107 protein-coding genes, 1 tRNA gene and 1 pseudogene (2 of these 109 cut by a window edge) are annotated in these 115,343 nt (G+C 73.2%); 39 read left to right on the top strand and 70 right to left on the bottom strand.

Annotated features, from left to right (window positions below; translation table 11 throughout):
* From ACFQ46_RS06340 to ACFQ46_RS06310, 7 genes are all read right to left on the bottom strand, one after another.
* Positions 1-1,331: the start of a hypothetical protein gene (locus tag ACFQ46_RS06340; RefSeq protein WP_380258236.1), read on the bottom strand. The gene continues 1,972 nt to the left of window position 1, outside the view; the window shows 1,331 of its 3,303 coding nt (coding positions 1-1,331); it begins with the start codon at positions 1,329-1,331; its stop codon lies off the left edge, out of view.
* A 240-nt stretch (positions 1,332-1,571) separates the two neighbouring features.
* Positions 1,572-1,670 carry a 30S ribosomal protein bS22 gene (locus tag ACFQ46_RS06335; protein WP_012085056.1) on the bottom strand — a complete coding sequence of 33 codons (99 nt, stop codon included), beginning with the start codon at positions 1,668-1,670 and terminating at the stop codon, positions 1,572-1,574.
* A 175-nt stretch (positions 1,671-1,845) separates the two neighbouring features.
* Positions 1,846-2,046, bottom strand: a complete 201-nt coding sequence (locus tag ACFQ46_RS06330) for a helix-turn-helix domain-containing protein (protein WP_328294542.1) — start codon at positions 2,044-2,046, stop codon at positions 1,846-1,848.
* Positions 2,047-2,236: 190 nt separating this feature from the next.
* Positions 2,237-3,352: an acetoin utilization protein AcuC gene (locus ACFQ46_RS06325; RefSeq protein ID WP_380258455.1), complete on the bottom strand. Its 1,116-nt coding sequence runs from the start codon at positions 3,350-3,352 to the stop codon at positions 2,237-2,239.
* Positions 3,353-3,435: 83 nt separating this feature from the next.
* Positions 3,436-4,203 carry a pyrroline-5-carboxylate reductase gene (proC, locus tag ACFQ46_RS06320; RefSeq protein ID WP_380258453.1) on the bottom strand — a complete coding sequence of 256 codons (768 nt, stop codon included), beginning with the start codon at positions 4,201-4,203 and terminating at the stop codon, positions 3,436-3,438.
* Between the two features lie 26 nt (positions 4,204-4,229).
* Positions 4,230-5,057 carry a sugar phosphate isomerase/epimerase family protein gene (locus tag ACFQ46_RS06315; RefSeq protein WP_380258234.1) on the bottom strand — a complete coding sequence of 276 codons (828 nt, stop codon included), beginning with the start codon at positions 5,055-5,057 and terminating at the stop codon, positions 4,230-4,232.
* A 1-nt stretch (position 5,058) separates the two neighbouring features.
* Positions 5,059-6,027, bottom strand: a complete 969-nt coding sequence (locus ACFQ46_RS06310; protein WP_380258232.1) for a Ppx/GppA family phosphatase — start codon at positions 6,025-6,027, stop codon at positions 5,059-5,061.
* 54 nt (positions 6,028-6,081) lie between these two features.
* Between ACFQ46_RS06310 and ACFQ46_RS06305 the strand changes: the two genes are divergently transcribed.
* Positions 6,082-6,900 carry a hypothetical protein gene (locus ACFQ46_RS06305; RefSeq protein WP_380258230.1) on the top strand — a complete coding sequence of 273 codons (819 nt, stop codon included), beginning with the start codon at positions 6,082-6,084 and terminating at the stop codon, positions 6,898-6,900.
* Entirely contained in the window at positions 6,897-7,586 is a 690-nt protein-coding gene (locus ACFQ46_RS06300; RefSeq protein WP_380258228.1) for a class I SAM-dependent methyltransferase, read from the top strand. The genes ACFQ46_RS06305 and ACFQ46_RS06300 overlap by 4 nt, the downstream gene beginning before the upstream one ends.
* Here the strand turns inward: ACFQ46_RS06300 and ACFQ46_RS06295 are convergent.
* The gene (locus ACFQ46_RS06295) at positions 7,553-9,340 is read right to left on the bottom strand and encodes a putative bifunctional diguanylate cyclase/phosphodiesterase (protein ID WP_380258226.1); all 1,788 of its coding nucleotides are present in this window, start codon (positions 9,338-9,340) and stop codon (positions 7,553-7,555) included. The genes ACFQ46_RS06300 and ACFQ46_RS06295 overlap by 34 nt on opposite strands.
* A complete protein-coding gene (locus ACFQ46_RS06290) occupies positions 9,337-10,503 on the bottom strand; it encodes a diguanylate cyclase domain-containing protein (protein WP_380258224.1) in 1,167 nt (388 codons plus the stop codon). Before ACFQ46_RS06290 ends, ACFQ46_RS06295 begins: the two co-directional genes overlap by 4 nt.
* A 118-nt stretch (positions 10,504-10,621) precedes the next feature.
* Here ACFQ46_RS06290 and ACFQ46_RS06285 point away from each other — a divergent pair, with 118 nt between their 5' ends.
* The 3 genes from ACFQ46_RS06285 to disA all read left to right on the top strand — a co-directional run bounded on the left by ACFQ46_RS06285 (position 10,622) and on the right by disA (position 13,681).
* Positions 10,622-10,987 (top strand): hypothetical protein, encoded by a 366-nt coding sequence (locus ACFQ46_RS06285; protein ID WP_328294533.1) that lies wholly within the window; start codon positions 10,622-10,624, stop codon positions 10,985-10,987.
* Positions 10,988-11,082: 95 nt separating this feature from the next.
* Entirely contained in the window at positions 11,083-12,501 is a 1,419-nt protein-coding gene (gene radA, locus ACFQ46_RS06280; protein ID WP_380258221.1) for a DNA repair protein RadA, read from the top strand.
* 100 nt (positions 12,502-12,601) lie between these two features.
* Positions 12,602-13,681, top strand: a complete 1,080-nt coding sequence (gene disA / locus ACFQ46_RS06275) for a DNA integrity scanning diadenylate cyclase DisA (RefSeq protein ID WP_380258219.1) — start codon at positions 12,602-12,604, stop codon at positions 13,679-13,681.
* A 33-nt stretch (positions 13,682-13,714) separates the two neighbouring features.
* On the opposite strand, the gene ACFQ46_RS06270 is transcribed toward disA, so the two are convergent.
* The gene (locus tag ACFQ46_RS06270) at positions 13,715-14,398 is read right to left on the bottom strand and encodes a hypothetical protein (protein WP_380258217.1); all 684 of its coding nucleotides are present in this window, start codon (positions 14,396-14,398) and stop codon (positions 13,715-13,717) included.
* Positions 14,399-14,462: 64 nt separating this feature from the next.
* On the opposite strand from ACFQ46_RS06270, the gene ACFQ46_RS06265 reads away from it, so the two are divergent.
* Complete coding sequence (locus ACFQ46_RS06265) at positions 14,463-15,359, top strand: A/G-specific adenine glycosylase (protein ID WP_380258215.1); 897 nt, start codon at positions 14,463-14,465, stop codon at positions 15,357-15,359.
* Between the two features lie 7 nt (positions 15,360-15,366).
* Here the strand turns inward: ACFQ46_RS06265 and arfB are convergent, their stop codons facing one another.
* From arfB to ACFQ46_RS06240, 5 genes are all read right to left on the bottom strand, one after another.
* Positions 15,367-15,792, bottom strand: coding sequence for an alternative ribosome rescue aminoacyl-tRNA hydrolase ArfB (gene arfB / locus ACFQ46_RS06260; RefSeq protein WP_328294528.1), 426 nt, complete (start codon positions 15,790-15,792; stop codon positions 15,367-15,369).
* Positions 15,793-15,826: 34 nt separating this feature from the next.
* The gene (locus ACFQ46_RS06255) at positions 15,827-17,260 is read right to left on the bottom strand and encodes a gluconate:H+ symporter (protein ID WP_380258213.1); all 1,434 of its coding nucleotides are present in this window, start codon (positions 17,258-17,260) and stop codon (positions 15,827-15,829) included.
* 14 nt (positions 17,261-17,274) lie between these two features.
* Complete coding sequence (locus ACFQ46_RS06250; RefSeq protein WP_380258211.1) at positions 17,275-17,772, bottom strand: gluconokinase; 498 nt, start codon at positions 17,770-17,772, stop codon at positions 17,275-17,277.
* Complete coding sequence (locus ACFQ46_RS06245; RefSeq protein WP_328294525.1) at positions 17,769-18,314, bottom strand: amino-acid N-acetyltransferase; 546 nt, start codon at positions 18,312-18,314, stop codon at positions 17,769-17,771. The genes ACFQ46_RS06250 and ACFQ46_RS06245 overlap by 4 nt, the downstream gene beginning before the upstream one ends.
* A 192-nt stretch (positions 18,315-18,506) precedes the next feature.
* Positions 18,507-21,008, bottom strand: coding sequence for an ATP-dependent Clp protease ATP-binding subunit (locus ACFQ46_RS06240; RefSeq protein WP_380258209.1), 2,502 nt, complete (start codon positions 21,006-21,008; stop codon positions 18,507-18,509).
* 256 nt (positions 21,009-21,264) lie between these two features.
* On the opposite strand from ACFQ46_RS06240, the gene ACFQ46_RS06235 reads away from it, so the two are divergent.
* Positions 21,265-21,804, top strand: coding sequence for a 2'-5' RNA ligase family protein (locus ACFQ46_RS06235; protein ID WP_380258207.1), 540 nt, complete (start codon positions 21,265-21,267; stop codon positions 21,802-21,804).
* On the opposite strand, the gene ACFQ46_RS06230 is transcribed toward ACFQ46_RS06235, so the two are convergent.
* A complete protein-coding gene (locus ACFQ46_RS06230) occupies positions 21,778-22,923 on the bottom strand; it encodes a citrate/2-methylcitrate synthase (RefSeq protein ID WP_380258205.1) in 1,146 nt (381 codons plus the stop codon). The genes ACFQ46_RS06235 and ACFQ46_RS06230 overlap by 27 nt on opposite strands.
* Positions 22,924-22,977: 54 nt before the next feature.
* On the opposite strand from ACFQ46_RS06230, the gene ACFQ46_RS06225 reads away from it, so the two are divergent.
* Together ACFQ46_RS06225 and ACFQ46_RS06220 are read left to right on the top strand one after the other, a co-directional pair.
* Positions 22,978-24,108 carry a citrate synthase gene (locus ACFQ46_RS06225; RefSeq protein WP_380258203.1) on the top strand — a complete coding sequence of 377 codons (1,131 nt, stop codon included), beginning with the start codon at positions 22,978-22,980 and terminating at the stop codon, positions 24,106-24,108.
* A gap of 33 nt (positions 24,109-24,141) precedes the next feature.
* Entirely contained in the window at positions 24,142-25,200 is a 1,059-nt protein-coding gene (locus ACFQ46_RS06220) for a LacI family DNA-binding transcriptional regulator (protein ID WP_380258201.1), read from the top strand.
* Here the strand turns inward: ACFQ46_RS06220 and ACFQ46_RS06215 are convergent, their stop codons facing one another.
* The 13 genes from ACFQ46_RS06215 to ACFQ46_RS06155 all read right to left on the bottom strand — a co-directional run bounded on the left by ACFQ46_RS06215 (position 25,201) and on the right by ACFQ46_RS06155 (position 37,560).
* A complete protein-coding gene (locus tag ACFQ46_RS06215; protein WP_380258199.1) occupies positions 25,201-26,028 on the bottom strand; it encodes an ABC transporter permease in 828 nt (275 codons plus the stop codon).
* Positions 26,025-26,996 carry an ABC transporter ATP-binding protein gene (locus tag ACFQ46_RS06210; protein WP_380258197.1) on the bottom strand — a complete coding sequence of 324 codons (972 nt, stop codon included), beginning with the start codon at positions 26,994-26,996 and terminating at the stop codon, positions 26,025-26,027. The genes ACFQ46_RS06215 and ACFQ46_RS06210 overlap by 4 nt, the downstream gene beginning before the upstream one ends.
* Before the next feature lie 245 nt (positions 26,997-27,241).
* Positions 27,242-27,601 carry an Lsr2 family protein gene (locus ACFQ46_RS06205; RefSeq protein WP_380258195.1) on the bottom strand — a complete coding sequence of 120 codons (360 nt, stop codon included), beginning with the start codon at positions 27,599-27,601 and terminating at the stop codon, positions 27,242-27,244.
* A 119-nt stretch (positions 27,602-27,720) separates the two neighbouring features.
* Positions 27,721-27,891, bottom strand: a complete 171-nt coding sequence (locus ACFQ46_RS06200; protein WP_328294517.1) for a hypothetical protein — start codon at positions 27,889-27,891, stop codon at positions 27,721-27,723.
* Between the two features lie 43 nt (positions 27,892-27,934).
* Entirely contained in the window at positions 27,935-29,470 is a 1,536-nt protein-coding gene (gene lysS, locus ACFQ46_RS06195) for a lysine--tRNA ligase (protein ID WP_380258193.1), read from the bottom strand.
* Between the two features lie 19 nt (positions 29,471-29,489).
* Complete coding sequence (gene panC / locus ACFQ46_RS06190) at positions 29,490-30,344, bottom strand: pantoate--beta-alanine ligase (RefSeq protein WP_380258191.1); 855 nt, start codon at positions 30,342-30,344, stop codon at positions 29,490-29,492.
* Positions 30,341-31,216 carry a Rossmann-like and DUF2520 domain-containing protein gene (locus tag ACFQ46_RS06185; protein ID WP_380258189.1) on the bottom strand — a complete coding sequence of 292 codons (876 nt, stop codon included), beginning with the start codon at positions 31,214-31,216 and terminating at the stop codon, positions 30,341-30,343. Before ACFQ46_RS06185 ends, panC begins: the two co-directional genes overlap by 4 nt.
* A gap of 115 nt (positions 31,217-31,331) precedes the next feature.
* Positions 31,332-32,621, bottom strand: a complete 1,290-nt coding sequence (locus tag ACFQ46_RS06180) for an NAD(P)H-dependent oxidoreductase (protein ID WP_380258187.1) — start codon at positions 32,619-32,621, stop codon at positions 31,332-31,334.
* Positions 32,618-33,163, bottom strand: a complete 546-nt coding sequence (locus tag ACFQ46_RS06175; RefSeq protein WP_328294512.1) for a dTDP-4-dehydrorhamnose 3,5-epimerase — start codon at positions 33,161-33,163, stop codon at positions 32,618-32,620. The genes ACFQ46_RS06180 and ACFQ46_RS06175 overlap by 4 nt, the downstream gene beginning before the upstream one ends.
* A complete protein-coding gene (locus ACFQ46_RS06170) occupies positions 33,160-34,209 on the bottom strand; it encodes an NAD-dependent epimerase/dehydratase family protein (protein WP_380258185.1) in 1,050 nt (349 codons plus the stop codon). The genes ACFQ46_RS06175 and ACFQ46_RS06170 overlap by 4 nt, the downstream gene beginning before the upstream one ends.
* Before the next feature lie 31 nt (positions 34,210-34,240).
* A complete protein-coding gene (locus tag ACFQ46_RS06165) occupies positions 34,241-35,068 on the bottom strand; it encodes a glucose-1-phosphate cytidylyltransferase (protein ID WP_328294510.1) in 828 nt (275 codons plus the stop codon).
* A gap of 249 nt (positions 35,069-35,317) precedes the next feature.
* Complete coding sequence (locus tag ACFQ46_RS06160) at positions 35,318-36,466, bottom strand: glycosyltransferase (protein ID WP_380258183.1); 1,149 nt, start codon at positions 36,464-36,466, stop codon at positions 35,318-35,320.
* Positions 36,463-37,560 (bottom strand): glycosyltransferase, encoded by a 1,098-nt coding sequence (locus tag ACFQ46_RS06155; protein WP_380258181.1) that lies wholly within the window; start codon positions 37,558-37,560, stop codon positions 36,463-36,465. The genes ACFQ46_RS06160 and ACFQ46_RS06155 overlap by 4 nt, the downstream gene beginning before the upstream one ends.
* A gap of 506 nt (positions 37,561-38,066) precedes the next feature.
* Between ACFQ46_RS06155 and ACFQ46_RS06150 the strand changes: the two genes are divergently transcribed.
* Complete coding sequence (locus tag ACFQ46_RS06150) at positions 38,067-39,056, top strand: glycosyltransferase family 2 protein (protein WP_380258179.1); 990 nt, start codon at positions 38,067-38,069, stop codon at positions 39,054-39,056.
* Between the two features lie 100 nt (positions 39,057-39,156).
* Here the strand turns inward: ACFQ46_RS06150 and ACFQ46_RS06145 are convergent, their stop codons facing one another.
* Entirely contained in the window at positions 39,157-40,743 is a 1,587-nt protein-coding gene (locus ACFQ46_RS06145; protein ID WP_380258177.1) for a malectin domain-containing carbohydrate-binding protein, read from the bottom strand.
* A 236-nt stretch (positions 40,744-40,979) separates the two neighbouring features.
* Here ACFQ46_RS06145 and ACFQ46_RS06140 point away from each other — a divergent pair, with 236 nt between their 5' ends.
* Positions 40,980-41,810: a hypothetical protein gene (locus tag ACFQ46_RS06140; RefSeq protein WP_380258175.1), complete on the top strand. Its 831-nt coding sequence runs from the start codon at positions 40,980-40,982 to the stop codon at positions 41,808-41,810.
* Between the two features lie 172 nt (positions 41,811-41,982).
* Here the strand turns inward: ACFQ46_RS06140 and ACFQ46_RS06135 are convergent, their stop codons facing one another.
* On the bottom strand, positions 41,983-43,353 hold the full coding sequence (locus ACFQ46_RS06135) for a hypothetical protein (RefSeq protein WP_328294504.1): 1,371 nt from the start codon (positions 43,351-43,353) through the stop codon (positions 41,983-41,985).
* Positions 43,354-43,840: 487 nt separating this feature from the next.
* Here ACFQ46_RS06135 and ACFQ46_RS06130 point away from each other — a divergent pair, with 487 nt between their 5' ends.
* Both ACFQ46_RS06130 and ACFQ46_RS06125 read left to right on the top strand, forming a co-directional pair.
* Complete coding sequence (locus ACFQ46_RS06130; RefSeq protein WP_380258173.1) at positions 43,841-45,322, top strand: hypothetical protein; 1,482 nt, start codon at positions 43,841-43,843, stop codon at positions 45,320-45,322.
* The gene (locus tag ACFQ46_RS06125; protein WP_380258171.1) at positions 45,319-45,903 is read left to right on the top strand and encodes a serine O-acetyltransferase; all 585 of its coding nucleotides are present in this window, start codon (positions 45,319-45,321) and stop codon (positions 45,901-45,903) included. The genes ACFQ46_RS06130 and ACFQ46_RS06125 overlap by 4 nt, the downstream gene beginning before the upstream one ends.
* A gap of 144 nt (positions 45,904-46,047) precedes the next feature.
* Here the strand turns inward: ACFQ46_RS06125 and ACFQ46_RS06120 are convergent, their stop codons facing one another.
* Both ACFQ46_RS06120 and ACFQ46_RS06115 read right to left on the bottom strand, forming a co-directional pair.
* Complete coding sequence (locus ACFQ46_RS06120) at positions 46,048-47,298, bottom strand: hypothetical protein (RefSeq protein WP_380258169.1); 1,251 nt, start codon at positions 47,296-47,298, stop codon at positions 46,048-46,050.
* Between the two features lie 101 nt (positions 47,299-47,399).
* Positions 47,400-48,536, bottom strand: a complete 1,137-nt coding sequence (locus tag ACFQ46_RS06115; protein ID WP_380258167.1) for a glycosyl hydrolase — start codon at positions 48,534-48,536, stop codon at positions 47,400-47,402.
* A 304-nt stretch (positions 48,537-48,840) separates the two neighbouring features.
* On the opposite strand from ACFQ46_RS06115, the gene ACFQ46_RS06110 reads away from it, so the two are divergent.
* From ACFQ46_RS06110 to ACFQ46_RS06100, 3 genes are all read left to right on the top strand, one after another.
* Entirely contained in the window at positions 48,841-49,554 is a 714-nt protein-coding gene (locus ACFQ46_RS06110; RefSeq protein WP_380158636.1) for a methyltransferase domain-containing protein, read from the top strand.
* A 64-nt stretch (positions 49,555-49,618) separates the two neighbouring features.
* The gene (locus ACFQ46_RS06105; protein ID WP_328294498.1) at positions 49,619-49,789 is read left to right on the top strand and encodes a hypothetical protein; all 171 of its coding nucleotides are present in this window, start codon (positions 49,619-49,621) and stop codon (positions 49,787-49,789) included.
* A 70-nt stretch (positions 49,790-49,859) separates the two neighbouring features.
* Positions 49,860-51,341 (top strand): SulP family inorganic anion transporter, encoded by a 1,482-nt coding sequence (locus tag ACFQ46_RS06100; RefSeq protein ID WP_380258165.1) that lies wholly within the window; start codon positions 49,860-49,862, stop codon positions 51,339-51,341.
* 15 nt (positions 51,342-51,356) lie between these two features.
* Here the strand turns inward: ACFQ46_RS06100 and ACFQ46_RS06095 are convergent, their stop codons facing one another.
* Positions 51,357-52,736: an APC family permease gene (locus ACFQ46_RS06095; protein WP_380258163.1), complete on the bottom strand. Its 1,380-nt coding sequence runs from the start codon at positions 52,734-52,736 to the stop codon at positions 51,357-51,359.
* Positions 52,733-53,671: a proline iminopeptidase-family hydrolase gene (locus tag ACFQ46_RS06090; protein WP_380258161.1), complete on the bottom strand. Its 939-nt coding sequence runs from the start codon at positions 53,669-53,671 to the stop codon at positions 52,733-52,735. The genes ACFQ46_RS06095 and ACFQ46_RS06090 overlap by 4 nt, the downstream gene beginning before the upstream one ends.
* Positions 53,672-53,752: 81 nt before the next feature.
* On the opposite strand from ACFQ46_RS06090, the gene ACFQ46_RS06085 reads away from it, so the two are divergent.
* Positions 53,753-54,493: a FadR/GntR family transcriptional regulator gene (locus ACFQ46_RS06085; protein WP_380258159.1), complete on the top strand. Its 741-nt coding sequence runs from the start codon at positions 53,753-53,755 to the stop codon at positions 54,491-54,493.
* A 6-nt stretch (positions 54,494-54,499) separates the two neighbouring features.
* Here the strand turns inward: ACFQ46_RS06085 and ACFQ46_RS06080 are convergent, their stop codons facing one another.
* The gene (locus ACFQ46_RS06080; protein WP_380258157.1) at positions 54,500-56,005 is read right to left on the bottom strand and encodes a PH domain-containing protein; all 1,506 of its coding nucleotides are present in this window, start codon (positions 56,003-56,005) and stop codon (positions 54,500-54,502) included.
* Positions 56,002-56,508 carry a PH domain-containing protein gene (locus ACFQ46_RS06075; protein WP_380258155.1) on the bottom strand — a complete coding sequence of 169 codons (507 nt, stop codon included), beginning with the start codon at positions 56,506-56,508 and terminating at the stop codon, positions 56,002-56,004. The genes ACFQ46_RS06080 and ACFQ46_RS06075 overlap by 4 nt, the downstream gene beginning before the upstream one ends.
* Before the next feature lie 68 nt (positions 56,509-56,576).
* On the opposite strand from ACFQ46_RS06075, the gene ACFQ46_RS06070 reads away from it, so the two are divergent.
* The 5 genes from ACFQ46_RS06070 (at position 56,577) to ACFQ46_RS06050 (ending at position 61,704) form a co-directional block, all read left to right on the top strand.
* Complete coding sequence (locus tag ACFQ46_RS06070) at positions 56,577-57,731, top strand: ABC transporter ATP-binding protein (RefSeq protein ID WP_380258153.1); 1,155 nt, start codon at positions 56,577-56,579, stop codon at positions 57,729-57,731.
* A gap of 121 nt (positions 57,732-57,852) precedes the next feature.
* On the top strand, positions 57,853-59,076 hold the full coding sequence (locus ACFQ46_RS06065; protein ID WP_380258151.1) for a glycosyltransferase: 1,224 nt from the start codon (positions 57,853-57,855) through the stop codon (positions 59,074-59,076).
* A gap of 12 nt (positions 59,077-59,088) precedes the next feature.
* Positions 59,089-60,123, top strand: a complete 1,035-nt coding sequence (locus ACFQ46_RS06060) for an endonuclease/exonuclease/phosphatase family protein (protein WP_380258149.1) — start codon at positions 59,089-59,091, stop codon at positions 60,121-60,123.
* Positions 60,124-60,166: 43 nt separating this feature from the next.
* Positions 60,167-60,964, top strand: coding sequence for an aminoglycoside adenylyltransferase domain-containing protein (locus ACFQ46_RS06055; RefSeq protein WP_380258147.1), 798 nt, complete (start codon positions 60,167-60,169; stop codon positions 60,962-60,964).
* Positions 60,965-61,020: 56 nt separating this feature from the next.
* On the top strand, positions 61,021-61,704 hold the full coding sequence (locus tag ACFQ46_RS06050; RefSeq protein WP_380258451.1) for a class I SAM-dependent methyltransferase: 684 nt from the start codon (positions 61,021-61,023) through the stop codon (positions 61,702-61,704).
* A gap of 96 nt (positions 61,705-61,800) precedes the next feature.
* Here the strand turns inward: ACFQ46_RS06050 and ACFQ46_RS06045 are convergent, their stop codons facing one another.
* The 8 genes from ACFQ46_RS06045 to ACFQ46_RS06010 form a co-directional block, all read right to left on the bottom strand.
* On the bottom strand, positions 61,801-63,726 hold the full coding sequence (locus tag ACFQ46_RS06045; RefSeq protein WP_380258145.1) for a hypothetical protein: 1,926 nt from the start codon (positions 63,724-63,726) through the stop codon (positions 61,801-61,803).
* A gap of 102 nt (positions 63,727-63,828) precedes the next feature.
* Entirely contained in the window at positions 63,829-64,293 is a 465-nt protein-coding gene (locus ACFQ46_RS06040) for a DUF3180 domain-containing protein (RefSeq protein WP_328294484.1), read from the bottom strand.
* Positions 64,290-64,757: a 2-amino-4-hydroxy-6-hydroxymethyldihydropteridine diphosphokinase gene (gene folK / locus ACFQ46_RS06035; protein ID WP_380258143.1), complete on the bottom strand. Its 468-nt coding sequence runs from the start codon at positions 64,755-64,757 to the stop codon at positions 64,290-64,292. Before folK ends, ACFQ46_RS06040 begins: the two co-directional genes overlap by 4 nt.
* A complete protein-coding gene (gene folB, locus ACFQ46_RS06030; RefSeq protein WP_380258141.1) occupies positions 64,754-65,167 on the bottom strand; it encodes a dihydroneopterin aldolase in 414 nt (137 codons plus the stop codon). The genes folK and folB overlap by 4 nt, the downstream gene beginning before the upstream one ends.
* Complete coding sequence (gene folP, locus ACFQ46_RS06025; protein ID WP_380258139.1) at positions 65,164-66,015, bottom strand: dihydropteroate synthase; 852 nt, start codon at positions 66,013-66,015, stop codon at positions 65,164-65,166. Before folP ends, folB begins: the two co-directional genes overlap by 4 nt.
* Positions 66,012-66,623 (bottom strand): GTP cyclohydrolase I FolE, encoded by a 612-nt coding sequence (folE, locus tag ACFQ46_RS06020; RefSeq protein WP_380258137.1) that lies wholly within the window; start codon positions 66,621-66,623, stop codon positions 66,012-66,014. Before folE ends, folP begins: the two co-directional genes overlap by 4 nt.
* Positions 66,620-68,599, bottom strand: a complete 1,980-nt coding sequence (gene ftsH / locus ACFQ46_RS06015) for an ATP-dependent zinc metalloprotease FtsH (RefSeq protein WP_380258135.1) — start codon at positions 68,597-68,599, stop codon at positions 66,620-66,622. The genes folE and ftsH overlap by 4 nt, the downstream gene beginning before the upstream one ends.
* A 193-nt stretch (positions 68,600-68,792) precedes the next feature.
* Complete coding sequence (locus tag ACFQ46_RS06010; RefSeq protein WP_380258133.1) at positions 68,793-68,918, bottom strand: hypothetical protein; 126 nt, start codon at positions 68,916-68,918, stop codon at positions 68,793-68,795.
* Positions 68,919-69,072: 154 nt separating this feature from the next.
* Between ACFQ46_RS06010 and ACFQ46_RS06005 the strand changes: the two genes are divergently transcribed.
* From ACFQ46_RS06005 to ACFQ46_RS05990, 4 genes are all read left to right on the top strand, one after another.
* Positions 69,073-69,540, top strand: a complete 468-nt coding sequence (locus ACFQ46_RS06005; RefSeq protein ID WP_380258131.1) for an ester cyclase — start codon at positions 69,073-69,075, stop codon at positions 69,538-69,540.
* Positions 69,537-70,058 carry a nitroreductase/quinone reductase family protein gene (locus ACFQ46_RS06000; protein ID WP_380158672.1) on the top strand — a complete coding sequence of 174 codons (522 nt, stop codon included), beginning with the start codon at positions 69,537-69,539 and terminating at the stop codon, positions 70,056-70,058. The genes ACFQ46_RS06005 and ACFQ46_RS06000 overlap by 4 nt, the downstream gene beginning before the upstream one ends.
* 49 nt (positions 70,059-70,107) lie before the next feature.
* On the top strand, positions 70,108-71,181 hold the full coding sequence (locus ACFQ46_RS05995) for a medium chain dehydrogenase/reductase family protein (protein WP_380258129.1): 1,074 nt from the start codon (positions 70,108-70,110) through the stop codon (positions 71,179-71,181).
* A gap of 68 nt (positions 71,182-71,249) precedes the next feature.
* Positions 71,250-71,948, top strand: coding sequence for a TetR/AcrR family transcriptional regulator (locus tag ACFQ46_RS05990; protein ID WP_380258127.1), 699 nt, complete (start codon positions 71,250-71,252; stop codon positions 71,946-71,948).
* A 43-nt stretch (positions 71,949-71,991) separates the two neighbouring features.
* On the opposite strand, the gene ACFQ46_RS05985 is transcribed toward ACFQ46_RS05990, so the two are convergent.
* A complete protein-coding gene (locus tag ACFQ46_RS05985) occupies positions 71,992-72,282 on the bottom strand; it encodes a glutaredoxin family protein (RefSeq protein WP_380258125.1) in 291 nt (96 codons plus the stop codon).
* Positions 72,283-72,386: 104 nt separating this feature from the next.
* Between ACFQ46_RS05985 and ACFQ46_RS05980 the strand changes: the two genes are divergently transcribed.
* Both ACFQ46_RS05980 and ACFQ46_RS05975 read left to right on the top strand, forming a co-directional pair.
* Positions 72,387-72,917 carry an RNA polymerase sigma factor gene (locus tag ACFQ46_RS05980; RefSeq protein ID WP_380258123.1) on the top strand — a complete coding sequence of 177 codons (531 nt, stop codon included), beginning with the start codon at positions 72,387-72,389 and terminating at the stop codon, positions 72,915-72,917.
* Entirely contained in the window at positions 72,914-73,759 is an 846-nt protein-coding gene (locus ACFQ46_RS05975) for a hypothetical protein (protein ID WP_380258121.1), read from the top strand. Before ACFQ46_RS05980 ends, ACFQ46_RS05975 begins: the two co-directional genes overlap by 4 nt.
* A 42-nt stretch (positions 73,760-73,801) precedes the next feature.
* Here ACFQ46_RS05975 and hpt read toward each other — a convergent pair whose 3' ends face one another.
* From hpt to dacB, 4 genes are all read right to left on the bottom strand, one after another.
* A complete protein-coding gene (hpt, locus tag ACFQ46_RS05970) occupies positions 73,802-74,353 on the bottom strand; it encodes a hypoxanthine phosphoribosyltransferase (RefSeq protein WP_380258119.1) in 552 nt (183 codons plus the stop codon).
* Positions 74,354-74,372: 19 nt separating this feature from the next.
* Complete coding sequence (gene tilS / locus ACFQ46_RS05965) at positions 74,373-75,326, bottom strand: tRNA lysidine(34) synthetase TilS (RefSeq protein ID WP_380258449.1); 954 nt, start codon at positions 75,324-75,326, stop codon at positions 74,373-74,375.
* Positions 75,323-76,489, bottom strand: a complete 1,167-nt coding sequence (locus ACFQ46_RS05960) for a zinc-dependent metalloprotease (RefSeq protein WP_380258117.1) — start codon at positions 76,487-76,489, stop codon at positions 75,323-75,325. The genes tilS and ACFQ46_RS05960 overlap by 4 nt, the downstream gene beginning before the upstream one ends.
* A 63-nt stretch (positions 76,490-76,552) precedes the next feature.
* Positions 76,553-77,983 carry a D-alanyl-D-alanine carboxypeptidase/D-alanyl-D-alanine-endopeptidase gene (gene dacB, locus ACFQ46_RS05955; RefSeq protein WP_380258115.1) on the bottom strand — a complete coding sequence of 477 codons (1,431 nt, stop codon included), beginning with the start codon at positions 77,981-77,983 and terminating at the stop codon, positions 76,553-76,555.
* 177 nt (positions 77,984-78,160) lie between these two features.
* Here dacB and ACFQ46_RS05950 point away from each other — a divergent pair, with 177 nt between their 5' ends.
* Positions 78,161-78,682 (top strand): inorganic diphosphatase, encoded by a 522-nt coding sequence (locus ACFQ46_RS05950; protein WP_328294471.1) that lies wholly within the window; start codon positions 78,161-78,163, stop codon positions 78,680-78,682.
* A gap of 108 nt (positions 78,683-78,790) precedes the next feature.
* Here the strand turns inward: ACFQ46_RS05950 and ACFQ46_RS05945 are convergent, their stop codons facing one another.
* The gene (locus ACFQ46_RS05945) at positions 78,791-80,101 is read right to left on the bottom strand and encodes a C40 family peptidase (protein WP_380258113.1); all 1,311 of its coding nucleotides are present in this window, start codon (positions 80,099-80,101) and stop codon (positions 78,791-78,793) included.
* Between the two features lie 198 nt (positions 80,102-80,299).
* Between ACFQ46_RS05945 and ACFQ46_RS05940 the strand changes: the two genes are divergently transcribed.
* Together ACFQ46_RS05940 and ACFQ46_RS05935 are read left to right on the top strand one after the other, a co-directional pair.
* Positions 80,300-80,740 carry a MerR family transcriptional regulator gene (locus ACFQ46_RS05940; protein WP_380258111.1) on the top strand — a complete coding sequence of 147 codons (441 nt, stop codon included), beginning with the start codon at positions 80,300-80,302 and terminating at the stop codon, positions 80,738-80,740.
* 91 nt (positions 80,741-80,831) lie between these two features.
* Positions 80,832-81,134 carry a hypothetical protein gene (locus ACFQ46_RS05935; protein ID WP_380258109.1) on the top strand — a complete coding sequence of 101 codons (303 nt, stop codon included), beginning with the start codon at positions 80,832-80,834 and terminating at the stop codon, positions 81,132-81,134.
* On the opposite strand, the gene ACFQ46_RS05930 is transcribed toward ACFQ46_RS05935, so the two are convergent.
* Entirely contained in the window at positions 81,122-81,994 is an 873-nt protein-coding gene (locus tag ACFQ46_RS05930; RefSeq protein WP_380258107.1) for an SMP-30/gluconolactonase/LRE family protein, read from the bottom strand. The genes ACFQ46_RS05935 and ACFQ46_RS05930 overlap by 13 nt on opposite strands.
* 92 nt (positions 81,995-82,086) lie before the next feature.
* On the opposite strand from ACFQ46_RS05930, the gene ACFQ46_RS05925 reads away from it, so the two are divergent.
* Both ACFQ46_RS05925 and ACFQ46_RS05920 read left to right on the top strand, forming a co-directional pair.
* Entirely contained in the window at positions 82,087-83,856 is a 1,770-nt protein-coding gene (locus ACFQ46_RS05925; protein ID WP_380258105.1) for a putative bifunctional diguanylate cyclase/phosphodiesterase, read from the top strand.
* A 40-nt stretch (positions 83,857-83,896) separates the two neighbouring features.
* Entirely contained in the window at positions 83,897-86,086 is a 2,190-nt protein-coding gene (locus ACFQ46_RS05920) for an EAL domain-containing protein (RefSeq protein WP_380258103.1), read from the top strand.
* A gap of 24 nt (positions 86,087-86,110) precedes the next feature.
* On the opposite strand, the gene ACFQ46_RS05915 is transcribed toward ACFQ46_RS05920, so the two are convergent.
* From ACFQ46_RS05915 to ACFQ46_RS05900, 4 genes are all read right to left on the bottom strand, one after another.
* Positions 86,111-88,093, bottom strand: a complete 1,983-nt coding sequence (locus ACFQ46_RS05915) for an amino acid transporter (protein WP_380258101.1) — start codon at positions 88,091-88,093, stop codon at positions 86,111-86,113.
* Positions 88,090-89,283 carry an AI-2E family transporter gene (locus ACFQ46_RS05910; RefSeq protein WP_380258099.1) on the bottom strand — a complete coding sequence of 398 codons (1,194 nt, stop codon included), beginning with the start codon at positions 89,281-89,283 and terminating at the stop codon, positions 88,090-88,092. The genes ACFQ46_RS05915 and ACFQ46_RS05910 overlap by 4 nt, the downstream gene beginning before the upstream one ends.
* A 65-nt stretch (positions 89,284-89,348) precedes the next feature.
* Positions 89,349-90,047, bottom strand: coding sequence for a response regulator (locus tag ACFQ46_RS05905; RefSeq protein ID WP_380258096.1), 699 nt, complete (start codon positions 90,045-90,047; stop codon positions 89,349-89,351).
* Positions 90,044-91,741, bottom strand: coding sequence for an ATP-binding protein (locus tag ACFQ46_RS05900; RefSeq protein WP_380258094.1), 1,698 nt, complete (start codon positions 91,739-91,741; stop codon positions 90,044-90,046). Before ACFQ46_RS05900 ends, ACFQ46_RS05905 begins: the two co-directional genes overlap by 4 nt.
* 38 nt (positions 91,742-91,779) lie before the next feature.
* On the opposite strand from ACFQ46_RS05900, the gene ACFQ46_RS05895 reads away from it, so the two are divergent.
* The gene (locus ACFQ46_RS05895; RefSeq protein WP_380258090.1) at positions 91,780-93,135 is read left to right on the top strand and encodes a cation:dicarboxylate symporter family transporter; all 1,356 of its coding nucleotides are present in this window, start codon (positions 91,780-91,782) and stop codon (positions 93,133-93,135) included.
* 64 nt (positions 93,136-93,199) lie between these two features.
* Here ACFQ46_RS05895 and ACFQ46_RS05890 read toward each other — a convergent pair whose 3' ends face one another.
* Positions 93,200-94,378 carry a homoserine O-acetyltransferase gene (locus tag ACFQ46_RS05890; protein WP_380258447.1) on the bottom strand — a complete coding sequence of 393 codons (1,179 nt, stop codon included), beginning with the start codon at positions 94,376-94,378 and terminating at the stop codon, positions 93,200-93,202.
* Between the two features lie 92 nt (positions 94,379-94,470).
* Positions 94,471-95,805 carry a bifunctional o-acetylhomoserine/o-acetylserine sulfhydrylase gene (locus ACFQ46_RS05885; protein ID WP_380258088.1) on the bottom strand — a complete coding sequence of 445 codons (1,335 nt, stop codon included), beginning with the start codon at positions 95,803-95,805 and terminating at the stop codon, positions 94,471-94,473.
* A 352-nt stretch (positions 95,806-96,157) separates the two neighbouring features.
* Between ACFQ46_RS05885 and ACFQ46_RS05880 the strand changes: the two genes are divergently transcribed.
* The 3 genes from ACFQ46_RS05880 (at position 96,158) to ACFQ46_RS05870 (ending at position 100,387) form a co-directional block, all read left to right on the top strand.
* On the top strand, positions 96,158-96,523 hold the full coding sequence (locus tag ACFQ46_RS05880) for a hypothetical protein (RefSeq protein ID WP_380258086.1): 366 nt from the start codon (positions 96,158-96,160) through the stop codon (positions 96,521-96,523).
* Between the two features lie 45 nt (positions 96,524-96,568).
* The gene (locus ACFQ46_RS05875) at positions 96,569-97,582 is read left to right on the top strand and encodes a zinc-binding dehydrogenase (RefSeq protein ID WP_380258084.1); all 1,014 of its coding nucleotides are present in this window, start codon (positions 96,569-96,571) and stop codon (positions 97,580-97,582) included.
* A 105-nt stretch (positions 97,583-97,687) separates the two neighbouring features.
* On the top strand, positions 97,688-100,387 hold the full coding sequence (locus tag ACFQ46_RS05870; protein WP_380258082.1) for a putative bifunctional diguanylate cyclase/phosphodiesterase: 2,700 nt from the start codon (positions 97,688-97,690) through the stop codon (positions 100,385-100,387).
* Positions 100,388-100,390: 3 nt separating this feature from the next.
* Here the strand turns inward: ACFQ46_RS05870 and ACFQ46_RS05865 are convergent, their stop codons facing one another.
* Both ACFQ46_RS05865 and ACFQ46_RS05860 read right to left on the bottom strand, forming a co-directional pair.
* Complete coding sequence (locus ACFQ46_RS05865; RefSeq protein WP_380258080.1) at positions 100,391-100,987, bottom strand: DedA family protein; 597 nt, start codon at positions 100,985-100,987, stop codon at positions 100,391-100,393.
* A 69-nt stretch (positions 100,988-101,056) separates the two neighbouring features.
* A tRNA-Thr gene (locus ACFQ46_RS05860) sits at positions 101,057-101,133 on the bottom strand.
* 229 nt (positions 101,134-101,362) lie between these two features.
* Here ACFQ46_RS05860 and ACFQ46_RS05855 point away from each other — a divergent pair.
* On the top strand, positions 101,363-101,734 hold the full coding sequence (locus tag ACFQ46_RS05855) for a VOC family protein (RefSeq protein WP_380258078.1): 372 nt from the start codon (positions 101,363-101,365) through the stop codon (positions 101,732-101,734).
* Here ACFQ46_RS05855 and ACFQ46_RS05850 read toward each other — a convergent pair.
* The 4 genes and pseudogenes from ACFQ46_RS05850 to ACFQ46_RS05835 form a co-directional block, all read right to left on the bottom strand.
* Positions 101,725-102,375 (bottom strand): annotated as a pseudogene (locus ACFQ46_RS05850) (alpha/beta fold hydrolase); the annotation flags it as partial. The gene ACFQ46_RS05855 and the pseudogene ACFQ46_RS05850 sit on opposite strands and share 10 nt — an antisense overlap.
* 12 nt (positions 102,376-102,387) lie before the next feature.
* A complete protein-coding gene (locus tag ACFQ46_RS05845) occupies positions 102,388-102,549 on the bottom strand; it encodes an alpha/beta fold hydrolase (protein ID WP_380258076.1) in 162 nt (53 codons plus the stop codon).
* Positions 102,550-102,571: 22 nt separating this feature from the next.
* Complete coding sequence (locus ACFQ46_RS05840) at positions 102,572-103,495, bottom strand: NAD(P)/FAD-dependent oxidoreductase (RefSeq protein WP_380258075.1); 924 nt, start codon at positions 103,493-103,495, stop codon at positions 102,572-102,574.
* Complete coding sequence (locus ACFQ46_RS05835) at positions 103,492-104,223, bottom strand: class I SAM-dependent methyltransferase (protein WP_380258073.1); 732 nt, start codon at positions 104,221-104,223, stop codon at positions 103,492-103,494. The genes ACFQ46_RS05840 and ACFQ46_RS05835 overlap by 4 nt, the downstream gene beginning before the upstream one ends.
* A 47-nt stretch (positions 104,224-104,270) precedes the next feature.
* Here ACFQ46_RS05835 and ACFQ46_RS05830 point away from each other — a divergent pair, with 47 nt between their 5' ends.
* Entirely contained in the window at positions 104,271-104,843 is a 573-nt protein-coding gene (locus tag ACFQ46_RS05830; protein ID WP_380258070.1) for a helix-turn-helix domain-containing protein, read from the top strand.
* 31 nt (positions 104,844-104,874) lie between these two features.
* Here the strand turns inward: ACFQ46_RS05830 and ACFQ46_RS05825 are convergent, their stop codons facing one another.
* The 6 genes from ACFQ46_RS05825 to ACFQ46_RS05800 all read right to left on the bottom strand — a co-directional run.
* Positions 104,875-106,080, bottom strand: coding sequence for a sensor histidine kinase (locus ACFQ46_RS05825; protein WP_380258068.1), 1,206 nt, complete (start codon positions 106,078-106,080; stop codon positions 104,875-104,877).
* Between the two features lie 114 nt (positions 106,081-106,194).
* Entirely contained in the window at positions 106,195-107,742 is a 1,548-nt protein-coding gene (locus ACFQ46_RS05820) for an alpha/beta hydrolase (protein WP_380258066.1), read from the bottom strand.
* A 29-nt stretch (positions 107,743-107,771) separates the two neighbouring features.
* Positions 107,772-108,932 carry a DNA polymerase III subunit delta' gene (locus ACFQ46_RS05815; RefSeq protein WP_380258064.1) on the bottom strand — a complete coding sequence of 387 codons (1,161 nt, stop codon included), beginning with the start codon at positions 108,930-108,932 and terminating at the stop codon, positions 107,772-107,774.
* A complete protein-coding gene (gene tmk, locus ACFQ46_RS05810) occupies positions 108,929-110,983 on the bottom strand; it encodes a dTMP kinase (protein WP_380258062.1) in 2,055 nt (684 codons plus the stop codon). The genes ACFQ46_RS05815 and tmk overlap by 4 nt, the downstream gene beginning before the upstream one ends.
* Before the next feature lie 86 nt (positions 110,984-111,069).
* Positions 111,070-113,907, bottom strand: a complete 2,838-nt coding sequence (gene topA, locus ACFQ46_RS05805) for a type I DNA topoisomerase (protein WP_380258060.1) — start codon at positions 113,905-113,907, stop codon at positions 111,070-111,072.
* A 255-nt stretch (positions 113,908-114,162) separates the two neighbouring features.
* Positions 114,163-115,343: the 3' portion of a methyltransferase gene (locus tag ACFQ46_RS05800; RefSeq protein ID WP_380258058.1), read on the bottom strand. Its footprint extends 349 nt past the window's final position; 1,181 of the gene's 1,530 nt are visible here — the last part of the coding sequence; its start codon lies off the right edge, out of view; it ends in the stop codon at positions 114,163-114,165.

Below are 115,343 nucleotides of genomic sequence, written 5' to 3'. Positions count from 1 at the left end.
TCCGCACGTTCCTGGGCCACGAACCGGCGCCGGGCCGCCAGCAGCGGGACGGCGAGCAGCAGCGCCTCGACGACCAGCACCCCGACCCACGCCGCGCTGAGGCCGACGACCCCGCCGACGTGCGCCCCGACGAGGGCCGCGGCCAGCTCGGCGACGGTGAAGACCACCAGGACCAGGGTCGCGTCCCCGGTCCGGCCCTGCACGCGGCGCAGGGCGACGAAGTGGTCCTTGATCACGAACGGCAGACCGGCGAGGACGAGGATGCGGAGCACGTTCGAGCCGTCCGCGGCGTAGGTGTCCCCGAAGATCCGCAGCACGTAGGGCGCCAGCGGGAAGAGCGCGAGGTTGGCGGCCACGCTGACCCCGAGGCCCAGTGGCAGGGTGACCCGCATCCGCCGCAGGACCTCCCCGTCGTCGCCCTCCGCGGCGGCGAAGAGCCCCACGGACAGGGCGTAGGGCAGGGCGAAGACGAAGCCGGTGAGCTGGAGCGCGGCCCCGAAGGGGGCGTTGGCGTCGGCCGAGACGGCGGCGGTGACGATGACGGGCAGCAGCATCAACGGGCTCTGCAGCGTCGTGTTGAGCGCGTGGTGGCTCAGCGCGCGCCGGCCGAGCCCGCGCATCGAGGACAGGTCGACCAGGCGCGGGTGCTGCTGCAGCGCGCGGCCACCGCGGGTGCGGTGCGCCACGAACGGCAGCGAGACCACCGTTCCCACGGCCCAGGCCGCGAAGACGGCCATCCCGTCGGTGGCGCCGGCCGCGGCGAGGCCGAGCAGGACGACGACCTTGGTCGCGCTGGCGATCACGTTGCGTTCGAGCTGGAGGTTGCCCGAGCCGATGACGAGGACGGCCTGGTCCAGCACGAGGACGACGGCGGCGAGGCCGGTCCCGACGGCGAAGAGGGTGGCGTGCCCGGGGGAACCGGCGAGGGGGCTGAGGTTGTCCAGCTGCAGGACGTGGATGGCCACGACGGGGACCACGACGGCCAGGAGGGTCCCCGCAGCCGCGGAGACGGCCAGCGCGGTGCGCACGGTGACGCGGCGGACGCCCTGCTCGGTCCGCGGGAGCAACGAGATGAGCAGGGTGCCCAGACCCAGGGTCCCGAGGGCGCCGAGCAGGCCCATGGCCGAGATGGCCGCGTTCGCGACGCCGAACTGGTCCCGGGTGAACCCGCGGGAGGCGATGGCCCAGAAGAGGAGCCCGAGGACGCTGGTGACCGCCTGGGTCCCGACCAGGGAGGCCGAGATGCGGAGGATGCGCTGGAGACCGCTGGGAACGTCGTCGCGCCCGGAAGAACTCGTGGTGCTGGGCGTGCTCGTCACTCCCGGGGTCATCCGACTCCTCGACTCGGCGGCGGGTGCCGCTGCCCGGCGGGCCCTCGAAGTCTAAGGAGGGCGGTCGCCCGGGCGTCCCTGGACGAGGGTCCCGGTCGGCATCTGGGCGATGCCTTCACCGGATCGGCCCGAACGAACAGCACGCAGAGCGACCGGTAGTGACCCGGAGCGACGGAGGGGCCCCGGAACGCACGAAGGGCGGGTTCCCGGGGAATCCGGTGAACCCGCCCTCCGCGTGGATCACTTCTTGTTGCGACGCTGGTGACGCGTGCGGCGAAGCAACTTGCGGTGCTTCTTCTTCGCCATGCGCTTGCGACGCTTCTTGATGACAGAGCCCAAGGGGTCCTCGCTCACTTCGATGTCGGCTGGTGCTGATTGTCCCCGGGGCAGGCGCGTGCCGACCCCGACGACGGTCCATCACAAAGCTGTGCCGCTCGCGCAGCAGACCGTCGTCGAGTCTAGCGGTCGAACCGGCCGCGATCGCCCGGCGCGTCACCCCCGAGGTCCCCGAGGGTCAGGCGGTGTCGATGTAGGACTGTCGCAGGTACTCGTGGACGGCGGCCTCGGGCACCCGGAAGGAGCGGCCGACCCGCACCGCGGGCAGCTCTCCGTTGTGCACCAACCGGTACACCGTCATCTTCGACACGCGCATCATCGACGCGACCTCGGCGACGGTCAGGAACCGGACCTCGGACAGCGGGCGATCCTCAGGCATCCCCACAGCACCCTTCAGTTCGCGCGCCATCGGCGCGCTGTCCCCCGCGGACGGCCCGGTGGGGGCGCGTTCTGTGACCACTGTAGGGGCAGGTGTGACGTGGGTGGAAGATCTGCGTGCTCAAAGAGTCACTCAGCGTGACCTGAACAGCCCGTGATCAGGCATTACGCTCCGTAAAAATTTCTGGACCTCAGTCGAACTCGGGGTCCAGACCGTGCAACGGGAAGGCCGCACGGCGGGTCGCGAGGATCGCCCGGTCCACCGGGTCGGCCGGGTCGTACCCCGACTCCCACCCCGTGAACGTCCCCGGCTCACCGTCCGTCATCACCGTGGGGGCGTCGCGGCCGAACACCTCGCGCACGTGCGCGAGCCACCCCGCCGGCACCCGCGCCGCCGGGTCCAGCGGCTCCCCGGAGGCCTCCGCCACCAGGTGCGCCCACGTGCGCGGCACGACGTCGACGACCTCGTAGCCGCCCCCGCCCAGGGCCAGCCAGCGACCGCCCGCGGCGTCGTGGGCGAGGCGGTGCATCGACGCGGCGGCGACCCGCTGCGCGTCGAGGGAGACGTCGAGGTGCCCCAGCGGGTCCAGGCTGTGGGTGTCGCAGCCGTGCTGGGTCACCAGCACGTCGGGCGCGAAGGCCGAGACCAGCTGCGGGACCACCGCGTGCACGGCCCGCAACCACCCCGCGTCGGCCGTGCGGGCCGGCAGGGCCAGGTTCACCGCCCCGCCCAGGGCCTGCGGGCCCCCGAGCTCGTCGGCGAAGCCCGTCCCCGGGAACAGCGTCGTGCCGGACTCGTGGACGCTGATCGTGAGGACCCGCGGGTCGTCCCAGAACACCTGCTCGGTGCCGTCGCCGTGGTGGCAGTCGAGGTCGACGTAGACCACCCGCTCCGCCCCGTCCCGCAGCATCGCCACGATGGCGGCGGCCGCGTCGTTGTAGACGCAGAACCCGCTGGCGCAGCCCGGTTTCGCGTGGTGCATGCCCCCGCAGAAGTTCACGCCGTGCAGCGTGCGACCGGCGACGAGCGCCCGGCCGAGGTCGACGGACCCCCCGACGATCCGGGCCGCGGCCTCGTGCATGCCGGGGAAGGCCGGGTCGTCCTCGGTGCCGAGCCCGAAGACCTCCTGCGCCTGCCGCGGGTCCGCCGAGGCGGCCTTCACCGCGGCGACGTAGGCCGGGTCGTGGACGCTGGTGAGGAGGTCGTCGTCGGCCGGTTCGGCGGTCACGACCTGCACCCCCGGCCGGTCGAAGAGGCCGAACTCGCGGCACAACCTCGCCGTCAGGTCCAGGCGCACGGGCGCCATCGGGTGCCAGCGGCCGAAGTCGTAGCGGTTGAAGGCCGGGTCCCAGACGACCTGCACGTTCTCGGGGGCCGAGCGGTCGGGAGTCACTGGCCCGACAACTGCCTCGAACGGGCCGCGGCCGCCTCCACGGCCGAGACCAGCGCGGCCCGGACCCCGGAGTCGTCCAGCTGCCGCAGGGCCGCGGCCGTCGTGCCCGCGGGCGAGGTGACCTGCTCGCGCAGGACGGTGGGGTGCTGACCCGTCTCCCGCAGCATGGCGCCCGCACCCACGACCGTCTGCACGACGAGCTCCGTCGCCGTCGCGCGCGGCAGCCCCAGCAGCACCCCGGCCTCGACCATCGCCTCCACGACGTAGAACACGTAGGCGGGGCCCGAACCGCTCAACGCGGTCACGGCGTCCAGGTGCTTCTCGGCCAGCACGACGGTCCTCCCGCAGGAGCGCAGCAGGTCCTCGGCCTCGGCGAGCTGCTCGTCACCGCAGGCGGACCCGCCCGCGATCCCGGCCATCCCCTCGTCCACCAGCGACGGCGTGTTCGGCATGACCCGCACCACCGCCGTGCCCGCCGCCAACCGCGCCTCGATGGCCGCCGTCGTCACCCCGGCCGCGAGCGAGACGACCAGCGCGTCCGGCGCGAGGTGGTCGGCGATCGAGTCCAGCAGGCTCAGCAGGTCCTGCGGCTTCACCGCGAGCAGGACCGTCGAGGCGCCCGCGACCGCGCTCACGTCGTCCACGACGCGGACCCCGAACCGTTCGTGCAGCTCCTTCGACCGGCCCGCGCGGCGGTCCACGACCAGGACGCTCCCCGGGTCGCGGCCCGCGCGCAGCAGCCCCCCGAGCAGGGTCTGCCCCATCACCCCGGCCCCGACCAGTGCGAGCGTCACGCCGTCACCTCGGGGGTGCGGGCCAGGTTCGTCCGGGCGAACTCGAGCGTGCGGGCCAGGGCACGTTCGCGCGCGGCCCGTCCCCGCGCCCTGCGGGTGTTCACCTCGGCCACCACCTGTCCCCGGAACCCGGTGCGCGCCAGCTCGGCCAGCGCCGCCGCGACGGGCTGCATCCCGTCGCCGGGCACCAGGTGCTCGTCCTTGGCCGACCCCGTCCCGTCGCAGAGGTGGACGTGGGCGAGGCGTGGCCCGAAGTCCTTCGTCAGCTCCAGGCAGTCCTGGCCCGACGTCGCCGCGTGGCTGTAGTCGAGGGTGAGGTTGCGGTAGCCCATCGCGGTGGGGTCCCAGCTCGGGGCGTAGGCGGTGATCTCCCGTCCCCGGGCCCGCCAGGGGAACATGTTCTCCACGGCGAGGATGATCCCGGTCCGGTCCTCCAGCGCCTCGATCCCGGCGACGAAACCCGTCGCGTACTGGCGCTGCCAGCGGAACGGCGGGTGCACGACGACGGTGCCGGCCCCCAGCTCGGCCGCGAGTTCGCAGCTCCTCTCGAGCTTGCCCCACGGACCGCCACCACCCCAGATCCCCTGGGTCAGCAGCAGCGTCGGCGCGTGGATCGAGAGCACCGGCACCTCGTAGTGCTCCACGAGGCGGCGCAGCGCGGCCGCGTCCTGGCTCACCGGGTCGGTCCAGACCATCACCTCGACGCCGTCGTAGCCCAGCCGGGAGGCGATCTCGAAGGCCGCCGTCGTGGACTCCGGGTAGGAGCAGGACGTCGACAGGCCGACGGGGACGTGTCCGGGATCGGGATCGCTCACGCGCGCCACGCTAGAACGCCGCCACGGCGGAACGGTCGCCCACCCCGCCGGCGGCCGCGATCGCGTCGAGGCGGCGCAGGATGATCCCCTCGCGCAGCGCCCACGGGCAGACCAGCGCCTGCTCGACCCCGAGGAGCTCGAAGGCCGCCTCGGCGACCAGCGCCCCGGCAAGGACCTGCGGGGCCCGCTCGGCGCTGACGCCGGCCAGCTCGACCCGCTGCTTCACCCGCATCTCCGCCAGCCGCGGGATCCACGGCGACAGGTCGGCCAGGCGCAGCTCCCGGCGCACCGTGGGCCCCTCGCCGCTGGGCGCGGCCCCGCACAGGCGGGCCAGGCTGCGGAAGGTCTTGCTCGTCACGACGACGCGGTCGGGGACGCCGGCGCGGGTGACGTCGCGCACGCGGGAGGCGATCTGACGACGGACGTAGCGGCGGGCGTCGCGGACCTCCGTCGGGCCCGGCGGGTCACCGGCGAGGAGGTCGCGGGTGAGACGCCCGGCTCCCAGCGGCAGCGAGAAGGAGACGTCGGGCGCCTCGTCGAGACCCGCGGCGATCTCCAGGGAGCCGCCGCCGATGTCCAGCACCAGCAGCCGCCCGGCCGACCAACCGAACCAGCGGCGGACGGCGAGGAACGTCAGGTCGGCCTCGGCCGTGCCCGGCAGGACCTGCAACCGGATCCCGGTGGCCGCCTCGACGTGGTCCAGGACGGCCTCGCCGTTGACGGCTTCGCGCACCGCGCTCGTCGCGAAGGCCAGGAACTCCTCCACCCCGGCGTCCTCGGCCGCGGCGGAGGCGGCCGCCACGGCGTCGGTGAGCGCGCTGATCCCCGGGTCGTCGATCGCCCCCTCGGGGGTCAGGTGCTCGGCCAGCCGCAGCAGCCGACGCATCGAGTTCGCCGCCAGGGGCTGTGCCCCCGGGTGGGCGTCGACCACGAGGAGGTGGACCGTGTTGGAGCCCACGTCGAGAACGCCCAAACGCATTCCGCGACCCTATGGGACGCCACGCCACCCCCAGAACACGCTTACCCTGCAGCGGTGAGCGAGGAGACACCGCTGGACACCGCCCGCCTGTGGGTGGAGTTCCCCGACCCCGACGACGTCGAGCGCGGTCTCTCCGCCGAGGAGGGCGCCGACACCGTCTACCGGATCGACCTCACCTGGCTGACGAGCGACTACACCTGCATCTTCGGCAACGGCTGCCCCGGCATCTACGCCGACCGCCCCGACGTCGGCTGCTGCGCGCTCGGCGCCCACTTCACCGAGAAGGCCGACGAGAAGCGCGTCGCGAAGATCGTGAAGAAGCTCACCCCGGAGACCTGGCAGTTCTTCGAGGAGGGTCAGAAGGAGAACGGCGGCTGGACCGAGGTCGAGGACGGCGCCCGCAAGACCCGCGTCCACCAGGGTGGCTGCATCCTCGCCAACCGGCCCGGTTTCGCCGCCGGGGCCGGCTGCGCCCTGCACCAGCAGGCCCTGCGCGACGGCGTCGACCCGCTGGAGCACAAGCCCGACGTCTGCTGGCAGCTGCCGCTGAAGCGCTCCTACCGCACGGTCACCCGCGGCGACGGGACCACCTACCTCGAGGTCAGCATCGCCGAGTACGACCGGCGCGGCTGGGGCGAGGGCGGCCACGACCTCGACTGGTACTGCACCGGCAACCCCGCCGCCCACATCGGCACCCGGCCGGTGTTCCGCAGTTGCGAGAACGAACTGCGCGAGATGATCGGCGACCGCCCCTACGAGGAACTCGCGCGGCACTGCGAGGCCCTCGTGTCGCGATCGCGCGACGGTTCCGCGCACCGGCGCCTCCTGCCCCTCACCGTCCACCCCGCCGACCCGGGCCGTGCCGGCCGGTGAGCGGTTCGGTCATCCCCAGCCCGAACGTCTGGAACTCCCCCGACGTCTACGAGCTGGAGAACCTGGCGTTCGACCGCGGCGGGCTCCTCGAGGCGGCCGTGCGCCGCACGCACGACTGGTCGGGGGCCGACGTCCTCGACGTCGGCTGCGGCACGGGGTTCCACCTCCCGCGGTTCGCGGAGCGGGCCCGCTCGGTCACCGGCGTCGAACCCCACCCCCCGTTGCTGCGCCGTGCGCTGCACCGGGTCCGCGGGATCGACGGGGTCCGCGTCCTGCACGGCGAGGCCGGCGCGCTGCCGCTGCCGGACGCGAGCGTCGACGTCGTGCACGCGCGCTGGGCCTACTTCTTCGGCCCGGGCTGCGAACCCGGCCTCGCCGAGCTCGACCGGGTCGTGCGCCGCGGCGGGACGGCGTTCGTCGTCGACAACGACGCGACCCGCTCCACCTTCGGGCGCTGGTTCCAGCGGTCGCTGCCGCGCTACGACGCCGTCGCGGTCGACCGGTTCTTCGCGCGGCGCGGGTGGTCCGTGCAACGCCTCGACGTCGCCTGGGAGTTCGAGCGCCGCGAGGACCTCGAGGCCGTCGTCGGCATCGAGTTCCCCCCGCGCCAGGCGCAGGAGATCCTCGCCGAGCACGCCGGGACCCGCGTGGACTACGCCGTCGTGCTGCGGTCCCGGGAGTTCTGAGCCTCCACCGCGAGGTGCTGCCGCGCGTCCGCGAGCGCCAGCGGCCGGGCGAAGAGGTAGCCCTGTCCCCACGTGCACCCCGCCCCCCGGACGACGGCGTGGGACTGGTCGGTCTCGATGCCCTCGGCCACGGTCACCAGACCCAGCGCCGAGCTCAGCGTGACGATGCCGGAGAGGACCGCGGCCCCGACGGCGTCGGCGTGGTCGTCCACGAACGACTTGTCGATCTTGAGGATGTCGACGGGCAGCCGGCGCAGGTAGGACAGCGAGGAGTACCCCGTCCCGAAGTCGTCGAGGGCGATCAGCACGCCGAGGGACCGCAGCTGCTGCAACGTGTTCCCCGCCGCGGAGAGGTCGGCGACGGCGACGCTCTCGGTGACCTCGAGGCAGAGCCGCGAGGGTTCCACCCCGTGCCGCCGCAACGCCTGCGCGACGTCGTCGACGATCCCCGGCCGGCGCAGCTGGTGCCCGGAGAGGTTGACGCTGATCTCGAGGTCGTCGCGTCCGGAGGAACGCTGCAGGTCCACCGCGGCGGCGAGCGCGGTGTCCAGGACGAACGCCCCGAGCGCGATGATCGTGTCCGACTCCTCGGCGATCGCGACGAACACCGAGGGCGGGACGGACCCGCGGGTGGGGTGGTCCCAGCGCACGAGGGCCTCGAAGCCGACCGTCGCGGACCGCTCGAGGTCGACCAGCGGCTGGTAGAGCACCCGCAGTCCCTCCCCGTCGGCGTCGAGCGCCCGCCGCAGGTCCGCCGCCAGCTCGGCCCGGTCGTGGGCGCTGTCGAGCAGGCTGCGCGAGAACGGGATCCAGCGGTCGCGGCCGCCGGACTTCGCGGCCGTCACCGCGACCCCGGCCTGCTGGAACAACTGCCGTCCGGCCTCGTCCGCGTCGGCGGGCGCGTCGGCCACCGACAGCACGGCCGTCCCGACGCTGGCGGTGATCGCCACCGTCCGGCCGAGGACGGACAGGGGCTCGCGGACCGCGTCGACGGCGCGGTCGGCCAGGACGGGCAGGGCCCGGTGGACCTCGGGTTCGGCACCGCGCAGCAGCACGGCGAACTCGTCGCCGTCGAGGCGGTGGAGCCGCCCACCCCCGCCGCCAACGTTCCCGACGACGTCGGTCAGGCGCTCCGCGATCCGGCAGACGACCTCGTCGCCGACCGCGTGACCGTGCCGGTCGTTGACGGCCTTCAGCCCGTCCAGGCTCAGCACCAGCAACGCGGTGTCGTCCCCGGCGTGCAGGGCGGCGCGGAACCCGTCGAAGAGCTCACGCCGGTTGGGCAGTCCGGTCAGCGGGTCGTGGGCGGCGAGGTGGCGCAGCGCCTCGACGTTGCGCTTGTCCTCGGTGATGTCCCGGGCGTTCCAGACGACCCCGCCGACCCCGCGGACGTGGCGGGCGTCGCTGAAGCGGACGCGGCACCAGCGGACCTCGCCCGTGGCGCGCACGACGAAGCGGTGCTCGCTGTCGACGGGCCCGGCCCCCATGACGCACGCGGCCAGGAGGCGTGCGCGGGCCGCGTCGCGGTCCTCGGGCACGACCCAGTCGAAGGCGTCACTGCCGACCAGTGCCCACCGGTCGAGGTCCCAGCGCCGGCTGAAGGTGGGCGAGGTGAAGGACACCCGTCCGCTCGGGTCGGTGACCAGGACCTCGTCGCTGGCCTCGCGGGCGAGCGCCTCGTAGCTGGGTGAGACGGCGGGCAGGCCGAGCGCGCGCAGCGTCTCCCCCAGCCGCAGGAACGGGGCGCGCCTCACCGGGTCGCCGCCAGCACGCGGTCGCGGCCGGCGGACTTCGCCGCGTAGACGGCGTCGTCCGCGGCGGCCAGCGCGCTCTTCCACGTCCCCACGGCCACCCCGACGCTGATGGTCACGACGTCGCCGCCGTCGGGGCGGGAGGGGTGCGGGCGGGCGAGGTCGCGCACGGCAGCGCGCAGCCGCTCACCCGCGGCGAGGACGTCCTCACGGTCGGCGCCTTCGAGCAGCACGGCGAACTCCTCCCCACCGAAGCGGGCCACGACGTCCCCCGGCCGCGCGTGGGCGGCGAGGGTCTCCGCCACCAGCGTGAGGCACCGGTCGCCCTCGAGGTGTCCGAACGCGTCGTTGTAGGCCTTGAAGTGGTCGACGTCGACCACGAGGACCCCGACGGAGGTGCCCTCGGCGGGCAGCCGCTGCTGCAGCCCGCGCCGGTTCAGCAGGCCCGTCATCTCGTCGCGGTGGGCGGCCTCGTCGAGCGCCGCGATGAGCTCCTCGCGTTCCGCGTCCAGCGCGCGCTCACGGCGCTCGGCGAGGAAGCGGGCCCGGTCGCTGCTCTCCACGCTGCCGGCCATCACGAGGCCGAACATCCCGCTGACGGCGACCGCGAGCAGCGCCGCGACCTGGGTCGCCGCGGCGTCGGCCCCGATGAGGGCCTGCCCCCAGGCGACGGCGGCGAGCATGGCGACGAGGGAGGCGGCGGCACGCCGGACGTCGGAGCGCAGCAGGGTCACGAAGAACACGACGACGATGAAGGCGCCTCCGAAGTAGGCGCCCCCCAGGGCCGCCGGGGCTCGGTACTGGACGGCGGCGATCGCGAGCACCACGAGCACGGCGGCCGCGGCGACGAGCGGGCCGTCGATGCCCGAGGCCGGTTCGGCGCGCAGCCGCCGGTTCCGGACGACGAGACCGGTCAGCACGAGCGGCGTCACGATCCCCAGGCGCAGCAGCAGCGAGAAGGCCAGGACCTGCGGGGCGAGGGCGAGGTCGACGAGGGCGTAGACGTCGAACATGACCAGCCCCAGCAGGGCCGTCGGGACGAAGTACCGCGAGCGGGCCCGGTTGCGGGCACGCTGGAAGTCCCGCTCGAGGTCTCCCTCGAACAGTTGCCACCCCACGACGCGTTCCCCCGGCACCCAGTGGGTGTCGACCGGTCCGGCACGCAACCCCAGAGGTCCTCACCCACGCGGCGTAGGAGTCGGCGTGGACGTCGGCGTGGACGTCGGAGGGAAGCAGTTGCGACCTGGGTCGTCACGGAGGGTCCTGACGGTGGATGATGGAGGCATGAGCGCGCACGCCACCCCGCCGGTCCAGCACGAGGAACAGCGGGCGCTGGCCCCCATGAAGTGGACGAGGCCCACACCCGGGACGGTCCTGGCCCTGGGCATCTGGGTCGTGGGCCTGGTCCTGGCGGGGGTCGTCCCGCTGCTCCTGCTGGGGGCGAACCCCTACGAGGCGGCGCCGGGCGCCCGGATCGTCGTCGGGTTGGCCTTCACCCTCGCCGGCGCGCTCGTCATGGTCTTCTCGGCCTACCTGCTCTACCGCAAGAGCGGCAGCATCGGCGCCGCGATCCTCGCCTTCGTTCCGAGCTTCGTCTTCGCCACGCTGGGCATCCTGATGACCACGATGAAGGTCCTCTACGGGGTCTGACCCGCCACTCCGCTCCGACACGGCCCGCTCTCCCCTCCGGGAGGGCGGGCCGTGTCGTGTCCCCTCTGTCGGAGCCGCCGTCTACGGTTCCTGACGTGCCTGTGAAGACCACCAGCAAGACCGCCCGACCCTCCTACCGCTGCACCGAGTGCGGCTGGAGCACGGCGAAGTGGGTCGGGCGCTGCGGGGAGTGCCAGGCCTGGAGCACCGTCGAGGAGGTCGGGTCGACGCGGGTCGTGGGTCTGCGGGCCTCCGCCACGGGCAGCGCACCGGTCCGGCCCGCGCGGCGCATCTCCGAGATCAGCAGCGCCGAGGTGAAGAACCGGCTCAGCACGGGACTGACGGAGTTCGACCGGGTCCTCGGGGGCGGCCTCGTCCCCGGACAGGTGCTGCTGCTCTCGGGTGAGCCGGGGGCCGGGAAGAGCACCCTGCTGCTGACCACGGCGGACAGCGTGGCGAAGTCGACGGGACGCCCCGTGCTCTACGTCTCGGGCGAGGAGTCGGTCGAGCAGATCGCGGTGCGGGCCCGCCGGATCGGCGCGACGTCGGAGCACCTCTACCTCGCCGACACCAACGACCTCGCCGAGGCGATCGGCCACCTCGACGCCCTCGGCCCCGACGTCGCGCTGGTCATCGTGGACTCCGTGCAGACGATGGCCTCGGGCGACGTCGAGGGGCGTGCCGGCGGGGTGACGCAGGTGATGGAGGTCGCGAGCACCCTCACGCGACTCGCCAAGTCCCGCGGCATCGCGCACTGCCTCGTCGGCCAGGTGACCAAGGAGTCCACGGTCGCCGGGCCCCGGGCCCTCGAGCACGTCGTCGACACGACGCTGGCGCTGGAGGGCGACCGCCAGACCACGCTGCGGCTGCTGCGGGCCGTCAAGAACCGCTACGGCGCGGCCGACGAGATCGCCTGCTTCGAGCAGACCGACGCCGGGATGGTCGAGGTGCCCGACCCCAGCGGCCTGTTCCGCGCCTCCCGCGAGCAGCCCGTCCCGGGGACCTGCATCACGGTGACGGTCGAGGGCCGGCGCCCGCTGATCGCCGAGATCCAGGCGCTGGTCTCGCCGACGAACGCCCCCAACCCCCGCCGCGGGGTCAGCGGCCTCGACGTCTCCCGGGTGGGGATGCTCATCGCCGTCACCGACCGGATCGCGAAGGTCCGCCTCTACGACAAGGACGTCTACGCCGCGACCGTCGGCGGGATGCGCTCCAGCGACCCGGGCAGCGACCTGGCGATCTGCCTGGCGATCACCTCCGCGGCCCAGGAGTTCGCGCTGCCGCTGGACGTCGCGGCCATCGGGGAGGTCTCGCTCTCCGGCGACATCCGCCGGGTCACGATGCTCGGGCCGCGCATCGCCGAGGCCGCGCGGCTAGGGCACCGCAGGATCCTCGCGCCGCCGGGGGCCAAGGAGGCCGTCAGCGCGACCAAGGCGAAGGCGGCGATCATCGAGGTCGCGACCATCCGCGAGGCCCTCGAAGCGCTCCGCGCACTGCGCCCCGACGACGTCTGAGCCGGTTCCGCGAGGGCGACCCACCCGTCCCACCCGCACCGCGGTTAGACTCCGACCAGGTTCGGATGTGCGCGAGACGATCGTTTTCGGAGGGTGACCCGTGGTCGACCGGACGCCGGACGAGGTCCTGCGGCAGACCCTGGCGATCATCGCGCCCGGGACGGAACTGCGCGACGGTCTCGAGCGCATCCTGCGCGGTCGGACGGGCGCCCTCATCGTGCTCGGTCTGGACCGCGTCGTGGACTCGTTGTGCACCGGGGGTTTCACCCTGGACGTCGAGTTCTCGGCCACCCGGTTGCGGGAACTGGCCAAGATGGACGGTGCGATCGTCCTGGACCGCGACGTGTCCCGGATCGTGCGCGCGGCAGTGCAACTGGTCCCCGACTCCTCGATCGAGACCAGCGAGTCCGGCACCCGGCACCGCACCGCCGAACGCGTCGCGAAGCAGACGGGTTTCCCCGTCATCTCCGTGTCGCAGTCGATGCGGATCGTCGCCGTCTACACCGGGAACCGCCGCTACGTCCTCGAGGGTTCCGACGCGATCCTCGGCCGCGCGAACCAGGCGCTGCAGACCCTCGAGCGCTACCGCGCCCGCCTCGACGAGGTTACGGGCACGCTGTCGGCCCTCGAGATCGAGGACCTCGTGACCGTCCGCGACGTCTGCTCGGTCGTGCAGCGCATCGAGATGGTCTCCCGGATCGCCGACGAGATCTCCGGTTACGTCGTCGAACTCGGGGTCGACGGCCGTCTGCTCTCGCTGCAGCTCGACGAACTCGTCGGCGGGGTCGGTCCCGACCGTGAACTCGTCGTCCGCGACTACCTCGAGGCGAGCCGCTACGAGGGTCCGCTGGAGCAGGTCCTCGAGAACCTCGCCGGGTTGCACCAGTCCGACCTCGTGGACCTCGCGCAGGTCGCGCGCGTCCTCGGGTTCTCCGTCGGGGGCGACTCCCTCGACTCCGCGGTGAGCCCCAAGGGTTTCCGCCTGCTCAACCGGGTCCCGCGGTTGCCCGGCGCCATCGTGGAACGTCTCGTCGACCAGTTCGGCGACCTGCAGAAGCTGCTCGCGGCGAGCATCGACGACCTCATGACCGTCGACGGTGTCGGTGAGCAGCGTGCCCGCGCGGTGCGCGAGGGGCTCTCGCGCCTGGCGGAGAGCTCGATCCTCGAACGCTACGTCTGAGGCTGCGCCCCACGAGGTGGGTCGCGGGGACGGTCAGCTCGTGAGGGCGATCGTGAGGGGTGCGGTCACGATCTGGTCCCACGTCGCCGTCACCGTGTAGTTGCCGTCGGCGACGGCCTGCTGGTCGGGGGGGCAGCCGGCGGCGGAGTGCAGCCGCGACCAGACCGTCGTCATCGCGCGGTTCTTGGACGGCTGGATCGTGTAGACCTGCGACGCCGTGGAGGCCTCGCAGTCGGCCGTGGACCACACCTGGGCACCCGACGCGTCGGTCGCCACGAGGCCCCGCACGCCGCTGCCGATCTCGGCGGTGCAGGCGGTCTGGGAGGTGTTGGTCACGGTGAGCACGAACCGCGGGGCCTTGCCGGGGCCGTAGGTGGTGGCGTCGGAGGTGAGGGCGACGTTCAGCGCGGCGGGTTCGCACGGGGCGACCGCCCCGGTGCCGGTCGCCGTCGGCGACCCGGTCGCGCTGCCGGTGGGGCTGTCCGTGGGGGTGGCGCCGGGCGAGGTGCTGGGACCGGGGGCGGCGGTGAGGGTGGAGGCGACCTGGCTGGGGTCGAGCTTCTGGCCCTGGGCCGCGGCGTCGTCGGTGGCGGTGAGAGCGCGGATCCCGACGACGGCGAGCACGATGACCACGAGCAGTACGACGATGGTCACCAGGCGTCGTCGCCAGTAGATGCCCTTGTCCTCAGGTCCGACGGGGTGCAGGACGCTGCTCACCGGGGAAAGGTAGGTGCCCGGCGTGTCGGGCGACGGGAGGCGCGCCGTGCGACGATCCCCCGCGATGACTACCACCACCCCGGACCACGTCCTGGACCTGCACGACACGGTCCTGGACTGGTACACCGACCACGCCCGCGACCTGCCGTGGCGCGCGCCCGACCGCTCGCCCTGGGGGGTCCTGGTGAGCGAGGTGATGCTGCAGCAGACCCCCGTCGTCCGGGTGCTGCCGCAGTGGGAGGCGTGGATGCAGCGCTGGCCGACGCCCACCGACCTGGCCGCCGACCCGCCCGGCGAGGCCGTGCGGATGTGGAACCGGCTCGGCTACCCGCGCCGGGCGCTGCGCCTGCACGCGGCGGCCGTCGCGATCCGCGACGAGCACGGTGGTCTCGTCCCCTCCGAGCACGCGCAGCTGCTGTCGCTGCCGGGCGTCGGCGCCTACACCGCGGCGGCCGTGGCCTCGTTCGCGTTCGGGCAGCAGCACGCCGTCGTCGACACGAACGTCCGCCGGGTGCACGCCCGTGCGGTGACCGGGACGGCAGAACCGGCCGCCTCGCTCACCGCGGCCGAGAACCGGCTGGCCGTCGACCTGCTGCCCGACGACGAGGCCACCGCCGCCCGCTGGGCCGTCGCCGTCATGGAGCTCGGGGCGCTGGTCTGCACGGCGCGCTCTCCCTCGTGCGGGCGGTGCCCGTGGGTGTCGCGGTGCGCGTGGGTGCTGGCGGGTCGTCCCGCCCCCACCAGCCCGCCCCGCCGCGGGCAGGCCTGGGCCGGGACCGACCGTCAGGTGCGGGGGAAGCTGCTCGCGGTCCTCCGCGCGTCCTCGGAACCGGTCACCGCGGAGGAGCTCGCCGCCTGTTGGTCGGACGCTGCCCAACGCGGGCGCTGTCTCGACGGGCTGGTGTCCGACGGTCTCGTCGAACCCCTCCCCGACGGCCGCTTCACCCTCCCCCGCTCCTGAGCACGGGTCAGTCGTCGGTGGAGCGGCGCAGGCGTTTGGTGTCGCTGCGCTGACGCTTCGTCTCCAGCCGGCGACGTTGCGAACCCCGGGTGGGTTTCGTGGGTCGCCGCTTGGCCGGCTCGGGGGCGAACGCGGCCGCGAGCTGGCTGCGCAACCGTTCCGCGGCAGCCGCCCGGTTGCGCAGCTGAGCGCGGTGCTCCTGGGCCGCGACGGTGAGGGTGCCGTCGACGAGCCTGCCCTCCAGGCGCCCCAGCGCGCGTTCGCGCAGGTCCTCGGGGACCGACGGCGACCGTTCGAGGTCGAAGGTCAGCTCGACGCGGGAGTCGGTGGTGTTGACACCCTGCCCGCCGGGCCCGCTGGAGCGGGAGAACCGTTCGCGGAGTTCCGCCTCCGGGATCGTCACCCGGCGGTTCACCACGAGGTCGCCGTCCACACCCCCAACCCTCCCACCCCGCCCCGTCCGCGGGTCAGAAGGCCAGGCTGAGGAGCAGGACACCGCCGAGACCGCACACCGAGATGACGGTCTCCATGACCGACCAGCTCTTCAGCGTCTGCCCCACGGTGAGGCCGAAGTACTGCTTGACCAGCCAGAACCCGACGTCGTTGACGTGGGAGAAGAACAGCGAGCCGGCCCCGACGGCCAGGGCCAGCAGGGCGAGGTGGTTGGCGGAGAGGTCCCCCGCGAGCGGGGCCACGATGCCCGCGGCGGTGATCGTGGCGACGGTCGCTGACCCGGTCGCGAGGCGGATGAGGACGGCGACGAGCCAGCCCAGGACCAGCGGCGACAGGCTCAGCGCGGCGGCCTGCTGACCGACGAGGTCGCCGACCTTCGCGTCGATGAGGACCTGCTTGAACCCACCGCCGGCGGCGATGACGAGCAGCGTGGACGCGATCGGCGGCAGCGAGGCGTCGATGGTGGAACCGATCTTGCGGCGGTCCATCCCCACGGCGAGGCCGAGCAGCGGGATGGCGGCGAGGGCGCCGATGAGCAGCGCGACCAGCGGGGTGCCGAGCGCGTAGAGCACGTCGTGGACCGCGTTGCCCTTCTCGGAGACGATCTCGGCGATCGCGCGGGCCAGCATCAGGGCCACCGGCAGCAGCACGACCGTCAGGGTGCCCGCGAAGCTGGGCCGGCGTCCGCCCTCCTCCGCGCCGCCGAGGTCGCCCCCGGAGGTCGGGAGGTGCTCGGCGTCCTGGGGTCCGAAGCGGGACACGAGCGGGGCCAGCAGCGGCCCGGCGATGATGACGGTGGGGATGGCGAGCAGCAGCCCGAACCCGAGGGTCAACCCCAGGTCGGCGTTGAGGTTGGCGATGGCCACCAGCGGCCCGGGGTGCGGCGGGACGAACCCGTGCAGCACGGACAACCCGGCCAGGGCCGGGATGCCGAGGGCCAGGACGGGACGGCCGGTGCGCCGGACGACGAGCAGCACGATCGGGACCAGCAGCACGAGGCCGATCTCGAAGAACAGCGGCAGGCCCACGAGGGCGGCGGCACCGGCCAGCGCCCACGGCAGGCCCTTGGCGGGCACCCGGTCGACGATGCGGTCCACGATGAGGTTCGCCCCGCCGGAGTCGGCGAGGAACCGGCCCAGCACCGCCCCGAGGGCGACGAGGATCCCGACGTCGGCGAACGTCTTGCCCGCCCCGCCGGCGGTCCCGTCGGCGTCGCCGAGACCGATCGAGAAGGACGTCACGATGTCCTGGACCGACAGCCCGGCGACGAGGCCGAGGGCCGCGGAGCCGAGCAGCAGCCCGATGAAGGGGTTCAGCTTGGCCCAGGACACGGACAGGACGACGACGGCGATGCCGAGCAGCGCCGCCACCACCAGCCGGGTGTCGTGCCCCGTCCAGGCGGCGGCCGCCGCGGCCGTGGGGAGTGCGGTCGTCAGGGCGGTCGGCATCGACACCTCCGGGGTCAGAGGTGTCGGAGCACCTCGTTCAGCACGTGATCGGGACCACCCTGCACCCGGACCCGGAACCCGCGCTCGTCGGGGTGGAGGTCTTCGAGGGTGTCCAGCTGGCTGCGCAGCAGCGACGCCGGCATGTAGTGGTTCTTCCGCTCGGCCATCCGCTGCTCCAGGACCTCGGCCGGGACCTGGAGCTCGCAGAAGACGACGGAGGGGTTGTCCTTGGCCAGCAGGTCCCGGTAGACCCGCTTCAGCGCCGAGCAGGTGACGACGACGGACTCCCCCGCGGCCTCCCGCTCCCCGATCCAGTCGGCGATGGACTGCAGCCACGGCCAGCGGTCCTCGTCGGTCAGGGGGTGCCCGGACGCCATCTTGGCGACGTTGGCCTCGGAGTGGAACTCGTCGCCCTCGGCGAAGGTCCAGCCCTTCGACTCCGCGAGGCCTTGCGCCAGCGTCGTCTTCCCGCTGCCGGAGACGCCCATGACGATCACCGTCGTGCTGCTCATCGGTTCCCTCCACCCGCCGCGGGGACGACCCGCAGCATCCTGCTGTTGCCCAACGTGTTCGGTTTGACGCGAGCGAGGTCGAGGAACTCCGCGACCCCCTCGTCGTGGCTGCGGAGCATCTCGGCGTAGACCTCCGGCTCGACCGGGGTCCCCTCGATCTCGACGAAGCCGTGTCGTGCGAAGAACGCGGTCTCGAAGGTGAGGCAGAACAACCGGGTGACCCCGAGGTCGTCCGCGCGCTGCAGCAGCGCCTCGAGGATCCTGCCGCCCGCACCGGACCCTCGGACGGCCGGGTCGACGGCCAGGGTGCGGACCTCGGCGAGGTCCTCCCAGAGCACGTGCATCGCCCCGCACCCCACGACCCGGGCGCCGTTCTCGTCGCGGAGCTCGGCGACGACGAACTCCTGGACGGCTTCGTAGAGGGTGATGAGCTCCTTGCCCAGCAGGATGCGCTGGCGCGCGTAGACCTCGACGAGCCGTCGGACCTCGGGAATGTCTCCCGTCCGGGCGGGACGGACGAGGACGTCGGATCCGGTCGGCACCCCGTGATCCTCCCAGACGCAGTGCGGCGCACGAGCCGGTGGGATCGTTGCCTCCCCGGTCCCACTCGCCGGGAGCGTTGGCCCAACGGTGACGTCGAATGTCCTCGTGGAGTCAACGATCCCCCTCGGGCCGGCGTGGACGCAGAACGGCCCGGCACCCCAGAAGGGTGCCGGGCCGTCGTGCTGGTGAGGTCAGTCCTCGATCGTGTCACCGACGGGGACGGTCACGGGCAGGTCTTCCTTCGAGGTGCCCTCGAAGGTGAACTTCTGCTCGGTCCCTTCGCCCTCGGTGGCCACCGAGATGATCTGGCCGGCGCGGAGTTCGCCGAAGAGGATCTTCTCGGACAGGACGTCCTCGATGTCGCGCTGGATGGTGCGGCGCAACGGACGAGCCCCCAGGACCGGGTCGTAGCCCTTCGTCGCCAGCAGGACCTTCGCCGACGGCGTGAGCTCGATGCCCATGTCCTTGTCCTTCAACCGGTCGTCCACCCGCTTGATGAACAGGTCGACGATCTGGACGATCTCCTCCTGCGTCAGCTGCGGGAACACGACGATGTCATCGACGCGGTTGAGGAACTCGGGCCGGAAGTGCTGCTTGAGCTCGTCGTTGACCTTCGACTTCATCCGGTCGTAGTTCGTCTGCGAGGTCTGCGACCCCGCGGCGAACCCGGTGCCGACGCCCTTGGAGATGTCCCGCGTCCCCAGGTTCGTCGTCATGATGATCACGGTGTTCTTGAAGTCGACCATGCGGCCCTGGGAGTCGGTCAGGCGACCGTCCTCCAGGATCTGCAGCAACGAGTTGAAGATGTCCGGGTGGGCCTTCTCGACCTCGTCGAAGAGCACGACGCTGAAGGGCTTGCGTCGCACCTTCTCCGTCAGCTGACCGCCCTCTTCGTAGCCGACGTAGCCGGGAGGCGAGCCGAAGAGGCGCGAGACGGTGTGCTTCTCGGAGAACTCCGACATGTCCAGCTGGATGAGGGCGTCCTCCTCACCGAAGAGGAACTCCGCCAACGCCTTCGCCAGCTCCGTCTTACCCACACCGGTGGGGCCGGCGAAGATGAAGGAACCACCGGGACGCTTGGGGTCCTTCAACCCCGCGCGGGTGCGTCGGATCGCCTGGGACAGCGCCCTGATGGCGTCGTTCTGGCCGATGACGCGCTTGTGCAGCTCGTCTTCCATGTGGAGCAATCGCGTGGACTCCTCCTCGGTCAACCGGACGACCGGGATGCCCGTGGCGGTGGCCAGGACCTCGGCGATCAGTTCCTCGTCGACCTCGGCGATGACGTCCATGTCGCCGGACTTCCACTGCTTCTCGCGCTCGCCCTTCTGCGCCAGCAGCTTCTTCTCGCCGTCACGCAGGGACGCGGCCTTCTCGAAGTCCTGCGCGTCGATCGCGCTCTCCTTCTCACGGCGGACGTCGGCGATGCGCTCGTCGAACTCGCGCAGGTCCGGCGGTGCGGTCATGCGGCGGATGCGCAACCGGGCGCCGGCCTCGTCGATCAGGTCGATCGCCTTGTCGGGCAGGTAGCGGTCGTTGACGTAGCGGTCGGCCAGCGTCGCGGCCGCGACCAGGGCCGCGTCCGTGATCGAGACGCGGTGGTGGGCCTCGTAGCGGTCGCGCAGACCCTTGAGGATCTCGATGGCGTGGGCCAGCGTCGGCTCCGGGACCTGGATCGGCTGGAAGCGACGCTCCAGGGCCGGGTCCTTCTCGATGTGCTTGCGGAACTCGTCGAGGGTCGTCGCCCCGATGGTCTGCAGCTCACCGCGCGCGAGCATCGGCTTGAGGATCGAGGCGGCGTCGATCGCGCCCTCGGCGGCACCGGCCCCGACGAGGGTGTGGATCTCGTCGATGAACAGGATGATGTCGCCGCGGGTGCGGATCTCCTTGAGGACCTTGCGCAGGCGCTCCTCGAAGTCACCGCGGTAGCGCGAGCCGGCGACGAGGGCGCCGAGGTCGAGCGTGTAGATCTGCTTGTCCTTCAGCGTCTCCGGCACCTCGCCGCGCACGACGGACTGCGCGAGCCCCTCGACGACGGCGGTCTTGCCGACCCCCGGTTCACCGATGAGGATCGGGTTGTTCTTCGTGCGACGGGACAGGACCTGCATGACGCGCTCGATCTGCGGGTCGCGACCGATGACCGGGTCGAGCTTGCCCTCGCGGGCAGCCTGGGTCAGGTTGCGCCCGAACTGGTCGAGGACGAGCGACCCGGACGGGGTGCCCTCCTGGGGACCGCCGGCGGTCGCGGGCTCCTTGCCCTGGTAGCCCGAGAGCAGCTGGATGACCTGCTGCCGCACGCGGTTCAGGTCGGCGCCGAGCTTGACGAGCACCTGGGCGGCGACGCCCTCACCCTCGCGGATGAGGCCGAGCAGGATGTGCTCGGTCCCGATGTAGTTGTGGCCCAGCTGCAGCGCTTCGCGCAGCGACAGCTCGAGGACCTTCTTGGCGCGGGGGGTGAAGGGGATGTGACCGGACGGGGCCTGCTGGCCCTGGCCGATGATCTCCTGGACCTGCTCGCGGACCGCGTCCAGGGAGATGCCCAGCGACTCGAGGGCCTTGGCGGCGACGCCTTCGCCCTCGTGGATCAGGCCGAGCAGGATGTGCTCGGTCCCGATGTAGTTGTGGTTGAGCATCCGGGCCTCTTCTTGGGCCAGGACGACGACCCGTCGGGCGCGGTCGGTGAACCTCTCGAACATGCGGCGCTCCTCGCGGGTGGTCGAGTCCGCGGGAGCAAGTCCCCCACGAACCATTCCGATGCTAGACCCGAGCTCCGACACGTTCACTCCCGTCCGCGTCCTGCGGAGGTTCGTGAGGCGTTCGTGACCCGGTTGTCCTGTCCAACTTGCGCCCCGCACAGGGTGTTCCGCCACCTCGTTCGCCGTTGGCGCAATGCCCGCGAACCCCTCAGGAACGCCGTTGCGCGGCCGGGAGGCGCTGCTTCAGGGTGGCGGCGTGGACACCGCCCTGCTCGTCCTGGTCCCCGAGGCCGAGCCCGTCGTCGGGCGGTGGCGGGACCGCCTCGACCCGGCCGCCGCCTGGGGCGTGCCCGCGCACGTCACCGTGCTGTACCCGTTCGTGCCGCTCGAGGCGCTGGACGACGCCGCGTTCGCGGTCCTGACCGCGATCGCGGCGGGCACCCCCGCGGTCGACGTCGAGCTGGCTCGCACCGCGACCTTCGGCACGGACGTCCTGTGGCTCGCCCCCGAGCCGGCCGAGCCGTTCCGCACCCTGACCCGGGCCGTCGGCGACCGCTTCCCGCAGGCCCTGCCCTACGGCGGCGCGCACGGCGGCTTCGACGACGTCGTCCCGCACCTCACCGTCGCCGACCACCCCTCGGCGGCGGACCTCGAGGCTGCCCGCACCGACGTCGGGGCCCGACTGCCGGTGCGGACCCGGGTGCGCGAGCTCACCCTGCTCGCCGGCGAGCACCGCCCCGGCGGCTGGCGGGTGGAGCGGCGGTTCCCGCTAGGCGTCCTGTCCGGGCAACGGTGAGGGCGCCGGCGGCCCGTCGTAGCGCGCGGCGGGCCGGATGATGCGGGGGTCCTGCGCCTGCTCGAGGACGTTGGCGCACCAGCCGATCACCCGGCTGGTCGCGAAGGTCGGGGTGAAGAGCGAGGGGTCGAGCCCCGCCTGGGCCATCACGACCCCGGCGTAGTACTCGACGTTGGCGTGCAGCGACCGGCCGGGCTTGAGCTCGGCGAGCACCGCCACGACCCGGTCCTCCACCGCCGCGGCGAGCTCGGCGAGGTCCCCGCCGAGCTCGAGGGCGGTCTCGCGGAGCAGGACGGCGCGGGGGTCGCGGGTCCGGTAGACGGCGTGGCCGAACCCCATGACCCGGCCGCCGGCGGCGAGCTGGTCGCGCACCCACTGCTCGGCGCGCCCCGGCGTACCGATCTCCTCCAGCGCCGCGAGGGCCCGGTCCGGGGCACCCCCGTGCAACGGCCCGGAGAACGCTCCGAGCGCGGCCACGACGGCGGCGGCGACGTCCGCCCCGGTGGAGGCGACCACGCGGGCGGTGAAGGTCGAGGCGTTGAAGCCGTGGTCGACGGTGCTCACCAGGTAGCGACGGATCGCCCGGACGTGCTCGGGCGCGGGCTCGCGACCGGTCAGCATCCACAGCCAGTTCGCCGCCGCGTCGAAGTCCTCGCGGGGGGCCACGGGCTCCGCCCCGGAACGGAGGCGGTGCAGGGCGGCCAGGACGGTCGGGGTCAGCGCGCAGACCCGCAGCGCGTCGGCGGCCCGGGCGGCGGGGTCCAGGTCGTAGACGGGCCGGAACCCCTCGGCGGCGCCGAGCAGGGACAGCGCCGTGCGCAGCCCGCTCAGCAGCGGACCCCCGGCGGCCGCGACGACCGGCAGCGCGTCCGCCAGCACCGCGGGCAGGTGCCGCTGGGCGGCGACCTCGGCCAGGAAGCCCTGCGCCTCCAGCGGCGTGGGCAGCGCGCCGCGGTGCAGCAGGAACCACACGTCCTCGACGCTGCGGTGGCGGGCCAGGTCGATGGCCGAGTACTGCCGGTAGTGGAAGAACCCCTCGTCACCGCGCACGTCACCGAGCGCGGTCGTCGTGACCACCACACCGCGCAACCCCGCGGGGACCTCGCTCGTCAGCGTCATGCCCGTCACCGTCCGCGCCTTGACGTGGCGGCGTCAACGTTGATCCGATCAACCGTGGGTGAACTGCTGACGACCGCCGAGGCGGCGCACCGCCTCGGGGTGAAGGTCGCCACGCTCTACGCCTACGTGAGCCGCGGGCAGCTGCTCTCCCACCCCGCCACCGACGGCCGGGGCAGCCGGTTCGACGCGGCCGAGGTCGACGCGCTGGCCGGGCGCGGGCGCAGCGGCCGCCGCCCCGTGGGGGCCGTGGAGACGGTCCGCAGCGCGCTGACCTCGATCGACGGCGACCGGTTGCGCTACCGCGGCCACGACGCGGTCGAGCTCTCCCGCGGGCACTCCTTCGAGGCCGTCGCGCGGCTGCTGTGGTCCGGCACCGCGACGCCGGGTCCCTTCGCGGGGGACGCGGAGCTCAGCCGGCAGGCGCGTGTGGTGCTCGACGCCCTGCCGGCGGGGTGCCGGCTGCCGGACCGGCTCCGCGTGGCGGTGAGCGTCGTGGGCGCGCTCGGGGGTGCGCTCGGTGGTGCGCTCGGTGGTGCGCTGAGCTCCCCGGAGGTCGTCCTCGGCTCCGTCCTGGGGGCCCTGGCTCCGGGGCCGTCCGTGGGCGAGGGGCTCGCGGCGGCGGCGGGCGCCCCCGGGGTGCGCCTGGACGCGCCGCTGGTCCTGCTGGCCGACCACGGCCTCGCGGTCTCGACGGTCGCGGCCCGGGTGGCGGCGAGCGCCCGGGCACCGCTGACGTCGGTGCTGTCGGCGGCGCTCGGTGCGGCGGACGGGCCGCTGCACGCGGGGGCCGTCTCGGGGGCCCACCGCTTCCTCGCCGACGCCCTGGGCGGGTCCCTCGTCGTGGAGCCCGGGGTGCGCCCTCCCGGGTTCGGGCACGTGGTGCACGCGACGTCGGACCCGAGGGCCGAGGAGTTGCTGGCGACGGTGCTGACGGCGTGGCCGACCGCCCCCGTCGCGGAGGTCCTGCCCGCGGTGCTCGAGCGGGTGGTCCGCGTCCACGGTGCGGGCGCCTTCCCCAACGTGGACCTGGGTCTCGCGGCCTTCACCCACGCCCACGGGTTGCCGGGCGAGGTGGGCGAGCTCCTCTTCGAGGTGGCGCGCTGTGCGGGGTGGATGGCACACGCCCTCGAGGAGTACGCCGCCCCAGCCCTCCGTTTCCGTGTACGAGGCTTACACAGAGAGTGATCTTTCTAGAAGCTTTGAGCTAGGGTTCGTGCCATGTCGGGCGTGAGCATCAAGGACGTCGCCGCCCGGGCCGGGGTGTCCATCGGCACCGTCAGCAACGTGCTCAACCGGCCCTCGTCCGTGTCGGAGCCGAACCGGATCAAGGTCCTCGAGGCGATCCGCACCCTCGGCTACGTCCGCAACGAGTCCGCCCGCCAGCTCCGCGTCGGCCGCAGCCGGTTCATCGCGCTGGTCGTCCTCGACCTCGCCAACCCCTTCTTCTCCGAACTCGCCCGCGGAGCCGAGGAGACGGCCGAGGCGGGCGGGCACACCCTGCTGCTCTGCAGCAGCGCCCAGGACGTCGAGCGCGAACGTCGCCACCTCGAGATGCTCCGCCAGCAGCGGGTGGCCGGGATCGCGCTCTCCCCCGTCGACACCTCCGAGCAGCGCCTCGCCGAACTCCGCACGCTCGACGTCCCGCTCGTCCTCGTCGACCGCGACGATCCCGACGGGGCGACCCGCTCGGTGTCGGTCGACGACGTCGAGGGCGGCCGGCTCGCGACCGCGCACCTGCTCGAGTCCGGTCACCGCAGGATCGCGGTCGTCGGCGGACCGCGCGGTTTCACCCAGGTCGACCAGCGCTTCGAGGGCGCCCGACGGGCGGTGGCCGCGGCCGGCCTGCCCCTGGAGACCCTCGTCGAGATCGTCGTGGACCGCCTGGACATCGACAACGGTCGACGGCAGGGGATCCGGTTGGCCGGCTGGTCACCCCCGGACCGCCCCACCGCGGTGTTCTGCCTGAACGACCTCATCGCCATCGGCGTCCTGCAGGAGGTCGTGCAGCGGGGTCTCAAGGTGCCCGACGACCTCGCGATCGTGGGCTACGACGACATCGACTTCGCTGCCGCCGCAACGGTTCCCCTGAGCTCCGTCCGCACACCGAAGGAGGTCCTGGGCCGCTCGGCGATCCGGATGCTGTTGAACGGGACCCCGGACGCGGAGAACGGCGCGGAGAACCGCGGGGAGGACGACGGGGACCTGCCGGTCGTGCACCACGACCGGCAGGTCCTCTACCTGCCCGAACTCGTCGTCCGGGCCTCCTCCGGGAACTGATCAGACGTCGCGGGTCTTCACCGAGAGCGCGCCGACCCCGAGCAGGACGGCGACCCAGACGGCGAACACCGCGAGACCGGCGCCCGGCGGGAGGAAACCCGGGGCGTCGGAGACGGAGACGAGGTTGTTCGTCGTGTTGGTGAAGAAGTACTCGTTGACGGTGTCGCCACCCCAGCTGTCCGGGACGAGCTGGAGCAACGGCGGGACGACGAAGATCGCAGCCACCACCGTGCAGATCGCGCCGGCGGAGTTCCGCATCAGCGCGCCCAGCCCGAGGCCGGCCAGGGCGACACCGACCAGGAGGGCGACGGTTCCGAGCAGCGCCCGCAGCACCCCTGCGTCGCCGATGGAGATCCCGAAGTCCCGGGTGTTCAGGATCGCCTGACCCAGGAGGAACGCCACGAACACCGCGACGCCCAGGACCACCGCGACGGTGACCGCGAGCACCAGGGCCTTGGCGAAGAAGACCCCGAGGCGGCCGGGAGCCGTGACGAAGGACGTGCGGATCATCCCGGTGGAGAACTCCCCCGCGATCACGATGACCCCGACCGACGCGACGACGAGGGTGGCGATCTGCGCACCCGTCGTGCTGGCGGCCAGAGCGTCGAGGCCCGGAGGGCCCTGCGTCGGGTCGGCCGAGCTCATGATCGAGCGGGCCGCGAACGAGAACGCGACGCCGATGCCGATCGTGGCGAGGAACGACGCCGCCATCGTCATGACGACGGAACGGACGCTCCAGAACTTGATCCACTCCGAACGGACCAGCCCGGGGAAGGTCACCCGGTGCTCGACGGGGCGGAACTGCTGGACCTCGACGGTCGCGCTCACCGCGACACCTCCTGTCGGCTCTGGGCGGGTTCGGGAACGTCGGCGGTGTCCCCGGGAACGGCGGGTCCGTGCGCCTGGTACTCCACGGCGCCCGCGGTGAGTTCCATGAACGCCTCCTCGAGGGAGGCCTTGACGGTGGTGAGTTCGTGCAGGGCGACCCCGCGGACGGCCGCGGCGTCGCCGACGGCCTGCGCGGACATCCCCCGCACGTCCCAGCTGCCGTCCTCCAGGACCGTGAGCGTCCCCCCGCCGGAGGTGACCAGGTCGCGCAACTGCTCGGCCTGCGGGGACCGGACGGTCACACCGCGCGGCTGGACCCGGGCGATGAAGTCGCGCACCGTCTCGTTCGCGATGAGCCGGCCCTTGCCGATGACGACGAGGTGCTCGGCGGTCAGCGCCATCTCGCTCATGAGGTGCGAGGACACGAAGACGGCCCGGCCCTGACGGGCGAGCTCCTTCATGAGGTTGCGGATCCAGAGGATGCCGTCGGGGTCGAGGCCGTTGACCGGCTCGTCGAACATGACGGTGCTCGGATCACCCAGCAGCGCGGAGGCGATCCCGAGGCGCTGCCCCATCCCGAGGGAGAACCCGCCGGCGCGCTTGCGGGCGACCTCGCGCAGGCCGACGAGGTCGATGACCTCGTCGACGCGGGAGGCACCGATGCCCGCGGTCGCGGCCATGGCCTGCAGGTGCCGGTAGGCGGAGCGGCCGGTGTGCACGGCCTTGGCGTCCAGCAGGGCCCCGACCGAGGACAGCGGCGCGCTGTGCGCGCTGAAGGGCTTGCCGTCGACGAGCACCTGACCGGCGGTCGGGCGGTCCAGGCCGACGATCATGCGCATCGTCGTGGACTTGCCGGAGCCGTTCGGCCCGAGGAAACCGGTGACGATGCCTGGGCGCACGGTGAAGCTGAGGTCGTGCACCGCGACCTTCTTGCCGTAGACCTTGCGCAGGCCGACCGCCTCGATCATGGGATGACCCTTCTGGGGGTGGACGTGCTGACGTCCCTCATCCTCACGGGCCGTGACCGGCCTCGGCATCCACCGATGGGTGCGGGACCCGTCCTGCCGAAGGTGCGAGCGCAGACCCTGGCCCCGACCGCAGGGTGGCCCGGCGGCGCGCCGGACGACGGGAGGCCCCCGATCCCGTGCGCGGCACGAGGGCGGGGGCCTTCCGTTCGAACGGGTGGGGCGCCGCGCGTCAGCGGCGCTCCCTCCTAGTGGGCGTCGTCGTAGGCCTGGAGGATCTCGGCGGAGATGCGGCCGCGGTCGGAGACCGTGTAGCCGTTCTCGCGGGCCCAGGTGCGGACCTCGCCGGTGTCGCGGTCGGGACCGCTGCCGGCGGGCTTCGCGGCGGCGGCGGGACGCGGCGTGCTCGAACGGCGACCGCCGGCGGCGCGACCGCTCACGCGGCGGGCGTGCCCGACCCAGGGGGCGAAGGCCTCGCGCAGCGCCGAGGCGTGCTCGTCGGAGAGGTCGATCTCGTAGTTGACCCCGTCGAGGGAGAAGGTCAACGTCTCCGAGGCGTCACCGTCGTCGATGTCGTCGACGAGGAGGACCTGCACCTTCTGCGCCATGAGTGGGCAACCTTTCACGAAGAATCAGCGCCCGAACGCGAAAGTGCGCCGGACCTGCGTCACTCTGACGCATTCCGACGCACCGGGTCAAATCAACCCGCGAGAAAGGGAAAAGACGTTCAGGAAGGCCGGTCGGTGCCGTTCGCGCTTTCCGCCTTCGCGCGGCCCTCGGCCCGGACCTTCGCCTCGGCCGCCCGTTCACGCCGGTCGGCGTGCAGGATCGACCGCATCAGCAGCGCGAACAGGGCGCAGAGCCCGACGGACGGCAGCAGGGCGGCGAGGTAGTCCACGACCGCAAGCTTACGTCCGCCGGGCCGCTCCGGCGTCCTGCGTTCAGCGGGGCTTGACCAGCGGGAACGTGATGGTTTCGCGGATCCCGAGGCCGGTGAAGGCCATCAGGAGGCGGTCGATGCCCATGCCCATGCCGCCCGTCGGCGGCATCCCGTGCTCCTGGGCCTGCAGGAAGTCCTCGTCGATGCGCATGGCCTCGTCGTCGCCGAGGTCGGCGAGGCGGGCCTGTTCCACGAACCGTTCCCGCTGCACGACGGGGTCGACGAGCTCGGAATACCCGGTGGCGAGCTCGAATCCGCGGACGTAGAGGTCCCACTTCTCCACGACACCCGGGAGTTCCCGGTGCGCACGCACCAACGGCGACGTTTCGACGGGGAAGTCGCGGACGAACGTCGGGGAATGCAGGGAATCAGCGATCCGGTGTTCCCAGAGTTCCTCGACGAGCTTTCCGTGGGTCCAGCGCACCGCGTCGACGCTGATTCCCAGGCGTTCCGCCACGGCGAGGAGGTGTTCCCGGGAGGTTTCCGGGGTGATCTCCTCCCCCAGGGACTCCGAGAGCGAGGGGTACATGGAGATGGCGGCCCACTCCCCGCCGAGGTCGTAGGCCGAGCCGTCGGCGAGGGTGACCTGCTGGGTCCCGAACGCCTCGGTGGCGGCGTTCTGGATCAGGTCCTGGGTGAGCCGGCCGATCGAGTCGTAGTCGCCCCAGGCCTGGTAGGTCTCGAGCATCGCGAACTCGGGCGAGTGGGTGGAGTCGGCGCCCTCGTTGCGGAAGTTCCGGTTGATCTCGAAGACGCGTTCGATGCCGCCGACGACGCAGCGCTTGAGGAACAGCTCCGGCGCGATGCGCAGGTAGAGGTCGGTGTCGAACGCGTTCGAGTGCGTCACGAACGGGCGCGCACTGGCCCCGCCGTGCAGGGTCTGCAGCATCGGCGTCTCGACCTCGAGGAACCCGCGGTCCTCCAGCGTCCGGCGCACCGCACGGACGACGTTCGAGCGGGCCCGGACGTTCGTGCGGGCCGCCTCGCGGACGATGAGGTCGACGTAGCGCTGCCGGACGCGGGTCTCCTCGGACAGTTCCTTGTGCAGGACGGGCAAGGGACGCAACGACTTCGAGGCCATCAGCCAGGAGTCGGCGAGCACCGAGAGTTCCCCCCGCTTGGAGGAGATGACGTTGCCGTGCACGAAGACGATGTCGCCGAGGTCGACGTCGGACTTCCACGCCGCGAGCGCGTCCTCGCCGACGCCGTCGCGCGACACCATGGCCTGCAGCCGGGTGCCGTCCCCCTCCTGCAGGGTCGCGAACACCAGTTTCCCGGTGCCGCGCAGGAACACCACGCGTCCGGTGATCCCGACCTGGTCGGTCGTCTCCTCGCCCGCCTCGAGGTGGGCGTACTGCTCGCGCAGCTGGGCGAGGGAACCGGTGCGGGGCACCGAGACGGGGTACGCCTCACCTCCCGCGGCGAGGATGCGGTCGCGCTTCTCCCGCCGGACCCGCACCTGTTCGGGGGCGTCGTCGAAGTCCTCGTCGGGACCCTGCGCCGCGTCGGTCTGGTCCGGGGCCTGCGTGTCGCTCACGCCTCCAGGTTAGTCGGGATCAGTTGTCGGGTCGGCCCACGACGAGGGGGACGTTGTCGATCAGGCGCGTCGAACCCACCCGGGCCGCGACGGCGAGCAGCGCGTCGCCGCGGTAGTGCTCGCGCACGTCGGCGAGGTCGAGCGGGTCGACGAGGGCGAGGTAGTCGACGCGGGCGGCGGGTTCGGCGACGAGGACGTCGCGCGCGGCCCGGCGGACGGCGCTGGGCCCCTCGCTCGCGGCGGCCGCCCCGGCCGTGAGCGCCTTCTGCAGCACCAGGGCGACCTCGCGGTCGAAGGGGGTCAGGTAGCGGTTGCGGCTCGACATGGCCAGACCGTCCCCCTCGCGCACGGTGGGGACGGCGACGACGTCCACCCCGAGGTCGAGGTCGCGCACCATCCGGCGCACCAGCAGCAACTGCTGGGCGTCCTTCTGACCGAAGAACGCGAGGTCGGCGCGGGTGAGGTGGAACATCTTCGCGACGACGGTCAGGACGCCGTCGAAGTGGCCGGGACGACTCGCTCCCTCGAGGACCGTGCCGAGCGGTCCCGCGGCGACCCGGACGCCGGGATCGCCGTCGGGGTAGACGACGTCGGGGCCGGGGGCGAACACGACGTCCGCACCGGCCGCCTCGGCCAGGCGCAGGTCGTCGTCGAGGGTGCGCGGGTAGCGGGCCAGGTCCTCCCCCGCCCCGAACTGCAGGGGGTTCAGGAAGATCGTGACGAGGACGGACGGGGCGCGGCGGCGAGCTTCGGCGATGAGCTCCGCGTGCCCGGCGTGCAGCGCGCCCATCGTCATGACGACGGCGACGGGCCCTTGGAGGGCCGAGCGGGCCGCGGCGAGTTCGGCGCGGGTCCGGGTGACGGTGAGGCTCACGGTTCTCCAGTTCGGTGCAGTTGCGTGCGCACGGCGTCGGCGAGCGCGGCGGTCAGCCTGCCCGACGCCTGCGCCCGGTCGGTCGCGACCCCCGCCAGCTGGACGTAGGTGGCCGCGGTCCGCGGGTCGTGGTCGGTGAGGACCCGCAGGTGGGTCGCGACGGTCCCCGCGTCGCCCCGGGCGACCGGTCCGGTGAGGGCCTCGTCGCCGTGGGCGAGCACGTTCTCGAGGGCGGCCTGCAGCAGGGGGCGCAGGACCCGTTCGGCGTTGTCCCCCACCGCGGCGCGGGCCGCGTCGAGGGCCTGCGCGACGAGGGTGACCAGGTGGTTCGACCCGTGGGCCAGGGCGGCGTGGTAGAGCGCGCGTTCCGCGTCGGCGACCGCGACGGGGGACGCGCCCCACTCGCGGACGATGGCGTCGGCGACGGGCGCGAGGACGGCGGAGCTGGTGACCGCCACGGCCGCCCCGAGGAGGCGTTGCAGGTCCAGCGAGGTCCCGGTGAAGGTCATGGCGGGGTGCAGCGCGAGCGGGAGCGCCCCGTTCGCGGCGGCGGGGTCGAGGACCCCGGTGCCGTGCAGACCGCTGGTGTGCACGACGAGCTGGCCGGCCCGGACGTTGCGGGCGAGCCGGGTGACGAGCGGTCCGAGGACGTCGTCGGGCACGGCGAAGAGGACGAGGTCGGCCGCGAACGCGTCGGCCGGTTCGATCCAGGGGACGTCGGGCAGCAGGGCCTCGACGCGTTCGGCGTTCGCCCGGGTCCGCGCGGAGATGCCGGTGATCCGGTGTCCCGCGGCCCGCAACGCGGCCCCCAGGACGGGCCCGACCCGGCCTGCGCCGACCACGGCGACGTCGAGCCTGCCTGCGGAGTTCACGTCCGGAACCCTAACCCTGCACGAACGCGGCCCCCGGGTCGGGACCGTTGACGCAACGGGACGAACCTAGTGGCCCGAAGCGTCAACGGTCCCGACCCGGGGGCCGAGCAGAGGGTCAGTTCCCGAGCAGGGCGGCCTGTTCCGCTCGGAGGGCGTCGATGAGACGGCCTTCCGGCAGGATCACGTCGTCGTAGGTCAGGACCTGGTCCTTCTTCACGTCGTTCTTGAGGACGCAGCCCTCGGCGACACCCATCGGCAGCAGGTTCTGCGCCCGGGTGGCCGCGTAGGTCTCGGCCACGCCGTAGGTGTCGTACCCGCCGAGGCGGTCGATCTCCCGGCCCGCGGCGAGGTCGGTCTTGGCCGTGGTGACGACCTCGACCTTCACCTCGTCACCGGGGACGATCGTGGCGTCGGCGAACAGCACCGCACGGGCCACCGTGAGGGGGACCTCGAAGTGGCACAGGTGGTACGGCGTGTAGAACGAGTACAGCGGCCCGGTGCCGAGCTTGTACAGGTTCAGGTAGTGCTGCTGCTTCGGGTCGTCGTGGGTGCCGAGGACGTAGACGCCGGGGCCCGGCTTGGAACCCACGACGTAGTCGACGACGCCGCCGAGTTCCTTCAGCTGGTCCACGTCGTACATGGTCGTCAGCTCGTCGACGTGACCGCGGTGGTCGGCGCCGCGCATGCCGCGCTTCTCGATCGAGAACCCCGCCGCGTTGGCGACCAGCGCCTGCTCGAACGACACCTTCGTGCCGTCGGCGAAGCTCGTCACCATGTAGGGGTCCTGACCCCACTGCTTGGCGAACCCCTCCTGGGTGGTGGGGTTGCGGTACTCGTCCTGCAGGCCCTTGATGTTCCCCGACACCAGCGGCGTGACGCCGATGGAGCGCACGAAGCGGATGAGGTTCATCTGGACGCCGGGCTGGTCGCCGTCGCAGCCGGTGTAGATGACCCCGGCCTTCTCGGCGCGGGTGCGCAGCGCGAGGCCGGCGGTCCCGTCGACCTCGGCGTTGAGCAGGACGATGTGCTTGCCCGCCTCGATCGCGCGGACGACGACGTGCGCGCCGTACTCGGTGTTCCCGGTCGCCTCGACGACGGCCTCGACCTGGCCCGCGTCGACGACGGCCTCGTAGGAACCCGACACGACGGGCTTCCCGGCGGAGATGGCCCGGTCCACGGCGGCGGCGTCGTCGGCCTCGACCACGCCGGTGACCCCGGCCTGCTCGTAGGCGTCACGGGCCTTCGACACGGTCCGGTTGGCGATCGCGACGAGTTCCATGCCGGGCACGGAGTTCACGACCTGGTTGACGAAGCCCCGGCCCATGAACCCGGCACCGACGAGCGCGACCCGGATGGGACGCCCCTCGGCCTGGCGCTGCTGGAGCGCCTTGTCGACGATGATCAAGAGAGCACCGCCCCGTCCGCGAGCAGCGTCCAGGACGCGTCCTTGTCGCTGATGACGGCCACGTCGCGCACCCAGGGCAGGGCGAGCTCGGGGTCGTCGAAGCGCAGGCCGCGTTCGGTGCCCGGGGTGTAGCTCTGGCTCACCTGGTAGGTGACCTCGGCGCCGTCGGTCAGCGTGAGGTAGCCGTGGGCGAAGTACTCCGGGACGTAGAGCGCACGACGGTTCGCGGCGGAGAGCTCCACCGCGACGTGCTGGAACCGCGTCGGGGAGTCCGGGCGCAGGTCGACGATGATGTCCTGGATGGCGCCGGCGGTGCAGCGCACCAGCTTCGCCTCCGGGGCCGGGTCGACCTGGGTGTGCATCCCGCGCAGCGTCCCGGCCTTGTGGTTGAAGGACAGGTTGCACTGCTCGACGGCCGGGTTCAGGCCGGCTTCGAGGAACTCGTCGCGGCAGAAGGACCGGGCGAAGAACCCGCGGTCGTCCGCGCGCTCCTCGAGGTCGATGATCGCGACGCCCTCGATGTGCGTGGTCTGGATCTTCACTTGGTGATCCCCGAGACCGGCTGCGTGCGCCAGAAGAGTTCCTTGTCCAGCTGCTCGGTGCGGATGAGGTGCTCGAGCTGCTTGAGGCGGGTGTGCCCCTTGCCGGTGAAGGTCGCCTCGTCGAGGTCGATCGCCCGGAAGACGTCGATGAGCTGCTGGGCGCCCTTGTCGGCGTTCCAGTCGCAGGAGAAGCCCTCGAGGGTCGAGTGGATCTTGTCGAAGTTCACCTTGTAGCTGCGGTTGTCGCCGTTGTTGCTGGCGCCGAAGGTGATCTCGGCCTCGGGCAGCGCGCGGCCGACGGCCTCGGCGATCTCGCGGACGCGGTAGACCTGCTCGGAGTCGCCCACGTTGAAGATCTGGTTGTGGATCGCCTCGCGCGGGGCGTCGAGCACCGCGCGGATCGACTTGGCGATGTCGAGGCCGTGGACCAGCGGGCGCCAGGGCGAACCGTCGGAGGTCATGGCGATCTTGCCGGTGGTGTAGGCGAGGCCGGCGAGGTTGTTCAGCACGATGTCGAAGCGCTGACGGGGCGAGGCGCCGTAGGCGGTCGCGTTGCGCATGAACACCGGCGAGAAGTCGTCGTCGGCCAGCGGCGCGACGTCGCGTTCGACGAGGGCCTTGCACTCGGCGTAGGCCGTCTGCGGGTTCACCGCGGAGGTCTCGTCGACGGTGTCCTCGGCCACGCCGTAGACGGAGCAGCTCGACATGTAGACGAAGCGCTGCACCCCCGCCTGCTTGGCGATCTCGGCGAGGCGGACCGAGCCCTTGTGGTTCACCACGTAGGTGACGTCGGGGATCAGCTCACCGAGGGGGTCGTTGGACAGCTCCGCCATGTGCACGACGGCGTCGGCGCCCGCGAGGTCCTCGACGGTGACGTGGCGGATGTCCTTGGCCAGGGTCTCGACCGAGGCGGTGACGCCGTTGTAGAGCCAGCCCTGCTTGTAGTAGCCGGTGTCGATGCCGAGCACCGAGTGGCCGGACTCGAGCAGGGTGGGGGCGAGCAGGGCGCCGAGGTAACCCTCGGTCCCGGTGACGACGATCTTCACAGCAGTTCTCCGGTTCCTAGAAGGGGGTTTCTCAGTCTTCCCAGGTCTTCCACGGCGCCTTGCCGGAGTCCCAGAGCTTGTTGAACTCGGTCCACTCCCGGAAGGTGTCCATGCCCAGCCAGTAGCCCTCGTGCTGGGAGACCGTCAGCTGGCCGTCGCGGGCGACGGTCTGCAGCGGCTTCTGCTCGAGCATCATGTCCGGGTCGTCCTCGAGGTACTTGTCCGCGAACGCGCGGTCGAAGACGAAGAACCCGCCGTTGACCCAGCCGTCGGCCAGCGTCGGCTTCTCGTTGAACTCGCTGACGGTGTCGCCGGTGACGTGCATCTCGCCGTAGCGGGAGCTCGGGTGCACCGCGGTGACGGTGGCCAGGCGGCCTCCGGCCTCGTGGTCGCGCAGGGTCTTGGCGATGTCGACGTCGCCGAGCCCGTCGCCGTAGGTGAGGACGAACTTGTCGGCCGTCAGGTGCTGCTCGACGCGCTTGATGCGGGCGGCCGTCGCGGTGGTCAGACCGGTCTCGACGAAGGTGATCTCCCAGTCCTCCTGCACACCGTTGGTGTGGAAGGTCGGGTCGTCCTGGGTGGACAGGTTCAGCGTGAAATCGCCGGCGTTGAGCCGGTAGTCGAGGAAGTAACGTTTGATCATGTCGCTCTTGTAGCCCAGGCACAGGACGAACTTGCGGAAGCCGTAGGAGCTGTACAGCTTCATGATGTGCCAGAGGATCGGGCGACCGCCGATGTCCACCAGCGGCTTCGGCAGCTTCTCGCTGGCCTCGCGCAGTCGGGTGCCCATGCCACCGCAGAGGATGACGACGGGGATCTCGGACACGGGCGTCTGCGACGTGCTGGCGGTTTCGGTCATGTCTTTCCCTCACTCGGAACCGGATCGGTTGCGTCTCGTCGACGCCTGCCCCACCTCGTCGGGGAGGCGGCGTCACACGTGGGGGAAGTCACCCGTGGTGCGAGGGGAACGTTCACCGGTGGCGGTCCGAACCCCCCACGAATCCGTGCCACCGGTTTCCCCGTCGAGGTGCTGTCGCGAGGCTACTACAGCACCACGAACACGGAGCGTGAACTTCGCCGGAGTGGGCTAACGCCCCTCTCTTGCGCCTCAAACACCACGAAGAGCAGACAACACGTCACGCAGCGGAGTCATCGCGGTCTCCCACGAGAACGACTGCGCCACGTCGGCGGCGGCCGCGCCGAGCTCGGCCGCCTGCTCCGGGTCGGTGAACAACTCGACCAGGGCCGCGGCGAACGCGTCCGCACCGTCGGCCACGCGGAGCACCGCACGGTGCTCCTCCAGCCCCTCCAGCCCCAGGCTGGTGGTGACGACGGCCCGGCCGCGGGACAGCGCCTCCACGAGTTTGATCTTCGTCCCGCCCCCCGAGAGCAACGGCACGACGCACACGTCGGCCCGCTCGTAGAACGGGTCGACGGAGGCGACGTCGGAGTGGAACTCCACCCCGTCCGGCTCACCGGCCGGACGCGGGTGCGCGGCGCTCAGCCCGCGACCCACCGCGAGGAACCGCGCCTGCGGGACCCCGGCCAGGACCTTCGGCCAGACCTCGTCGAGGAACCAGCGCAGCGCGGCCTTGTTGGGGCCGTAGTCGAGGGCACCGACGAACAACGCCGTGCACGCACCCGGCGGGAGCGTCGGCACGTGCCGCGCGCTCGTGACGCCGTTGGGCACGAAGGTGCTGTCGATCCCGCGGGCGGCGAGGACCTCCTGGTCCCGTCGGCTGCAGGCCGTGACGTGCTCGGCGCGGCGCGCCGTCGCGAACTCGAACCGGGCGAAGCGCGCCACCTCGGGGGCGAGCACCCTGGCCGCGAGCGGCTTCTCGGTGCGCAACCTGCGGGCGATGAGGTCGGACTCGACGTTGTGCAGGTCGAGGACGTCGATGCGCACGTCGGCCGGCACGTTGACCGCCATCTGCGGGAAGTCGACGTGCACGACGTCGCCGGAGCGGACACCGATCGCGAGCAGGTCGTGGATCCGGCGCGAGAACCACTTCCCCGCGAACAGCGAGCCCTTCAGGACCGCGGCGGGCGTGGGCCGCGGGGCCGCGACCTCGTGCACCGTCACGTGCCCCGGCAGCACCTCACGCCACCCGGGCCAGGTGTCGAAACCCACCACGTGGACCTCGTCGAACACCTGCGCGTACACGTCGATCACGGCCCGGATGCGCTGGCGCCCACCGGAGTCCGTGCTCGCGGGGAGCTGCTTGGCGACCACCCAGGCCGTGCGGGGAGAACTCACCTGCTGCGCTTCTTCCAGGCTCCGCTGCGCGAACGGCCGAGCGCCCGCGGGATGGACAGGGCGAAGATGACCGGCGGCATGCCGACGGCCTGACCGAGGACCCGCAACGGAGCCGCCGCCCTGCCCTGGAGCTTGTCGCCCTTGAGGTAGGCCGCGACCGAGACGGCCTCGGCGAGCAGGAACGCCTGGCTGAACCGGCTCCGGGGCCGGGCCAGGCAGGCCGCGGTCAGCGTGAGCTGCGCGGCGGGGCCCAGCGTGGAACGCCACCCCTTGTGCATCGCGAAGTGCAGGAACTTGTCGTCCCCCGACACGAACGAGCGGCGGAAACCCCAGAACAGCCGCAGCTGCCCGCTCATGATGCGCACGCGGCGCTCGAGCTGGTCGTTGCGCGGGGCGGAGTCCTCGACGGCCACGCACTCCGGCACCACGCCGACGTTCAGCCCACGACGGGCGAAGTCGAAGGCGAGGAAGAGGTCGTCGTTGAGGACGGACCTCGGGATGGGCCGGAAGGACTCCCGGCGCAGCGCCACGGCCTCACCGACGAGCGCGAGGGACCCACCGCGACCGGCCTCGGTCTGCTTGATCCAGTTCTCGTAGCGCCAGTACAGACCTTCGTCCTGGGCCCCGGACTCCTTGCGGACCCCGGAGGCGAGGTGCAGGTCGGTGGCGACGCGGTCGATGAGCGCGCGCAGCCCCTCCCCCGGCACGAAGGCGTTCGCGTCGAGCAGGACGACGATGTCGGCCTTGGAGTTCTCGATGCCGCGGTTGACCGCGGCGGCCTTGCCGGCGCGCTGCGCGGACCAGTCGACCCGGCAGCCGAGTTCCTCGGCCACGGCGCGGGTCTTCTCGTCCTCGTCCACGACGATGGTGATGCGGTCCAGGGGTACGCCCTCGCCCAGCAGCTGCGGGACGGTCTCGGCGAGGATGCTCGACTCACCGAACGCCGGGATGAGGACGTCGACGTCGTCCCACGTCCAGTCGGCCTCACCGGGCTTCGGGCGGTACGGACTGCGCGGCGCGAGACGCTCGCTGGCCAGCAGGTACAGCGGGTACATCACGTGCCCCGCGAAGGACATGACGGTGAGTGCTCCCACCGCAGGACTCGTACGACGCAGCTTCACGCGTGGTTCCCCCCAAAGACAGCCGTCGAGGCCGGTGAGACCCGTCGACCGTGCCGGTCGTCGGACCCCCCTCACCACCCCCGTGGTCCCCACGCTGTTCGCGGGGTGATCGGCGCATTCTTGCAAGGGCGTCCCGGCCAGGCAACAACGGTTTACGTGTTCTACTCATCACGCACAGTAGTTTCACGACGTTTCCGAGAGCGTTCCGTCGCAGGCTATGACAAAGCGTGAGACGTGTTTTACAGCGAGTTAGTTCTTCTAGAAGAACTTCGACCGGAGAATTCGCAGAACCACCCGTTCGCCACCCTGCGTCACCCTCACGGGTCCCCGAAGGGGGGGTCCACACTGGATCGCGGCGCCCCGCTCGGCGACGATGCATCCGGTCCCGGGTGCCGGACACCGACGCGGGGCACGGGGGATCGACGATGGGGGGACTCGGTGGGGATTCGATGGGGACGGGGACGAACGTGAGCTCGCACGTGACGCACACCAGGGGCGCGACGATGGACAGGACGACGGAGAGCGCGGGCCGCCAGGACGGCGGAGGGGTGCTCACCCACGACGTGGAACTGGTGCTCGTCAGCTACCGCAGCGCCCACCAGATCCGCGCCCTCCTCGAGAACCTGCCCGAGGAGCTCCCCGTCGTCGTGGTCGACAACGCCTCCGACGTGGACGGGTTGTCGCAGTTGCCGGCGCAGCGTCGCAACACCCGCTACGTCGACTCCGGCGGCGGGAAGGGTTTCGCCCGTGCCGCCAACATGGGGGCGCGGACCTCGACCCACGAGTTCGTGGTGTTCGGCAACCCCGACTCCCGCCCCACCCTGGAGCACCTGCAGACCCTGGTCGCCGACGTCGCCGGTGACGCGACCCTGGCCGCCTCGGCCGCGACGATGGCCGGCGTCAACGGGAAGGTGGAACTCGGCGTCGGCGGCTGGGAACCCACCGCGGCCCGCGCCCTGGTCCACGCCGCGGGCCTGCACAAGGTGTTCCCCCGGGCCGGGCTCTACGCGAAACCCGCCCCCGGCGAACTCCTCGAGGTCGACTGGACGACGGGTGCGTGCATGGCCGTCCGACGCAGCACGTTCCTCGCGCTCGGGTGCTTCGACGAGGACTTCTACGTCTACAACGAGGACATGATGTTCGGCCGCAGCGCCCGCGCCGCCGGCCTGCGCGAGAAGCTGCGCACCGACGTCATCGTCCCGCACGCCGCCGGGGGGTCCGGGGCCCCGTCCCTGGAGATGCTGCGCCTGCGCGGCGCCGCCATGCGTCGCTACCTCGGCCGCCACCACGGCGCCGCGACCGTGAACGGGATCAGTTCCGTCCTCGCCCTCGGTTACGCGGTGCGGACCGTGCAGTGCCGGGCGCTGCGCCGCACCGACCGCGCGGACCAGCACTGGGCCTACGTCAAGGGAGTGACCACCGGTCGCGCCAGCGTCGCCGGTCGCGTCGTGATGGAACGGCTGAAGTAACCGCTGCGTCCGCCGGGAACGCCGGAGCGCCCCCGCCGACCAGGTCTCCCTGGTCGACGGGGGCGCTCTCACGTCGGACGACGGTCCGGTGCGACAGGACTCAGAAGAGTTCCTTGTACTTCGCCGCCGAGTTCGGCATGCGGGACCCACCGGTGAACAGCCAACGTTTGTTGTCGATGTCGCAGTTGAACTGGACCTCGTAGGCGAGCTGACCGGCGCCGGTCCCGGCGTTGGCCTTGAAGAAGTCGTACATGCCCTGGACGAAACCGGGCGAGTCACCGTCGTCGGCGTTCCCCGACCACTCCGACACCGACAGCGGCAGACCCTGGCTCTTCGCGAAGGCGAGGTGGGCGTTGATGCCCTTGGGGGCGCCGTAGCCGTCCTTGTCCCAGGACTGGGCGTTGAACTGGGCCACGGTGGCCGCGTAGGGCCAGTTGTTGTAGTAGTCGACCGAGAGGACGTCGACGTACTGCTTGCCGGGGAAGAAGTTCGTCCAGTTCATGCCCGGGCCGTTGGACTCCTTGTTCACCGAGAAGACGAGCTTCGCCTCGGGGAAGATCTGCTGCTGCAGAGCGCGGTAGCGCTTCCAGGAGGTCATGAAGTCCTGGTAGTTGTTCTTGTTCACGCTCCAGGAGAACCAGTAGCCGTTCATCTCGTGGGCGAAGCGGATGTACATGGTTCCCTGGCGACCGGCCCAGAGCGACTTCAGCTTGGTCAGCGAGGCCGCCCAGCGGGCGTCGTAGCGACCACTGGCGGCCTGCGACCAGGTCTCGCCGGAGTCGATCCCGCCGACGGCCATGTCCATGGAACCGTTCCAGTTGCCGTACTCGGCGCCCTTCCACAGCGTGTAGAAGTTCGCGGAGTTGTCGGCGTTGCCGGCCCAGCTGGAGACGATGTCGAGGTTGCTGCCGCGCCAGTTCCCGAACTGCCCGTCGGCCGCACCGACGCCCGAGGAACCGGACATCCACTCGTGGCCGGAGACGTTCCGGGTCGGAGCGGAGGTGACGGGAGGAGTGGTGGGGGGCGTCGTCACGGGCGGTGTCGTCACCGGGGGCGTCGTCACCGGGGGCGTCGTCACGGGGGGCGTCGTCACGGGCGGCAGCGTCGGGATCGGGTTCGACGGGCGCGGCGTCGCGCTCACCGCACCGGAGTTCTCGACGAGGATCGCGCTCACGGCGGCGTAGTTGCGGGTCTGGGAGAACCCGAGGTTCAGGGTCCCGTCGTCGACCTTGACGGTGAAGGACTTGTTCAGGGCGACGTTCTTGCCGACCTCGGCGAAGATGTCGAGGTTCGAGATGACGTTCTGGCCCTCCGCGGTGACCGAGAACACGCGGGCGCCACGCTGCGACCAGTAGGTCTCGGCGGTCTTCAGCGTCACCTTGTAGGTGCCGTTGGCGACGGGGGCGCTCCACCCGGTCATGCCGTAGTGCTCGGACTGGAACAGCTTGTCGTTCGTGGTGCCCGCGATGTCGAGGCCGGTGGTGCTGGGGTTCTGCCAGCCGCCGGCGAAACCGCTGTCCGCGTTCCAGACCTTGCCGGCGGAGTCGGTGAAGGCGCTCTTCAGGGTGCTGACGCGCACCACACCGCTGTCGGCCGCGTGCGCGGCGGAGACGCCGGCGGCGGTGAGACCGCTCGCGACGGTGGCGATGGCGGCCGTGGACAACAGGAACTTCGAAACCTTGCTCATGGGGTGGATCAACCTCGCTGTGGTCATGGCGCCGTCCGCAGGAGGGGAGCGGAGGCACCGTGTTGGCCCGTTCGGGGTGACACCTGACCCATCGGTGCGAGTGCCGGGATCCTTGAGCAGAAATTTTCGCCGAACCTGTAACGCGGGGGCCTGGAGCAGCGATGAGCATGCCCGCCCGGTGATCACGGGGTGAGCGGGCACCCCGTCGCGACGTCCCCGATCGGTACCATCGGACGGTGAGACTTCACGTCGTCTACCGCTCGCACGGCGGGGAGAACAGCAAGGGTCGCCCGTCCTGGTACAGCAAGCGGGTGGGGCTCGCGTCCTTCTGCGCCGCGGTGGCCGCGGTCCGTGCGCAGCGTCCGGACGCCGACGTCGAGGTGGTGTTCCTCAACGACGGCCCCGTCCCGGGCGACCGCCTCGAGCTGATGCGGCTCTGGGGCGACCCGGTGGGCTTCGAGGGCGGTTCCAACCGGCGCAGCTACCTGGCGGCGCTGGCGCTGCCGCGCCGCCGCTCCTGGGCGGCGCAGGACGTCCTGCTGCTCGCCGAGGACGACTACCTGTGGCGGCCGGAGGCGCTGGTGGCCCTGGTCGACGCCGTGACCGACCCCGCGAACGCCCACGCCGACTACTTCGCGCCCTACGGCGAGGAGGTCGAGGACACGGGCCTGCCGGCGCGCTGGACCCCGCTGGTGAGCACCACGAGCACCTTCGCGGCCCGCGTCGGCGCCGTCCGCGAGGACGAGCGGCTGCTGCAGCTGTGCGCGCTCTCGGGCGGGAACTTCGACTACGCGAGCTGCCTGACGCTGCAGGGCCGACGGCGCTTCACGCTGCGCGAGCTGCTGGAGCACCACGACCCGGCCGAGGGGACGGCGGCGTGGAGGTCGGCGCTGCGACGCGGGTACCTGTTCGGGATGCGCGCGGCGGTGGACCTGCGCTCGCTGCGCCGCCCCTCGCGGCGGCGGGTGCTGCTGGGCGCCGAGCCCGCCCTGGCCACCCACATGGAGCTCGGCTGGATCGCACCCGGCCCGTGGGAGGAGATCGCCGCTGCCGGCGCCCCCTCCTGAGCCGCGTGGGTCGGGATCGTTGGCGCCAACCATCCCGCCGAGCGACACCGTTGGCGCCAACCATCCCGCCCAGTGACACGGTTGGCGCCAACGATCCCGACCCCACCGGGCGCACGACGAAGGCCCGGCCCCACCTGGATCAGGTGGGGCCGGGCCCTTCGGGGGTCACGGCTCAGCCGCGGCGGGAGACCTCGGGGGTCTGGGGCTGCGGCGGGGCGACAGGGCGCTGACGCAGCGGTTCGCTGCGCTCGCCGGAGGCCGGCGTCCCGTTGCCGGTGTCCCCGACGACGACCTGGGCGACGACGGCCGGGGCCGCGATCGAGAGCTGCGCGAGGGTCCTGCTGATGACCTCGGCGCGCGGTTCGGCCTCGATCTGGACGAGCACCGCGTCGACCTCGCCGGCGACGGCGAACGCCACCGGGGAGTTCACGACGGACCCGCCGACGAAGATCACCAGGTAACCGGCCTCGACGAGGTGGCGGACACCGGCGCCGACGACGTGCGGCTGCAGCGAGCGGGCGTCCAGCGGCAGGACGCCGACGACGGCACCGCCGCCGATGACCCACGGGTGGATCTCGTCGCTCCAGCGGCGCTCGGGCAGGATGCGCTGCTCGGTACCGGCCACGGGGGCGCCGAAGGCGGCCAGACGGGAGCCGCCCTCGTCGGCGTCGACCAGCACGACCCGGCGCCCGGCCCGGGCCGCGGAGGCGGCCAGACCGGTCGCGAGCGCCCCGGCGTTCCCGGTGGCGGCGGTCACCAGCACGCTGGAGACCTCCAGGCGGGGGGTGCGCAGGTGGCCCAGGTGCTGCAGGCCGACGAGGACGATCCCGGCGTTGCGGGACTCCACGGAGTTCTGGTCGCCGATGCCGCGACCGCGCGGGACGGCGTTCCAGCGACCGAGCTCGGCGATGCCCTCCAGCGGAGGGGTGTCGACGCGCTGGTTGAGGTGCGCGCGCCAGGCGACGGCCCCGGAGGCGGCGAAGAGGCCGACGAGGAAGGCGAGGGCCGCGATCTGCCAGGCGTACGGCGGTGCCGCGGCGGTCGGCACCGTGGCGGCGTCGAGCACCGAGATGCCGTTGCCGTAGGCGCTGGCGTTGAGGTTGATCGTCTGCTGCTGCGCCCGGTCGGTGCCCACGGCGGTCAGCGCGGCGGTCGTGGCCTGCTGCACCTTCTGCGTGTTCACCGTCTGGTACGCGGTCGCCACGGCGTCGGCGATGGTCGCCGCGTCCTGGGGGTCCGTGGCCGTCGCGGTCACGGTGATCTGGTTCGACTCGTCGACGGCGACGATCTCGAGGCCGTCCTTGAAGGTCGAGCGCAGGTCGGTCGCCAACGTGCCCTGGGCGACGGAGAGGACCGTCTCGGAGCTGGCGACGGCGGCCTGCAGGGTCGCCCACTTCGTGGGGTCGCCCAGCGAGGACGCGTTCGACGTCGTCGGGTCGTAGGGCCGGTCCTTCGACAGCGTGATGGTCGACGTCGCCGCGTACGACGGGGTCAACAACTGCGACGGCAGGACGTAGCCGAGGACGGCCATGAGGACGGCCACCACCAGGATCTTCCACCGTTGACGGCTGATGGCACCCCACGCACCAGAACCGCTCCGGACGTGCGAGCTCGTTGTCACCGACTACCAGTCCCTTCCCAGACGTGACGCAAGGACTGCGCCCCCCTCAACGCAACGACCCGGCTTCACCCGCGGCCCCCACCGCCCGTTACCCGGTGCTGAGTGCCCCCTACGTCGTGTGATCAGGCACACGACGACCGCTGCGCGCGCCACTATTGCACCTCCCACCGGGGCTTGTCGGGCGTTGTCACGCGGGCGGCCGAACGGGGGTGAGGGCACTGCTGCGAACGTGTGAAGTTGTCACGGAGGGCCCACCGACGGGCGCGTGGACCGGCCCGAGGGGGCCCTCGCCGGACGTCGCGCCGCCTAGCATGAGGCACCGCGGGGGGACCGCGAACGGCTGCGTCGGGGGGCGCACCGGAGGAACGGGGGGACGACGCGTGAGCGAGCAGACAGCCGGTGTGACCGCGTGAGCGACGCGCTGCAGCGGAGCACCGGCGTCACGCCGGCCTTCCCGACGGTGCGCCCGGCCCAGCCGGGCCTGCCGCGTCGGGTCACCCCGGGTGTGCCCGCCGCGACGGCGGACGCCCTCGACCCCGACACCCGTCTCGTGCGCCGGCGCCGCTCCGAGGGCCCCCGCACGACGAGCACGGCCGACGCCCGCGTGATGGTCGGCATGACGATCGTGATCGTGGCGCTCACCGTGCTGCAGCGGGTGGCGCTGCCCCTGGGCTCGCCGGTCCCGGTGACCATCCCGATCGTCGCCGCCGTCCTCGGCTACCTGGCGTACCACGGTCTGGTCCGTGACAACGGTGCCGCGGTGCGCACCTACGTCCTGGCCATGACCGCACTGGCGGTCTTCGCCCTCGTCGACGTCGTCTGGCGCGGGACGGGGGCCCTGACCTCGCTGATGCTGCTGGTGGTGACGTGGGCCGCCCTCTGCTTCCGGGTCGACGAACGTCGCCTGCACCTCTTCCCGCGGGTGCAGCAGCGGTTCGAGACGTTCATGCTCGTCTTCGCCGTCATCGGCGTCCTGCAGATGCTGACGCAGTTCGCCGGGGTCTGGGGCTACGTCGACTACGTGCGCCAGGTCGTCCCGGAGAACCTGCTCTTCCAGGGCTACAACACGTCGTACCCGATCGAGTACGGCTCCCCCGTCATCAAGGCCAACGCGTTCGTGTTCGTCGAGCCGTCGGTGTTCTCGCAGTTCCTGGCCCTGGCCCTGCTCTCGGTGCTGAGCCGGGGCCGCCAGTACTGGCGGGTCCTCGTCTTCGGCGTCGCGCTGGTCTGCACCGTCACCGGGACCGGGTTCATGGTCCTGGGCTTCGGGCTCGTCGTCCTCGCGCTGCGTCGGGGTGGGCTGTGGGCGCTGCGCGCCGGCATCGTCCTCGGCGTCGCCGCGGTCGTGGCGCTGCTCACCCCGATCGGGCCGATCCTGCTGAGCCGCACCGGCGAGGCCGGTCAGACGAACTCCTCCGGGAGCCTGCGCTTCGTGCAGCCCTACGAGTACCTGCTGCAGCGCTGGTCCAGCGACCCGTGGTCGATCGTGACGGGCCTCGGGCCGGGGATGGCCGACCGCATCTCCGACCAGATCTTCGCCGCGACGGGGCTGCCGATCAGCTTCGCCGGCGGGGTCAAGCTGATCCTCGAGTACGGGGTGCCCGCGTCCGTGCTCGCCGGGGTGTTCCTCTACGTCGCCGTCGTGCGCCGTTCGCCCGCGCCGACCGTCGCGCTGGCCGCGATCTTCCTCAACGCCGTGACGAGCTCGAGCTTCCTGGCGGCGAACATCTTCTACGTCCTGCTGCCGATGGCCGTGCTCTTCGTCGGCCGCCGCACCGAGCTCTCGACGCGCGAGGAGCGACAGCTCGAACGCGAGCACGAGACGGAGCTGCGCACCGCGCGGCCCACCCCCTGGATCCCGAGCAGCCCCCCAACCGGAGGAACCCGTTGAGCCGTCGTCCCCTCGCCCGGTTGCGCGGCGACCTGGAGCACATGGTCGAACCGCAGGGTCGCTCGACCAGGGCCTGGTTGCCCGACGTGGTGGCCCGCGTCGCGCTGGTGCCGCGGGTCCGCGCGGTCGTGCAGCTGCGCCTCGCCCAGGCCGTCGCGCCGCGGTTCATGCCGGCGGCGCACCTGCTGCAGGCGCGGACCCTGCGCTCGGCCGGGGCGGAGATCTCCCCGTTCGCCGAGATCGGCCCGGGGCTCTGCCTCATGCACTCCACCGGGATCGTCATCGGACCGGACGTGCGCATCGGGCGCGGCCTGCGGATCTACCAGAACGTCACCCTCGGCGACGGTTCGACGCCGGGTCAGCCCGTCGTCGGTGACGACGTCACCATCGGCGCGGGGGCCTGCGTCCTCGGCGGCGTCCGCGTCGGCGACCGCGCCGTCATCGGCGCCAACGCCGTCGTCACCCGCGACGTCCCCGCCGACAGCGTCGCGACGGGCGCCCCCGCGGTCTCGCGTCCGCGTCGTCCCGGGATGGACCCGCGCCTCGACGAGCTCGCCGGACCCCGGCCCGCCGCCGTCTGACCGGTCTCCTCCGACGTCCCCCGAAGCCCCCTCCGGTCCCGACCGGAGGGGGCTTCGTGCTGCCCGCGCCGCGCCGACGCACGGGGGGACGCAGGAGGCCCCGCCCCCGGGGACCGGGGACGGGGCCTGCGTGCGTCGGGGTGGTCAGGCGACGGGCGGGCTGACCGGCAGTCCGAACCCGGGACTGCGCACGTGCTTGCGGACGGACACGAACCACCACGGGGCCACGATCCAGAACGCGGCGGCGATGCCCCAGGCGGTGCCCTGCGCGCCGAAGGTGAACGCGCCGGCCGTGGAGAGGACGACCAGGAAGAGGGCGAAGACCAGGTGCAGGCGCATCGTCACCTTGGCGCCCTCGGTGGCGTAGAGGACCGCGGCGCAGCCGACGGTGACCGCGGAACCGGCCTGACCGACGATGGTCGGCAGCAGCACGGAGCGGGCCCCCGCCCAGGTGTCGTCGAGGATGAGTTCCCCGACCGAGGTCGGCAGCAGCAGCACGACCGCGCCCCAGACGACGCTGACGGCGACCACGAGACCCGAGATGACGACGGCGGCGAGCTCCCAGCTGCGCGGGTTCATCCGCTCGCGACGGCGGACGAGCTCCGGGACGGCGAAGCTCATGAGCCCGGTCGAGACGATCGTGGCCGGGACGGTCACGAGGTTCGCCCCGCGCAGCGATCCGGCCGCGGCGACCGTCGTCACGACGGCCGCGAGGATCGGGGCGAGCTGACCACCGGTCTGGATGATGACGAACTCGGGGACGAGGTAGCGCGTCACCGAGTACTGCTCCCGCACCCAGGCGATCGCCAGCGAGAGCCGCGGCCGCAGGTGCAGCAGCGCCATCCCGATCACCGACGCGAGGTAGGCGGCCCCACCCCAGACCGCGGTGAACGCCGAGATGTGGTTGGTGTCGACGACGAGGAACAGGACGCCGATCCCGGCCAGCTGCAGGACCACCCAGCTGACGTCGATCAGGCAGGCCGCGGCCGGACGCAACCGGGCGAAGAAGACCTGGCGCCAGGCGTCCTGCAGCATCAGCCCGGGCATGACGAAGCCGAGGGCGACGAAGACGTGCGACAGGGCGTCGGTGAAGGGCAGGAAGAGACCCATCAGCACCAGCACGGCCCCGAGGACCGCTGCGCCGCCGCCGGTCAGGGCGATCGCCGAGGAGGCCGCGCGCTTGAACTCGCGGTCGTCGGCGTCGGCGAAGCGCATGCTCACGGGCGAGGTCGACAGCGCCCGGAAGAAGCCGGTGGAGATCGAGAACACCGAGAACGCGATCGCGAAGGCGCCGAAGACGTCCTTGGTGAAGGCGTGGGTGATGACGAACTGGATGAGGAAGTTGTTCGCGCTCGCCACGACCTGGTCGAGGATGTTCCACAGACTGCGGGTCATCCCGGAGCTGCGGAGCCTGCTGAAGCGACCGGCCCGGGGACCGTCGCCGGTCGCTGACGACTGTTCCTGCGCCCCCACCACGTCGCCGAGGTTACCCGCGGTCACGACTGCGTCGGCCCGGCGTCACCCGATGCGCCGAACCTCTTCAGGAAGGCGGCCTTGCCGTTGGGCGCGTCGTCCAGGGTCATGCCCACCCCGCCGTCGGGGACGTTGAAGTAGGCCTGGTAGCGGACCTCGGCACTCACGACGGCGTCGGCGATCTGGTCGACGAACGCCGGGCTGTCCCCGCCGCCCTGGGTGTCCCCGGCGGCGACCATCGCCCACTCGGGCAGGCTGATCGGCTTGTCGTGCGCGGCGGCGAAGGCGATGACGGCCGAGAGGCTGTTGACCTTCGCGTCCTTCTCCTCCCAGCGCGCGCCCGGGTCGATCGGGGAGATGTAGGAGTCGTAGACGTCGACGCCGATGATGTCGACCCAGTCGTCGCCGGGGTACATCTCGTCGATGGTCACGGAGTCCTGCTGACCCTCGGCGATGTTGAAGTCGATCTCGAAGGCCGCACCCTCGACGAGGCTGATCGTCTGCACGATGCGGCGGAAGTACGTCTTCCACTGCTCGCGGGCCTCGGAGGACTCGCCGATGTAGTGGGTCGCGTACCAGTCGCCGTTGAGCTCCCAGCCGAGGCGCACGATCGAGGAACCGAGGCCCTTGGAGACGAGGTTCTGCGCGAACGTCGTCCAGTGCGCGTCGTACTCCCCCGCGGCCCCGCGGGCGCGCCAGTCCTCCGGCGGGTCGGCGGGCACGAGCCCGGTGGAGACGACGAGGGTGCGGTTGTCCGGGTCGTCGCGGACCCACTGGCCCCAGTCCTGGCCCTCGCCCGGGACCATCGCGAACCACGGTCCGGAGATCGCGGCCCAGTTCGCGTCGGAGTTGAAGACGACGACGACGTCGAGCGGACGGCCCAGCCAGTCGCCGAACTCCGTCGCGACGGCGACGTCGTGGGTCTGGACACCGACCCACTTGGTGTCGAGGTCGGAGGCGGCGACGTGCGCCTTGGGCGTCCAGGCCGGCGTCGGCGTCGACTCGATCGGGTCGTCGCCCCCGCGGCTCGCCCAGTAGACGCCGCCGGCGGCCGCGACCGCCAGCACGCCGATGCCGGCTCCGATGACCTTGCGGCGCCCGTGCTTGCGCGGCGCCGGAGACCCGCCGGTCGCGGGGCTCTCCGTGTGCGTCGTGTCCACCACTGCGTCGCTCCGCCTTCCCCCTCGGACGGGGACCGCGGGCGCTGCCGGCACTGATGCCGGGCAGACGTCGCCAGGACCCCCGTCACCATCGACCGCACCGCCCCCCGGCCATGCGTGCACCCCTGGTGCTGGTCCCGACTGTAGGTGAGACCGGGACACTTTGACGCAACGTGAGAGTGCTCGTGCACGGAATCTTCGACCGTCCGGATCAGCGTCGTGACGGAGGGCCGAGGAGGGTTTGACCGACCGTGACGGACCGGGGCTCCGAGACCTCCGCGGGTCCTGATCGTAGGCTCTGGGCGTGGGTCGGTTCGAGAACGTCACGACGTTGGCCGGGGCCGTCGAGGGGGCCGTGGTGCTCGACCTCGCGTGCGGCAGCGGGCGGACGACGCGCGCCCTGCTGACCCGGGGCCCGCGCCTGGTCCACGCCGTCGACGTCGGGTCCAACCTCGACGACGACCTGCTCCTCGACCCCCGGGTGCGCGCCCACATCACCGGCCTCGAGGACCTGCCGCTGGCCGACGGCGACGTCGACGCCGCCGTCTCGCTGAACGCCGTCGAGCACCTCGCCGACGTGGGGGCGCACCTCGCCGAGGTCCACCGCGTGCTGCGCCCCGGGGGCACCGCCGTCCTCGCCCACTCCGACTGGGACACCGCGCTGTTCACCAGCGACGACGACGCCCTGACCCGTGAGCTCCTCGACCGCTTCGTCGGCCACGTCCCCGGCGGTGGAGCCCGCGGGGACGGGTTCGCGGGCCGCAAGCTGCTGCGGCACGCGGCGCGGAGTCCGTTCACCGTCGAGTCGGTGCACTCCTGGGCCGACCCGCACCGCCGCTTCGACGAGGACTCGGTGGCGTGGAAGGTCGCGACGGGGATCCTGGCCGCCGCCGGCGACGACCCGGTCCTCACCGCCCGCGCGGCGGGCTGGATCGAGGGGCTGCGCAGCGCCGCCCGGGCCGGGCACTTCCTGTTCACGGTGACCGACGTCGCCGTCGTCCTGCGCAAGCACGGGTAGCGGAACCGCCCGTCCGGCCCCACCGTTGGGCGGTCAGAGCGCAGACGAACACCAGGAGGACGACGTGGCCGGGCTGATCAGCAAGGTGGGGGCCTTCCTCAAGTCCCCCGAGGGCAAGCGGTTGAGCCAGCAGGCGCAGCGCGCCGCGAAGGACCCCGCGACGCGGCGCAAGCTCACCGACGCGGTGTCGCAGCTGCGCGGCAAGGGCCGTGGAGGTGCCGGCGGGGCACGCTGATCGGGTGGTTCCGCGCCTCGGCGGTCGAGGAGGCTGCGGGACCACTCTGACGCGTGGTTAGAGTTCGCGGGTGCCCCTCACCCTCGCTGCGCCCCGTGCCGGCCTGCGCCGTCCGGAGTGGCTGCGCTCGGTCCGGGTGCTGCGCACCGAGGTCCTGGCGGGGCTCGTCGTGGCCCTGGCCCTGGTGCCCGAGGCGATCTCGTTCTCCCTCGTCGCCGGCGTCGACCCGCGGGTCGGGCTGATCTCGTCCTTCGTCATGGGCGTCACCAGCTCGTTCGTGGGCGGGCGGCCGGCGATGATCTCGGCCGCCACCGGCGCCGTCGCCCTCGTGGTCGCGCCCCTCTCGCACAGCCACGGCGTCGGCTACCTCGTCGCGGCGATCCTGCTGGCCGGGGTGCTGCAGATCGTCCTGGGCGTGCTCGGGGTCGCCCGGCTCATGCGCTTCGTCCCGCGCAGCGTCACGACGGGGTTCGTCAACGCGCTGGCCATCTCCATCTTCATCGCCCAGCTGCCCAACCTGCGCGACGCCGGGGTCGCCGGGTACGGCGTCCTGCTCGTCGGCCTCGGGCTGCTGGTCGTGGTGCCGCGGTTCGTGAAGTCGGTCCCCGCACCGCTGATCGCCGTCGTCGTCCTGACCGTCCTGACCGTCGTGCTGCACGTCGACGTCCGCACCGTCGGCGACGACGGTGCCCTGCCGCACGCGCTGCCGACGCTCGGGCTGCCCGACGTGCCGTTCTCCCTCGACACCCTGCGCACCATCGCCCCGTTCTCGGTCGGGGTCGCGCTGGTGGGGTTGATGGAGGCGCTCATGACGGCCCAGCTCGTGGACGAGCTCACCGACACCCGCTCGTCGAAGACGCGGGAGTGCATCGGGCAGGGCACCGCCCAGATCGTCACCGGCCTCTTCGGCGGGATGGGCGGCTGCGCCGTCATCGGCCAGACGATGATCAACGTGAAGGTGTCCGGGGCGCGGACGCGGCTGTCGACCTTCCTCGCGGGGGCGTTCCTGCTGGTGCTCGTCGTCGGGTTCGGCGGCGTCGTGGCGCAGATCCCGATGGCCGTCCTCGTCGCCGTGATGTTCCTCGTCTGCTACGGCGCCTTCGACTGGCACAGCGTGAAACCGTCGACGCTCAAGGCCATGCCGCGCAGCGAGACCTCGGTCATGGTGCTGACCGTCGTCATCGTGCTCCTGACCCACAACCTCGCCTACGGCGTCCTCGGCGGGACCCTGCTGGCCTGCGTCCTCTTCGCCCGCCGCGTCGCCCACCTCGTCGAGGTCCGCGCGAGCGCCCCCGGCGCCTACACCGTCCACGGCCAGGTGTTCTTCGCCTCCTCCGGGGACCTCGTGACGCAGTTCGACTACGCCACCGACCCGCGCGAGGTGACGATCGACTTCAGCGACGCGCACGTGTGGGACGCCTCCTCGATCGCCGCGCTCGACGCCGTCACCCGCAAGTACGCCGACCACGGCAAGCACGCCGAGATCGTCGGGATGAACCCCGCGACCGCCGCTCTGCACGGTCGGCTCGCGGGGCACGTCAACGCCGGCTGACCACTCTCCCGCCGCTCAGGGGTGCGCCCCCTCCTCCGCGGGCAGGCTCGGGGCCCCGCGTCCGGTCCGCAGGTTGACGGCGAGGACGACGGCCCCGACGACGAGCCAGGCGATCCCGCCGATCTTCGCGGCCGCGTCGGCGTTCACCAGCACGTAGCCGATGATGAGGAAACCCAGCACCGGGGCGACGAGGTGCAGCAGGTAGTTCTTCGACCTCCCGCGCACGAGGTGGTGGACGATCACCGAGACGTGCAGCAGGCAGAACCCGAACAGCGCGCCGAAGTTCACCAGCGACGAGATCAGCGAGATCTGCCCGACGAAGAACAGCACCAGCACCAGGGTGAGACCCGTGACGGTGAGGATCGCGGCCATCGGGACCTGACGGTCGCTGATCCGCGACAGGTACGCCGGCAGCTGGCGGTCGCGGCTCATCGAGAACAGCAACCGCGACGTGGCGGCCTGCGCGGCCATCGCGTTGGCGATGCCGACGGCGATGACGTTGACGACGAGGAACGCCGTCTTCCAGTGCGAGCCGGACGCGGCCTGGACGAGGTCGAAGAACGCGTTGCCCGCGGCGGCGTCGCCGAAGGACTCCCGGCCCGCGGCGAGCAGGCTGGCGAGCCAGGTCTGCAGGACGAAGAGGAACGCGACGACGAACAGGGCGACGATCATCGCGCGGCCGGCGGGGTTCTTCCGCCCGGTCGTCTCCTCGGCGAGCGTGGAGATCCCGTCGAAGCCCAGGAAGCTCAGGACGGCGATCGAGAGCGCCCCGGCGATGAGCGGGCCGCTCACCTGGGAGGAGTCCCAGAACGGGGTCGCCCCCCACTCCGCACCCGGGATCGTCCCGCCGTTGAGCGCCCGCGCCGCGATGACGACGAACGCCACCACGAACACGATCTCGATGGCCAGGAACACCCGGTTGGCGAGCTTCAGCGAACTGATCCCCAGCAGGTTCACGACCGTGTTGATCGCGACGAACACCAGCGCCCACACCCAGCGCGGGGACCCCGGGAAGATCCCGACCATCGACTCGGCGGCGAAGACGTAGAGCAGGGTCGGGATGAGCAGGTAGTCGAGCAGGATCGACCAGCCCGCGAAGAACCCCAGCGACGGGTGGATCCCGCGGCCGACGTAGGAGAACACCGAACCCGCCAGCGGGAACGCCTTCGCCATCTGCCCGTAGGCGAGAGCGGTGAAGATCATCGCCACGAGGCCGATGAGGTAGACGAGCGGGACCATGCCGTGCGCGCTGTCGTAGACCGTCCCGAAGATCGCCCACGGCGCGATCGGGACCATGAACACCAGCCCGTAGACCAGCAGGTCGAAGGTGGAGACGGAACGTTTGAGCTGCTGCTGGTACCCGAACGACTCGAGGGTGCGTTGCTGGTCGCTCATCGCGGAGCTCCTGAGGTGTCGGTGGGGTCGTCAGCGGGGTCGTCGTTCCGCACGAGGAACGCCGCGACGAACGCGCGGAACTCCTCGGGCTGTTCGAGGTGGGTGCAGTGGCTGGCGCCGGGGAAGACGTGCGCGGTGACGTCGGGGATCCGGTCCACGAACGGCGCCCACGTCTGCGGGGTCGCCTCGTCGAACTCGCCGGCGAGCACGAGGGTCGGGACGGCGACGTCGGGGAGGCGGTCGATGACGGACCAGTCGCGCAGGGTTCCGATGACGTGGAACTCGTTGGGGCCGTTCATGGTGTGGTAGACGGTCGGTTCCGCCTCCATCTGGGCGACGCTGGCCGCGAAGTCGGGGTGGGTGGGCGTGATCCGGCAGACGTGGCGGGCGTAGAACTCGTCGGTGGCGGCGAGGTACTCGGGGTCGTCGGTGGTACCGGCGGCCTCGTGGCGGTCCAGCGCCTCGCGGGCCTGCGGCGGGAGCTCGGCCCGCAACCGGGCGGCGCCCTCCACCCAGAGCGGCATCGAGGCCGGCGAGTTGCAGATCGCCAATGACACCAGCCCCGCGGGACGGCGCACGGCGATCTCGGCGCCGAGCATCCCGCCCCACGACTGGCCGAGGACGTGGACCCGGTCGAGGCCGAGGCCTTCGAGCACGGCGTGGAACTCGTCGACGAACAGCTGCGGGGTCCAGGACTCCGGCGGCGCTGCGGGCAGGTGGGTGCTGCGGCCGCAGCCGAGCTGGTCGTAGTGGACGACGGTGCGCCCGGTCTCCTCGGCCAGGGCGGCGAGGTTGGCGACGTAGTCGTGGGCCATCCCGGGTCCGCCGTGCAGGACGATCAGGGGGAGGGCTCCCGCGCGGGGGGTCGACGGGGTGGTGACCTGCACCCAGGTGCGGTGTCCGAGGACGGGGAGTTCGTGGGTCGTGACGGGCATGGCGTGAGCATCCTCACTTCAAAGGTCCCCGACAAGACCATTGGCGGGGAATTAACCTGTGCGAAACGGGAGGACGGTGGGATGACGCGGACGGACCTCGTGGTGGACCCCGGCTCGCGCGTCGCCGCGGTGCTGGAACGGCTCGTCACCGCCATCGCCACCGGCCAGTACCTGCCCGGTTCGCGGCTGCCCGCCGAACGCGACCTGGCCGCCGTCCTCGGCGCCGGACGGACGACGGTCCGCGCCGCGCTGGCCCAGCTCGCCGACCGCGGCCTGGTGGAGACCCGCCGGGGACGCCACGGCGGCACGTTCGTCCTGCAGCAGTGGCCCGAGTCCTCGACGGAGATCGTCGGACGCACCCTGTCGGCGGGCTACGCCCAGCTGCGCGACCTGTGCGACGCGATCGCCCGCCTCCACGGGGCGGTGTGCCGGGCCGCGGCCGAGCACCGCTCCCCCGCCGACGTCGTGCGCGTGCAGGACGCGCTCGCGGCCTACGCCGCGGCCGACTCCGGCCTGCAGTCCCAGCAGGCCGACAGCGCGCTGCACGTCGCGATCATCGACGCCGCCCACAACGACACCCTGCGCCGCGTGCTGCGCGAGCTCGAGGGCCGGCTCAGCATCGGCGCCCCCGCACACCTGTGGGGTGCCCCGGACGGCATGCACGCCATGGAGGTGCGGGCCCTGCGCGAGCACCGCGCCCTCGTCGCCGCGATCGTCGCCGGCCGTGCCGACGAGGCCGAGGCCCTCGCCCGCGCGCACGTCGCGATCGACCTCGAACTGCTCACCGCCGCCCTCGCCCGCAGCGGTGCCCGGCCCGGCTGAGGAGGCTCAGGTGGTCATCCAGGGTTCGGGACCGGAACCGGCGCGGGCCGCGCGGGAGCGCAGGGACTGCTCCGTCAGCAGCCGCGCCGCCGTCGCCGGGTCGAGGTGGTCGACGCGGGGCTTCACCCGCCCGGGGGTCGAGTGCAGCACGACGCTGGCCAGACCCAGGCGACGCTGCAGCGGTCCCTGGGCGACGCCGAGGCTCTGCGTCCGCGCGTGCGGGACGACGTCGAGACCGCGGACCAGCCGGCCGTTGCGGGAGAGGAACGCGTGCTCGGTGACGCGGTAGCCGCGGCGGCGCCAGCTCACCGGGTCCAGCCAGCGGGCGGCGCGCGGGACGGGGGTGAACCCGCCGTCGGTGCCGGTGCCGGTCAGCCCGGCGCGGACCACGTCGAGCGGGGACTCCTCGCCCGTCCCCAGGTCCGGCAGCACGATCGCCAGCACGAGCCCGAGCTCCTCGACGGTGCCGACGGGCAGCAGCGTCGTGCTCTGCTCGGAGGCGCTGCCGCTCTCCCCGGAGTACCCCGCGACGTTGACCTCCACCCGCCACCAGCCCGCGCTGCGCCACAGCAGCGGCTGGGTGATCCGCAGCGCCTGCACCCGCCCCGGCGGGACGGTCTGCGAGCGCTGCTCCAGCAGCCCGTGGGAGAGCCGCAGCCCGTCCGGGGAGTCCGCGACGGTGAAGTTGAAGCCCCGGGAGAACCGCTGCCACACCGTCGAGACCACGCCGAGGACCGCCGCGAACGAGCCGAACAACGGGGTGAGGCTCTGCGCGAACCAGCAGCCGACGCCGAGGCCCACGAGCACCAGGACCATCCAGATCGTCAGGCCGGAACGCAGCGTGGACAGGAGCAGCCGCGTCGGCGGGACCTCGACGACCTCGCGCTGCGGGGCCTCCGGGGCGTCCTCACCCTCGGCGACGACGACCCCCGCGGACGCCGCGAGCAGCGCGTTGCGGACCCGCTGGGCCTCCTCCTCCTTGAGGTAGGCCAACGACACCTTGCTGCCGGAACCGCCCGCGACCTCGAGGCGCAGCTCGGCCAGCCCGAACAGCCGGCCCAGCAACGGCCGGACGACGTCGACGGCCTGCAACCGGTCCAGCTGGGCCCGGCGCTGCTGGCGCCAGAGGATCCCGTGCTCGACGTGCACGGCCTCGGAGTCGATCCGGTAGCGCGTCTTGCGCCAGGCCAGGGCGCTGTAGCCGGCGCCGACGATCGCGAGCAGCAGGATCCCCCCGACGATCGACAACGTCAGGATCCAGCCGGGCAGGTCCAGGCGGACGATGTTGTCGACGTTCTGCCCCACGACCACCGCCAGCACCGCGGCGACGACCTTCCACGCCCGCAGCACCGGGGTGACCGGGTGCAGTCGTCGCCAGCCCGGGTCGGTGAGGACGGCGCGGGTCGGGGCGTCGAGCGCGGCCGCGACCTCGACCGGCAGGACCTCGAGGGCGGGTTCGTCGGCGCGGGGTTCGTGGGTCCGGGGTTCGTGGATCCGGGGCTCCTCGGTCACAGCCCGGCCAGTCGGGCTTCGCCGCGCGCGGCGAGACGGTCGCGCAGCCGGGCCGCCTCCTCGGGGGAGAGCCCGGGGATGGCGGCGTCGGAGTCGGAGGAGGCGGTGTGCAGCTGCACCTTGGCCAGGCCGAACCTCCGGTCCAGCGGCCCGGCCTCCACGTCGACGTACTGCAGCCGGCCGTAGGGCACGACGACCAGCGAGCGGAACATGATCCCCTTCACCACGAGCAGGTCGTCGTCGCGCTCGGCGTAGCCCCACGCCTTCACCTGCCGCCCGGACCACACGAAGTCCCACGCCCACAACGGGACCACCACGACGAGGGCCAGCCAGATCCACGGGGTCAGCAGGACGGCCAGGACGGCCGTGACCACGACGACGACCGCGAAGACGATGCCTCCCCCGACGCGTTGCGCAGTGGCCCAGCGCGGGGAGATCCGCTGCCAGACGACGTCGCCCGGCGCGAACGGGTCCTCGGTGCTGACGGTCGTCCGTTCGGCCATGCCCCCACCTTGCCAGAGCAGCGCCCACCCACGTTGCCGATCGCGGGAGCGTCGGTCAGGCTTCCGGTGTGATCACCGAGGGTGAGGAACAGGACACGCGGGATGACGAGGTCATCCGCTTCGAGGGCGTCACCAAGCGCTACGGCCGCCACGACTCCCCCGCCGTCGGCCACCTCGACCTCGCCGTCACGCGCGGGGAGCTCGTCGCGCTCGTCGGACCCAGCGGGTGCGGCAAGTCGACGATCCTGCGGATGGTGAACCGGCTCGTCGAACCGAGCGCCGGACGCATCGTCGTCGACGGCCGCGACGCCGCCCACACCGACGTCGTCGCGCTGCGTCGCGGGATCGGCTACGTCATCCAGGCCGGTGGCCTGCTCCCGCACCGCACGATCCGGCAGAACGTCGCGACCGTGCCGCGGTTGCTCGGCTGGGACGCCGACGTCACCCGGCGGCGGGTCGACGAACTGCTCGAACTCGTCGGCCTCGACGGCTGGGCCCACGGCGACCGCTACCCCGCGCAGCTGTCCGGCGGGCAGCAGCAACGCGTCGGGGTGGCCCGCGCCCTGGCCGCGGACCCACCCGTCCTGCTCATGGACGAACCGTTCGGGGCCGTCGACCCCGTCGTGCGGGACCGCCTGCAGAGCGAGTTCCGGCGCATCCAGCAGGAACTGGGCAAGACCGTCCTCTTCGTCACCCACGACCTCGACGAGGCCGTCAAGCTCGCCGACCGGATCGCGGTGTTCTCCACCGGCGGGGTGCTGGAGCAGATCGCCACCCCCACGACCCTGCTCTCCGAACCGGCGTCGGAGTTCGTCGTCGACTTCATCGGCTCCGACCGGGGGTTGCGCCGCCTCGCCGTGACCCCGATCCGGCCCGAGGACCTGGAACGGCCCCTGGTCCTCGCCCCCGCCGACGGCGCCGCCTACGCCGCGACGGCCCTGGAACTCGACGGCCGGGCGTGGGCCGTGGTCCTCGACCACGGCCGCCTGCTGGGGTGGGTGGCGCGCGGCCCCCTCCTGGAGCAGCGGGGATCGCGCAGCGCCCGCGTCGGCGACCACACCCGCCGGTTCCCCACGACCGTCGCCGCCCGGGAGACCCTGCGCAGCGCCTTCTCCGCCCTGCTCGCGCAGGAACTGCGGTTCCTGCCCGTCCTCGACGGCGAGGAGTTCCTCGGGGTGCTCACCCCCGACGTCGTGCACACCGCGTTGCGGCGCGACCTCTGACCTGCGGTCGAGAACCTCCGACCCCTACCGGGGAGGTAGTCCGCGCAGGGACCCGGGTCCCGCCGGGGGCGGTTCCCCGGAGCGATGACCCACGGGGGTCGGTGGCGGTTGAGTTCCACCCATGAGAATCCTCATCGGAGCAGACACCTACGCCCCCGACGTCAACGGCGCCTCGACGTTCGCGCAACGCCTCGCCGCCGGTCTCACCGGACGCCACGAGGTCCACGTCGTGGCCCCGGCCCGCGGCCCGCGCAGCACCCGCGAGACCGTCGCCTCCGGCGTCGTGGAGCACCGCGTGCGGTCCTTCCCCGTGCTCGTCGGCGGAACCGGTCTGCGGTTCTGCCCGCCGGCCGGACTGGTCCGCGCCGCCACCCGGATCCTGCGCGACGTCCGGCCCGACGTCGTGCACGTGCAGAGCCACTTCCTCGTCGGCCGCGCCCTGGTGACCGCCGCGAACCGGCTCGGCGTCCCCGTCGTGGCGACGAACCACTTCATGCCCGAGAACCTCACCCACCACGTCCCGCTCGGCGACCGGGTCCAGCACGCGCTGCACGAGTGGGCCTGGAACGACGCCGCCGGGGTGTTCCAGCGCGCCGACGTCGTCACCGCCCCGACCCCCTACGCGGCGGCCCTGGCCGAACGGGCGGGCATCCCCGGCCCCGTCCTGCCCATCTCGTGCGGGATGGACCTGCGCCGCTTCGCGCCCGACCCCTCCGGGGAACTGCGACGGGAGTTCCGGCTCCGCTACGGCGTACCCGACCGCCCGACCATCGGCTACGTCGGACGCCTCGCGCCGGAGAAGAACGTCGAGGAACTCGTCGAGGCGCTCGCGCTCGTCCGCCGCCTCCGACCCGAACTCGACGCGCAACTGCTGCTCGTCGGCGACGGCGCCCGCCGCGCCGGGTTGCTGCGCCGCGCCGCGGAACTCGGGGTGGCCGACCGGGTCGTCTCGACCGGTTTCGTCCCCGAGGCCGACCTGGCCGCCGCCTACCTGGCCTGCGACGTGTTCGCCAACGCCGGGACGGCGGAACTGCAGAGCCTCGTCGTCCTGGAGGCGATGGCCTCGGGCCTGCCGGTCCTCGGGGTCGACGCCTGCGCCCTGCCGCACCTGGTGCGCGACGGCGACAACGGCTTCCTCTTCCCGCACGGCCGGCCCGCGGCCCTGGCGGCGCGCCTCGCGCTCGTGCTGGGCGACCCCGACCTCGCCACCCGGATGGGTGCGCGCAGCCTGGCCATCGCGTCCGAGCACGACGAGCGGCGCACCCTCGCCCGCTTCGAGGAGCTCTACGCGCTGCGGCAGAGCACGACGACGCCCGTCGCGGAGCGGGCGGGCACCCGCGTGTAGCAGGATGGCCGGGTGCCACCGACGCCGAGCCGGCGCCCCTGGTGGCGCCGCACGCTGCGAACCCTCGCGGTCGCCTACGGCGTCCTCGCCACCCTCGCCCTGCTCGTCGTCCTCGCTCTCTCCGACGGGCACGCCGTGAGCTACGTGCTGGGGTTGTTCGCCACGTGGTGGCTGGTCCCCGCCCTCGTCCTCGTCCCCTTCGCGGCCGCGTTCCGGTCGTGGCGGACGCTGGCCGCGGTCGTCGTCCCGGCGCTCGCCGCGGGCACGCTGTTCGGGCCCTACGCGCTGCACCGGCTGGACCCCCGCGACCCGGGCCCCGACCTGCGGGTCGCGACCTTCAACACCACGAACTGGCGCGGAGCCGCCGGGGTCACGGAACTCATGCGCCACGGCGGGGCGGACGTCGTGCTGCTGCAGGAGGTCGTCCCGTCCCAGCAGGCCCGCTACCGCGACCAGTGGCCGGAGTACGCCTACCGCAGCTACACCGGTACGACGGCGACCGGTGGTCGCAACGAGGGCGACGGGAACGCGGTCTGGTCGAAGTACCCCATCGTCTCGGTCGAGCCGGTGACCGGACTCCCCACCGGAGCACGTCCCGCGGACGTCGTCACCGTCGACGCCGACGGTCGCCGGATCGCGGTGATCTCCGTCCACCTCGCCTCCCCCTGCCTGTTCTGCAGTCCGGCGAAGGCCGCGCTGAACCCCGCGGGCGACACCGCGGACGCGGCGCGGGTCCGGGTCGCCGAGGCCCGTCGCTACGGCGACCTCGCGGAGTCCCTGCACGCCGCCGGGAACGCCGTCGTGCTGGCGGGGGACCTGAACTCCGCGGAGTTCAACGAACCGTTGCGGGTGCTGCGCTCCCACGGCCTGACCGACGTCCACCGCGCCGTCGGGACGCAACCGGGTCTGACCCGGGGCGCCTCCCCCGGTTTCGCCCGGGTCGACGTGGTGCTGGTGGCCGGACTCGGACCCGTCGACGACCACGAACGCGACCCCGGGGGGAGCACCCACTCCCCCGTCGTCGCGGACCTCGCCTGGCCCTCCTGAAAACCCGTCGCGCCGGCCCCTGCGCCGGTCCTACCGTGCTGGCGTGCCGAGCGACGCCGCCCACGTCCCGCCCGACCTGCAGCACGTGCTGCGGGTCCTCGTCGAGGGCAGCGCGGAACTCCTCGGGGACGACTTCGTCGGGGCCTACCTGCACGGTTCGTTCGCCCTCGGCGACGCCGACGAGCACAGCGACGCGGACTGGCTGGTGGTCACCCGCTCCCCCGACGTCCCGGTGGCGGAGTTGCAGGAGTTCCACCGCCGCTTCCACGACCGGCCCCGGCCCTGGTTCCGCGGGACGGAGGGTTCCTACGTACCGACCGCGTCGCTGCGCCGACCGTCGGAGGAACCCTGGTGGTTCGTGGACCACCAGGACAGCGCGACGCTGGAACTCTCCCCGCACTGCAACACCCTCGTCGTGCGCTGGGTCCTGCGCGAGCACGGGATCACCCTGGCCGGTCCCCCGGCGGCCGACCTGGTCGACCCCGTCGACCCGGACGCCTTGCGGGCGGAGTCGCTCGCCCGGTTCCCCCGGTTCTTCGAGGACCTGGAATCGTGGATGGACTGGCGGAGCATCGAGTGGGGGCAGCGGACGGCGGTCGAGACCCTCGCCCGCATGCTCGCCACCGTCCGCACCGGCCGCGTCCTGTCCAAACCGGCCGCCCTGCGCTGGGCGCGGGCCGAGCTCGACGACCGGTGGGGGCCGCTGCTCACCGACGCCCTCGAGGGGCGGGCGCGGGGTTTCGACGTCCACACCGCCCCCGCCCCGGAACTCGTCGCCGCCACCCGCGCCTTCGCCGACCACACCGCCTCGCTCGCCCACTTGGAGAGGACCGTCCCGTGACCGGTGACCTGTGGGGCGAGGACGTCGCCCGCGGCTACGACGAGGACTCCTCGTGGATGTTCTCCCCGGAACTCCTCGGCGCGACCTGCGACGTGCTCGTCGACCTCGCCGCGGGTCGCCGCGCGCTGGAGTTCGCGATCGGCACCGGCCGGGTCGGGGTGGCGTTGGCCGGGCGCGGGGTTCCCGTCGCCGGGATCGAGATGTCGCCCGCGATGGCGCAGCGGCTGCAGGAGAAGATGGTCCCCGGTTCGGCGGCGGCGGGGATCGAGCTGGTGATGGGCGACATGTCCAGCGCCCGGGTCGAGGGCGAGTTCGGTCTGGTCTACCTCGTGTACAACACGATCACCAACCTGCTGGAGCAGGACGAACAGGTCGAGTGCTTCCGCAACGCCGCTCGCCACCTCGCGCCCGGCGGGTACTTCCTCGTCGAGGTCGCGGCGCCGGAACTGCAGCGGCTCCCCCCGGGCGAGACCGCCCGCCCCTTCCACGTCGGCCGGGAGCACCTGGGTTTCGACACCTACGACCTCGTCGAGCAGCGCCTCACGTCCCACCACTACCGGTTCACCGAGGACGGCCGGGTGAGCCGGTTCGAGTCCCACCACCGCTACGCCTGGCCCGCCGAGTACGACCTGATGGCCCGGATCGCCGGGCTGGAACGGTTCGCGCGGTGGTCCGGGTGGGACCGCGCAGAGTTCACCGCCGCGAGCACGTCGCACGTGTCGGTGTGGCGCAAGCCGTAGCCGCCCGGGTGGGACACCCATCGGTGTCACCACGTGGAGTGAGGCGTGGGTGCGACGAACGGGGCGCCCAGGCGACAGGATTGGCACACCCACCCCTTACTCCACGTGGTGTCCCCGGTGGGTGCGACGAGTCGTCTCACGAGTGGCTCGGACGGCGAACGCGGCCAGGAAGGCCGCCGGCCAGAAGGCGACGCCGTGCCAGGCCCCGACGAGCACCGACACGACCGTGACCACCCACGCACCGATCGCCACGTTTCTGGCCAGGCGTCGACTCCCCCGGGCCAGAGCCTGGTCGACCGCCACGGCCACGTGGGTCCGGGACCGCGTGTCCATGGTGGTGCGCTGCCGACGGGGGAAGCGCAGACGTTGCACTAGCGCCACCAGGAACCCCGTGGTCAGCAGCGCGCAGAACGAGGTGAAGGTCACCGCGAACACCCGGTTCGGGGAATCGAGCGACACCAAAGCCATGAAGAGCGTGAACAGCACGAACGCGAACGACAGGGTGACCAGGACGCTGGTGCTCCACGACGCCAACCCTGACAGGACCCTCGGTGGCCGACGGATGGCGGCCGGCTCACCAGGCAGGTCGACCGACACCGTCGACGGAGCGAGGGTGTCCAGGAGTTCGAGGGCGGTCCGCCCCTGGGCCCAGTCCGCGGGGTCGAAGGAGAGCACCATCGCGTCGTTGCCGACGATCTCCCGCCGGCCGTCCGGGTGGCGCAACACCGCAGCGCAGTCCGTCCACGCGACGGTCAGGTGCACGGCGGGCGCTGGTTCGAGGGTCACCCCACGCGGCCCGATGATCAGGCGCAGTCCCCCCTCGCGGTGGCGGGCACCGACGAACACCTGCCCCTGGACGACCCCGGTGGACAACGACGGGACGGGCGTCAGGCCGACCGGGCCCTCCACCCCGTCCGGCACCTGCAGCAGCGCAGTGCCCATCAGCTCGCGCAACGCCGTGTGCACGTGCTCGGGGCGCACGGCGGCGGCACGGGGCTCGCTCGGCGCCGCCCGCCTGAACTCACCCGGCTCCTGCTGGGCGCTCAGGAGCCAGGACCGAGCCGTCGCGTCCAGGCTCCGCACCACGGCGGACTCGTCCGCGGCGTCCCCCGCGTCGGCGGGTTCTACCCAGCCACGCTTCCACGATTCCAGGTCGGAGTCGGGGATCACGTCGGCGCACGTGTCGCGCACGACGTCCTGGACGGCGTGCACGACCTCACGCTGGCGGTCCCAGGAGGTCTGGGCGGAGAGCCCGAGCTCGAGACGACCCAGACCCGTCGACCGCACCGAGGCGTCGACGTCGTAGACGCTGCCGTCCTCCGCGCGCAGGCGCTGACGCAACGCGCGGTGCAGCCGCCACCAGGCGGCCCACGTGGCCGGCTCGTCCGGACCCACGGCGGTGAACGCGACGACAGCCGGGCGGCCGGTGAACCAGGCAGCCCGCCGGCCCGGTAGCTCGCTCGGTGACGGAACGGGCAGACGCTCACCCCGGGACAACGTCGACCAGGAGGTCTGCGGTTCTGCGCCGTGGACCCACAGCACCGCGTTGTCCGCGGTGAAGACCCGTCGGGCCCAGGCGCTGACCTGCTGCGGGTCCGCCGCCAACAGGCCCACCTCGTCGGTGGACAGCAGGCCCCAGCCCCGCAGCCCGTGCCGGACCCGGCGCAACTCGTCCCAGACGCTGGGCCCACCGCGGTGGGCCTCGAGCTCGAGGACGTCGATCTCGTGGGCGAGGCCGTGGACCGGCACGTCCCGCAGCCCGGCGCTGAGGACGCGGAAGTGCTCGGCGACCTCGTCCGGGGTCCCCCGCACGTCGAAGGACGTGAACAAGGCCTCCACGGAGGCGTTGCTCGGGTAGGCGGGCAGGCCGAGACGGGTGTGAGCGAGGTGCTCGACGAGGTGCGTGGTGCCCCGTGTCACGAAGGTCTCGTCGACCACACCCACCCGGAACGTCAGGCGAGCCGTGGTCGGTCCCTCCCGGGGCACCCACAGCACCCGGGTGCCGTCCTCGAGACGGCCCACGCGGGCTGCCGGTGCGGTCGAACTGCCCGCGATCCACTCCACGTCGATGAGATCGACCGGTGAGGCGGCCGACTTGATCCCCTTCCGGCACCCGGCGCCGGGTCAGGCGGTCGCGGCGTCGCTGTCCTCGTCGTCGGGGACGCGGCACCAGCGTTCGACGAGGAGGCCGGCGGCCAGCAGCAGCACCGAGACCACGATGTCCGCGCCGGCGCTCAGGAGTTCGGAGCGGCGGGCCGCGATGTCGGCGGTGGGCAGGTAGTGCACGAACCAGCCCGCGAACATCCCCGTCAGCAGCGCCCCCGCGACGGAGGCGGCCTTGGCCAGGGCCGCGGTCCGGGCGGCGCGCAGGGCGTCGATGCGGCGCGACTTCTCCCCGTTCACCCACTGCCGCACGGGCCAGCCGACCCCGAACACGGCGACGGCGAGCAGGCCGATGGTGAGGGTCGTTCGCCACATCAGGTCGGGTTCGCTGTGGCCGCCGGCGATCCAGATCTGCAGACCGGACCAGGCGATGACCCCGGCGATGACGGCGAGACCGACGAGCAGCCCCGGACGCGACGGCCTCACGAGATCGCCCGCAGCAACCCGGCCACGGGACCGCCGTGCGGGCCGGGCAGTTCGGCGTCGGGGTCGAGTTCGAGCCACGGTCCCAGGACGAAGGTGCGCTCGTGGGCCCGGGGGTGGGGCAGGACGAGACCGTCCTCGGTCAGGACCAGACCGCCGCAGGTCACCACGTCGACGTCGATGGGACGGGGACCGTCGGGGACCTTCGTGCTGCGGTCCAGCCCCACCTCCGCCTCGACGGCGTGGCAGGCGCGCAGCAGCGCGTGCGGGTCGAGGCTCGTGCTGACCAGCGCGACGGCGTTGAGGAAGTCGGGCTGGTCCCGGACGGTCCCGACCGGGGCGGACTCGACGAACGTGGACACCGCGTCGACGGTGATCCCCTCCACCGCGCCCAACGCCTCGAGCGCCGCGTGCAGGTTCGCCGCGCGGTGACCGGTGTTCGCGCCCAGCGACAGGACGGCGTTCACGAGCGGGTCCGCCGGACCACGAGTTCGACGTCGTCGAAGGAGGCCGGGATCGGCGCCTGCGGCTTGTGCACCACGACGTCGACGGCCGCGATCCGCGGCGACCGGGCCAACGCGGCCGTGGCGATCCGCCCGGCGAGGGTCTCGACGAGCAGGACGGGTTCACCGGTGAGGATCGTGACGAGCTCCTGGGCCAGCGCGCCGTAGTCGACGGTGGCGGTGAGGTCGTCGCCGGCGGCGGCCTCACGGGTGTCGAGGTGCAGGGCGACGTCGAGGCCGAAGGGCTGCCCCTGGGCGCGTTCGAAGTCCAGGACGCCGTGGTGGCCGATGGCGCGCAACCCGCGCAGCACGATCCGGTCCAGCACCCGGCCCTGGGCGTCGAGCACGGGCCCGGCGGCGTCGAGGGAGGTCACGACGCACCCACCGGGGTCCGGGCGGCGCCCCAGGCCCGCGCGACGCGGACCGCCGCGACCGAGGGGGCCACGTCGTGCACCCGCACACCCCAGATCCCTTGCGCCGCAGCCAGTGCGGTGACGGCGGCGGTCGCGGTGTCGCGGGCCGCCGGCGGCGGGACGACCCCGTCCGGGCCGGTCAGCAGCGCACCGAGGAAACGTTTGCGGGAGGCTCCCACGAGCAGGGGGAAGCCCAGCGCGGCGAGCTGGTCGAGCCCGGCGAGCAGGGCCCAGTCGTGCTCGGCGACCTTGGCGAACCCGAGACCGGGGTCGAGCACGATCCGCTCCGGTGCGACCCCGGCCGCGGTCACCGCGTCGAGTCGTCCCCGCAGCTCGGCGGAGACCTCGGCCACGACGTCGTCGTAGACGGCGCGCGAGGTCATGACGTCGGAGAAGCCCCGCCAGTGCGAGAGGACGTAGACGCAGCCGAGCTCGGCGACGGTGGCCGCCATCTCCGGATCGGCCAGACCGCCCGAGACGTCGTTCACGACGGCCGCCCCCGCGGCGACCGCGGCCCGGGCCACCTCCGCGCGCATGGTGTCGACGCTCACCGGGACCCCGGCGTCGACCAGCCCGCGGACGACGGGGAGCACCCGGCGCAGTTCCTCGGCCACCTCGACGCGCACGGCACCCGGCCGGGTCGACTCACCGCCGACGTCGACGAGCGCCGCGCCCGCCGCGTGCAGGGCGACCCCGCGCGCGACCGCCACCTCGTGGGCGAGGAAGTGCCCGCCGTCGGAGAAGGAGTCGGGGGTGACGTTGAGGACCCCCACGACCCGGGTCGGTCCGGGCACCAGCAGTGGGCTCACCGGTGCCCCGCCACGATCAGGCTCATGGCCTCGGCCCGGGTGGCCGCGTTGCGCAGCGAACCGCGCACGGCCGAGGTGATGGTCTTGGCCCCCGGTTTGCGGACCCCGCGGTAGGTCATGCAGGAGTGCTCGGCCTCGACGACGACGATCACCCCTCGCGGGTGCAGCCTGTCGACGAGGGCGTCGGCGACCTGGGTGGTGAGGCGTTCCTGCAGCTGCGGCCGGCGGGCGAAGACGTCCACCAACCGGGCCAGCTTCGAGAGGCCGGTCACCCGGCCGTGCTCCCCCGGGATGTAGCCGACGTGGGCCACGCCGTGGAAGGGGAGCAGGTGGTGCTCGCAGGTGGACTGGACCTCGATGTCCTTCACCAGGACGAGCTCGTCGTGCTCGAGACCGAAGTCGGTGGCGAGGACCTCGGCCGGGTCCTGGTGCAGCCCCGCGAAGAGCTCGAGCGAGGCCCGGGCCACGCGGGCGGGGGTGTCACGCAGGCCTTCGCGGTCCGGGTCCTCCCCGATGGCGAGGAGGAACTCCCGGACCGCGGCCTCGGCGCGCGGGCCGTCGTACGTGCCCGGCGCGTGAGCGTCCGGTGTGGGCGCTCCCGTGCTCACGGCTGCTCGTGCGTCCCGTTCTGGTAACCGTTCACCGGCGTCTGGAACCCACCGGCGTGACCGTTGAGACCGGGCGAGGCGACCGGCGGGATGTCGGACACGTGACGGCGTTCCGAGGACAGCCAGACCGGCCGCTGCGGACGCTTCACGACGGGGGCGAAGATCTCGGCCAGCTCGGCCTGGTTCAGCGTCTCCTTGTCCAACAGCGCGACGACCAGGTCGTCGAGGACCTGACGGTGCTCGACCAGGACCTCCCACGCCTCGTCGTGCGCGGACTCGATGAGGCGGCGGACCTCCTCGTCGACGATCCCGGCGACACCCTCGGAGTAGTCGCGCTCGTGACCCATGTCGCGGCCGAGGAAGACCTCGCCGCCGCTGGACCCGAGCTTGATCGCCCCGACGCGTTCGCTCATGCCGTACTGGGTGACCATCTTGCGGGCCATGCCGGTGGCCTTCTCGATGTCGTTGCTCGCCCCGGTCGTCGGGTCGTGGAAGACGAGCTCCTCGGCGACCCGGCCACCGAGGGCGTAGGCCAGCTGGTCGAGGATCTCGTTGCGCGAGGTCGAGTACTTGTCCTCGGTCGGCAGGACCATCGTGTAACCCAGCGCTCGGCCGCGCGGCAGGATCGTCACCTTCGTGACCGGGTCGGTGTTGGCCATGGCCGCGGCCACCAGGGCGTGCCCGCCCTCGTGGTAGGCGGTGACCCGCAGTTCCTTCTTGTTCATCCGGCGGGTGCGCTTCTGCGGGCCGGCCATGACGCGGTCGATCGCCTCGTCCAGCGCGGAGTTGTCGATGACCTTCGCGTCGGCGCGGGCCGTGAGCAGCGCGGCCTCGTTGAGGACGTTGGCCAGGTCGGCGCCGGAGAAACCCGGGGTCCGGCGGGCGACGGCCAGCAGGTCGATGTCCGGGGACAGCGGCTTGCCCTTGCCGTGGACCTGCAGGATCTGGTGACGGCCCTCCATGTCGGGGGCCTCCACCGCGATCTGGCGGTCGAAGCGGCCCGGGCGCAGCAGCGCCGGGTCGAGGATGTCGGGACGGTTCGTCGCGGCGATGAGGATGACGTTCGTCTTGACGTCGAAGCCGTCCATCTCGACCAGGAGCTGGTTCAGCGTCTGCTCGCGCTCGTCGTGCCCGCCGCCCATGCCGGCGCCGCGGTGGCGACCGACGGCGTCGATCTCGTCGACGAAGATGATCGCGGGCGCGTTGGTCTTGGCCTGCTCGAAGAGGTCACGGACGCGGCTGGCGCCGACACCCACGAACATCTCGACGAAGTCCGAACCGGAGATCGAGTAGAACGGCACCCCGGCCTCACCGGCGACGGCCCGGGCGAGCAGCGTCTTGCCGGTCCCGGGCGGGCCGTAGAGCAGGACGCCCTTGGGGATCTTCGCGCCGACGGCCAGGAACTTGGCGGAGTCCTGGAGGAACTCCTTGATCTCGTGCAGTTCCTCGACGGCCTCGTCCGCCCCGGCGACGTCCGCGAACGTCGTCTTCGGGGTGTCCTTGGACATCATCTTGGCCTTGGACTTGCCGAACTGCATGACCTTGCTGCCGCCGCCCTGCATCTGCGAGATGAGGAACCAGAAGAGGAGCAGCATCAGGACGATGGGCCCGACCGTGAACAGCAGGGACTGCAGGATGCCCGTGCGGGGCACCTCGTCGGTCACACCGTCGGTGGGCGGGTTGGTGTTCAGCGCCTCGATGAGAGAGCCACCGCGCTGGGAGATGTAGTACGAACGAACGGCGCTGGCGCCCTGCTCGGTGACCCCGGACTTGAGCTTGAGGTCGATGCGCTGAGAGCCGTCGGTGAGCGTGGCGCTCTTGACCTTGCCCTCTTCGATCAGCGTGATCGCGCGGGTCGTGGAGACCTCGGCGGTGCCGCTGGACGCGAAGAAGGAGGCGCCGATGGCCACCACGGCGATCGCGACGACGATCCACAGCCACGGGCCGCGGACGATGCGCTTGAGTTGGTTGGGCATCAGTGGAGGGGTCGCCCCCTGTCCCTCCTGCTCGTTCTAGCCTGTCGTTCGACGGTACACCGGGCGAACGACACGCCGCCGCGGGTCCTGTCTGCGCAGGTCCTTCGCTGGTCGAACGGGCGGGAGCGCCGGGCTGTTCCGGCCTGGACGCCCCGATCCGCTGTGGGCGAACTTCGGGCGCGCAGCACCCCGGTCAGGACACGAGCACGTGCAGCCGCTGGACGACCGAGACCACCTCCTCCGGCACGTCGAACGGTTGTCCGTGGCCACTCGCGACGAGCCGGTGGTCGAGGAGACGGTGTTCCGGGGTGGAGGTCACGACGACGACGCCAGGCGAGCCACTCCCCCGGGGCGAGGGGAAAACCGGTCGAGACGATGACTTTACAGGTGTTGAGCGACGGGGTAGCTTTACGGATGTAAACACGTCGCGGGGAGCCAGTCGGGCCCACCGGACCACCTCACCGGAGGTCGCCATGACCACCAGCGCTCCCGCCCTGCACGCACCCCGCCTCGACACCCGTCGACCCGCCACGACCCTGGTGCAGTCGTGGCTGCGGTTGTGGAACGGCGACCTCACCCTCGCCACCGCGATCGTCGCCCCGGACTTCCAGCTCCACGCGGCGATGCTGGACGGCGGCGACGGCGGGGCCGTCGACTCGCCCCAGGCCCTCGTGGGCTGGATCGGGTCCACCCGAGCGGCCGTCCCGGACCTCGCCTTCTCGATCGAGGTCGGCCCGATCGTCGACGGCCCCTCGATCGCGGTGCGCTGGCGCGCCCGGGGCTCCTACGCCGGGGGCGTACCGGGCGCCCAGGCCCCCGTCGGCACCGTCGTCGACTTCACCGGTACCGACGTCCTGCGCACCGAGGACGGCCGCATCGCCGAGTACTGGGTGAACTCCGACACCCTCCTGCTGCTCACCCAGCTGCAGGTCCGCGCGTGAACCCCGCGACCGGCTCCGACGCACGACCCCCGCTGCTCCCCCTCGAGCCGGGACCGGCCCGGCGCCGTCGGCGGCCCGCGTACCTGGCGCCGACCAACGCCGTCGTGAAGACCCTGTCCCGGTGGCGGGTGAGCACCGGGGTGATCAAGGTCCTGACGGTGCCGGGTCGCACCAGCGGCAAACCCCGGTCCACACCGGTCTCCCCCCTGAGCCTGGACGGACGTCGTTTCATCCTCGCCCCGACGCCCGAGGGCGACTGGGCTCGCAACGCCCGCGCGGCCGGCCGCGGAACCCTCACCGACGGCCCGCGGAGCGAACAGGTGCTCCTGCGCGAGCTGGACCGCACCGGGGAAGCCGACCTGCGGCGGCGCCTGATGACCTCCTTCCCGGCCGCCGTCCCCGACGGCGTGCGCCTGTTCAAGGCCCTCGACCTCGTCACCAGCGCCGACCCCGCGCAGTTCGCCGCCGCCGCCGACCTCGTCACCGCCTTCGAGGTCCTGCCCGCACCCGGCACCTGACCCCGCACCGTCCAGTCCCCCACACCCGACCCTCCCGAGGAGAACCACCGTGAACAGTCCCCAGGACGCCGTCGCACCGACCACCACCGCACCTGCCCCCACGCGAGCGACCGAGATCGTGCTGCCGGGCGTCGTCGAACCCTCCGGTCTGCAGGTCCGCGTCCGCGACCTGCCCGCCCCCGGGCGCGGCGAGGTGATGGTCGAGGTCGAGGCCAGCGGCGTCTCCTTCGCCGAGCGGTCCATGCGACGGGGCCGCTACCCGGGTCAGCCCGCGTTCCCCTTCGTGCCCGGCTACGACCTCGTCGGCAGGGTGACCGCGGTCGGACCGGACGCGGACGCCGCGCTGATCGGGACCCGCGTCGCCGCGATGACGAAGACCGGCGGCTGGGCCAGTCACGTCCTGCTGCCGGCGGCCGACCTCGTCCCCGTGCGTGCCGACCTCGACCCCGCCGAGGCGGAGACCGTCGTCGTCAACGGCGTGACCGCCTGGCAGATGCTGCACCGCTCGGCCCGCGTCCAGCGAGGTCAGACGGTCCTGGTCCACGGCGCCAGCGGCGGCGTCGGCACCGTCCTGGTCCAGCTCGCCGTCCACGCCGGGGTCCGCGTGATCGCCACCGCCGGCCCGCGCCACCACGAGGCCCTGCGCGCCCTGGGCGCCGAACCCCTCGACTACGACACCCCCGACCTCGAGGCCGCGGTGCGCCGCCTGGCTCCCGGCGGGGTCGACGCCGCCTTCGACCACCTCGGCGGGGAGAGCCTGACCCGCTCGTGGCGCCTGCTCGCCCCGCGGGGCACGCTGGTCAGCTACGCCATCGCCGCGAAGATCGACGCTCCCGGTTCCCTGTGGATCCCCTTCCTGGCCGCCCTGGCCCGGGTGCTCGTGTGGCAGGTCCTGCCCAACGGCAAGCGCGCCTCCTTCTACGACCTGTGGTCCGGACACCGCCTGCGCCCCGGCGCCTTCCGGGCCCGCACCCGGCAGGACATGACCGCCGTGCTGGACCTGCTCGCCGCCGGGGTCGTGACCGCGCAGATCGGCGCCCGCTTGCCGCTGACCTCGGCCGCCGAGGCGATGGAGCTGGCCGAGTCGCACACCGTCCGCGGCAAGATCGTGCTCGTCCCCTGAGACCCTGACCCCGACCGAGGTGGCAGCGGCAGAACCCGCTCGCCACGACCGCCCACGTGGAACGAGCCATGACCACCACTCCCCGGACGACCGCCGCCACCGACCCGGCCCGCCCCGGTGCGCGTGAGCGCAACCCGCGCGGGCAGGGGGGTCGCCTCCGCGACGACATCCTGAGCGCCGCGACCGACCTGCTCGACGAGTCCGGGACCGAGGAGTCGGTGACGCTGCGCGCCGTCGCCCGCCGGGCCGGCATCAGCGCCCCCGCCATCTACGGGCACTTCGCCGACCGCCAGACCATTCTGCTCGCCGTCGTCCAGGGCGCCTTCGCGGAGCTCCACGAGCGTCTGCGCGCCGCCGCCCGCGCCGAGGACGAGGGGAACGAGGACGACCCCGTCGCCCGCCTGCACCGGGTCTGCGCGGCCTACCTCGACTTCGCCGCCACCCGCCCGCAGCGCTACCGGGCGATGTTCGGCGGCCTGTGGAACACCCAGCGGGCGCTGGCGGAGGAGAACGTCACCGCCGGCGACCTGACCGACCTCGGCCAGGACGCCCTCGAGGTCCTGGCCACCGCCCTGCAGGACTGCGTCGCCGCCGGGTGCTCCGGCAGCGACGACCCGCGCGGGGACGCCGTCGCCCTATGGCTGGGCCTGCACGGCCTGGCCCACCAGCGCGTCGTCACCGCCGCCTTCCCCTGGCCCGCGGACATCGTCGACCGCCTCGTGGTCCCGCTGGCGCACCTGGTCCCCGCGGCGGACGGCGGCCGGTAGCGCGCGGGCACCCGCAGCCGTCGGCGACGGGCCTCGATGACGGTCACGACGGTGGAGCGGACCAGCCCAACCGGTCACGCAACTCGTCGTCGCTGGGTTCGACCAGGTAGGAGCCGTCCGGCCAGACGATGGTCGGGATGCGTCGGGCCCCGTCCTGCAACCGCCGGACCAGTTCGGTCGCGGCCGCGTCGGCCTCGACGTCCACGTAGCGGTGGGCCACGCCCTCCGCCTCCAGCAGCGTCCGGCTGCGCCGCACGTCCGGGCACCACCCGGCGCCGTAGACCACCAGCTCACTCGCCTCACCACCGGCCGCACGGGTCTCGACGGGTTCCACGGAAGCCTCCTCAGGATCGATCGGTCCGCACCAGTGTCGCCGAGCGGACGCCCGAAACCTCCCCACCGGGTGCAACGTCCTGGCCTGTGAGACGTCTGAGCAGTGTGAGAGCAGACGACGTCGCCGGCCGCCTCGCGACGGCGGCGACCGCACGAGTGGACGGTCCGCTCGACCTGCGGGCCCTGTTCGAGCAGCACTTCCACCCCACCGTCCGCCTCGCGAGGCTGCTCGGGGCGGACGACCCGGAGGACATCGCCCAGGAGGCGTTCGTGCGCCTCCACCGGCACCCCCTCCACGAACCGGCGGCCGCCCTGGCCTACCTGCGGCGGACGACGGCCAACCTCACGACCTCGCGTCTGCGCCACCTGGGCGTGGTGCGGCGCACCCCTGGCGACACGACCGGCACCCACGCGTCCGCCGAGGACAGCGCCCTGGCCGCCGAACGCGTCGACCACCTCCTGGCCGCGGTGCGGCACCTCCCCCGCCGCCAGCGTCACGCACTCGTCCTGCGCTACTGGATGGACCTGTCCGTCGCCGAGGTCGCCGACGCCCTGGAGGTGCCGGTGGGCACGGCCAAGTCCGACATCTCGCGCGCCCAGCACACCCTCGCGACCCGACTGGAGGACCTGGCGTGACCGGCTCCGACGCGACCGAGCGGCTCCAGGGGCAGCTCGATGCCTTCGCCGGCCGCGCCGCCCACGACGCCGAGGCGCGGAGGGTGGCAGGCGGCCCTGAGTGGGAGCGCCTGCAGCACCGCCTCACCGCGGACCGCCGCCGCCGGCACCGGGTCCGGTCCGGCCTGGTCAGCGCCGCGGCCGCGTGCGCGCTCGTCGCGGCCGGGTTCAGCTGGTCGCAGCTGGACGGAAGCGGTCCAAGCGTCCGGGTCGTGCCCGCCGCCCCGGAGGACCCCGCGGCCACCGCCGCCGCCCGCGCGGCGGTGGCGGGCCGGTGCCCGGCGGTCACCGACCTGCCTCCGGTCAGCGTCGACGAAGGGCAACGACTGTCCGAGGGGCTCACCCTCGAGCAGGCCACCCGGCGTGCGCAGGACGAGCAGCAGGCCTCGGTCCTGGACGCCTGGGTTCGCTGCGCCCTTCCCGACGCCTACGGACAGCTGCGGATCGAACAGCAGCCGCAGTGGCACGTCGTGGTCGCCCTGACCGACGCGGCGGGCCCCGACCCCCTCGCCGGGGCACCCCTGGGAGTGCTCACCGGCCGGGTCGAGGTGGAGACGACCCCGTTCTCCGCGGTGCAGATGCAGCTGCTGTTCGGGCGGGTCGAGCGGGCCCTGCAGGGCTGCGGTCTCGGTCCGACGTCCGCCTCGATCGGGCTGTCCACCCTCAGCCTCGGCGCCGGGGACGGCACGCGGGGCTCGCCGGGGGTCGCCGCGGTCGAGGCCTGCCTGAACGACGCCGACCTCGGCACCGGACCCGGCCGGGACCAGGTGGAAGTCACCGACGAGTTCGCCGTGCCCGCGTGACCTGTCGCTATGGCGATAGCGCTATCGCCATAGCGATAGGAACTAGCTGTAGACGTGCGGCGCGAGCGTCGCGACGCAGTCGAGGTTGCGGTACTTGTCCGCGAAGTCGAGCCCGTAGCCGACGACGAACTCGTTGGGGATGTCGTAGCCCACGTAGGCGACGTCGACCTCGACCTTGGCGGCCTCGGGTTTGCGCAGCAGCGCGCACACCTTCACCGAGGCGGGGCCGCGCGAGGACAGGTTCGCCAGCAGCCAGGACAACGTCAGACCGGAGTCGATGATGTCCTCGACGACGAGGACGTGGCGGCCGGAGATGTCGGTGTCGAGGTCCTTGAGGATCCGCACGACGCCGGAGCTCTTGGTGCCGGAGCCATAGGAGCTGACGGCCATGAAGTCCATCGACAGCGGGACGTTCATGGCGCGGGACAGGTCGGCCATCACCATGACGGCGCCCTTGAGGACGCCGACGAGCAGGACGTCCTTGTCGGCGTAGTCCCGGTCGAGTTCGGCGGCGAGCTCGGTGACCCTCGTGGCCACCTGCTCCTTGGTCAGGAGCACGTGCTCGAGGTCGGTCCCGGCGGTCGCGGCGTCCACGCGGATCTCCTGTGGTTGTTCAGAGGTGGGGGGTGAGCACGAGCCTGCCACACGCGCGGACACCGCTCGCACCACCCGGCAGGTGGACGGCCCCCTGCCCGTGCCAGTCCAGGAGCAGCGCCTCGAGGGCGTCGACGTGCGCAGCGGTGAGGGCGCCCGCCGGGCAGCCGACCGCGAGCGCCGCGGTGCGCAACCAGCGGCGACGCAGCGCGGGCAGGGCCCCGACCAGGTCGGTGACGGCGGCGGAACCGTCGGTGAACGGCGAGGAGTCGGCGGCGAGGGCGTCGAGGGCGTCCGCGTCGTCCCGGGCCGCGCGAGCGGTCCGGGCCAGGGCCTGGGCGACGCCCGGCCCGAGCCGGTCCTCGAGGACGGGGAGGACGTCGTGGCGCACCCGGGAACGGGTGAAGGCGGGGTCGGTGTTGGCCGGGTCCTCCCACGGCTGGAGGCCCTCGTCGTGGCAGGCCTGGCGCACGAGGGCGCGGGTGAGGCCGAGCAACGGCCGGCGGAAGATCCCCCGAACGGCCGCCATGCCGGCGAGGCTGCGGGTCCCGGAGCCGCGGGCGAGGCCGAGCAGGACGGTCTCGGCCTGGTCGTCGAGGGTGTGGGCGAGGAGGACGGCGACGGCTCCGAGCTCGTCGGCGGTGCGGGTGAGGGCGTCGTAGCGCGCGGTCCGGGCCGCGGCCTCGGGGCCACCCGCCGCTCCGACGTCGACCCGGAGGCCGGCGACGGGGTCCAGCCCGAGGCGACGTCCCTGCGCCTGGACGGCGCGCGCCACCGCGGCCGAGGCCGGGTGCAACCCGTGGTCGATCGTCACGAGCCCGGCGGAGCGCGCCTCGAAGGCCGTGGCCGCGGCGAGCGCGAGCGAGTCGGCGCCCCCCGAGCAGGCGACCAGCACCAGCCCGGCGGGCACCGCGCGCAGGTCCCGGCGCACGGCGACCCGCACCGCCGCGACCGCGGGAGTGGGCCCGCTCAGCCGTGCACCCGCGTGACCCACGCGGCGGGGTCGCCGATCTCGGCGGGCAGCGGGAGGTGCTCGGGGCCGGTCCAGACGACGTTCAGCCCGTCCCAGCCGACGCGCCCGACGACGCCGCGGACGAACTTCGCGCCGTCGGCGTACTGGCGGGACTTCGCGTCCAGGCCGAGCATCCGGCGCACGACCTGGTCGAAGGACCCGCCGCCCTTGCGGCGCTTGGTGAACCGGGACCGGATCTGGGCGACGGAGGGCACGACCTGCGGGCCCACGTCGTCCATCACGACGTCGGCGTGCCCTTCGAGCAGCGACATGACGGCGACGAGGCGGGCGACGCGTTCGCGCTGACCGGGGGTCTGGAGCAGGTCGGCGAGGCCGACGCCGCTGCCTTCGCCCGTGCCGCGCAGGACGTCGGGCAGGGACTGCAGGACGCCGCTGAGCCGCTCCCCCATGTCCCGGGGCTGGGCGAGGAGGTCGGCGGAGAGCTCGCGGGCCTCGGTGGTGACCCAGCGGCGCAGCCAGGGGTGGGCGCCGAACTGCAACCGGTGCGCCTCCTCGTGCAGGCAGACCCAGCGGCGGAAGTCGTGGGGGTCGACCTGCAGGTCGCGTTCGACCTGGACGACGTTCGGGGCGACGAGCAGCAGCCGACCGGGCTGCTCCTCCTCGATGCCGGCGAAGACGTCGAACTGGCCCAGCACCCGGCTGGAGAGGAAGGACAGCAGGCTGCCGAGCTCGGCGCCCGTCGTGCGGCGCCCGACAGCGGTGGCGGCGCGGTCGACGGCGGCGGCGGGCCGCCCACCTCCCGGTCGGACGGGGACGACCACGGGCCCGAGCAGCGAGCGGAAGGCGTCGACGTTGGCGCGGGCCCACGAGGCGCGGTCGACGACGAGCGCGGGCGGCATCGGTTCGGGGGAGGTCAGGTGCGCGGTGCGCGCGACCGGTCCGGCGGCCTCGGCGGCCGCGAGCCGCAGTTCGGCGACGACGTCGTCGATCTCGTCGCGGCCGAGCCGGGGGCCGGGGCGGACGAGCCGGGCCGCGACCTGGGCCGCGAGGTCGAAGTCGACCAGGTCGACGACGGCACGCCCACCGGACTCGTCCTCCCCGGGACCTCCCGGGCTCCCGCCGCCCTCTGCTCCGTCGGTTCCGGAGTCCCCCCGTGCACGCATGCACGCACCGTACGCGGCGGGTCCGACGTCGGTGATCAGGCGTCCGTGATCAGACCTCCGCCGCTACCGGCAGCCGCAGGCGAGGAGCGCCGTGGCGAAGCGGTCCTGAGCGCGGCGCGCGGAGGCCGAGCCGCCCGGCGCCACGCTGTCGGACATCACGGCGAAGGCCAGCAGCCGGCCGTCGGTGTCGCGGACGTACCCGGCGAGGCTGCTGACCCCGGTGAGCGTGCCGGTCTTGGCCCGGACGACCCCGGCGGCCGCGGCCGAGTCGGGGTCGTCGTAGCGGTCGAGCAACGTCCCGCTCACGCCCGCGACGGGCAGACCCGCTGCGACGGAACCGAGTTCGGGGTGCTTCCCGGCGGCGACGAGGACCAGCACGTCGGTCACGACCCGGGCCGGGACGCGGGTGTCGCGGCCCAGGCCGCTGCCGCCCTGCAACGCGGTGCCGCTGACGTCGAGGCCCAGCGCGGCGATCTGGTCGACGACGGCGAGGGACGCGTCGTCGAAGGTCCCCTGCCGGTCCGTGGCCAGGGCGACGCGACGGGCGAGGACCTCGGCGAGGGTGTTGTCGCTGGTCGTGAGCATGAACTCCACCTGCTCGGCCGTGGTGGCCGAGCGCACGCTCGCGATCGTCGTCGCGCCGGGCACCGCGGAGGCGCGCACGACACCGCCGCCCGGGTCGAGGACCTGGACGCCGTGCGCGGCGAGGGCGGCGGCGAAGGTGCGGGCCGCGGCGAGCGCGGGGTCGGGGTCGCGGGGGGCCGTCTCCCCCGCGGCGAGGCGGCCCTCGTCGACGGCGAGCGGGGCGATGGGGGCGACGAACCCGGCGGCGACGTCGCCGCTGCCCCACCCGGGTGACGTCGTGGGACCGGAGAAGGCGGAGTCGTCGAGGCGGACGGCGACGGCGGTGCGGCCCGCGGCGAGCAGCTTCGTCGCGGTGGCGGCGGCGAGGTCGTCGAGGCCGGCGTGCCCGTCGACGGCGTCGGGGTTCCCCGCGCCGGCGCCGAGCAGGACGTCGCCACCGGCGAGCAGGACGACCTCGTCGGGGGTCGCCCCGTCGACGACGGTGGTGGCCGCCCGGGAGGTGGGTCCGAGGGCGCGCAGGGCGGCGACGGCGGTGAGGACCTTCGTCACCGAGGCGGGGGTGCGGGGCACGTCGACGCCGTCGGAGAGCAGGTCGTCGCCGGTGAGGGCGTCCCGGACGCTGGCGGAGACGTCGGCCCCGAGGGCGGGGTCGCCGAGGAACGGGGCGAGGTCACCACCGAGGACGGCGGGGTCCGGGCGGGGGGCGTCGGGGTCCAGCGCGGGCAGGACGGCCTGCGGGTCCTGGGCCGGACGGGTGGCGGCCGGCGCGGTCGGCAGGGCCGGCGCGGTGGGGGCGGGCGTCGTGGTCAGCGGACCGGGGACGACCCCGCCGGCGTCGAGCCCGGCGTAGCCACCGGCCAGCACGAGCACCGTGGCGGCCGTCACGGCGGCGGTGGCGGCCTTGCGCACGCGTCCGGTACTCCCGTTCCTCGTCCTGGGTGGCGCAGCGGTCGTCACCGGGGTGCCACCCCGAGTTCGTCCGCGAGCGCCGGTCTGCGCGACACTAGCGCGCACCCCCGGCGGAGCAGACCCTCCGGTCGGGCGAAGAACCAGACGGGGTCCCCGGGCCCCGACGAGAGGAGCCACGTGAGCACCCCAGTCGAGTTCGACGCGACCATCGAGATCCCCAAGGGTCAGCGCAACAAGTACGAGGTCGACCACGAGACCGGGCGCATCCGCCTGGACCGCATGTTGTTCACCTCGACGCGCTACCCGCACGACTACGGGTTCATCGAGGGCACGCTGGGCGAGGACGGGGACCCGCTGGACGTCCTCGTCATCCTCGAGGAGCCGACGTTCCCCGGCTGCCTCATCTCCTCGCGCGCGATCGGCATGTTCCACATGCGCGACGAGGCCGGCGGCGACGACAAGATCCTCGCCGTCCCCGCGGGCGACCCGCGCTGGGAGAAGATCCAGGACCTGGAGGACATCTCCGAGTTCGACCGCCTGGAGATCCAGCACTTCTTCGAGACCTACAAGGACCTCGAGCCCGGCAAGAGCGTCGAGGGCGCGAACTGGGCCGGTCGCGCGGAGGCCGAGAAGGAGATCGCGGCGTCCTACGAGCGCGCCAAGGGCACGTCCTACGAGGCCGGTGCCGCGAAGCACTGAGGCTTCGGCCCGGTTCCGCTGAGGGATCGTTGCCTCCCCGATGTCGTCCTACGACCTCGGGGAGGCAACGATCCCTCTCGCGTTCGCGGCCCGGGGGGGACGCGGAGGTCAGGCGGGACGGGTGCCGTAGGGCATGAGCCCGGAGCGGTAGATCGAGGAGGTCCGCACGTTGGCGCCGGTGTGCGGGGCCTCGACCATCGTCCCGGGCGCGATGACCATGCCGACGTGGTGGATCGTGCCGGGGTTGGCGGTGTTGGTGGCGTAGAAGACGAGGTCGCCGGCTTGCAGGTCGGAGAGGTCGACCTTGGCCTCGCCGCTGTACTGGATGCGCGAGGAGTGCGGCAGCCCGACCCCGGCGGCCTGCCAGGCGCGCATCGTCAGGCCGGAGCAGTCGAAGGAGTCGGGGCCGTCGCCGGCCCACAGGTAGGGCTTGCCGAGCTGCGCGAGCGCCCAGTCGACGGCGGTGTTCGCGCCCGCCGTGGGTCCGGCGGCGCGGCGCACCGAGGCGCTGCCCGCGGACCCGCCCGTGGACCCGCGCGCGGACGACGAGCTGCGCACGGACGGGGCGGAGGCGGCCCGGGCCTCGGCCCGCGCGGCAGCCTCGGCCTGCGCGACGACCGCCGCCAGCGCGGCGCCGGCGGCCTGCGCGGTGGCGGCCGCCGCGGCCTGGCGTTCGGTCTCGAGGCCGGCCTGGCGCTGCTGCTCGAGCGCGACGGTGGTCTGCTGCAGCTGCGCGAGCTGGGCGACGAGGGCGTCGGTCTTGGCCTGGGTGCCCGCGACCACCGCGTCAGCGGCGTCGGCGGCCTTCTGCGCGGTCTTCTGGGCCTTGGCGGTGGCGTCGGTGGCGTCCTGCTGGGCCTGCTTGGCGTCGGCGGCCTGGGCGGCGGTGCTCTCGGCGAGGGTCTTCGCGGCGGCGGCCTCGGCCTGGACGTCGGCTCGGCTGCCGGCGAGGTGGTCGAGGGTGGCCTTGCCGTCGACGTAGTCGGTGATGGAGCCGGAGGCGAGGACGGACGTGAACGAGGAGTAGTCCCCGGAGGACCCGCGGTAGGTCTGGGAGGCGAGCTGGCCGACGGCGATCCGGGCCTCCTCGTAGGCCTGCGCGGCGTCGGCGGCGGCCTGGGCGGCGGCGGTGGCCTCGCTCGTGCGCTGCTCGAGCAGCGCGCGGGCCTCGTCGTAGTCCTCGGTCGCGACGGACAGCGAGGTCTGCGCGGCGTCGAGCTGGTCCTGCTGGCTGTTCAGCTGCGCCTGCAACGAGTCGACCTGCGCGGCCGTGGCGGCGGCGGCGGCCTTCGCGGCGTCGACGTCGCCCTGGCTGGGGTAGACCGGGTCGGCCAGGGCCGGGCCGCCCACCGCGATCAGCGGGACCGCAGCGGTCAGGGCCAGCAGCAGGGTGCGGCGGGCTGTGCGACCCTCAGTCACGATCGTCACCCAGCGTAGTCAGTCGCGTCACAGTGTGCAGGTTAACCACCAAACGTCCCGTGCGGAACACCCCGGGCCCCGCGCGTCGGTACCTGCCTCCGGGGGAACCACCCCGCAGACGGGCCGAACGGGAGCGACCTGGCCGTTACGATCGACTGTCGTCCCGGCGACGCCCGTCCGTCGATCAAGGAGATCTCGATGCCCGAACTCATGCAGATCGGCGAGGTCGTCGAACGGGTCGGCTACAGCTTCCGCACCATCCGCTACTACGACGAGATGGGTCTGGTCACCCCGACCCAGCGCACCCCCGGCGGGTTCCGGCTCTACACCGAGATGGACGTCTACCGCCTCCTCGTCCTCAAGCGGATGAAGCCGCTGGACTTCTCCCTCGACGAGATGCGCGAACTGCTGCAGGTCCTCGACGCCCTCGACGGCCGGCTCCCCTCCGAGACCCCGCGCGACACGCTGTTCGAGCGGCTCGACACCTTCCGCGCCGCCGCCGACGCCCGCGTCGAGAAGCTCCGCGAGCGGCTGATGATGGCCGAGGAGTTCGCGCAGCGACTGCGCGACGAGGCCGCGAGCCGCACCGACGGCGGCTCCCCCGCCCCCGAACCCCCCGTCCGCGAGACCACTCCCTGACCCTGAGCCGGCGCTCTGCGCCGGAGATCCCGCTGGGAGTCCCAGCGGGATCACGACTCAAGGGGCCGACGCGGAGGGCCGACGACGGGGTGTGACCCTCCGCCGCGCGCTGCCCGTCGTGGTGGCGGTCGCGCTGCTGGCGCTCGCCCTGGCCGTGCTGCTGCGCCCGCCGACGCCGAGCACCGCACCCGGCACGGTCACCCGCGCCGCCCGGACCGAGGTCTGCCTGCGCACCGCCGGGCACGACGTCTGCCTGGACCGGGAGCACGTCGACCACCTGGGCCTGTCCGGACTGCGCCCCGGGGACTGCGTCGCCGCGACCTGGACCGGCGACCTCCTCGTCGCCGAGTCCCTGGTCCGCGTCGTGCGCAGCGCCTGCGCTCAGCCCGCGTAGGGCAGCGCCGGCAGGCCCTTCACCCCGGGCACGAAGCGGAAGATGCTCCCGGCCTGGGGGTCGTCGTCGTCCGCGAGGCCCTCGCGCGACGTCGTGATGAACAGCTCGCTGTAGTCCTCACCGCCGAACGTGCAGGCCGTGACCTGCCGGGCACCGACCTCGACGACGGCGTCCAGCGTGCCGTCCGGGGCGTAGCGGCGGACCGCGGAACCCCCGAAGAGGGCCGTCCAGACCCCACCCTCGGCGTCGACGGTCAGCCCGTCGGGCCGGTTGCGACCCGACTCGTCGTTGACCTGGGCGAAGGGGCGGCGGTTGGTGAGGCCGCCGTCGCGGGTGTAGTCGAAGACGTCGGTGCGACCGGTCGGGGTGTCGTTGTAGTAGGCCAGCGTCCCGTCCGGGCTCCAGCCGAGACCGTTGGAGATCGTGACCTCCTCGACGACGATCGAGGTGGTGCCGTCGACGTCGAGGCGGAAGACCGCCCCGCGCCCGGCGCCCTTGCCGTCGGCCTGGTCGTAGGCCATGTTCCCCGCGTAGAAGCGGCCGTCGGGGTCGCAGCCGCCCTCGTTCATCCGCAGCCGGACCCGCGGGCCCCACAGCTCCGGCAGCCGCTCCAACGAGCCGTCGGGCGCCTCGAGGACGATCCCGCGCTCCACGGCGACGACGGCTCCCCCGCCGACCCGCGGCCGGGTGATCGCCACCACGTCGCCGTAGTGCTTCCGGCTGGTCGCCCCGGACGCGTCGAGGGTGACGATGTCGCCCTCGTTGAGGTCGACGAACCGCAGCCCTCCCCACGTCGGCGACCAGCACGGGCCTTCGCCGTGTCCCACGAGCCTGTCGGTGATCCGCTCCGCTGCTGCCACGGCAGCGACCCTAGGGCCCCTCGGGCTGCGCCGCACGGGTGGACACCCCTCTAGATGATCTCCGTGCGCGCCGACGACACACCGTGCCCGCGATGACCGCCCCGCTCCTGGCCACCCCCCGGGTGATGGCCAGGACCGCCGGCGCGTTCTTCGTCGCGGGCGGGGTGGCGGCGATGGTGGTCATCCTCACCGCGGACTTCGGGCGGGCCCCGGACCGGGCGGTGCTCATCGTCCTCGCCGCCACGGCCCTGCTCGGCGGAGCCGCGCTGCTGCGGTGGGGCCGGCACCTGCCCCGGAACGCCTTCCACGCGGTGCTCCTGGTGGGGACGGTGCTCATCTCCCTCGCGGTGCCGCTGTGCCCGACCACGGCCACGGCCCTCGCGATCACGACGGTGTACGCCTTCGTCGCCATCGACGTCATGTTCTTCTTCGGCTGGCTGCCCGGCGCCGCGCACCTGGTCGCGATCTTCGGGGCGGGAGGGTGGGCCCTGCACGAGCGCGAGGGGGTCACCCTCGGCGTCGAGCTCGCGCTGGTCGTGGTCTGCTCGGTCATCACCGCCGTCGTGGGGATCCTCGTGCGGGTCGCCGCGCGCGCCAACCACGACAGCCTCACCGGTCTGCTCAACCGCCGCGGGTTCGACCAGGCCCTCGACGAGGCGGTCGCCGCCGCGCGCAGCGGCGGGGCACTGGCCGCCGCGCTGCTGGACGTGGACCACTTCAAGACCGTCAACGACGGCGAGGGGCACGGGGCCGGCGACCGCCTCCTGCAGGAGCTGGCCACCGAGCTGCGGACCACCCTGCCCGCCGGGACGGTCATCGCCCGCTACGGCGGCGACGAGTTCGCCGTCCTGCTCCCCGGGCGGTCCGGGCGCCAGGCGCTGACCGCCGTCGAGGAGCTGCGGGCGGGCGCCCGCACCGCCGGCTTCTCCGCCGGGGTGGGGCAGCTGTTCCCCGGCGAGTCGGGGGCCGACCTGGTGCGCCGGGCCGACGCCGCGCTCTACGCCGCCAAGGCCGGCGGGCGCGGGCGCACCCGCCTCGACGACGTCGACAGCGTGGAGCTGGCCCGCGACCTCGCGCTGGCCCTCGACGCCGGGGACGTGCGGGCCTGGTTCCAGCCGATCGTGATCCCCGCCACCGGCGAGGTCGTCGGGGTGGAGGCGCTGGCCCGCTGGACGCACCCGGTGCGCGGGCAGGTCCCCCCCGCCGAGTTCGTCCCCGTCGCCGAGACCACCGGGCTGATCGTCGAGCTGGGCGCGGCGATCCTGACCGACGCCTGCCGGGGCGCCCGCGACCTGCGGGAGGCGTGGCAGCGCGACCTGCTGCTCACCGTCAACGTCTCCGGCCGCGAGCTCACCCGCACCGGGTTCGCCGCGCACGTGCACGAGGTCCTGCGCAGCACCGGCTGGCCGGCGGACCTGCTCGTCGTGGAGGTCACCGAGAGCCTCCTCGACGGCTCCACCGGTTCCGCGCTGCGGGCGCTGGAGGAGCTGCGCTCGTTCGGCGTGTCGGTGGCCATCGACGACTTCGGCACCGGCTACTCCTCCTTCAGCCGCCTGGACACCCTCCCGGCCGACTACCTGAAGCTCGACGCCGGGTTCATCGCCGAGATCACCACCTCCCCGCGCCGGGCGGGGGTCCTGCAGGCCCTGCTGTCGCTGTCGAGCGCCCTGGGCCTGGAGGTGATCGCCGAGGGGGTGGAGACCGCGGAGCAGGCGGACCTGCTCACCCGGCTCGGGTGCCCGCTGGCCCAGGGCTGGCTGTTCAGCCGCGCCGTGCCGCCCGCCGCGCTGGCCGCGACCCGGCCCGCGGAACCCGTCGACGACCGGCTCGCCGCGCGCGGCCCGGCCCTCTCCCCGCGCTGACCCGCCTCAAGGGCGCGGGACCCGGCGCCGATGGGGGACGGTGGACCACCCCTCCCCCGCGGTAGCGCCCCCCGGAGCGGAGACGTCCCCACCCCCCTCGGTCAGCGACTTCACCACCGCCGCGGCGGCGACCCTGCAGCACCTGCACCGCAGCGTCGGGATGGACACCTGGGCGCTGGCCCGCCGCGACGGGGAGGACTACGTGGTCCTCTCCGCCCTCGACGCGGGGCAGGTGGGCCTGCGGGCGGGTGACGTGATGGCGTGGGACGACACCTTCTGCGCCGCCTCGGTCGCGGGCGGGGCCCCGGGGTTCTCCACGCGCGTGGAGCAGGAGCCGGGATGGGCGCACGCCCTGACGGCGACGGGGTTCCCCTGGCGCTCCTACGTCTCGGTGCCGCTGCTCGCCCCGGACGGGACCCTGCTGGGCACGCTGTGCGGCGGGGCGCTCGACGCCGTGGACCCCGCGACCGCGCTGCGGTTGCCCGAGATCGAGCTCGCCGCGGACCTGCTGGCCACGGTGCTCAGCTACGAGCTGCGCCTGGTGCGGGAGTCGCACCGGGCGGAGCGGGCCGAGGCGGTGGCCGAGCGCGACGCGCTCACCGGCGTCGGCAACCGCCGCGCGTGGGACACCGCCCTCGCCGCGGAGGAGACCCGGGCCCAGCGACTCGGCTCGACCGCCTCGGTGCTGGTCCTCGACCTCGACGGGCTGAAGGCGCTCAACGACACCCGGGGCCACGACGCCGGCGACGAGGTGATCCGGTGCGCCGCGCGCGTGGTCGACGACCACCTGCGCCCGGAGGACCTGGTGGTGCGCCTGGGCGGGGACGAGTTCGCCGCACTGCTGCCCGACGCGGACCGCGCGCGGGCCGCCGCGGTGGCCGAGCGCCTGCGCGCCGAGCTGGGATCAGCCGGGGTGCGTGTCTCGATCGGCGCCGCCACCCGCCGGGCCGCGACCGGCCTCGGCGTCGCCTGGCACGAGGCGGACGCCGCCATGTACGCCGACAAGGCCGCCCGGCGCGTGGCCCCCGAGCGCGGGGACCCCGGGGCGACCGGCACCGGGCCGGCCCCGCGTCGAGCCCTGGACGGGGACGTGGAGCTGGGCCGCCGCATCGAGCGGCTGCTGGAGACCGCCCGCCGCCAGCTCGGTGTGGAGACCGCCGTGCTGGCCGAGTTCCACGGCGACACCTGGACGCTGCGCCACGTGGCCACCGCCGCCGGCGCCCCGGACCCGCGGGGGTTCAGCACCCACCGCGGGGGCACGTACTGCCAGCGCGTGCTGGACGGCCACCTCGAACCCGTCGTCGTCGACGCTGCCGCGCACCCGGTGACGTCGGGGCTGCCCATCACCGCGGCCCTCGACATCGGGGCCTACGTCGGGGTCCCCGTGCACTTCGAGGACGGCACCCTCTACGGCACCCTCTGCGCGCTGTCGAGCACGCCGCAGCCGGACCTGCGGACCCGGGACGCGGGCGTGCTGGAGATCGTCGCGGAAGCCCTGGGCGAGCTGGTCACCCGCGGGCGACGACGGGGGGAGGAGCACCGCTCGGTCCTCACCCGCCTCGACGAGCTGGACCGGTCCGGGGGACCGCGCCCGGTCTACCAGCCCGTCGTGGAGCTCGCGGGTCTGCAGGGGGTGGGCGTGGAGGCCCTGAGCCGCTTCCCCGCCGGGACGCCGGACAGCTGGTTCGCCGACGCCCGCCGGGTGGGAGCCGGCGAACGGCTGGAGCTGGCCGCCCTCCTGGCGGCGCTGGCGCAGCGCCCCCGCGGTGCGGGCTTCCTGTCGCTCAACGTCAGCCCCGCCCTGTGCCTCTCACCGGCCCTGGCCCGGGCGCTGGCCGGCCACGATCCCGCCGGTCTCGTGCTGGAGATCACCGAGCACGAGGCCGTGGACGACTACCCGGCCCTGCTGCGTCACCTGTCCCCGCTGCGCGCGGCGGGGCTGCGCATCGCCGTGGACGACGCGGGCGCCGGGTTCGCCAGCATGCGCCACGTCCTGGCCCTGGGTCCGGAGTTCATCAAGCTGGACCTCAGCCTCATCCGCGACGTCCACCTCGACGCCACCCGGCGCGCGCTGGCGGCCTCGCTGACCACGTTCGCCCGGCACGCGGGCGCCCACGTCGTGGCCGAGGGCATCGAGACCGCGGAGGAGCTGGAGTGCCTGCGCGGGCTCGGGGTCTCGCACGGGCAGGGGTTCCACCTCGGCCGCCCCGTTCCTGCCGGGGGCGTCTGAGCCGGCCCTCCCGGTCGTCCGGGCTCAGCCCCCGACGTGGATGCCGGGACGCCGCTCCGGGTCCGGTTCCAGGGTGCGCAGGATCTCGCGGACGACGGGGGCGGTGTCGCCGCGGCCGAGGATCAGGTAGCGCATGAGGTGGCCCAGGGGGTTGCCCTCGGACCACTCGAAGTGGGCGTGGGGGCGGACCCCGGTGGCGTCGCGCAGCGCGAGCAGGATCGCGGCGACGGCGTTGGGCGCAGCCGGGGCCTGCGTCCGCAGGACCCGGTAGGGGCCGACGAACACCCCGCGCACGAGGAGGACCTCGGAGAACGCCGAGGGGTCCACGACCTCCACCTCGAGGAACTCCACGTCGGCGCCGCCGGGCACGGGGTCCATCGCCCGCACCCGCGCCTCCTTGGCCGCGTACTCGGCCTCGTCGCCCACCCCCGGGCGGTTGGCGATGAGGTGCAGGGCCCCGTCGAAGGTCAGCGAGTCGGTGACGATGCGGCGCGCGGCGTCGTCGAACTCGATGCGGTCGGCCCGCAGCTCGGTGGTGCGCGAGACCCGCGAGACCAGGGAGACGACGACGATGCCGGCGATGAACAACCCCGAGATGGCGATGCCGTCGGGCTTCTCCCGGACGTTCTCCACCAGCGCGTAGAGCAGGACCGCGGTCAGCGCGGCGAAGCCCGCGGTGGCCCGGCGCCGGTGCGCGCGGCGCGCGGAGACGGTGACCGCCACGGCCCCCGAGACCATCATCACCAGGATCCCGGTGGCGTAGGCCCCGGCCTGGGCGTCGACGTCGGCGCGGAAGGCGAGAGTGATGAGGACGCTGATGGCGGTGTAGACGAGGACGACCGGGCGCACCGCGCGCCCCCACTCCGGCGCCATGCCGTAGGCCGGCAGGTAGCGGGGCACGATGTTGATCAGCCCGGCCATGGCCGAGGCGCCCGCGAACCAGAGGATGAGGACGCTGGAGACGTCGTAGACGGTGCCGAAGCCGCCGCCGAGGCGCTCGTGGGCCAGGTAGGCCATCGCCCGGCCGCTGGCCGCCCCGCCGGCGCGGAACTCCGGCGCGGGGATGAGCACGGTGGTCACGAAGCTGGTCGCCAGCAGGTAGACGCTCATGATCAGCGCGGCCGCGGTCAGCAGCTTGCGGGTGTTGCGCACGCGCGAGGCCAGCACCTCCTCGGGCGTGGCCCCCTTCGCGGCGATCAGCGGCATCATCGAGACCCCGGTCTCGAAGCCCGAGAGCCCCAGCACCAGCAGCGGGAAGGCGAGCACGGCCGGGCCCAGCACCCCGCCCACGCCCCCGCCGCCCGCGGTGAGCCGGTCGCTCCACCCCGTCAGGGCGGCCGGGTCGCGCACGACGTCGAGGAGGCCGACGACGACGACCGCGGCGTTGAGCAGCAGGAACACCGCCACCAGCGGGATGGCGACGACGACGGCCTCGCTGAAGCCCAGCAGGAACACCCCGCCCAGGACGAGCAGCAGGACCACGGTGACGAGCACGGCGTGCCCGTGCAGCGCGGCGGGCGCGTAGGGGTTCTCCAGCAGGTGCACCGAGGCGTCGGCGCTGGACAGGGTGATCGTGATGATCCAGGAGGTGGCGACGAACCCGAGGAGGACGAGGACGAAGACCTTGCCCCGCCAGAACGGCAGGAGGTCCTCCAGCATCGCGACCGAGCCCTGCCCGTGGGGGCTCTCCGCCGCGACCCGGCGGTACATCGGCAGCATCCCCAGCAGGGTCAGCGCGACGATGAGCAGGGTGGCCAGCGGGGAGAGCGCCCCGGCGGCCAGGGCCGCGATCCCGGGCAGGTAGGACAGGGTGGAGAAGTAGTCCACCCCGGTGAGGCACATGACCTTCCACCACGCCTGCGGGTGGACCTGCTCGGCCGCGGCGACCGGGCCGGGCGGCTGCACGCGGTCCGCCAGCAGCCAGCGCTTGAGGCCGGTGGGGGGCGCCTGGCCCGGGGTGGGGCAGTCCACCTGCGCCGGGACGGCGTAGTCCGGGGTCGCGCTCACGCCTGGTGCGCGCCTTCGCCCGGCAGCCGGATCTCCCGGGTCGCGGTGCCGACGGACTCGCGGTCCTCACCCACCGTCACCTCGTCCTTGGGGCGGCCCGTGCGGTGGTCCCACACGTCGCGGACGACGACCTGGGCGATGCTCGCCACCGGGATCGCCAGCAGCGCGCCGAGGATCCCGGCCAGCTCGACGGAGAGCAGGATGGCCACGATGACCGTCAGCGGGTTCAGCTTCACGGTGCGGGAGAAGATCAGCGGCTGCAGCAGGTGGTTCTCCAGCTGCTGGTAGACGAGGAAGAACACCAGCACCGCGACGCCGGCGGGCACCGAGTGCACGAGCCCGGCGACGACGGCCACGACGGCGCCGATGGTGGCCCCGACCAGCGGGATGAGGTCGGCGATCGCGACGAAGAGAGCGATCAGCCCGGCGAAGGGGACACCGGCGACCTTCAGCACGACGTAGGTGAGGACGCCGCAGATGGCGCTGATGAGGAGGTTCCCCGACAGGTACCCCGTGACCGACTTCGCGCAGTCCGCACCCACGGTGCGCAGCCGGTGGGCGGTGGGGGGGTGGAAGAGGTTGACGAAACCGTCGACGACCTTGGGGCCCTCGAGGACCATGAGGAAGGCGAGGACGAAGATCGAGGCCGCTCCGGCGGCCCCGGTCGCGACCCCGCGCAGCGCCCCGGCGGCCGGGGTGGTCAGGCCGGTGGCGAAGGCCTTGATGCGGTCCTGGTTGTCCTGGACGTAGGTCAGGGCGTGGGTGCGCTCCAGCAGGTTCCCGACGGGCCCGCGCCCGGCGCGGGCGTCGTCGACGAGCTGGGGCAGCTGCCCGGCGAACTTGGTGCCCTCCTGGGCGAGGGGGACGACGAAGAGGGTCCCGATCGCGGCGAGCAGCAGGACGATGACGACGAAGACGAGCAGCGTGGCCAGGGGGCGGCGCCTGCCGCCCAGCAGACGGCGCTCCACCCACCCGACGACGGGGTAGAGGGCCACGGCGAAGAACGCGGCCACGACGATCCAGGTCAGGACCTGCAGGGTCTGCAGCACGACGTACAGCAGCAGCGCCGTCGCCAGCAGGAGACCGATGGCGGTCAGGATGGTGCGGACGGTCCCCGGGGAGGGGGCCCGCTCGTCGGAGACGCCGCCGAGGTCGCTCGCCCGGGGGGTGGTTCTCGTGCTGTCGCTCACGAACCACGATGCTGCGCCCGGGGAACCCCCCGTGCACGCCGGAACCCCGGCGGACCCGGAACCCGTCAGAGGGCGGCGGTGGGCAGGTAGGCGAGTTCGGGGCGACCGGAACCGCCGTAGCGGGGTTCGCGCCGCACCCGGCCCGCACCGGACAGGTGCTCCAGGTAGCGTCGCGCGCTGACCCGCGACAACCCCGTCACCGCGGCCACCTCGGCCGCTGACAACCCTTGCGCCGCAGGTGCTTCCCGCAGCGCCGCCACGACGGCCAGCAACGTCGGCGCGGCGATCCCGCGGGCGGGGCCGGCGGCGGTGCGCAACTGCGAGAGCGCCTCGTCGATGGCCTGCTGGTCGATGCCGTGCTCCCCCGAGGCCGCGACGACGTCGGCCCGGAACCGCGCGTAGGTGAGGAGCCGTTCCTCCAGCGCGGCGGCCGAGAAGGGTTTCAGCAGGTACTGCACGACCCCCATCGACAACGACGCCCGCACGGTCGCGGGTTCGCGGACGGCCGTCACGGCGATGACGTCGGCGGGGACGGCGGCGGCCCGCAACGCGCGCAGCACCTGCAGCCCGTCGACGTCCGGCAACGTCATGTCCAGCAGCACCAGGTCGATCGGGGTGTCCGCCCCGGCGGCGCCGACGGCCGCGAGCGCCTCCCGCCCGGAGTGCACGGCAGCGACGACGACGAACCCCGGGATCGCCGAGACCTTCTCGGCGTGCCCGGCGGCGAGCACCGGGTCGTCCTCGACGACGAGGACCCGGATCACGTCGCCACCCCGCACGGCATCCCGCACGCCATCCCGCACGCCATCCCGCACGCCATCCCGCACGCCATCCCGCACGGCAGTCGCACCACGATCGTCCCGCCGCCGTCGTCGAGGGTCACGGGTTCCTCGACGGCGATCGTCCCGCCGTGGCGGCGCACGACCTGCCCGACGAGGGCCAGCCCGAGCCCGTGGGCGCCCTCGGGGGCCAGGCGGTTCTCCTTGCGCGACCAGCCGCGGCGCATCGCCCGTTCCAGCCAGCCGGGGGGCAGGCCCTCCCCCGAGTCCGTCACCCGGACCTCGACGGCTCCCCCGCCCCCGGTGATCCGGACCCGCACCCAGCGGGGCCCCGCCGCGTCCAGCGCGGCCTCGACGGCGTTGTCGACGAGGTTCCCGACGACGGTGACCAGGTCGCGCGCGGGCAGCAGGCCGTCGGCGAGCGCCGTGTCGGGTTCGACCTCGAGTTCCACGCCGCGTTCGGCGGCCTGGGCGGACTTGCCGATGAGCAGCGCGGCGACGGCCGGGTCGGCGACGTCGGCGACCACGAGGTCGGTGAGCTGCTGGGCGGCGGCGAGCTCGGAGGTGGCGAAGGCGACGGCCCGTTCGGGCTGGCCCTGCTCGACGAGGGTGACGACGACGTGCAGCCGGTTCGCGGCCTCGTGGGCCTGGGAGCGCAGCGCGTCGGCGAGGCCGCGGACGGCGTCGAGGTCGCGGGTGAGGGCCTGCAGCTCGGTGTGGTCGCGCAGGGTCACGACGGTGCCGACGCGGCGGCCCTCCCAGCGGGCGTCGAGCCGGTTGACCACGAGGACACGGTCGTCGCTGACCTGCAGGTCGTCCACGACGTCCTCGTCGGCGTCGAGGAGGCGCTGCACGGCGGGCGGGATCTCCAGCTCCCCGTCGGGGGCGGTGGGCAGCAGCCGGCGGGCCTCGTCGTTGACGACCTGGACCCGCCCGGCGGGGTCGAGGACGACGAGGCCTTCGCGCAGCGAGTGCAGGACGGCGTCGTTGACCTCCCAGAGGCGGGTCAGGTCGGTGGGTTCGAGACCGTGGGTGCGGCGGCGGACCCAGCGCGAGAGCGCCCAGCTGCCCGCGAACGAGAGCCCGAGGGCGAGGGCGAGGGCGAGCAGCAGGACGGGCAGCCGGTCGAGCAGGTCCGCGGTGACCGAGCGGGTCGTCACCCCGACGGCGACCGCACCGACGACGGCCCCGTCCTGGGCCCGGACGGGCAGCACGGCGCGCACCGAGGGGCCGAGGGTGCCGGTGTAGGTCTCGACGACCTCCCCGCCGGCCAGGGCGGGGGCGCTGTGGCCGAGGAACGGTCTGCCGATCTGGCCGGGGTCGGGGTGGGTCCAGCGGATCGCGTCGCGGTCCACGACGGTGATGAAGTCGACGCCGGTGGCCGTCCGGACGGCCTCGACGTGACGCTGGATCCCGGCGCGGTCCGCGGTGGCGGGGTCCTCGAGCCCGGCCCGCACGTCGGGCGACTGCGCGACGGCGGCGGCGACGTCGGTGACCTCGGTGGTGGCGTCGCGGCGGGTGTCGCTGCGCAGCTGCCAGCCCAGGGCGGCCGTCGCGCCGAGGACGACGACGAGCACGACGAGCAGCTGCAGGACGAGGACGCGCGAGGCGAGGGTCCAGTGCCCCGACCGGTGAACGAAACGACCGGAAGCGGGACGTGACGGGGTAGCTGTGACCACGATCACCTCCAGCATCCGGACGTCACCGAGAGGGTCCCATGAGCACTGGCGCTCAGAACCAGACGGTCAAGCGTGACCGCACGCACTTCCTCTACATCGCGGTGATCGTCGCCGTCGCCCTCGGCATCGCCGTCGGTCTGATCTTCCCCGACGTCGGCAAGGAGCTGAAGCCGCTCGGGACGGGGTTCGTCGCCCTGGTCCGGATGATGATCGCGCCGATCATCTTCTGCACCATCGTGCTGGGCGTGGGCTCCGTGGCCAAGGCGGCCTCGGTGGGCCGGGTCGGCGGGACCGCGCTGCTGTACTTCCTGGTGATGAGCGGGTTCGCGCTGGTCATCGGCCTCGTCGTGGGGAACCTGCTGCCGGTGACCGACCTGCAGCTCACCGACGACCTGCGGAGCCAGGGGGGCCAGCTCGCCAAGGCGGCCGAGGAGAACGGCGGCACGGTCGCCTTCCTGCTCGGCATCATCCCGACCTCGCTGTTCTCGGCGCTGACCGACGGTTCCGTCCTCGAGGCGCTGTTCGTCGCCCTGCTCGTGGGTTTCGCGATCCAGGGTCTCGGTGAGCGCGGGCAGGTCGCCCTCCGGGCGGTCGAGACGATCCAGAAGGTCGTCTTCAAGGTCCTCGCGATGATCATGTGGGTCGCGCCGATCGGGGCGTTCGGCGCGATCGCGGCCGTCGTCGGGGAGACCGGCGTGGACGCGTTGAAGGCGCTCGCGACGGTGATGGTCGGCTTCTACGTCACCTGCGCGCTGTTCGTGTTCATCGTCCTGGGCCTGATGCTGCGGATCGTCGCGAAGATGTCGATCTTCAAGCTGCTGCGCTACGTCGCCCGGGAACTCCTGCTCATCGTCTCGACCTCGAGTTCCGAGACGGCGCTCCCCCGGCTCATCGCGAAGATGGAGCACCTCGGGGTCTCGAAGCCGACCGTCGGCATCACCGTCCCCACGGGGTACTCCTTCAACCTGGACGGCACCGCGATCTACCTGACGATGGCCTCGCTGTTCATCGCCAACTCCCTCGGCCAGCCGATGTCGGTGGGCGAGCAGGTCTCGCTGCTGGTGTTCATGGTCATCGCCTCCAAGGGCGCCGCCGGGGTCTCCGGCGCCGGCCTGGCGACGCTGGCCGGTGGCCTCGCCTCGCACAAACCCGCTCTGCTGGACGGGGTCGGGCTCATCGTCGGGATCGACCGGTTCATGTCCGAGGCCCGCGCGGTGACGAACTTCATCGGGAACTCGGTGGGCACCGTCGTCATCGGCACCTGGACCCACCAGATCGACCACGCCCGCGCGACGCGGGTCCTGGCCGGGGAGATCCCCTTCGACGAACGCTCGATGGACCCGACCCGCAACGCCACCGACGTCCGCGACGGGGCGCACGTCCCCACCGCCTGACCCGCCCCTCCGCCGCGGAAGGGGCCGACCGTGATCCCGCTGGGACCACTAGCGGGATCACGGGTCAGCGGGCGCCGAGGGCCAGCGTCTCGAGGACGAGCGGCGCGATCTGGTCGGACTCGAGCAGGAACCCGTCGTGGCCGGAGACCGACGTCACCACCCGCAGCCCACCGACGGCGGCGGGGGCCGCGGCGACGATCCGGCGCGAGTCCTCGACGGGGTAGAGCCGGTCGGAGTCGACGGCCACGACGACCAGCGGCACGGTGACGGCGGCGAGCGCCTGCTCGGTCCCGCCGCGGTGCAGGCCGACGTCCCAGGTGTTCATGGCGTCGGTGAGGGCGACGTAGGAGCCGGCGTCGAAGCGGCGCACGAGCTTCTCGGCGTGGTGGTCGAGGTAGCTCTGCACGGCGTAGCGGCCGGGTTCGCGGGGCGCGAGCGGGTCCTCGCCGAACTGCGCGGAGCGGCCGAAGCGGCTGTCGAGCTCGGCGGCGCTGCGGTAGGTCAGGTGGGCGAGGCGGCGGGCGAGGCCGAGGCCGACGTGCGGACCGTGCCCGTCCGGGGCGCCGTGGTAGTCGCCGCCGCGCCAGCCCGGGTCGCCGAGGATCGCCGCGAGCTGGGCGCTCTGGGCGCCGATCTGGTCGGCCCCGGAGGCGGCCGTGGTCGCGAGGACGAGGGCGGATCCCACGCGGTCCGGTTGTGCCGCAGCCCATTCCAGCGAACGCATGCCCCCCATGGAGCCGCCCAGGACGGCGACGAAGCGGGAGATGCCGAGGACGTCGGCCAGGCGGGCCTCGGCCGCGACCTGGTCGGCGACGGTGATCCGCGGGAAGGCCGAACCCCACGCCCGGTCGGTGCCGGGGCGGGCGGAGGCGGGGCCGGTCGAGCCCTGGCAGCCACCGACGACGTTGGCGGCGACGACGAAGTACCGCTCGGTGTCGAGGGCCTTGCCTGGCCCGACGAGCGTCGACCACCAGCCGGCGGTCGGGTGGCCGGGCCCGGCCTCACCGGTGACGTGGGCGTCACCGGTGAGGGCGTGCTCGACGAGGACGGCGTTGGAGGCGTCGTCGTTCAGCGTCCCCCACGTTTCGTAGGCGAGCCGGACCTGCGGCAGGACACCGCCGAGCTGCAGCGGCAGGTCCCCGACGTCGGCGAAGCGCCGGTGGCCGGCGAAGTCGCCCTCGCGCCACGCCCCCGAGGCCGGGGGCCCCTTCGACGACAGCGCCCGCGACGCCTGCTCCGGCACCTCTTGGACGAGTTCGTGCGTACCCACCACGTCGACGACCACCACTCCCGCTCGACCCCCTGCTCGGTCCCAGTGTCCCTGACGCGCGGGCGTCAGGCGGTCCGGGACGTGGTGGCGGCCGCGGCGGAGAACCCGACGCGGAGGTCCGCGAGGATGTCGTCGATCTTCTCGATCCCGACCGCGAGGCGGACCAGGCCGGGGGTGACCCCCGCGGCGAGCTGGGCCTCGGGGGTGAGCTGGGAGTGGGTGGTGGAGGCGGGGTGGATGACGAGGGAGCGCACGTCGCCGATGTTGGCGACGTGGCTGTGCAGGACGAGGGCGTCGACGAACGCCTTCCCGGCGGGGAGGCCGCCGGCGATCTCGAAGGCGAGCACGGCCCCGGACCCCTTGGGCGCGTACTTGAGCTGCTGGGCGTGCCAGGGCGAGGACGCCAGCGCGGCGTAGTTCACCGAGAGGACGTCGTCGCGGGCCTCGAGGAACCGCGCCACCGCGAGGGCGTTCTCGACGTGGCGCTCGACCCGCAGCGACAGCGTCTCCAGCCCCTGGGCGATGAGGAAGGCGTTGAACGGCGCGACGGCCGGGCCGAGGTCGCGCAGCAGCTGCACCCGCAGCTTGGTGAGGTAGGCGGCCTTCCCGACGGCGTCGGTGAAGACGACCCCGTGGTAGCTGGGGTCGGGGGTGGTGAGGCCGTGGAAGCGGCCGGAGGCGGCCCAGTCGAAGTTCCCGGAGTCCACGACGGCGCCCGCGACGGACGTCCCGTGCCCGCCGAGGTACTTCGTCGCGGAGTGGACCACGATGTCGACGCCGTGCTCGAAGGGCCGGATCAGGTAGGGCGTGGCGATGGTGTTGTCCACGATCAGCGGGACCCCGTGCTCGTGCGCGACCCCCGCGACGACCTCGAGGTCGAGGACGTCACCGGCGGGGTTGGAGATGGTCTCGCCGTAGAACAGCTTGGTCTCCGGGCGCACGGCCGCGGCCCACGAGGCCGCGTCGTCGGGGTCCTCGACGAAGCTCACCGTGATGCCCATCTTGGGCAGCGTGTGGTGGAAGAGGTTCTGCGTGCCGCCGTAGAGGCGGGGGCTGGCGACGACGTGGTCGCCGGCGGAGGCGATGTTGAGGATCGCGAGGGTCTCCGCGGCCTGCCCGGAGGCGACGAGCAGCGCGCCGATCCCGCCCTCGAGGGCGGCGATGCGCTGCTCGACGGTGTCCTGGGTCGGGTTCATGATCCGCGTGTAGATGTTGCCGGCCTCGGTGAGCCCGAACAGCGCGGCGGCGTGGTCGGTGTCGCGGAAGGCGTAGCTGGTCGTCTGGTAGATCGGCAGCGCGCGGGCCCCGGTGGTGGGGTCGGGGCTCTGCCCGGCGTGGACCTGGAGGGTCTCGAAGCTCCAGGTCGACGGGTCGACGGCGGGAACGTTGTCGCTGGTCACAGGGGTCCTTCGGTTCGGTCGGATGGGGTGCGGGCGCTCTCAGGAGCGCCGACACCACCCGTCGAACACGTACGGACGTCGGCCCGGCCAGAAGGGGTCGAGGACGACCAGGCGCGGGAGCACGCTCCGATGGTGCCGCCGGGACGAACCCCGAGGCAACCTCGGGAACCCGTCATCACCTCCACGGCGGTGGTTCCGGTCATCGAGATCAACTGAGAGTGTTGTCACGAACACGCGGCGGAATCGTGAAGAGTCTGGCAGGCTGACCCAGCAACGCTCTGCGATTGCACGATCACGGTCTGCTCCTTCTTGGGATCACCTTCAGCACCTACTACTCAACCGTGGAGCGTCGATGGACGACCAGCGCACCCCCACCGGGGACAGCGTGGCCCAGGTGGCCGACGACTCGATCCAGGTCATCCGCTGGGACGCCCCGCCCTGGGCGTCGCGCGGGCTCGAGGTCGAGGGTGGCTGGCTGCACAGCTACCAGGCCCAGACGGTCCCCCTCGAGGGTGACGAGGGCGCCGAACGCCCCTGCCCCGTGCGCCTGGAGTCCACCGACCTCGCCTACGCCGAGAACGGCCAGACCGTCCTGCGCCGCTTCGGCCCGCGCGTCTTCATCGGCGACATCGCGCAGCTCTCGCTGCCGGAGGCGCAGAGCCTCGTGGCCGCGCTGACCGACGTCATCCGCCGCGCCGAGGGCCACCCCTCGCTCTGATCGCGCGGTCGCCGGAGCGCAGCGCCGACCCGGTAACTTGCCCCCATGACGCAGCGCACCGGCCGGGCGGTCCGGATCACCGAACCCGGGACCCTCGAACTCCTCGACGACGTGACCGTCCCGGACCCCGGCCCGGGTGAGGCCCTCGTCCAGGTCGCCTACTGCGGCATCTGCGGCTCCGACCGCGAGGTCTTCGCCGGAACCCGGCCCGCGGAGTTCGTGCGCTACCCCGTCGTCCCCGGTCACGAGTGGTCCGGCACCGTCGTGGCCGTCGGCGAGGGCGTCCCCGACGGGATCGTCGGGCGCGGGGTCGTGGGTCAGGGCATCCGCACCGCCGAGGGCACCCCGGCCTCCGTCGCCGGCGACACCGACGGCTGGCCGCAGGACTACGAGGAGACCGGGTTCACCCTCTCCGGTGGGTGGGCCACGTGGCTCACGCTGCCCGCGCGCTACCTGCACCTGCTGAACGAGGGCGCCGACCTGCGCGCCGCCGCCGGCATCGAACCCGCCGCCTGCGTGGCCGAGGCCGTCCTGCTCGCCGACGTCACCGTCGGCTCGAAGGTGGCCGTCGTCGGCGCCGGCACCCTGGGGCTGCTCTGCGTGCAGCTGCTCAAGGGGGCGGGCTGCGAGGTCACCGTCGTGCACCACAACGACGAGCGCCGCGAGCTCGCCGCGACCTGCGGGGCCGCGCACTACACCGGTGACGCCACCACGCTGGACGCCACCTTCGACGCCGTCATCGAGGCCGCCGGCGTCCCCGGCATCGCGCGCACGGCCGTCCGCCTGGCCCGCCGCGGCGGTCGCGTCGTCCTGACGGGCATCCCCGCCACCGACGCCGACGACCTGTCCGCGCTGGAACTGGTGTCGCGCAACGTCCACGTCCTGACCGTCTTCGGGGCCCCGACCCGGGCCTGGGCCTACGCCGTCCGGGCGTTCTCCACCGGCGTCCTGGACCCGACGCCGCTGATCACCCACGAGTTCGACATCGCCGACGCCCAGGCGGCCCTCGACGTCCTCGCGGCGCGCACCGGAGCCCTGAAGGTCCTCCTCAAGCCCTGACCTTCTAGAACCCGGATCCGTTGCGGTTCTAGGCAGGACAAGGCATCCGGGTGGTTCCGGCCGCCGATCCTCAGGTCGGTCGGCGGCCGGGTCGAGACGCCGGACGTGACCCCTCCGAGCCCGCGGCCGACGCCCCGCACGCCGCAGGGCGCCCAGGGCACCCGGGGCACCCGCCGGCGCCGGTCGCTGCACGCGATGCTGCTCACCCTGGTCCTCGTGCCCGTCGTCGGCCTCAGCACCGTCGGCGGCGTCGCCATCGACGACCGGCTCACCCGCGCCCAGGACGCCGAGACCGCGCTCTCGCAGGTCCGGGCGGCCATCGCCCTCGACGCGGTCCGCAGCGCCGTGGCCCAGGAGGTCCTCCCCGTCCTGGGGGAGGCGGCCCTGTCCCAGCCCCGCGCCCTCGCCACCTTCGGGATCACCCCGAACCAGGCCGCGCGGCTCGAACACCGCAGCGGTCCGGCCCTGGACCGGACGGCGAGCACGACCGCCACCGACACCGCCGTCGCCGCCGCCCTCGCCCTGCCCACCACCGAGGCGCAGGCCCGCGCGACCGCGTTGGCCCTCCGCGCCGCCCGCACCACGACCGCGTCCGACGTCGACACCGGGTTCCCGCTCTACGAGACCCTCGTCTCGACCCTCGACGACGAGGTCGACCAGCACCTGCACGACGCCCGCGCCCTCGGGCTCGAGGGCGACGTCGCCACGGCCCTGCTGACGCTGCAGCGGGTGTCCCGCGCCGCGGCGCTCGCCGGCGACGAGATCTCGCTCTACCTCGCCACCACCGCCCGGACCGGCACGGTGGAGCGCACCGACTTCGTCCGCGTCTGGGGCGCCTACCAGCAGGCCGCGGCGGACGTGCGCGAGACCGGCGACGACCCCGCCCTCGTGCGGGCCTGGGACACGGCGACCGGTTCCGACGCGGCCCGCGCGGTCGACGCCCTCCTCACGACCCTCGCCGTCACGGGGACCTCCCCCACGATGACCGACGTGATGACCCTCGTGAGCGCGTCCGCCACCCGCAGCGCGGACCTGCAGGCGGTCCTCACCCGGGTCGTGGACGTCGTCGTCACCGAGGCGCAGGAGCAGTCCACCGACGCCACCCGTCAGTACCACCAGCTGCTCCTGCTCTGCGGGTCGGTCACCGCGGTGACGCTGGCCGGGACGCTGCTCGTCCGCCGCGCCATCGCGGGCCCGCTGCGTCACCTCGCCGAGCAGTCCCGGGCGGTCGCCGCCGGTGAGCTCGTCGACGTCGTGGAGGCCGGCCCCGCGGAGGTCCGCGTCGTCGCCCAGGGCCTGGCCGCGGCCGTCGACAGCCTGCGCCGGGTCCGCGCCCAGGCCGCCGCGATCGCCGCCGGGGACCTCGACTGCGAGGTCGTGCGCACCCCCGTCCCCGGTCCGCTGGGGGAGTTCGTGCACGCCTCGGTGACCCAGGTCCTCGCCGCCTTCCACGAGCGCGAGCAGCTGGAGGCCGACCTCGCCCACCGGGCCGCGCACGACGCCCTCACCGAACTGCCCAACCGCGCCCAGACCCTCGTCCTCACCGAACGCGCCCTGTACCGCGCGGCGCGCTCGCACGGTCGCGTCGGGCTGCTCTTCGTCGACCTCGACCACTTCAAGGCCGTCAACGACAGCTTCGGTCACGCCGCCGGCGACGAACTGCTGCGCACCGTGGCGCAGCGGATGCACGAGACCGTCCGCGGCGGCGACGTCGTGTGCCGCCTCGGGGGCGACGAGTTCGTCGTCCTCGTCGAGGGGGTCGAGGACGAGAAGGGCCTCGTCGACCTCGGCGAACGCCTCATCCGGGCCATCAGCGCCCCCGTCGCGCTGAAGGGCCTGCCGCAGGCCCAGCACGTCCGGGTCGGGGCCAGCATCGGGGTCGCCGTCGGCGTGGCGGGTGCGCTGGACGCCACCCTCCTGCTGCGCGACGCCGACGCCGCCGCCTACCGGGCCAAGAACGCGGGCCGCGGGGTCGTCGAGGTCTTCGACGACGAGCTGCGGATCGAGATCTCGGCCCGCGCGGAACTCGAGAAGGCGTTGCGGAACGGTCTCGAGACCGGCGAACTCGTCCTCCACTACCAGCCGGTCCTGGACCTCGCCACGGGCCGGACCAAGAGCGTCGAGGCCCTCGTCCGCTGGCAGCGCCCCGGGCACGGCCTCGTCCCGCCCGACGCGTTCATCCCCGTCGCCGAGGCGTCCTCGCTCGTCTGCGACCTCGGTCGCTGGGCGCTGGCCGAGGCCACCCGGCAGCTGGTGCGCTGGGACGCCGAGGGCGGGCACCGCGCCGGGCTCGACGTCGCGGTCAACATCTCCGGGCGCCACCTGGCCCAGGCGCACCTGCTCGACGACGTCGCGGACGCCCTGAGCAGCAGCGGGATCCACCCGAACCGGTTGACGATCGAGATCACCGAGACCGTCCTCGTCGACGAACCGCAGGCGCTGGAGCACCTCCGCTCGCTGCGCGAGATCGGCGTCCGGGTCGCCATCGACGACTTCGGCACCGGCTACACCTCGATCGGTCAGCTCTCCCGGCTGCCCGTGGACGTGCTGAAGATCGACCGCAGCTTCGTGTCCTCCCCCGAGGCCGGCCACGGCGACCTGGTGCGGCTGCTGATCAGCGCCGCCCACAGCTTCTCCCTCGGCGTGGTGGCCGAGGGCGTGGAGGAGGACGACCAGCTCAGCGCCCTGCTCGCCGCCAGCTGCGACGCCGCGCAGGGCTTCCTGTTCGCGCGTCCGGTGCCGCCCTCGGAACTGCCCGACGCCGAGTGCGCGGTGCGGTCCCCCTCGGGCACGACCCGGGGGTGAGGGTCAGCCGGCGCGCCGCCGCCGGACGAGGCCGACCACAGCCGAGGCCGCGACCCCGAACGCGATCGCGACGAGCGCCCCGACCCACGGGCGGTCGCTGACGCTGCGCCCGGCGAGGCCGATCGCGCTGTAGGCGAGCGCCCAGCAGGCCACCGGGACGACGTCGGCGACGGCGAAGCGCACGACCGGGTACTCCGTCGCGGCGGCCGCGGCCATCACCGGGATCCGCGCGCCCGGCAGCAGCCGTGACGTCGTGAGCGTCCCCACGTCGTGGCGCGCGAGGCGTTCCCCGAGGTCGTCGAGCCGGTCGTCCAGCCCGCCCGCGCGGCGGTGCAACCAGCGGCCCAGCCGGGTGTGGGACCCCTTGAGCAGCACCGCGTAGAGGACCAGGTCGCCCACGTAGGCGGCGGCTCCCCCGACGACGACGACCTCGCTCAGCGAGACCCAGGACCGGTGGTGGGCCAGCGCCGCCATCGCGCTCACCGCCGCCCCCGTCGGCAGGACCGGCAGCACCGCACCGACCACCACGGTCGCGAGGAGCACGCAGAGCGCCCAGAGCCAGTTGTCGGCGTGGGCGGCGGGGTCGAGGAGGTGGCTCACAGTGGGTTCAGGATCGCACCGCCCGGGAACGGCGAGAGGCCCGCCCCGCTGGTGCGGGACGGGCCTCCGTGGAGCCGCCTCGGGGAATCGAACCCCGGACCTACGCTTTACGAGAGCGTCGCTCTGGCCGACTGAGCTAAGGCGGCATCTTCAACTGCAGCGCCCTCACGGGCACGGTGAGTGAGCTTACAGGACGCCCCGGGTGCTCTTCACCTCCACCGCGTCTTCCGTCGCCGGCCGGGCGCTGCTAGCTTCCCGAGTGCGCCCTCAGGGCCCCGAGTCGCTGGGAGGTTCCGGTCAGACCCCGTCCGGGGGCGCGCGCACGAGCTCCTCCTCCGGCGACCCCGATCGCCGTGACCACCCGAGGAGCGCACCGTGCCCGCATCGTTCAACCACACCATCGTCGCCGCCCGCGACCGCCACGCGTCGGCGGCGTTCCTGCGCGACCTGATCGAACTCGCCCCGAGCTGGGGGCCGTTCACCAACCTGCAGCTGCCCGACGGCGTCCTGCTGCAGTTCGCCGAACCGCCCGTCGAGGAGATCCAGCCGCAGCACTACGCGTTCCTCGTCGACGAGGAGCTGTTCGACCGCGCCCACGCCCGCCTCCTCGCGCAGGGGCGCGAGCACTGGGCCGATCCGCAGCGCACCCGGCCCGGTGAGACGAACACCGAGCACGGCGGTCGCGGGGTCTACTTCCTCGACCCGGCCGGGCACTACCTCGAACTGACGACGCGTCCCTACCTCTGAGCGACCGCTCGCAGGACGCCCCGCACCAGGTCCCGGACCAGGTCGGGGCGTTCCAGCGACGGCAGGTGCGCCGTCCCGGGGAGTTCCGCCCGCACGGCACCGGGGATCCGCGCGGCGAGCTCCTCGGTGCGGGTCTGCAGGTAGCGCGCGTCGAGGTCGCCGCTCGCGAGCGTCACCGGGAGGTCGAGCTCGCCGAGGCGGGACCAGGCGTCGACGTCGGAACCGCCGTGCTCGGCGGCACCGGTGCGCAGGACGGTCCGGGCCATGTCGAGGAACAGCCCGCGCGCCACCCCGCCGACCCGGCCGGGTGCGGCGAGCGGACCGTCGAGCCAGAGTTCGGCCTCGAACTCCGCCGCACGGTCGAGGTCACCGGCCGCGACCGCCGCGTCCACCGCGGCGTCGAGTTCGAGCGTGCGGGGTTCCAGGTCCGCGACCGTCGGCGACGGGGCACCGCTCACGGCCGTCCCGATCAGCAGCAGGCCGGCGATCCGGTCGGGGAACTCCAGCGCCGCGTCCAGCGCGAGGCCGCCGCCCATGGAGTTCCCGACGAGGACCACGGGTTCCGGCGAGGTGGCGTCGAGCAGGGCCCGGAGGTCCTCGAGGTGGCTGAACGCCGTGCCGCTCAGGGCGGACTCCCCGAAACCCCGCCGGTCCTAGGTCAGCGTCGCGGTCCCGTCGGGCACCACGTCCCGCCAACTGCGCCGGTCCGCGACCCCTGCGTGCAGGAACACCACGAGCGGCCCCGAGCCGGGTCGGTGCTCGAACGCCAGAGCCACGCCGTCCACGTCACCGACCTCGATCCACTGCGTCTCCACCCACCCACCCTCCCACCGGTGATCAGCGGGCGAGGACGGCGGCACGCGCGTCCTCGGCGACGAGGTCGCCGTTGATCGCCGCGCCGGCGAGCACCCCCGAACCGCTGGCGGCGGCCACCATCGCCCCCAGGTCGGTGACGTTCCCGGCGGCGAAGACCCCGGGCACGTCGGTGACGCCCCCCGTCCCGGTCTGCACGAACTCCCCCAGCGGGTGCGGGGTGAGCTCCCCGCCGAGCTGGGCGAACAGGTCGCCCCGGGCGCGGAACCGGGGGGCGACGACGAGGGCCTGGACGGTCTCCGCCGTCTCGCCCAGGTCGAGGGTCAGGTTCCCGTCGGTGCCCGACACCCGGCGCACCTCACCGTGGACGACACGGACCCCGAGGGCCGCGAGCTGCCGTCGGGTCTCCTCCGGCACGTCGTCCAGGGTGTGCTGGAACAACGTCACGTCGGGCGACAGCTGCCGGAACAGCAACGTCTGGTGGAGGCTGTTCGGGCCGCTGCCGAGGACCCCGATCCGCTGCCCGCGGACCTCCCAGCCGTGGCAGTACGGGCAGTGCAGGACGCTGCTGCCCCAGAACTCCCGCACCCCCGGGACGTCGGGGAGTTCGTCGACGAGCCCGGACGCCAGCAGCACCCGCCGGGCGCGCACGGTCGTCCCGCCGAGCAGGACGAGCTCGAACCGGTCGTGCTCGCGCCGGGCGACGACGACCCGGTCGTCGACGAACCGGACCCCGTACCCCTCGGCCTCCCGTCGGCCCTCGGCGAGCAGGTCCAGCGGCCGGACCCCTTCCCGGCCGAGGACGTTGTGGGCGTGGTCGGAGACGCCGTTGCGGGGTTCACCGCCGTCGACCACGACGACGGAACGCACCGAGCGGGCCAACGCGATCGCGCCGGAGGTCCCCGCCGCGCCGGCCCCCACGACGACGACGTCGCAGTCGAGGGTCACCGGGCCACCTCCGCGACCCAGACGGTGCGGGTGACGCGGGGGGCGAACCCGTCGGGAACCTCCGGCAGGTCGATCCCGAACGCCTGGGCGAAGCGGTCGAACCAGAGCCGCGCGTAGCGGCGCGCCGTCGGGCCGTCGGGGGCGGTGGTGGTCAGGGACGTGCGGGTGACCGAGAACCCCGCGGCCTCCAGCACCGACTGCCACTCGGGGTAGTGGTTCCAGCCGGCCGCGGCGGCCGCGGCGTGCGCCCGGTCCTCAGGCTCCGAGGCGGTCAGGAACCGGGGCAACCCGTCGAGTTCCAGGACGACGAACACCCCGCCGGGGGCGAGCGCCGTGCGCACCCCGGCCAGCAGGGCGGCCGGGTCGGCGACGTGATGCAGCGACGAGGACGCCCACACCAGGTCCACCGGGCCCAGCGGCGGGAACCCCGCGTCGAGGTCGGCCTCGTGGACGTCGAAGCCCTGCTGCCGCAGCCGCTCCGCCATCGCGGGGGAGTTGTCGACGGCGGTGAGGTGGGCGTCGGGGAAGCGGGACCGCAGCAGACGGGTCCCCGTCCCGGTCCCGGCGCCGAGGTCGACGACGCGGCGCGGGGTCGTCACGGGGACGAGGTCGAGGGCTTCGCCGAGCTGGGCGCCGAAGACCTCCGCGTCGAGGTCGAGCACCGACTCCTGCTCACCGTGCTCGTGTTCGTGCCCGTGCCCGGTTCTGTGGGGTGCGTGGTGGTCCATGCCGCCACGGTAGGCGGGTCCTGCGTCCAGCGCATAGAGTCTTGCGCATGGAGCAAGACATCGACGCGATCATCCGCGGACGCATCCGCGGCCTCCGCCTGGCCAAGGGCTGGTCGCTCGACTCCCTCGCCGCCCGCTGCTTCATGAGCCCCTCGACGCTCAGCCGGATCGAGACCGGTCACCGCCGGATCGCCCTCGACCAGCTCGTCCCCCTGGCCCGGGCCCTGGACACCACCCTCGACGACCTCGTCGACACCACCGGCACCGACGACGTGGTCATCCGCGCCCTCCCCCAGCACCGCCCCGGGGTCACCACCTGGCTGCTGTCGAGGGAACGTGCCGTCGCCGGGGTGACGGTCGCGAAGGCCCGCATCAGCGCCGACCACGTCACCACCGGCGAACCCCGGATCCACCCCGGCCGCGAGTGGTTCACCGTCCTCGCCGGGCGGGCCCGTCTGGAACTCGGCGACCGGACGTTCCTCGTGAACCCGGGCGAGGCCGCGGAGTTCGACACCATGACCCCGCACCGGATCGGCGTCGACCCCGGCGCCGGCGACCTGGAACTGCTGTCGATCTTCGACCGCGACGGCGAGCGGACCCACCTGCACACCGACGACTGACCCCAGCCGGCCACGGACACTGCAGCGGGGACTACCGCGGCCAGGGCATCCGCGCGCAGACCTCGAACCCGGCGCCGAGCGGACCCGACCGCAACCGGCCGCCGACGAGCGCGACCCGCTCGGCGAGACCGACGAGTCCGAAACCCGAGACGGGCGCCGCACCGACGACGACGGGGACCGGGCCCGACCCCAGCGGCTGGTCCACCACCGAGACCAGCAGGGACCGCCCGCGTCGACCCTCCACCAGCACGCGCACGCGGTGCCCCGACGCGTGCTTCCGGACGTTCGTCAGCGCTTCCTGCACGACGCGGAACGCCGTGCGGCCCAGCGCTTCGGGCACGAGGGCGAGGTCCGGCAACCGGACGTCGAGGTCGACGGTGAACCCCAGCGAGGAGACCTCCGCGACGAGTTCCGGGAGGTCCGCCAGGGTCGGCTGCGGCCGCGGGACCGCCGCGGGTTCCACGCTCTGGCGCAGCACCCCGAGGATGTCGCGCAGGTCCTCCAGCGCGGCGTGCGCGGAACGCCGGATCGTCGCCGCCGAGTTCACCACCTCGGGATCGCCGGAACCCTCCAGCCGCAGTTCCAGCGCCCCCGCGTGCATGCTGACCAGCGAGATCCGGTGGGCCAGGACATCGTGCATCTCGCGCGCGATGCGGGACCGTTCGACCGTCCTGGCCTGCTCCGCGCGCAGTTCCTGCTCGGCCCGGGCGCGGACGGCCTGCTCACGCCAGGACGCGGCCAGTTCCCGCCGGCTGCGGACGTACATCCCCCAGGCCAGCACCGGCAGCAGGATCCCGACCTGGCTGAGCACCAGCAGCCACCAGGCCAGGCCCGGGTCCGGCCACAGCGCCGACTGGGTCAGCCCGGCCGCCGCCGACGCCGCCGTGACGGTGGCCGCCGTCGGCCAGCGGCGACGGACGGCCACCGAGAACACCGCCACCACCGAGGCGACCGCGACGGCCAGGGAGAGCACCGAGGCGAGGACGAGCACGCCGGCGACCAGCACCGGCCGGCGGCGGCGCAGGAACAGCAACGGCGTGCAGACGAGGCCGAGCAGCGCGTCGAGGGCGATCCAACCGTCGGCCCGCTGCCCCGGGGCCTCGTCCAGGCCGACCCCGATGAGCACGGCCCCGAGGCTCCAGCAGACCAGGACGACGAGCACGTCACCGGTGATCCGCAGCGCGCGCCCCCAGCGTCCCGGGACGCCGAACCCGACGGAGAGGTTCGTTGCGGTCACCTCGTCACCGTAGGTGTCCGCCGACGCGGTGTCGTGGGCCGAACGTCGCGGTCGATCGCGCCGCGGGTCGTAGCCGCCGCGCAGTCGGGGTCGGGGTCGAGGTCGAGGTCGGGGTCAGGAGCAGGTCGTGCCCTCGTCCGGCTGGACACCGGACACGACGTAGGTGTCGACGGCGGCGTCGATGCACTTCGACCCCATGCCGTAGGCGGTGTGCCCGTCACCGTCGTAGGTCAGCAGCCTCCCCGAGGACAGTTCGCCCGCGACGTTCTCCGCCCACCGGTACGGCGTGGCCGGGTCCCGCGTGGTGCCGACGACGAGGATCGGACCCGCCCCCTCCGCGTGCAGCGCGCGGGCCTCCCCCACGGGGGCGATGGGCCAGTTCGTGCAGGCCAGACCGCCCCAGGCCAGGAACGGCCCGAACGTCGGCGACGTCGCCGCGAACTGCGCCGCGGTCGCCTCGACCTGCGGCAGCGTCTCGGCGTCGTCGCGGTCCAGGCAGTTCACGGCGTAGATGACCGTGCTGGAGTTGTCGAGGTAGGCGCCGTTCGCGCCGCGGTGGGCGTAGGCGTCGGCGAGGGTCAGCAGCGCCGTCCCGTCCCCCGCGAACGCGCTCTTCAGCGCGGCCGACAGCTGCGGCCACAACGACTCCGCGTAGAGCGGGTAGGCGACGCCGAGGTAACCGAGCCCCTGCACCAGGTCCCGCTTCGAGCTCGTCGGCAGGGGCTTCGCGTCGAGGGCGTCGAGGAACGCGCGGACCTGCGCGACACCGTCGTCGACGCTGCCGGTCAGCGGGCAGTCGTCGCCGTCCTGGCACCCCTGCACGTAGGAGCGCAACGCCACCTCGAACCCGGCGGCCTGTCCCTCGTTGACCTGCACGCTGCTCAGCGCGGGGTCGAGGACCCCGTCGAGCACGAACCGGCCGACGCGCTGCGGGAACAGCTCGGCGTACCAGTCGCCGAGGTAGGTGCCGTAGGACTTGCCGAGGTAGTTCAGCCTGTCGTCGCCGAGGGCGGCGCGCAGGACGTCCATGTCCTTCGCCGCGGAGCGGGTGTCGACGTGCGCGGCGAGTTCCCCCGCGGCCGCGCACCCGGCGCCCAGCGCGGTCGTCTGCTCGCCCAGCGCGGCCACCTCGGCCGGGTCGTCCGGGGTGGGGTCGGTGGCGAGGAACCGGTCGATCGCGCTGGCGGGCAGGCACTGCAGGGGCGCCGACGTCCCCACCCCGCGGGGGTCGAAGCCGACGACGTCGAAGTGGTTCCGAACGGCGTCGGAGGTGACGTTCTCGGCGGCGCGGGCGTACTCGACACCGGAGGCGCCCGGCCCGCCCGGGTTCAGGACGAGCGAGCCCAGCCGGTCGTCACCCACGGCCGCCGTCCGCAACCGCACGACGGCCAGCGAGATCGTCGCGCCCTGCGGGGCGGCGTAGTCGAGCGGGACCGTCAGCTGCGAGCACTGGAACCCGCCGGAGCAGTCGGCCCACTGCAGGTCCTGGTCGTAGAAGGCCGCCAGCGACGGGTCGGTCGCGGGTTCGCTCGCGACGCTGGACGCCGTGCCCACCGGGGAGGGTTGCGGGTCGGAGCCGCCGAAGGCCGAGCACCCGGCCAGCAGGACGACGGCGAGGGGCACCGCGGCCCGGCGCGGCAGAACTCCTCGGGTGCTGCGCATGGTGTTCCCACCGTACGGGACGGGCCGGGTCAGCGGTTCGGTGCCCGCAGGGTCAGCGCCAGCGCCTCGATCGCCAGCAGCGGGGCGACGTTCTGCGCCAGCCGCTCGCGCGCGAGCTGCACCGCGTCGGCCCGGCGCAGGGTGTCCTCGGGGGTCGAGCCCTCGGCCATCGCGCGGATCTCGCCGGTCATGTCGGAGTTCACCAGGTCCACCGGGGCCCCGAGCTGCACGACGAGGACGTCGCGCAGCAGGCCGAGCAGGTCGACGAGCGAGCGGTCGAGGACGTCGGTCTGGTGCCGGCGCGCCCGCCGCTTCTGGTCCTCCTCGAGCTGGCGGACCTGGGCCCGCACGGCCGGGGGGACGGTCGCGACGCCGTCGGCGCCGAGGGCCCGCAGCAGGTTCGCCTTCTCCTGGGCGTCGCGTTCGGTGGTCGAGGAGCCGGCCTCCTCGGCCGCGACCTCGACGAGCTCCCCGGCCGCGACGACGGCGTCGCCCACCCCGCGCAGCCGCTGCGGCAACCGCAGGACCTCACGCCGCCGGATGCGGGCGCCCTCGTCACGGGCCAGGCGCCGGGCCAGGCCGACGTGGCTCTGCGCGGCGCGGGCCGCGAAGGCGGCCATCACGGGGTCGATCCCGTCCCGGCGCACCAGCAGCTCCGCGACGGCGTCCGCGGGCGGGATCCGCAGCGGCACGTGCCGCGAGCGCGAACGGATCGTCGGCAGCACGTCGTCGACGGCCGGCGCGCAGAGCAGCCACACCGTCTGCGGCGGCGGTTCCTCGATGGTCTTCAGCAGGACGTTGCCGGACGTCTCGTTGAGCCGGTCGGCGTCCTCGATGACGATGACCCGCCAGCGCCCCACCGACGGACGGCGCTGGGCGGTCTGGATCAGCGGTTCGACGTTCTCGCGGCGGATCCAGGTGTGCTCGGTCGTGAAGACCGTGACGCTGGCGTGCGACCCGGCCAGCGCCGTCCGGCAGCCGCTGCACACCCCGCAGCCGATCTCGACCGGGTCCTCGCACTCCAGCGCCGCCGCGAAGGCGCGCGCCGCGGTGGACCGCCCCGACCCCGGCGGGCCGGTGAGCAGCCAGGCGTGGGTCATCCCGTTGGTCCCCCGCCGGGCGGCGAGCGCCGCCCGGGCGAGGACCTCGACGGCCGGCCCCTGCCCGACGACGTCGTCCCAGACGCTCACCGCGCGGCCACCCTGGCCGGTTCGGGCAGCCGGGTCGCGAGGTGGGTGCGCAGCTTCTCCTGCACGGTCCCGGGCGAGGCGGTCGCGTCGAGCACGAGGTAGCGCCCGGGGTCGCGGGCGGCCAGCAGCAGGAACTGCTCGCGCACCCGGGCGTGGAAGGCCTGCGACTCCGCCTCCATCCGGTCGTCGGCGGCGCGCCCGGCCCGGCGGGCGGCGGCGGTGACCGGGTCGACGTCGAGGACGACGGTGACGTCGGGCAGCAGGCCCTCGGTGGCCCAGCCCGACAGCCGCTCGACCTCGTGGGCGGGCAGGTCGCGACCCGCGCCCTGGTAGGCGAGGGAGGAGTCGACGTAGCGGTCGCTCAGCACGACGGCCCCGCGGGCCAGCCCGGGCCGGACGACCTCCGCGACGTGCTGGGCGCGGTCGGCGGCGAAGAGCAGGGCCTCGGCGCGCGGGCTCAGCGGCTGCTCGTCCCCGCGGTGGCTGAGCAGGACCTCGCGCAGTTCCCGACCGGTCGCCGTGCCGCCGGGTTCGCGGGTGATCACGACCTCGTGGCCGAGGCCCTCCAGCCACTCGGCGAGCAACCTCGCCTGGGTCGTCTTGCCCGACCCGTCGCCGCCCTCGAAGGCGACGAAGCACCCGCCACCGGTGCGCGCCGTGCGGGCGGGAGCGTCGAGGGCGGGCGTCTCCCCGTGCCGGAAGGCGTCGAGGAGGTCGGCCCAGAGGCTGGTGCCGCGACGGTCGTCCATCTGGCGCAGCGAGACGAACCCGGCGATCCCGGTGATCACGCCGGCGACGGCCATCGCGAGGGAGGCCCCGGAGTACGTCACCGACCAGTGCGCGCTGGGGGCGATCGTGCGGTCGCCGAGGAAGCGCGCCACCCACGGGGCGACGAGCATGACGGCGATGATCACGACGCGGGTGCTGGAGCCGACGAAGGAGAACGTCCGGCCGCGGACGTCGTCGTCGACCTCGAGGCCGAGCAGCGTGTACGCCGAGACGTAGGCGAGCCCGGTGAACAGCCCCAGCGCGACGACGAAGAGGGAGGCGACGACGATGTTGCCGACGAGAGCGACGAGCACGAGGGCGACCCCGGCCGCGGACAGCGCCAGCCCGAAGGTGCGCCGGCGGCTCAGCCCGGACAGCCAGCGCGGCCCCTGCCAGACCCCGAGCGCGACCCCGGCGAAGACGGCCATCACCACGACGCCGTAGCCCGGGTCACCCGCGCCGAGCCCGGTCACGAAGGCCCGGCCGAGACCGAGCACGACCCCGCCGGCGCCGAAGGCGACGAGCATCCCGAAGACGAGGCCGCGCAGCAGCGGGGAGCCCCCGACGAACTTCCAGCCCTCGACGATGTCGCGGCCCAGCGTCGGGGCGAGCCCGCCCTCGCGCGGACGCGGTGGGCGCGGCGGGATGTCCAGGCGCCAGATGACCACGGCGGCGATGAGGAAGGTGAACGCGTTGACGTACATCGCGAGGTTGGACTGGTTGCCCTTGAGGAAGGGCAGGGCGTTGTCCAGGACCCCGGTGAGCAGCGTCAGCAGGATGAAGGCGAGCCCGGCGACCGGGGCGGAGCCGTAGGTCGCGACGAGGCTGATCTGGTTGGCGACCTCGAGGCGTTCCTTCGGCACCAGGTTCGGCACCGTCGCGTCCTTGGCCGGACCCCAGAACAGCGTCACCAGCTCGATGAGCAGCGTCGCGACGAAGAGCCAGGTGAGGCTGCCCACGATGGGGATGGAGATGAAGAGACCGAAGCGCAGCACGTCCCCGACGACCATCGTCGCCCGCCGGTCGAGGCGGTCGGCCAACGCTCCGGCCAGCGGCCCGAGGAGGGCGGCCGGGGCCAGCTGGAGGATGAAGACCGTCGAGACGGCGACGCTGGTCTGGGTCGAGTTCCCCACCGTCAGCCCGGCGGCCGTGCCCAGCTTGGCCAGCATGCCCAGCCAGTCGCCGAAGCTGGAGAGCATGAGCGAGAGCCACATGCGGCGGAAGTCGGGGTACTGACGCAGCAACGCCCGGACGTCGTGGTCGGGCGCCGCGGTGTCAGTCACGTCGTCAGGGTAGATGCCCCGTCCGACACACCCCGCCCTCCGCCCGTGATCTTGCTGGGACTCCCAGCAAGATCACGGATGGGGGGTCAGGCGTCGGAGGCGACGGTCTTCTTCGCAGCCGTCTTCTTGGCCGCGGTCTTCGTGGCGGTCTTCTTCGCGGTCGTCTTCTTGGCCACCGTCTTGCGCGCGGTCTTCTTGACCGGCCCCTTGGCCCGCTTCTCGGCGAGCAGCTCGGCGGCGCGTTCCAGCGTCACCGTCTCGGGGTCGTCGTCCTTGCGCAGGGTGGCGTTGGTGGTGCCGTCCGTCGCGTACGGGCCGAATCGGCCGTCCTTGATCACGATGGGCTGACCGGACTCGGGGTCCGCGCCGAGCTCCTTGAGCGGGGGCTTGGCGACCTGGCCGCGGCGCATCTTCGGCTGGGCGTAGATCGCGAGGACCTCGGGCAGGGTGATCGAGAAGATCTGGTCCTCGGACTCCAGCGACCGGGAGTCCGTGCCCTTCTTCAGGTACGGGCCGTAGCGGCCGTTCTGCGCGGTGATCTCGTCACCGGACTCGGGGTCGGCGCCGACGACGCGCGGCAGCGACAGCAGCTGCAGGGCCTGCTCGAGGGTGACGGACTCCACCGACATGTCCTTGAACAGCGACCCCGTGCGCGGCTTCGCCTTCACGGCCTTCTTCGCTGCGCGCTTCTTCGGCGCACCCTCGACCGGCGGTTCCGGCGCGGGTTCGTCCTCGACGAGCTCGGTGACGTAGGGGCCGTAGCGGCCGACGCGGGCCACGATCGTGCGCCCCGACTCCGGGTCCTGCCCCAGGACGTTGTCGCCCTCGGACTGCGTCGTGAGCAGCTCGTAGGCCTTGTCGACGGTCATCTCGTCGGGCGCGATGTCCTCGGGGACGGAGGCCTTGAGCAGCTCCCCGGTCTCGCGGTCCGGGCCCTCGAGGTAGGGGCCGTAGCGCCCGACCCGCAGGACGATGCCCTCACCGATGGGGATGGTCGAGATCTCGCGGGCGTCGATCGCCCCGAGGTCGTCGGCGAGGCCCTTGATGCCGTTGAGCGCGGTCGCGCCGCCGCTGGACCCGTCCGGGTTCGGCGGGGTCGCGACGGCGCCGCCGGCCGGGCCGTCGGCGCCGAAGTAGAACTTCGTCAGCCAGTCGACGCGTTCGGCCTCACCGCGCGAGATCGCGTCGAGGTCGTTCTCCATCTCGGCCGTGAAGTCGTAGTCGACGAGCTTGGGGAAGTGCTCCTCGAGCAGGCGCGTCACGGCGAAGGCCAGCCACATCGGCACCAGGGCGTTGCCCTTGTACTGCACGTAGCCGCGGTCGACGATGGTCGAGATGATCGAGGCGAAGGTCGAGGGACGCCCGATCCCCTTCTCCTCCAGCGCCTTCACCAGGCTCGCCTCGGTGTAGCGGGCGGGCGGGGAGGTTTCGTGCCCGGCGGTCGCGAGGTCGGAGGCGCGCAGGGCGTCCCCCGCGCTGACCTGGGGCAGGCGACGGTCGTCGTCACCGCTGTCGGTGTCCGCGTCGCGGGTCTGGTCGCGACCCTCCTCGTAGGCGGCGAGGAAACCGCGGAAGGTGATGATCGTGCCCGAGGCGGAGAACTCGGCGTCGCGGCCGTCGGCCGTGGTCGCCCCGAGACGGACGGTCGCGGTGGTGCCGCGGGCGTCCTGCATCTGCGACGCGACGGTGCGCTTCCAGATCAGGTCGTACATCCGGAAGTCGTCGCCGCGCAGCTCACCGGAGACCTGCGCGGGGGTGCGGAACGTCTCCCCCGCGGGACGGATGGCCTCGTGGCCCTCCTGCGCGTTCTTCGACTTCGACGCGTACGCGCGCGGCTGCTCCGGCACGTACTCGTTGCCGTAGAGCTCCCGCGCCTGCGCCCGGGCCGCCGACAGCGCCTGCGAGGACAGCTGGATGGAGTCGGTACGCATGTAGGTGATGTAGCCGCGCTCGTAGAGGCCCTGCGCGGTGCGCATGGCCTGGCGGGCGTTGAGACGCAGCTTGCGCGACGCCTCCTGCTGCAGCGTGGAGGTGATGAACGGCGCCGCCGGACGGCGGGTGTACGGCTTCTCCTCCACCCCGCGCACGGCGAAGCTCGCGTCGGCGAGCCCGTCGACGAGGGCCTGGGCGGCGGGGACGTCGAGGTGCGCCACGTTCTGGCTCTTGAGCCGGCCGTCGTCGCCGAAGTCGCGGCCCGTGGCCACGCGCTTGCCGTCAAGGCTGGACAGGCGGGCCCCGAACGCGCCGTCGTCGGCCGTGAAGGTGCCCGTGACGTCGGCGTAGCTCGCGGCGACGAACGCCATCCGCTCGCGCTCGCGCTCGACGCAGAGGCGGGTCGCGACGGACTGGACGCGGCCGGCGGAGAGCCCCGCGCGGACCTTGCGCCACAGCACGGGCGAGAGCTCGTAGCCGTAGAGGCGGTCGAGGATGCGGCGGGTCTCCTGCGCGTCGACCATGCGGTCGTCGATGTCGCGCAGCTCGCCGACGGCCTGCTGGATCGCCTCGCGGGTGATCTCACCGAAGACCATGCGGCGGTAGGGGACGCGCGGTTCGAGGGCCTGCACGAGGTGCCAGGCGATGGCCTCGCCCTCGCGGTCGCGGTCGGTGGCGAGGATGAGCTCGTCGGCGTCCTTGAGGGCGCGCTTGAGCTCGTTGACCTTCTTCTTCTTGTCGTCGTCGACGACGTAGTACGGCTCGAAGCCGTGGTCGACGTCGACCGCGAACTTCCCGTACGGGCCCTTCTTGACGTCGTCGGGCAGCTGGGAGGGCTGAGGGAGGTCACGGATGTGGCCGTAGCTGGCCTCCACCTGGTAACCCGGCCCGAGGTACGTCGAGATCTTGTCGATCTTGCTCGGCGACTCGACGATCACCAGTCGGCGCAGTCCGTCGCCGGACGCTCGCGTTCCCTGGGACTTGCCCGCCACTGGTCCTGCCTCTCACCTTCGACTTCTCGTCCACCCTGCTCGGGTGTCGGGCGCGGCCCGCCGGGCCGTCACACCCTGTGCACTCTCGCACGCCGTGCTGCCACTGCGTGCATCGAACGAGCGCGCTGACAATGTCGCACGCCGCGTCGCACCCTCCGCAACCGGCGCTCGTCCCGCGCCCTCCGGGGTGGGACCGTTGACGCATCGGGCCAACAGGTTCGGCCCGTTGCGTCTACGGTCCAACCCCCGACCGCCTCAGGGAAGCAGCAGGATCCCGTCGGCGATCAGGTCGCGGACGCGGGGGTAGAGGCGGGTGCGGACCTCGCCGACCGCCTCCTCCCCCAGCACGGCGAGCCCGGCGGTGATCTGGCCCACGGTCAGCTCCCCGTCGCAGGCCCCGACGAGTCCCGCGAGGTCGCCGTCGACCTGCGCGACGTGGCGCAGTCCGCCGCCCTGGCGCAGCAGCACGATCCGCGGGTCGGGGTCCCCGGGGGTGTGGAAGCGCTCGTCGGTGACGTCGGGCGCGACCTGGAGGGTGAGGTCACCGAGGTCGTCCGGGTCGGCGAGCCCGGCGAGGCGGTCGTGCACGGCCAGCCCGGCCGCGAACACCTCGCCCAGCGGGTCGGAGAGCGTCGCGAAGTTCTCCTCGAAGCGGCGCAGCGGGGCTCCGGAGCGCAGCGGCCGGCGCAGCGTCAGCACCCCGAACCCGACCCCGGTGACCCCGCGGGCGGCGAAGTCGTCGAGCCAGGCCGTGTACAGCTCGTCGAAGCGGGGGCCGGACTTCTGACCGCCGTCGCGGATCCACGTCTCGGCGTACAGCGCCGGGTCGGCGACCTCGCGCTGGACGACCCAGGCGTCCAGCCCGGTCCCCGCCAGCCACTCCTCCAGGCGCTGGGACCAGCTCTGCCCGTCGTGCAGTTCCCAGTTGCCCAGCAGCTGCGCGACGCCGCCCGGCGCGAGCACCTCGCCCACGCCGCCGACGAGGCGCTGCACGAGGGAGTCGCCCGGCATCCCGCCGTCGCGGTACTCGTAGGTCGGCACCGCGTCGGTGCGCGGGGTGATGACGAACGGCGGGTTGGAGACGACGAGGTCGAAGCGCTCCCCCGCCTCGACGGGGTCGAAGAGCGAGCCCTGGCGCAGGTCGAGGGCGACCTCGTTGAGCGCGGCGTTGACGGCGGCGAGGTCGAGCGCGCGCTCGGAGGTGTCGGTGGCCGTGACCCGGCAGGAGTGCCGGGAGGCGTGCAGCGCCTGGATGCCGCAGCCGGTGCCGAGGTCGAGGACGCGCTCGACCGGGGTGCGGATCGTCGCCGAGGCCAGCGTCAGCGACGCGCCGCCGACGCCCAGGACGTGGTCGGCGGACAGCGCCTCCCCCGTCGCGAGTTCGCCGAGGTCGCTGACCAGCCACCAGTGCGCGGTCCCGGCGGCGTCGTCGACGG

Origin of the sequence: Kineococcus sp. GCM10028916, assembly GCF_042674865.1 — a bacterium.
In the GTDB taxonomy this organism is placed as follows: domain Bacteria; phylum Actinomycetota; class Actinomycetes; order Actinomycetales; family Kineococcaceae; genus Kineococcus.
The sequence above is the reverse complement of the archived record's forward strand: the minus strand, read 5'-3'. Positions and strand labels throughout refer to the sequence as shown.

Excerpts from the sequence above, each read along its gene's own strand:
- ACFQ46_RS06330 (WP_328294542.1), bottom strand. The coding sequence starts at position 2,046 with ATGCCTGAGGATCGCCCGCTGTCCGAGGTCCGGTTCCTGACCGTCGCC.
- ACFQ46_RS06325 (WP_380258455.1), bottom strand. The coding sequence starts at position 3,352 with ATGGCGCCCGTGCGCCTGGACCTGACGGCGAGGTTGTGCCGCGAGTTC.
- proC (WP_380258453.1), bottom strand. The coding sequence starts at position 4,203 with ATGGGGCAGACCCTGCTCGGGGGGCTGCTGCGCGCGGGCCGCGACCCG.
- ACFQ46_RS06310 (WP_380258232.1), bottom strand. The coding sequence starts at position 6,027 with ATGCGTTTGGGCGTTCTCGACGTGGGCTCCAACACGGTCCACCTCCTC.
- ACFQ46_RS06285 (WP_328294533.1), top strand. The coding sequence starts at position 10,622 with ATGAGCGCGCACGCCACCCCGCCGGTCCAGCACGAGGAACAGCGGGCG.
- ACFQ46_RS06265 (WP_380258215.1), top strand. The coding sequence starts at position 14,463 with ATGACTACCACCACCCCGGACCACGTCCTGGACCTGCACGACACGGTC.
- ACFQ46_RS06255 (WP_380258213.1), bottom strand. The coding sequence starts at position 17,260 with ATGCCGACCGCCCTGACGACCGCACTCCCCACGGCCGCGGCGGCCGCC.
- ACFQ46_RS06250 (WP_380258211.1), bottom strand. The coding sequence starts at position 17,772 with ATGAGCAGCACGACGGTGATCGTCATGGGCGTCTCCGGCAGCGGGAAG.
- ACFQ46_RS06240 (WP_380258209.1), bottom strand. The coding sequence starts at position 21,008 with ATGTTCGAGAGGTTCACCGACCGCGCCCGACGGGTCGTCGTCCTGGCC.
- ACFQ46_RS06230 (WP_380258205.1), bottom strand. The coding sequence starts at position 22,923 with ATGACGCTGACGAGCGAGGTCCCCGCGGGGTTGCGCGGTGTGGTGGTC.
- ACFQ46_RS06220 (WP_380258201.1), top strand. The coding sequence starts at position 24,142 with ATGTCGGGCGTGAGCATCAAGGACGTCGCCGCCCGGGCCGGGGTGTCC.
- ACFQ46_RS06210 (WP_380258197.1), bottom strand. The coding sequence starts at position 26,996 with ATGATCGAGGCGGTCGGCCTGCGCAAGGTCTACGGCAAGAAGGTCGCG.
- ACFQ46_RS06205 (WP_380258195.1), bottom strand. The coding sequence starts at position 27,601 with ATGGCGCAGAAGGTGCAGGTCCTCCTCGTCGACGACATCGACGACGGT.
- ACFQ46_RS06165 (WP_328294510.1), bottom strand. The coding sequence starts at position 35,068 with ATGACCGAAACCGCCAGCACGTCGCAGACGCCCGTGTCCGAGATCCCC.
- ACFQ46_RS06145 (WP_380258177.1), bottom strand. The coding sequence starts at position 40,743 with ATGAGCAAGGTTTCGAAGTTCCTGTTGTCCACGGCCGCCATCGCCACC.
- ACFQ46_RS06120 (WP_380258169.1), bottom strand. The coding sequence starts at position 47,298 with ATGACCCGCAGTCTGTGGAACATCCTCGACCAGGTCGTGGCGAGCGCG.
- ACFQ46_RS06095 (WP_380258163.1), bottom strand. The coding sequence starts at position 52,736 with ATGAGCGACCAGCAACGCACCCTCGAGTCGTTCGGGTACCAGCAGCAG.
- ACFQ46_RS06090 (WP_380258161.1), bottom strand. The coding sequence starts at position 53,671 with ATGCCCGTCACGACCCACGAACTCCCCGTCCTCGGACACCGCACCTGG.
- ACFQ46_RS06085 (WP_380258159.1), top strand. The coding sequence starts at position 53,753 with ATGACGCGGACGGACCTCGTGGTGGACCCCGGCTCGCGCGTCGCCGCG.
- ACFQ46_RS06075 (WP_380258155.1), bottom strand. The coding sequence starts at position 56,508 with ATGGCCGAACGGACGACCGTCAGCACCGAGGACCCGTTCGCGCCGGGC.
- ACFQ46_RS06065 (WP_380258151.1), top strand. The coding sequence starts at position 57,853 with ATGAGAATCCTCATCGGAGCAGACACCTACGCCCCCGACGTCAACGGC.
- ACFQ46_RS06050 (WP_380258451.1), top strand. The coding sequence starts at position 61,021 with ATGTTCTCCCCGGAACTCCTCGGCGCGACCTGCGACGTGCTCGTCGAC.
- ftsH (WP_380258135.1), bottom strand. The coding sequence starts at position 68,599 with ATGCCCAACCAACTCAAGCGCATCGTCCGCGGCCCGTGGCTGTGGATC.
- ACFQ46_RS06005 (WP_380258131.1), top strand. The coding sequence starts at position 69,073 with ATGACCACCAGCGCTCCCGCCCTGCACGCACCCCGCCTCGACACCCGT.
- ACFQ46_RS05990 (WP_380258127.1), top strand. The coding sequence starts at position 71,250 with ATGACCACCACTCCCCGGACGACCGCCGCCACCGACCCGGCCCGCCCC.
- ACFQ46_RS05960 (WP_380258117.1), bottom strand. The coding sequence starts at position 76,489 with ATGCGTGCACGGGGGGACTCCGGAACCGACGGAGCAGAGGGCGGCGGG.
- ACFQ46_RS05940 (WP_380258111.1), top strand. The coding sequence starts at position 80,300 with ATGCCCGAACTCATGCAGATCGGCGAGGTCGTCGAACGGGTCGGCTAC.
- ACFQ46_RS05925 (WP_380258105.1), top strand. The coding sequence starts at position 82,087 with ATGACCGCCCCGCTCCTGGCCACCCCCCGGGTGATGGCCAGGACCGCC.
- ACFQ46_RS05895 (WP_380258090.1), top strand. The coding sequence starts at position 91,780 with ATGAGCACTGGCGCTCAGAACCAGACGGTCAAGCGTGACCGCACGCAC.
- ACFQ46_RS05880 (WP_380258086.1), top strand. The coding sequence starts at position 96,158 with ATGGACGACCAGCGCACCCCCACCGGGGACAGCGTGGCCCAGGTGGCC.
- ACFQ46_RS05875 (WP_380258084.1), top strand. The coding sequence starts at position 96,569 with ATGACGCAGCGCACCGGCCGGGCGGTCCGGATCACCGAACCCGGGACC.
- ACFQ46_RS05835 (WP_380258073.1), bottom strand. The coding sequence starts at position 104,223 with ATGGACCACCACGCACCCCACAGAACCGGGCACGGGCACGAACACGAG.
- ACFQ46_RS05830 (WP_380258070.1), top strand. The coding sequence starts at position 104,271 with ATGGAGCAAGACATCGACGCGATCATCCGCGGACGCATCCGCGGCCTC.
- ACFQ46_RS05820 (WP_380258066.1), bottom strand. The coding sequence starts at position 107,742 with ATGCGCAGCACCCGAGGAGTTCTGCCGCGCCGGGCCGCGGTGCCCCTC.